The sequence below is a fragment of the Streptomyces sp. MspMP-M5 genome, from assembly GCF_000373585.1.
In the GTDB taxonomy this organism is placed as follows: Bacteria; Actinomycetota; Actinomycetes; order Streptomycetales; family Streptomycetaceae; genus Streptomyces.
This window is the reverse complement of record NZ_KB891885.1, coordinates 115,344-229,768: the sequence shown is the minus strand read 5'-3', so window position 1 is coordinate 229,768 and position 114,425 is coordinate 115,344. Positions and strand designations below refer to the sequence as shown.

Annotated in this window: 97 protein-coding genes, 1 tRNA gene and 1 pseudogene (2 of these 99 cut by a window edge); 53 read left to right on the top strand and 46 right to left on the bottom strand. The window is 72.9% G+C overall.

Going from position 1 to position 114,425, the window contains the following annotated elements; genetic code table 11:
• The 5 genes from B073_RS0114010 to B073_RS0113990 all read left to right on the top strand — a co-directional run.
• Positions 1-700, top strand: the 3' end of a protein-coding gene (locus B073_RS0114010; RefSeq protein ID WP_026247362.1) for a bifunctional ADP-dependent NAD(P)H-hydrate dehydratase/NAD(P)H-hydrate epimerase. 731 nt of this gene lie to the left of the window's left edge; the window shows 700 of its 1,431 coding nt (coding positions 732-1,431); its start codon lies off the left edge, out of view; its stop codon occupies positions 698-700.
• Between the two features lie 126 nt (positions 701-826).
• Positions 827-2,026: an alanine racemase gene (gene alr / locus B073_RS0114005; protein WP_018538727.1), complete on the top strand. Its 1,200-nt coding sequence runs from the start codon at positions 827-829 to the stop codon at positions 2,024-2,026.
• Positions 2,023-3,342: an alpha/beta fold hydrolase gene (locus B073_RS0114000; protein WP_018538726.1), complete on the top strand. Its 1,320-nt coding sequence runs from the start codon at positions 2,023-2,025 to the stop codon at positions 3,340-3,342. The genes alr and B073_RS0114000 overlap by 4 nt, the downstream gene beginning before the upstream one ends.
• 70 nt (positions 3,343-3,412) lie before the next feature.
• Entirely contained in the window at positions 3,413-3,949 is a 537-nt protein-coding gene (tsaE, locus tag B073_RS0113995; protein WP_018538725.1) for a tRNA (adenosine(37)-N6)-threonylcarbamoyltransferase complex ATPase subunit type 1 TsaE, read from the top strand.
• A gap of 188 nt (positions 3,950-4,137) precedes the next feature.
• Entirely contained in the window at positions 4,138-4,452 is a 315-nt protein-coding gene (locus B073_RS0113990; protein WP_018538724.1) for a hypothetical protein, read from the top strand.
• 35 nt (positions 4,453-4,487) lie between these two features.
• On the opposite strand, the gene B073_RS0113985 is transcribed toward B073_RS0113990, so the two are convergent.
• Positions 4,488-5,066 (bottom strand): hypothetical protein, encoded by a 579-nt coding sequence (locus tag B073_RS0113985; RefSeq protein ID WP_018538723.1) that lies wholly within the window; start codon positions 5,064-5,066, stop codon positions 4,488-4,490.
• 135 nt (positions 5,067-5,201) lie between these two features.
• Here B073_RS0113985 and tsaB point away from each other — a divergent pair, with 135 nt between their 5' ends.
• From tsaB to B073_RS0113965, 4 genes are all read left to right on the top strand, one after another.
• On the top strand, positions 5,202-5,861 hold the full coding sequence (gene tsaB / locus B073_RS0113980; protein ID WP_018538722.1) for a tRNA (adenosine(37)-N6)-threonylcarbamoyltransferase complex dimerization subunit type 1 TsaB: 660 nt from the start codon (positions 5,202-5,204) through the stop codon (positions 5,859-5,861).
• 47 nt (positions 5,862-5,908) lie between these two features.
• The gene (gene rimI / locus B073_RS0113975; RefSeq protein WP_086023791.1) at positions 5,909-6,382 is read left to right on the top strand and encodes a ribosomal protein S18-alanine N-acetyltransferase; all 474 of its coding nucleotides are present in this window, start codon (positions 5,909-5,911) and stop codon (positions 6,380-6,382) included.
• A 2-nt stretch (positions 6,383-6,384) separates the two neighbouring features.
• Positions 6,385-7,554, top strand: a complete 1,170-nt coding sequence (gene tsaD, locus B073_RS0113970; RefSeq protein ID WP_018538720.1) for a tRNA (adenosine(37)-N6)-threonylcarbamoyltransferase complex transferase subunit TsaD — start codon at positions 6,385-6,387, stop codon at positions 7,552-7,554.
• A 96-nt stretch (positions 7,555-7,650) separates the two neighbouring features.
• Positions 7,651-8,019: a hypothetical protein gene (locus tag B073_RS0113965; protein ID WP_018538719.1), complete on the top strand. Its 369-nt coding sequence runs from the start codon at positions 7,651-7,653 to the stop codon at positions 8,017-8,019.
• Positions 8,020-8,049: 30 nt separating this feature from the next.
• Here B073_RS0113965 and B073_RS0113960 read toward each other — a convergent pair whose 3' ends face one another.
• Together B073_RS0113960 and B073_RS0113955 are read right to left on the bottom strand one after the other, a co-directional pair.
• Positions 8,050-9,246, bottom strand: a complete 1,197-nt coding sequence (locus tag B073_RS0113960) for a class I SAM-dependent methyltransferase (RefSeq protein ID WP_018538718.1) — start codon at positions 9,244-9,246, stop codon at positions 8,050-8,052.
• 61 nt (positions 9,247-9,307) lie between these two features.
• Positions 9,308-10,741 carry an FtsW/RodA/SpoVE family cell cycle protein gene (locus tag B073_RS0113955; protein ID WP_037811696.1) on the bottom strand — a complete coding sequence of 478 codons (1,434 nt, stop codon included), beginning with the start codon at positions 10,739-10,741 and terminating at the stop codon, positions 9,308-9,310.
• A 467-nt stretch (positions 10,742-11,208) separates the two neighbouring features.
• Between B073_RS0113955 and groES the strand changes: the two genes are divergently transcribed.
• The gene (gene groES, locus B073_RS0113950; protein WP_018538716.1) at positions 11,209-11,517 is read left to right on the top strand and encodes a co-chaperone GroES; all 309 of its coding nucleotides are present in this window, start codon (positions 11,209-11,211) and stop codon (positions 11,515-11,517) included.
• Between the two features lie 135 nt (positions 11,518-11,652).
• A complete protein-coding gene (gene groL, locus B073_RS0113945) occupies positions 11,653-13,278 on the top strand; it encodes a chaperonin GroEL (protein ID WP_018538715.1) in 1,626 nt (541 codons plus the stop codon).
• A 375-nt stretch (positions 13,279-13,653) separates the two neighbouring features.
• Here groL and B073_RS0113940 read toward each other — a convergent pair whose 3' ends face one another.
• On the bottom strand, positions 13,654-14,640 hold the full coding sequence (locus B073_RS0113940; RefSeq protein WP_420706439.1) for a hydroxyacid dehydrogenase: 987 nt from the start codon (positions 14,638-14,640) through the stop codon (positions 13,654-13,656).
• Positions 14,641-15,169: 529 nt separating this feature from the next.
• On the opposite strand from B073_RS0113940, the gene B073_RS0113935 reads away from it, so the two are divergent.
• A complete protein-coding gene (locus B073_RS0113935) occupies positions 15,170-15,943 on the top strand; it encodes an SDR family NAD(P)-dependent oxidoreductase (protein WP_018538713.1) in 774 nt (257 codons plus the stop codon).
• A gap of 179 nt (positions 15,944-16,122) precedes the next feature.
• Here the strand turns inward: B073_RS0113935 and B073_RS0113930 are convergent, their stop codons facing one another.
• Positions 16,123-16,830 carry an MOSC domain-containing protein gene (locus B073_RS0113930; RefSeq protein ID WP_106731854.1) on the bottom strand — a complete coding sequence of 236 codons (708 nt, stop codon included), beginning with the start codon at positions 16,828-16,830 and terminating at the stop codon, positions 16,123-16,125.
• Between the two features lie 78 nt (positions 16,831-16,908).
• Here B073_RS0113930 and B073_RS0113925 point away from each other — a divergent pair, with 78 nt between their 5' ends.
• Complete coding sequence (locus B073_RS0113925; RefSeq protein WP_026247360.1) at positions 16,909-17,820, top strand: LysR family transcriptional regulator; 912 nt, start codon at positions 16,909-16,911, stop codon at positions 17,818-17,820.
• Between the two features lie 189 nt (positions 17,821-18,009).
• Here the strand turns inward: B073_RS0113925 and B073_RS0113920 are convergent, their stop codons facing one another.
• Positions 18,010-18,342, bottom strand: coding sequence for a WhiB family transcriptional regulator (locus B073_RS0113920; RefSeq protein ID WP_018538710.1), 333 nt, complete (start codon positions 18,340-18,342; stop codon positions 18,010-18,012).
• A 382-nt stretch (positions 18,343-18,724) separates the two neighbouring features.
• Between B073_RS0113920 and B073_RS0113915 the strand changes: the two genes are divergently transcribed.
• From B073_RS0113915 to B073_RS0113900, 4 genes are all read left to right on the top strand, one after another.
• The gene (locus B073_RS0113915) at positions 18,725-19,336 is read left to right on the top strand and encodes a response regulator transcription factor (RefSeq protein WP_003948568.1); all 612 of its coding nucleotides are present in this window, start codon (positions 18,725-18,727) and stop codon (positions 19,334-19,336) included.
• Positions 19,337-19,615: 279 nt separating this feature from the next.
• Positions 19,616-20,191 (top strand): sigma-70 family RNA polymerase sigma factor, encoded by a 576-nt coding sequence (locus tag B073_RS0113910; RefSeq protein WP_018538709.1) that lies wholly within the window; start codon positions 19,616-19,618, stop codon positions 20,189-20,191.
• A 192-nt stretch (positions 20,192-20,383) separates the two neighbouring features.
• The gene (gene guaB, locus B073_RS0113905; RefSeq protein WP_018538708.1) at positions 20,384-21,886 is read left to right on the top strand and encodes an IMP dehydrogenase; all 1,503 of its coding nucleotides are present in this window, start codon (positions 20,384-20,386) and stop codon (positions 21,884-21,886) included.
• A 99-nt stretch (positions 21,887-21,985) separates the two neighbouring features.
• On the top strand, positions 21,986-23,101 hold the full coding sequence (locus B073_RS0113900; RefSeq protein WP_018538707.1) for a GuaB3 family IMP dehydrogenase-related protein: 1,116 nt from the start codon (positions 21,986-21,988) through the stop codon (positions 23,099-23,101).
• 186 nt (positions 23,102-23,287) lie between these two features.
• On the opposite strand, the gene B073_RS0113895 is transcribed toward B073_RS0113900, so the two are convergent.
• The gene (locus B073_RS0113895; RefSeq protein WP_018538706.1) at positions 23,288-24,535 is read right to left on the bottom strand and encodes a nucleotide sugar dehydrogenase; all 1,248 of its coding nucleotides are present in this window, start codon (positions 24,533-24,535) and stop codon (positions 23,288-23,290) included.
• A gap of 248 nt (positions 24,536-24,783) precedes the next feature.
• Between B073_RS0113895 and B073_RS0113890 the strand changes: the two genes are divergently transcribed.
• Complete coding sequence (locus tag B073_RS0113890) at positions 24,784-26,493, top strand: glycerol-3-phosphate dehydrogenase/oxidase (protein WP_018538705.1); 1,710 nt, start codon at positions 24,784-24,786, stop codon at positions 26,491-26,493.
• Positions 26,494-26,520: 27 nt separating this feature from the next.
• Here B073_RS0113890 and B073_RS0113885 read toward each other — a convergent pair whose 3' ends face one another.
• A complete protein-coding gene (locus B073_RS0113885; protein WP_018538704.1) occupies positions 26,521-27,732 on the bottom strand; it encodes a serine hydrolase domain-containing protein in 1,212 nt (403 codons plus the stop codon).
• A gap of 188 nt (positions 27,733-27,920) precedes the next feature.
• Here B073_RS0113885 and B073_RS0113880 point away from each other — a divergent pair, with 188 nt between their 5' ends.
• Positions 27,921-30,029, top strand: a complete 2,109-nt coding sequence (locus B073_RS0113880) for a serine/threonine-protein kinase (RefSeq protein WP_018538703.1) — start codon at positions 27,921-27,923, stop codon at positions 30,027-30,029.
• A gap of 131 nt (positions 30,030-30,160) precedes the next feature.
• Positions 30,161-32,350: a protein kinase gene (locus B073_RS0113875; RefSeq protein ID WP_018538702.1), complete on the top strand. Its 2,190-nt coding sequence runs from the start codon at positions 30,161-30,163 to the stop codon at positions 32,348-32,350.
• Here the strand turns inward: B073_RS0113875 and B073_RS0113870 are convergent.
• On the bottom strand, positions 32,335-32,622 hold the full coding sequence (locus tag B073_RS0113870) for a DUF397 domain-containing protein (RefSeq protein ID WP_018538701.1): 288 nt from the start codon (positions 32,620-32,622) through the stop codon (positions 32,335-32,337). The two genes, B073_RS0113875 and B073_RS0113870, sit on opposite strands and share 16 nt — an antisense overlap.
• Complete coding sequence (locus tag B073_RS0113865) at positions 32,604-33,446, bottom strand: helix-turn-helix domain-containing protein (protein WP_018538700.1); 843 nt, start codon at positions 33,444-33,446, stop codon at positions 32,604-32,606. Before B073_RS0113865 ends, B073_RS0113870 begins: the two co-directional genes overlap by 19 nt.
• 181 nt (positions 33,447-33,627) lie before the next feature.
• Here B073_RS0113865 and B073_RS0113860 point away from each other — a divergent pair, with 181 nt between their 5' ends.
• The 3 genes from B073_RS0113860 to B073_RS0113850 all read left to right on the top strand — a co-directional run bounded on the left by B073_RS0113860 (position 33,628) and on the right by B073_RS0113850 (position 36,726).
• Positions 33,628-34,782, top strand: a complete 1,155-nt coding sequence (locus B073_RS0113860; RefSeq protein WP_018538699.1) for an acyl-CoA dehydrogenase — start codon at positions 33,628-33,630, stop codon at positions 34,780-34,782.
• An 8-nt stretch (positions 34,783-34,790) separates the two neighbouring features.
• Complete coding sequence (locus B073_RS0113855) at positions 34,791-35,750, top strand: acyl-CoA dehydrogenase family protein (protein WP_018538698.1); 960 nt, start codon at positions 34,791-34,793, stop codon at positions 35,748-35,750.
• Positions 35,751-36,231: 481 nt separating this feature from the next.
• The gene (locus tag B073_RS0113850; protein ID WP_037811631.1) at positions 36,232-36,726 is read left to right on the top strand and encodes an ATP-binding protein; all 495 of its coding nucleotides are present in this window, start codon (positions 36,232-36,234) and stop codon (positions 36,724-36,726) included.
• A 253-nt stretch (positions 36,727-36,979) separates the two neighbouring features.
• On the opposite strand, the gene B073_RS0113845 is transcribed toward B073_RS0113850, so the two are convergent.
• The gene (locus tag B073_RS0113845) at positions 36,980-37,906 is read right to left on the bottom strand and encodes a cyclase family protein (protein ID WP_018538696.1); all 927 of its coding nucleotides are present in this window, start codon (positions 37,904-37,906) and stop codon (positions 36,980-36,982) included.
• Positions 37,907-38,071: 165 nt separating this feature from the next.
• Between B073_RS0113845 and B073_RS0113840 the strand changes: the two genes are divergently transcribed.
• Both B073_RS0113840 and B073_RS0113835 read left to right on the top strand, forming a co-directional pair.
• Positions 38,072-39,037 carry an SDR family NAD(P)-dependent oxidoreductase gene (locus tag B073_RS0113840; RefSeq protein WP_018538695.1) on the top strand — a complete coding sequence of 322 codons (966 nt, stop codon included), beginning with the start codon at positions 38,072-38,074 and terminating at the stop codon, positions 39,035-39,037.
• A gap of 268 nt (positions 39,038-39,305) precedes the next feature.
• Entirely contained in the window at positions 39,306-40,379 is a 1,074-nt protein-coding gene (locus tag B073_RS0113835; RefSeq protein ID WP_018538694.1) for a Zn-dependent alcohol dehydrogenase, read from the top strand.
• A gap of 24 nt (positions 40,380-40,403) precedes the next feature.
• Here B073_RS0113835 and B073_RS0113830 read toward each other — a convergent pair whose 3' ends face one another.
• Complete coding sequence (locus B073_RS0113830) at positions 40,404-41,045, bottom strand: flavin reductase (protein ID WP_018538693.1); 642 nt, start codon at positions 41,043-41,045, stop codon at positions 40,404-40,406.
• Positions 41,046-41,233: 188 nt separating this feature from the next.
• Here B073_RS0113830 and B073_RS0113825 point away from each other — a divergent pair, with 188 nt between their 5' ends.
• Positions 41,234-41,908, top strand: coding sequence for an RNA polymerase sigma factor (locus B073_RS0113825; protein WP_078508020.1), 675 nt, complete (start codon positions 41,234-41,236; stop codon positions 41,906-41,908).
• Positions 41,905-42,540 carry a hypothetical protein gene (locus B073_RS0113820; RefSeq protein WP_018538691.1) on the top strand — a complete coding sequence of 212 codons (636 nt, stop codon included), beginning with the start codon at positions 41,905-41,907 and terminating at the stop codon, positions 42,538-42,540. Before B073_RS0113825 ends, B073_RS0113820 begins: the two co-directional genes overlap by 4 nt.
• A gap of 42 nt (positions 42,541-42,582) precedes the next feature.
• Here B073_RS0113820 and B073_RS0113815 read toward each other — a convergent pair whose 3' ends face one another.
• Together B073_RS0113815 and B073_RS0113810 are read right to left on the bottom strand one after the other, a co-directional pair.
• Entirely contained in the window at positions 42,583-43,458 is an 876-nt protein-coding gene (locus B073_RS0113815; protein ID WP_018538690.1) for an enoyl-CoA hydratase/isomerase family protein, read from the bottom strand.
• 163 nt (positions 43,459-43,621) lie between these two features.
• Complete coding sequence (locus B073_RS0113810; protein WP_018538689.1) at positions 43,622-45,904, bottom strand: acetate--CoA ligase family protein; 2,283 nt, start codon at positions 45,902-45,904, stop codon at positions 43,622-43,624.
• Positions 45,905-46,301: 397 nt separating this feature from the next.
• On the opposite strand from B073_RS0113810, the gene B073_RS0113805 reads away from it, so the two are divergent.
• Positions 46,302-46,751, top strand: coding sequence for an OB-fold domain-containing protein (locus B073_RS0113805; protein ID WP_018538688.1), 450 nt, complete (start codon positions 46,302-46,304; stop codon positions 46,749-46,751).
• Between the two features lie 93 nt (positions 46,752-46,844).
• Here the strand turns inward: B073_RS0113805 and B073_RS0113800 are convergent, their stop codons facing one another.
• Together B073_RS0113800 and B073_RS0113795 are read right to left on the bottom strand one after the other, a co-directional pair.
• A complete protein-coding gene (locus tag B073_RS0113800) occupies positions 46,845-47,639 on the bottom strand; it encodes a pyridoxine/pyridoxamine 5'-phosphate oxidase (RefSeq protein WP_018538687.1) in 795 nt (264 codons plus the stop codon).
• A gap of 129 nt (positions 47,640-47,768) precedes the next feature.
• Entirely contained in the window at positions 47,769-48,962 is a 1,194-nt protein-coding gene (locus tag B073_RS0113795; RefSeq protein WP_026247358.1) for a thiolase C-terminal domain-containing protein, read from the bottom strand.
• Between the two features lie 242 nt (positions 48,963-49,204).
• Here B073_RS0113795 and B073_RS0113790 point away from each other — a divergent pair, with 242 nt between their 5' ends.
• Entirely contained in the window at positions 49,205-50,539 is a 1,335-nt protein-coding gene (locus tag B073_RS0113790; protein WP_018538685.1) for an acyl-CoA dehydrogenase family protein, read from the top strand.
• The gene (locus tag B073_RS0113785) at positions 50,539-51,054 is read left to right on the top strand and encodes a nitroreductase family deazaflavin-dependent oxidoreductase (protein ID WP_018538684.1); all 516 of its coding nucleotides are present in this window, start codon (positions 50,539-50,541) and stop codon (positions 51,052-51,054) included. The genes B073_RS0113790 and B073_RS0113785 overlap by 1 nt, the downstream gene beginning before the upstream one ends.
• Positions 51,055-51,510: 456 nt before the next feature.
• Here the strand turns inward: B073_RS0113785 and B073_RS0113780 are convergent, their stop codons facing one another.
• Positions 51,511-52,158 carry a TetR family transcriptional regulator gene (locus B073_RS0113780; protein ID WP_026247357.1) on the bottom strand — a complete coding sequence of 216 codons (648 nt, stop codon included), beginning with the start codon at positions 52,156-52,158 and terminating at the stop codon, positions 51,511-51,513.
• Positions 52,159-52,969: 811 nt separating this feature from the next.
• On the opposite strand from B073_RS0113780, the gene B073_RS0113775 reads away from it, so the two are divergent.
• Positions 52,970-55,483: a PQQ-binding-like beta-propeller repeat protein gene (locus B073_RS0113775; RefSeq protein ID WP_018538682.1), complete on the top strand. Its 2,514-nt coding sequence runs from the start codon at positions 52,970-52,972 to the stop codon at positions 55,481-55,483.
• A gap of 51 nt (positions 55,484-55,534) precedes the next feature.
• Here B073_RS0113775 and B073_RS0113770 read toward each other — a convergent pair whose 3' ends face one another.
• Complete coding sequence (locus tag B073_RS0113770; protein ID WP_018538681.1) at positions 55,535-56,386, bottom strand: hypothetical protein; 852 nt, start codon at positions 56,384-56,386, stop codon at positions 55,535-55,537.
• A gap of 212 nt (positions 56,387-56,598) precedes the next feature.
• On the opposite strand from B073_RS0113770, the gene B073_RS0113765 reads away from it, so the two are divergent.
• Positions 56,599-57,183 carry a hypothetical protein gene (locus tag B073_RS0113765; RefSeq protein ID WP_018538680.1) on the top strand — a complete coding sequence of 195 codons (585 nt, stop codon included), beginning with the start codon at positions 56,599-56,601 and terminating at the stop codon, positions 57,181-57,183.
• Between the two features lie 46 nt (positions 57,184-57,229).
• Here B073_RS0113765 and B073_RS0113760 read toward each other — a convergent pair whose 3' ends face one another.
• The 3 genes from B073_RS0113760 to B073_RS0113750 all read right to left on the bottom strand — a co-directional run bounded on the left by B073_RS0113760 (position 57,230) and on the right by B073_RS0113750 (position 59,856).
• Positions 57,230-58,018, bottom strand: a complete 789-nt coding sequence (locus tag B073_RS0113760; RefSeq protein ID WP_018538679.1) for an enoyl-CoA hydratase/isomerase family protein — start codon at positions 58,016-58,018, stop codon at positions 57,230-57,232.
• Positions 58,015-58,497: a Zn-ribbon domain-containing OB-fold protein gene (locus B073_RS0113755; protein ID WP_051094010.1), complete on the bottom strand. Its 483-nt coding sequence runs from the start codon at positions 58,495-58,497 to the stop codon at positions 58,015-58,017. Before B073_RS0113755 ends, B073_RS0113760 begins: the two co-directional genes overlap by 4 nt.
• Before the next feature lie 207 nt (positions 58,498-58,704).
• On the bottom strand, positions 58,705-59,856 hold the full coding sequence (locus B073_RS0113750; protein WP_018538677.1) for a lipid-transfer protein: 1,152 nt from the start codon (positions 59,854-59,856) through the stop codon (positions 58,705-58,707).
• 111 nt (positions 59,857-59,967) lie between these two features.
• On the opposite strand from B073_RS0113750, the gene B073_RS0113745 reads away from it, so the two are divergent.
• Positions 59,968-61,605, top strand: coding sequence for a FadD3 family acyl-CoA ligase (locus B073_RS0113745; protein WP_018538676.1), 1,638 nt, complete (start codon positions 59,968-59,970; stop codon positions 61,603-61,605).
• Between the two features lie 105 nt (positions 61,606-61,710).
• On the opposite strand, the gene B073_RS0113740 is transcribed toward B073_RS0113745, so the two are convergent.
• The 5 genes from B073_RS0113740 to B073_RS0113720 all read right to left on the bottom strand — a co-directional run bounded on the left by B073_RS0113740 (position 61,711) and on the right by B073_RS0113720 (position 68,667).
• A complete protein-coding gene (locus tag B073_RS0113740) occupies positions 61,711-62,658 on the bottom strand; it encodes a TIGR03619 family F420-dependent LLM class oxidoreductase (protein ID WP_018538675.1) in 948 nt (315 codons plus the stop codon).
• A 219-nt stretch (positions 62,659-62,877) separates the two neighbouring features.
• Positions 62,878-64,548, bottom strand: a complete 1,671-nt coding sequence (locus tag B073_RS0113735; protein ID WP_018538674.1) for a class I adenylate-forming enzyme family protein — start codon at positions 64,546-64,548, stop codon at positions 62,878-62,880.
• A gap of 223 nt (positions 64,549-64,771) precedes the next feature.
• A complete protein-coding gene (locus B073_RS0113730) occupies positions 64,772-64,993 on the bottom strand; it encodes a hypothetical protein (protein ID WP_018538673.1) in 222 nt (73 codons plus the stop codon).
• Between the two features lie 300 nt (positions 64,994-65,293).
• Positions 65,294-65,509, bottom strand: coding sequence for a hypothetical protein (locus tag B073_RS0113725; protein ID WP_018538672.1), 216 nt, complete (start codon positions 65,507-65,509; stop codon positions 65,294-65,296).
• Positions 65,510-65,724: 215 nt separating this feature from the next.
• Complete coding sequence (locus B073_RS0113720; RefSeq protein WP_018538671.1) at positions 65,725-68,667, bottom strand: AfsR/SARP family transcriptional regulator; 2,943 nt, start codon at positions 68,665-68,667, stop codon at positions 65,725-65,727.
• Between the two features lie 565 nt (positions 68,668-69,232).
• Between B073_RS0113720 and B073_RS0113715 the strand changes: the two genes are divergently transcribed.
• The 6 genes from B073_RS0113715 to B073_RS0113690 all read left to right on the top strand — a co-directional run bounded on the left by B073_RS0113715 (position 69,233) and on the right by B073_RS0113690 (position 77,112).
• Entirely contained in the window at positions 69,233-70,609 is a 1,377-nt protein-coding gene (locus B073_RS0113715) for an amidohydrolase family protein (RefSeq protein ID WP_018538670.1), read from the top strand.
• Positions 70,610-70,625: 16 nt separating this feature from the next.
• Positions 70,626-71,576 carry a TIGR03619 family F420-dependent LLM class oxidoreductase gene (locus tag B073_RS0113710; protein ID WP_018538669.1) on the top strand — a complete coding sequence of 317 codons (951 nt, stop codon included), beginning with the start codon at positions 70,626-70,628 and terminating at the stop codon, positions 71,574-71,576.
• Positions 71,577-71,633: 57 nt separating this feature from the next.
• A complete protein-coding gene (locus B073_RS0113705) occupies positions 71,634-72,437 on the top strand; it encodes an SDR family NAD(P)-dependent oxidoreductase (RefSeq protein WP_018538668.1) in 804 nt (267 codons plus the stop codon).
• A gap of 152 nt (positions 72,438-72,589) precedes the next feature.
• Positions 72,590-73,732, top strand: a complete 1,143-nt coding sequence (locus B073_RS0113700) for an LLM class flavin-dependent oxidoreductase (protein WP_026247355.1) — start codon at positions 72,590-72,592, stop codon at positions 73,730-73,732.
• A 105-nt stretch (positions 73,733-73,837) separates the two neighbouring features.
• Positions 73,838-75,577: an N-acyl-D-amino-acid deacylase family protein gene (locus B073_RS0113695; RefSeq protein ID WP_018538666.1), complete on the top strand. Its 1,740-nt coding sequence runs from the start codon at positions 73,838-73,840 to the stop codon at positions 75,575-75,577.
• Positions 75,578-75,693: 116 nt separating this feature from the next.
• Positions 75,694-77,112, top strand: coding sequence for an aldehyde dehydrogenase family protein (locus B073_RS0113690; RefSeq protein ID WP_234025081.1), 1,419 nt, complete (start codon positions 75,694-75,696; stop codon positions 77,110-77,112).
• A 7-nt stretch (positions 77,113-77,119) separates the two neighbouring features.
• On the opposite strand, the gene B073_RS0113685 is transcribed toward B073_RS0113690, so the two are convergent.
• Entirely contained in the window at positions 77,120-77,371 is a 252-nt protein-coding gene (locus tag B073_RS0113685) for a hypothetical protein (RefSeq protein ID WP_018538664.1), read from the bottom strand.
• Between the two features lie 381 nt (positions 77,372-77,752).
• On the opposite strand from B073_RS0113685, the gene B073_RS0113680 reads away from it, so the two are divergent.
• Together B073_RS0113680 and cyaB are read left to right on the top strand one after the other, a co-directional pair.
• Positions 77,753-78,604 carry a helix-turn-helix domain-containing protein gene (locus B073_RS0113680; RefSeq protein ID WP_026247353.1) on the top strand — a complete coding sequence of 284 codons (852 nt, stop codon included), beginning with the start codon at positions 77,753-77,755 and terminating at the stop codon, positions 78,602-78,604.
• A gap of 15 nt (positions 78,605-78,619) precedes the next feature.
• Complete coding sequence (cyaB, locus tag B073_RS0113675) at positions 78,620-79,204, top strand: class IV adenylate cyclase (protein WP_018538662.1); 585 nt, start codon at positions 78,620-78,622, stop codon at positions 79,202-79,204.
• A 50-nt stretch (positions 79,205-79,254) separates the two neighbouring features.
• On the opposite strand, the gene B073_RS0113670 is transcribed toward cyaB, so the two are convergent.
• Positions 79,255-80,796 (bottom strand): CehA/McbA family metallohydrolase, encoded by a 1,542-nt coding sequence (locus B073_RS0113670; protein WP_026247352.1) that lies wholly within the window; start codon positions 80,794-80,796, stop codon positions 79,255-79,257.
• Between the two features lie 319 nt (positions 80,797-81,115).
• Here B073_RS0113670 and B073_RS0113665 point away from each other — a divergent pair, with 319 nt between their 5' ends.
• The 3 genes from B073_RS0113665 (at position 81,116) to B073_RS0113655 (ending at position 85,464) form a co-directional block, all read left to right on the top strand.
• The gene (locus B073_RS0113665) at positions 81,116-81,940 is read left to right on the top strand and encodes a TIGR03619 family F420-dependent LLM class oxidoreductase (protein WP_018538660.1); all 825 of its coding nucleotides are present in this window, start codon (positions 81,116-81,118) and stop codon (positions 81,938-81,940) included.
• Between the two features lie 345 nt (positions 81,941-82,285).
• Positions 82,286-82,687 (top strand): VOC family protein, encoded by a 402-nt coding sequence (locus tag B073_RS0113660; RefSeq protein WP_018538659.1) that lies wholly within the window; start codon positions 82,286-82,288, stop codon positions 82,685-82,687.
• Between the two features lie 113 nt (positions 82,688-82,800).
• Positions 82,801-85,464, top strand: a complete 2,664-nt coding sequence (locus B073_RS0113655; RefSeq protein ID WP_026247351.1) for a bifunctional FO biosynthesis protein CofGH — start codon at positions 82,801-82,803, stop codon at positions 85,462-85,464.
• Between the two features lie 94 nt (positions 85,465-85,558).
• Here B073_RS0113655 and B073_RS0113650 read toward each other — a convergent pair whose 3' ends face one another.
• Both B073_RS0113650 and B073_RS47810 read right to left on the bottom strand, forming a co-directional pair.
• Positions 85,559-85,813, bottom strand: coding sequence for a hypothetical protein (locus B073_RS0113650; protein WP_018538657.1), 255 nt, complete (start codon positions 85,811-85,813; stop codon positions 85,559-85,561).
• 32 nt (positions 85,814-85,845) lie between these two features.
• Positions 85,846-86,067, bottom strand: a pseudogene (locus B073_RS47810) (hypothetical protein); the annotation flags it as partial.
• A 224-nt stretch (positions 86,068-86,291) separates the two neighbouring features.
• Between B073_RS47810 and B073_RS0113645 the strand changes: the two are divergent.
• Positions 86,292-87,413, top strand: coding sequence for an ADP-ribosylglycohydrolase family protein (locus tag B073_RS0113645; RefSeq protein ID WP_018538656.1), 1,122 nt, complete (start codon positions 86,292-86,294; stop codon positions 87,411-87,413).
• A 632-nt stretch (positions 87,414-88,045) separates the two neighbouring features.
• Here the strand turns inward: B073_RS0113645 and B073_RS39970 are convergent.
• The 5 genes from B073_RS39970 to B073_RS0113620 all read right to left on the bottom strand — a co-directional run bounded on the left by B073_RS39970 (position 88,046) and on the right by B073_RS0113620 (position 92,688).
• On the bottom strand, positions 88,046-88,651 hold the full coding sequence (locus B073_RS39970; protein WP_051094001.1) for a DUF2690 domain-containing protein: 606 nt from the start codon (positions 88,649-88,651) through the stop codon (positions 88,046-88,048).
• A gap of 210 nt (positions 88,652-88,861) precedes the next feature.
• Positions 88,862-90,085: a PLP-dependent aminotransferase family protein gene (locus tag B073_RS0113635; protein WP_018538655.1), complete on the bottom strand. Its 1,224-nt coding sequence runs from the start codon at positions 90,083-90,085 to the stop codon at positions 88,862-88,864.
• 240 nt (positions 90,086-90,325) lie between these two features.
• Positions 90,326-90,535 carry a DUF397 domain-containing protein gene (locus B073_RS0113630; RefSeq protein WP_018538654.1) on the bottom strand — a complete coding sequence of 70 codons (210 nt, stop codon included), beginning with the start codon at positions 90,533-90,535 and terminating at the stop codon, positions 90,326-90,328.
• A gap of 220 nt (positions 90,536-90,755) precedes the next feature.
• Positions 90,756-91,622 carry a helix-turn-helix domain-containing protein gene (locus tag B073_RS0113625; RefSeq protein ID WP_026247350.1) on the bottom strand — a complete coding sequence of 289 codons (867 nt, stop codon included), beginning with the start codon at positions 91,620-91,622 and terminating at the stop codon, positions 90,756-90,758.
• A gap of 298 nt (positions 91,623-91,920) precedes the next feature.
• Positions 91,921-92,688 (bottom strand): GOLPH3/VPS74 family protein, encoded by a 768-nt coding sequence (locus tag B073_RS0113620; protein WP_026247349.1) that lies wholly within the window; start codon positions 92,686-92,688, stop codon positions 91,921-91,923.
• 266 nt (positions 92,689-92,954) lie between these two features.
• Here B073_RS0113620 and B073_RS0113615 point away from each other — a divergent pair, with 266 nt between their 5' ends.
• Together B073_RS0113615 and B073_RS0113610 are read left to right on the top strand one after the other, a co-directional pair.
• Positions 92,955-95,849 (top strand): D-alanyl-D-alanine carboxypeptidase, encoded by a 2,895-nt coding sequence (locus tag B073_RS0113615; RefSeq protein WP_018538651.1) that lies wholly within the window; start codon positions 92,955-92,957, stop codon positions 95,847-95,849.
• 382 nt (positions 95,850-96,231) lie between these two features.
• Positions 96,232-97,767 carry a glycosyltransferase family 39 protein gene (locus tag B073_RS0113610; protein ID WP_018538650.1) on the top strand — a complete coding sequence of 512 codons (1,536 nt, stop codon included), beginning with the start codon at positions 96,232-96,234 and terminating at the stop codon, positions 97,765-97,767.
• Between the two features lie 139 nt (positions 97,768-97,906).
• Here B073_RS0113610 and B073_RS0113605 read toward each other — a convergent pair whose 3' ends face one another.
• A complete protein-coding gene (locus B073_RS0113605; protein ID WP_018538649.1) occupies positions 97,907-98,707 on the bottom strand; it encodes an ArsR/SmtB family transcription factor in 801 nt (266 codons plus the stop codon).
• A 63-nt stretch (positions 98,708-98,770) separates the two neighbouring features.
• Between B073_RS0113605 and B073_RS39965 the strand changes: the two genes are divergently transcribed.
• The gene (locus tag B073_RS39965; RefSeq protein WP_018538648.1) at positions 98,771-99,748 is read left to right on the top strand and encodes an isocitrate lyase/PEP mutase family protein; all 978 of its coding nucleotides are present in this window, start codon (positions 98,771-98,773) and stop codon (positions 99,746-99,748) included.
• On the opposite strand, the gene B073_RS0113595 is transcribed toward B073_RS39965, so the two are convergent.
• Complete coding sequence (locus B073_RS0113595; RefSeq protein WP_018538647.1) at positions 99,749-100,033, bottom strand: hypothetical protein; 285 nt, start codon at positions 100,031-100,033, stop codon at positions 99,749-99,751.
• A gap of 526 nt (positions 100,034-100,559) precedes the next feature.
• On the opposite strand from B073_RS0113595, the gene B073_RS0113590 reads away from it, so the two are divergent.
• Positions 100,560-101,225 (top strand): hypothetical protein, encoded by a 666-nt coding sequence (locus B073_RS0113590; protein ID WP_037811626.1) that lies wholly within the window; start codon positions 100,560-100,562, stop codon positions 101,223-101,225.
• Positions 101,222-102,514, top strand: coding sequence for a sensor histidine kinase (locus B073_RS0113585; RefSeq protein WP_018538646.1), 1,293 nt, complete (start codon positions 101,222-101,224; stop codon positions 102,512-102,514). The genes B073_RS0113590 and B073_RS0113585 overlap by 4 nt, the downstream gene beginning before the upstream one ends.
• A gap of 183 nt (positions 102,515-102,697) precedes the next feature.
• Here the strand turns inward: B073_RS0113585 and recQ are convergent, their stop codons facing one another.
• The 6 genes from recQ to B073_RS47140 form a co-directional block, all read right to left on the bottom strand.
• Positions 102,698-104,779, bottom strand: a complete 2,082-nt coding sequence (gene recQ, locus B073_RS0113580) for a DNA helicase RecQ (protein WP_086023789.1) — start codon at positions 104,777-104,779, stop codon at positions 102,698-102,700.
• Positions 104,780-105,080: 301 nt separating this feature from the next.
• A complete protein-coding gene (locus B073_RS43940) occupies positions 105,081-106,754 on the bottom strand; it encodes a caspase, EACC1-associated type (protein ID WP_078508007.1) in 1,674 nt (557 codons plus the stop codon).
• Positions 106,751-107,119 (bottom strand): effector-associated constant component EACC1, encoded by a 369-nt coding sequence (locus tag B073_RS46355; protein WP_158690125.1) that lies wholly within the window; start codon positions 107,117-107,119, stop codon positions 106,751-106,753. Before B073_RS46355 ends, B073_RS43940 begins: the two co-directional genes overlap by 4 nt.
• A 265-nt stretch (positions 107,120-107,384) precedes the next feature.
• Positions 107,385-107,460 (bottom strand) — tRNA-Arg (locus B073_RS0113565).
• Positions 107,461-107,531: 71 nt separating this feature from the next.
• Complete coding sequence (locus tag B073_RS0113560; protein ID WP_018538642.1) at positions 107,532-107,822, bottom strand: hypothetical protein; 291 nt, start codon at positions 107,820-107,822, stop codon at positions 107,532-107,534.
• Positions 107,819-107,983 carry a hypothetical protein gene (locus tag B073_RS47140; protein WP_018538641.1) on the bottom strand — a complete coding sequence of 55 codons (165 nt, stop codon included), beginning with the start codon at positions 107,981-107,983 and terminating at the stop codon, positions 107,819-107,821. Before B073_RS47140 ends, B073_RS0113560 begins: the two co-directional genes overlap by 4 nt.
• A gap of 179 nt (positions 107,984-108,162) precedes the next feature.
• On the opposite strand from B073_RS47140, the gene B073_RS0113550 reads away from it, so the two are divergent.
• On the top strand, positions 108,163-108,804 hold the full coding sequence (locus B073_RS0113550) for a TetR family transcriptional regulator (RefSeq protein ID WP_026247346.1): 642 nt from the start codon (positions 108,163-108,165) through the stop codon (positions 108,802-108,804).
• On the opposite strand, the gene B073_RS39955 is transcribed toward B073_RS0113550, so the two are convergent.
• Positions 108,764-110,188, bottom strand: a complete 1,425-nt coding sequence (locus B073_RS39955) for a M6 family metalloprotease domain-containing protein (protein WP_018538639.1) — start codon at positions 110,186-110,188, stop codon at positions 108,764-108,766. The genes B073_RS0113550 and B073_RS39955 overlap by 41 nt on opposite strands.
• A gap of 407 nt (positions 110,189-110,595) precedes the next feature.
• Here B073_RS39955 and B073_RS0113540 point away from each other — a divergent pair, with 407 nt between their 5' ends.
• Together B073_RS0113540 and B073_RS0113535 are read left to right on the top strand one after the other, a co-directional pair.
• Positions 110,596-111,240: a TetR/AcrR family transcriptional regulator gene (locus B073_RS0113540; protein ID WP_018538638.1), complete on the top strand. Its 645-nt coding sequence runs from the start codon at positions 110,596-110,598 to the stop codon at positions 111,238-111,240.
• Between the two features lie 296 nt (positions 111,241-111,536).
• Complete coding sequence (locus B073_RS0113535) at positions 111,537-113,060, top strand: MFS transporter (protein WP_018538637.1); 1,524 nt, start codon at positions 111,537-111,539, stop codon at positions 113,058-113,060.
• Positions 113,061-113,262: 202 nt separating this feature from the next.
• Here the strand turns inward: B073_RS0113535 and B073_RS0113530 are convergent, their stop codons facing one another.
• Together B073_RS0113530 and B073_RS0113525 are read right to left on the bottom strand one after the other, a co-directional pair.
• Positions 113,263-113,763: a MarR family winged helix-turn-helix transcriptional regulator gene (locus B073_RS0113530; RefSeq protein ID WP_018538636.1), complete on the bottom strand. Its 501-nt coding sequence runs from the start codon at positions 113,761-113,763 to the stop codon at positions 113,263-113,265.
• 433 nt (positions 113,764-114,196) lie between these two features.
• Positions 114,197-114,425: the end of a questin oxidase family protein gene (locus tag B073_RS0113525; RefSeq protein ID WP_018538635.1), read on the bottom strand. The gene runs 827 nt beyond the window's last position; only the last 229 of its 1,056 coding nucleotides appear in the window; the start codon falls outside the window, past its right edge; the stop codon is at positions 114,197-114,199.

Below are 114,425 nucleotides of genomic sequence, written 5' to 3'. Positions count from 1 at the left end.
CTATCCGGGGGCGGCGGTGCTGGCGGTGGCCGGCGCGCTGCGCGGCGGCGCCGGGGCGGTGCGGTACGTGGGGCCGGCGGCCGACGCGGTGCTGGCGCGCTTCCCGGAGACGCTGGTGCACGCCGGGCCGCCGCGGAAGGCGGGCCGGGTCCAGGCGTGGGTCGTCGGGCCGGGCCTGGGCGACGAGTCGGCGGCGCTGGACGACGTACTGGCGGCGGACGTCCCGGTGTTGGTGGACGCCGACGGGCTGCGGTTCCTGACGCCCGAGGGGGTGCGGCGGCGGACCGCCGGGACCCTGCTGACGCCGCACGCCGGGGAGGCGGCGGCGCTGCTGGGGCGGGGCCGCGAGGAGGTCGAGGCGGCGCGGCTGGAGGCCGTGCGGGAGTTGGCGGGGCGGTTCGGGGCGACGGTGCTGCTGAAGGGCTCGACGACGCTGGTGGCCGATCCGGACGTCGCGGTTCCGGTGCGGGTCAATCCCACCGGCACGGGCTGGCTCGCCACCGCCGGCAGCGGCGATGTGCTCTCCGGCCTCGCCGGTTCGCTGCTCGCCGCGGGCCTCGCGCCGCGCGACGCGGGCTCGGTGGCCGCCTATCTGCACGGCCTCGCGGGCCGCCACGCGGCCGCTCCGCACGGCGAGCCGATCGCCGCCTCGGAGGTCGCCGGCGCACTGCGCGAGGCGTGGGCGAACGTGCTGGCGTAGGGCGTGTCCGAGGGCCGTCTGCAGGGGGCAGCACGGGCCGGCCGGCGCCGGCGGAATGCGAACCGCGCCGCCACCACAACGCGGGAAGGCGGCCGGCGGAGCGCCTCGCCTGCGACACTGAGGGGGATGAACGAGACAGCGAAGCGAGCCCGTGCCGCCATCGACCTCGCCGCCGTGCGGTCGAACGTCCGCGCACTGCGCAACCTCGCCCCCGGGGCGCAGCTGATGGTGGTCGTCAAGTCCGACGCCTACGGCCACGGCGCGATCCGCTGCGCCCGCGCCGCCCGGGAGGCCGGTGCGCCCTGGCTGGGCACGGCGCTCCCCGAGGAGGCGCTGGAGCTGCGCGCGGCCGGCGACACCGGCCGGCTGCTGTGCTGGCTGTGGACGCCCGGCGGCCCCTGGGCCCGGGCGATCGAGCAGGACGTCGACGTCTCGGTGAGCGGCATGTGGGCGCTGCGGGAGGTCGCGGACGCCGCGCGCGCCTGCGGCCGCGCCGCCCGCGTGCAGCTCAAGATCGACACCGGGCTGGGCCGCAACGGCTGCCAGCCCGCGGACTGGACGGAGCTGACCGCCGCCGCCCGCGCCGCCGAGGCCGAGGGCCTGCTCACGGTCACCGGCGTCTGGTCGCACTTCGCCTGCGCCGACGAGCCCGGGCACCCCTCGATCGCCGCCCAGCTGACGGAGTTCCGCCGGGCGCTGGCGGTCGCCGAGGCGGCCGGGCTGCGCCCCGAGGTGCGGCACATCGCCAACACCCCGGCGCTGCTCACCCTCCCCGAGGCCCACTTCGACCTCGTCCGCAGCGGGATCGGGGTCTACGGCGTCTCGCCCAGCCCCGAGGTCGGCACGCCGGCGGACTTCGGGCTGCGGCCGGTGATGACACTGGCGGCGTCCCTGGCGTCGGTCAAGCGGGCGCCGGGCGGGCACGGGGTCTCGTACGGGCACCACTACACGACACCGGGGGAGACGACGCTGGCGCTGGTCCCGCTGGGGTACGCCGACGGCATCCCGCGGCACGCCTCGGGCACCGGCCCGGTGCTGGTCGCGGGGAAGTGGCGGACGGTCGCCGGGCGGGTGGCAATGGACCAGTTCGTCGTCGATCTGGGCGGCGACCACGCCGAGGCCGGCGACGAGGCGGTGCTGTTCGGGCCCGGCGACCGCGGCGAGCCGAGCGCGGAGGACTGGGCGCGGGCGGCCGGCACGATCGGGTACGAGATCGTCACGCGGATCGGCAAGCGGGTGCCGCGCGTCTATGTGGACAGCGAGGTGCCCGCCCAGACCGGGGGCCGCAGAGAGGACGACACCGCGCGCACGGGGGGTGTGGCATGACCGACGGCACCGAGGCGGCGGCGCACGCCGTGGAGACGGCCGTGGAGACCGCCGCGGAGGCGGCCGGGAACTGGGCCCGGGCGGGCCGCCAGGCGGGCATCGCGGGCCTGGCGATCGGCGTGGTCGCGGCGGGTGCGGCGGCCGGGGTGGCCATAGAGCGGCTGACGGTCGGCCGGGGGATGCGCCGCCGGGCCCGGCTGGCGCTGGACGCGTCCGGCCCCTACGGCACCCTGCGCGGCACCCCCGGCGCGGCGATCGCCGAGGACGGCACCGAGCTGTACTACGAGGTCGACGAGGTGACGGACGGCCCGGCGCCCAAGGCCCCCAAGGGCGGCAGGACGGTCGTCAACGGCACGAAGGGCGGGCGGGCCGGCAAGCAGGCCCGGGCCGCCCAGGAGGCCCGGAGCGGGCTGCACAGGCGCCTCATGGCAGCCCTGGGGCGGCGCTCCCCGGCCCCCACGGTGGTCTTCAGCCACGGCTACTGCCTGAGCCAGGACTCCTGGCACTTCCAGCGCGCCGCACTCCGTGGCGCACTGCGCACCGTCCACTGGGACCAGCGCAGCCACGGCCGCTCGGGCCGCGGCCACGGCCAGATCGACGGCACCGAACCGGTCACCATCGACCTGCTGGGCCGGGACCTGAAGGCGGTGTTGGACGCCGCGGTGCCCGAGGGGCCGATCGTGCTGGTCGGGCACTCCATGGGCGGGATGACGGTGATGGCGCTGGCCGACCAGTTCCCCGAGTACGTCGCGGAGCGGGTGGTCGGCGTGGCGCTGATCGGGACGTCCGCGGGCCGGTTGAGCGAGGTCGGGTTCGGGCTGCCGTCGATGGGCTCCAAGGCGTTCCACTGGCTGGCGCCGGGGGTGCTCAAGGCGCTGGGCCGGCAGAGCGAGATCGTCGAGCGCGGGCGGCGGGCCACCGCCGATCTCTTCGCCGGGCTGATCAAGCGCTACTCCTTCGGCACCCAGGACGTGGACCCGGCGATCGCGCGGTTCGGGGAGCGGCTGATCGAGGCCACGCCGATCGACGTGGTCGCCGAGTTCTTCCCGGCGTTCGCGGTGCACGACAAGACCGAGGCGCTGGTGGCGTACGACGCGGTGCCCGCGCTGGTGCTCGCCGGCGAGAAGGACCTGATCACCCCGGCCGAGCACAGCCGCACCATCGCCGAGGTGCTGCCCGACGCGGAGCTGGTGTGCGTCCCGGAGGCCGGGCACCTGGTGATGCTGGAGCGGCCCGAGCTGGTCAACGACCACCTGGTGGCGCTGGTGGAGCGGGTGGGCGCGGCGGCCCGCCGGTCGCGCGGCGCGCGGGCCTGAGCCGGACCCGGGCGCCGCTCCCGGGCCCGGTACGGGACCGCGGGCCCGTCCGCGCCGTACCATTTGCGGCATGAGCACCACTGGCGCCACCGCCCGCGTAACCGTCAAGTCCCCCGACCAGATGCAGGAGTTGGGCCGCCGCCTGGCGCCGCTGCTGCGCCCCGGCGACCTGGTGCTGCTCACCGGCGAGCTGGGCGCGGGCAAGACGACGCTCACCCGCGGCCTGGGCGAGGCCCTGGGGGTGCGGGGCGCCGTGACCTCGCCGACCTTCGTGATCGCCCGGGTGCATCCGTCGCTCACCGGCGGCCCGGCGCTGGTGCACGTCGACGCCTACCGCCTCGGTGGCGGCCTGGACGAGATGGAGGACCTGGACCTCGACGTCTCGCTGCCGGAGTCGGTGGTGGTCGTCGAGTGGGGCGAGGGCAAGGTCGAGGAACTGGCGGAGGACCGGCTGCACGTCGTCATCGGGCGGGCGGTCGGAGCTGATGCACCCGGTGGGCTCGACGGGCACCCCGAGGAGGACGCCGACGACGTCCGCGAGGTGACGGTCACCGGGGTCGGTGCGCGCTGGGCGGATGCCGGCCTCGGGGAGCTGGAGATCTGCTGACGATCTGCGGACGAACGGGGCATAGGGGCCCTTGCCGGGCCATCCGCCGCGGTAGTTTCCGACAGGCCGTCGGCAAGATGTTGCATCCGGGGGCCCGGGCGTGGTCACATGGGTGCGAGAGCCCTGGTTAGGTGTGCCTAAGTAGAGCCTGACCTCAGTCGCTTGCCCCAGGAGCCCGGGAGGCGTCCATGTCCCCCCACCAGCCCTCACCCCCGCCCGCACGGCGCGCGGGCGGTCCCGTCGCGGCGGCCCGGCGCGCCGAGGACGCGCGCAAGACCCCGCCGACGATGAACGAACTGCTCGCGGCCGGCGCCGCGGCCAGCGCCGTCTCCACCCCGCCCGACACCGCGAAGGACTCCCGCGCGGAGAAACGGAACGGCGCGGTGGAGCCGAAGGACGAGAACGGCGAGAACGGCGCGGCGGAGAACCCCGGGGCGACCGAGGCACGCGGCGGCACCCGGCCCACGGGCCGGCCGTCCACTCCGGGACGCGACGCCGCGTAACCCACAGGGGCGAAGCGGCCGGGACGGCGATGGGCTCAGCGCACCACGACGACCTTCACCCCGCGCACCGCGAAGTCCCACAGTGCCGCGCCGTCCTCGCGCGACTCCCGGATGCCGCCGGTCTTCTTCGCGTGCGCACCGCCCGGCGTCGGCGTGGAGCCGTCGACCGCCGCGCTGAAACCGACGACCACGCCGTCGACGGCGGCGAACCGCACCACGTGCTCGACCGCCACCCCGTCCGAGCCGGTCACGCTCACCGACCGCGAGGTGACCGGGTACGTCCCCGGCAGCGGGCTCACCGCGCTCGGCGCCACCGCGAACGTCCGCTGCGCGGCGCCGTCCGCGCCGACCAGCCAGACCCGCTTGGCACCCAGCGCGTAGACCACGCGCTTGCCGGTGCCCGACTGCGCCGGGACCGGGGCCGGGGCCGGCGGCTTGTCCTGCTTGTCGTGCCCGCCGCCGGCGGCGGGCTGCTCGCCGGCCGACCGGGCGTCGCCCCGGACCGGGGTCAGCGGACCGGAGGCGGAGGCGGACGCCTGGAAGCCGAGCACGCCGATCGCGACCAGGGCGGCCGCGGTGAGACCGGTGACGATCGTGCTGCTCTTAGCGGGCACCGCGGTGCCACCTTTCGGTACGCCCCCGCCCGCGGGCGGGGAGGCTGGCTGTGCTGGACGGGGCCGACCAGGCCGGCCGGGGACCGACGGTAGCACCGCGACGGGCACCGCCGGCCGCGCCGTAGTCTTTAAGGCGTGCTGCTGCTAGCTCTTGACACCGCCACCCCCGCCGTCACCGTCGCGCTCCACGACGGCACCCGCACCCTCGCCGCCGCCGGGGAGGTGGACGCGCGCCGGCACGGCGAACTCCTGCTGCCCGCCGTCGACCGGGTACTGGCCGAGGCCGGGCACAAGCTCGCCGAGGTCACCGACATCGTCGTCGGCGTGGGCCCCGGCCCGTACACCGGGCTGCGGGTGGGGCTGGTGACGGCCACCACCTTCGGGGCGGCGCTGGACGTGCCCGTCCACGGCCTGTGCTCGCTCGACGGCATCGCCTACGCCTCCGGGCTCACCGCCCCCTTCGTCGTGGCCACCGACGCCCGCCGCAAGGAGGTCTACTGGGCCCGCTACGGCGACGCGCGGACCCGGCTCACCGACCCGGCCGTGGACCGCCCCGCCGACCTCGCCGACGACGTCGCCGGGGTCCCCGCCGTGGGCGCCGGCGCGCTGCTCTACGACACCGTCTTCACCGGCGTCCTCCGGGACGGCCCCGCGCACCAGTCGGCCGCCGCGCTGGCCGGCCTGGCCGCCGCGAAGCTGGCCGCCGGCGAGGAGCTCCTGCCGCCGCGGCCGCTGTACCTGCGCCGTCCCGACGCCCAGGTGCCGGCCAACTACAAGGTGGTCACGCCGAAGTGAGCGGGCCCGACGCGACCGGCCCGTCCCCGCACGCCGAACTGCGGGAGATGCGCTGGTGGGACGTGGAGCCGGTGCTGGCGCTGGAGCGCGCCCTCTTCCCCGAGGACGCCTGGTCGCCGGGGATGTTCTGGTCCGAACTCGCCCACGCCCGCGGCCCGTTGGCCAACCGGCGCTACCTCGTGGCCGAGGCCGAGGCCCAGATCGTCGGCTACGGCGGGCTGGCCGCGATCGACGGCACCGGCGACATCCAGACCATCGCCACCGCCCGCGACCAGTGGGGCACCGGCCTCGGCGGCCGGCTGCTGACCGCGCTGCTCGCCGCCGCCACCGACTTCGAATGCCACGAGGTGCTGCTGGAGGTGCGCGTCGACAACGCCCGCGCCCAGCGCCTCTACGAGCGCTTCGGCTTCGAGCCGATCGGCTTCCGCCGCGGCTACTACCAGCCCGGCAACGTCGACGCGCTGGTCATGCGCCGCCCCTCCCAGACCTCCTCCGAAGCACCCTCCGTACAAGGAACGTGAACATGGCTGACTCCCGCGGCGGACCGCTCGTCCTCGGCATCGAGACCTCCTGCGACGAGACCGGTGTCGGCATCGTGCGCGGCCACACCCTCCTCGCCGACGCGGTCGCCTCCAGCGTCGACGAGCACGCCCGCTTCGGCGGGGTGGTGCCCGAGGTGGCCTCCCGCGCCCACCTGGAGGCGATGGTCCCCACCATCCAGCGCGCCCTGAAGGACGCCGGGGTCGCCGCCTCCGACCTCGACGGCATCGCGGTCACCGCCGGCCCCGGCCTGGCCGGCGCCCTGCTCGTGGGCGTCTCGGCCGCCAAGGCGTACGCCTACGCCCTCGGCAAGCCGCTCTACGGCGTCAACCACCTCGCCTCGCACATCTGCGTCGACCAGCTGGAGCACGGCCCGCTGCCGGAGCCGACGATGGCCCTGCTGGTCAGCGGCGGACACTCCTCGCTGCTGCTGGCCCCCGACATCACCTCCGACGTCCGGCCGCTGGGCGCCACCATCGACGACGCGGCCGGCGAGGCGTTCGACAAGGTGGCGCGGGTGCTCGACCTCGGCTTCCCCGGCGGCCCCGTCATCGACCGGATGGCCCGCGACGGCGACCCCGAGGCGATCCGCTTCCCGCGCGGCCTGACCGGCCCCCGCGACGCCGCCTACGACTTCTCCTTCTCCGGCCTGAAGACCGCCGTGGCCCGCTGGATCGAGGCCCGGCGGGCGGCCGGCGAGGACATCCCCGTCGCGGACGTCTCGGCGTCCTTCCAGGAGGCGGTCGTCGACGTCCTGACCCGCAAGGCCGTCCGGGCCTGCAAGGACAACGGCGTGGACCACCTGATGATCGGCGGCGGGGTGGCGGCCAACTCCCGGCTGCGGGCGATGGCCGAGCGCCGCTGCGCGGACGCCGGCATCCGGCTGCGGGTACCGCGCCCCAAGCTGTGCACCGACAACGGCGCGATGGTCGCGGCCCTCGGCGCCGAGATGGTGGCCCGCAACCGCCCGGCGTCCGCCTGGGACCTCTCCGCCGACTCCTCGCTGCCGGTCACCGAGACCCACGTCCCCGACCCGGACGCGCACCCCCACGGGCCCGGCGACGGCCATGACCACGGCCACGGTCACAGCCACGGACCCGCGCACGACCACGACCACTTCCACGAGCTGAGCAAGGACAACCTCTACTCGTAGGGGGCTCGGAGGAATCCCCGCGCGACGCCTTATCCTGAGGGCCGGGGCGCGGGGAGCCGCCCCGTTCGCAGACCGGGGACGACGGGGGACGGCGCGGTGCACTGGTGGTATCTCTACTTTCTGGCCGGGCCGGCCCTCTACGCCGGCTCCCGGGCGCGCCGCGTGGTCCGCACGGCGCTGAAGACCCGGCACCAGCGCAAACTGGCCCTCATCGAGGCGCGCCGTGAGGAGCGCCTGGCCCTGGAGACCGCCGACCGGCCGCCCGCCCCGGTGTGCGGCTGCGAGCACCACCTCGCCAAGCACGACAAGCAGGGCAGGTGCCACGAGGAGGTGCGGACCGCCGTCGCCTGGGACGCCGACGACCGCCCCGTCCGGTACGAGGCCCGGCAGTGCGCCTGCCAGCAGTACGTGGGCCCGCAGCCGCTCTCCCAGGTCTACGCCGACGAGCTGACCGACCTGGCCTGAGTGCCCTGACCGACCCCGCCCGAGCGGCCGTCAGGCGCGCTCCCCGGCGGGATGCCCCAGCAGCATCGTGGGCGCCCCCGCGACCCGGGTGAGGAAGACCGTGCAGGAGCGCGGCCCGGCGAGCCGGAGCTTCTTCCGCAGCTCCTCCGGCTCCACCGCTGACCCGCGCTTCTTGATCACCGCGACGCCCACCGCGCGCTCCCGCAGCAGCGCCCGCAGCTTCTTGACGTTGAACGGCAGCACGTCGGTGACCGCGTAGGCAGTGGCATACGGCGTCGGCACCAGCCGGTCCGCCGTCACATAGGCGATCGTCGGGTCGATCAGCCGCCCGCCGACCCGCTCCGCGACATCGGCGACCAGATGGGCGCGGATCACCGCACCGTCGGGCTCGTAGAGCCAGTCGCCCACGGGGCCCGGCTCGGGATCGGGGAGACCGGCGCCCACCAGGGAGTCGCCGGCCGGCAGCAGGGTGGCCCGGCGGGCGCCGCCCCGGCCCGTACCGAACCACAGGACGGCCTCCTTCACGTCCCCCGCATCGGAGATCCACTCCGCCTCGGCGTCCTCGGGCAGCGCCTCGTGCGGCACCCCCGGCGCGATCTTCAACGCCGCGTACGGCGCCGAACGCGCCGCCCCGACCGCCCAGGACAGCGGCGGCGCATACGCCTCCGGATCGAACACGCGGCCACCGCGGACCCCCTTGCGCCGCGCCGGGTCCACGAACACCGCGTCGTAGCCGGCGGTGTCGACCTCCGTGACGTCCGTGCAGCGCACCTCGATCAGGTCCGCCAGACCCAGCGCCCCGGCGTTCGCCCGGGCCGCCGCGCAGGCCAGCGGATCGCGGTCCACGGCCAGCACCCGGATCCCGGCCCGGGCCAGCGCCAGCGCGTCGCCCCCGATCCCGCAGCACAGGTCGGCCAGGGACCGCACGCCGAGCGCGGCGAGCCGGGCGGCGCGATGGGCGGCGACCGTGGCACGGGTGGACTGCTCGACGCCGTTGGGGGTGAAGTACATCCGCGCGGCGTCCGCGCCGAACTTCGCGGCCGCCCGCTGCCGCAGCCGCGCCTGCCCGAGCGCCGCGGAGACCAGCGGCGCGGGATGGTCGCGGCGCAGCCGGGTGGCGGCCGCCAGCTCGTCCGCCGGATCGTGGTCCCGCAGGACGGCCAGCAGTTCCTGCCCCTCGGGGGCGAGCAGCGCGGAGAAGGTGTCGAGGTCGGTCACCCGCACCATTGTGGGCCAGTGGCCGGACCGGTCCGCGGACTGGCCCGCAGGCCGGTCGCGGCGGCCGCGGTCAGGCCCCGGACGCCGGCCCGGCGACCCGCGGCACCCGCTGCGTCGCGTCCGCGTCCGGCCGCGGCGCCGCCGGCCGGACCGGCTCCCGCCGCTGCTGGGCGCTGTCGCTGATCCGCAGCAGCACCGCCACCATCACCCAGTTCGCGACCAGTGACGAACCGCCCTTGGCGAGGAACGGCAGCGCCTTGCCGGTCAGCGGGATCAGGCCGGTGACGCCACCGGTGACGACGAAGACCTGGAGCAGCAGCGCCCCGGCGAGCCCGACCGCCAGCAGCTTGCCGAACGGGTCGCGGGCGGTCAGCCCCACCCGCAGCCCGCGCTGGGCCAGCAGCGCGTAGAGCACCAGGACGGCCATCACCCCGGCCAGGCCCAGCTCCTCGCCGACGGTGGTGAGGATGAAGTCGCTGTTCCCGGCGAAGCCGATCAGCTCGGGGTGGCCCTGGCCGAGCCCGGAGCCGCCTATCCCGCCGCTGCCGAAACTGAACAGCGCCTGGGCCGCCTGGTCGGAGATCAGGCCCGGCGGCCGCTGGTTCGCCGGCAGGAAGATGTCCATCGGGTGCAGCCAGGCCATCACCCGGCCCTTGACGTGCGGTTCGATGGAGCCGACGACGCCGGCGCCGACCACCGCCATGGCCAGACCGCAGACCACCCAGCTGGTCCGCTCGGTCGCCATGTAGAGCATGATCACGAAGACGCCGAAGAAGATCAGCGAGGTGCCCAGGTCACGTTCGAAGACCAGCACCAGCAGGCTGATCACCCAGATCGTGAAGATCGGCCCGAGCTGCCGGCCCGGCGGCAGCTGCATGCCCATCACCCGGCGCCCGGTCAGCGCCAGCGCGTCGCGGTTGACGGTCAGATAGCCCGCGAAGAACACCACGATCATGATCTTCACGAACTCGCCGGGCTGCAGCGACAGCGGCCCGAGCAGGATCCAGCGCTTGGCGCCGAACTGGTCCGCGCCGAAGAACGCCGGCGCCATCAGCAGCACCAGCGCGACCGCCATCGTCAGATAGATGTAGCGCTGCAGCAGCCGGTGGTTGCGCAGCACCATCAGGATCACGATGCAGACCGCGACCCCGATGACCGTCCACACCAGCTGCCCGGTCGCCGCCTGGGCGATTTTCAGCCGGGGCTTCGCCGCGTAGGTGATGTCCAGCCGGTGCAGCAGCACCAGCCCGATCCCGGTCAGCAGCGTCGCCAGCGGCAGGATCAGCGGATCGGCGCGCGGCGCGAACCGCCGGACGACCAGGTGCGGCACCAGCGCGATGAAGAAGACGCTCAGCGCGAAGCCGGCCAGCCCGCCCGGGAGCCGCCCGTTCATCGACAGCTCGGTGTAGGCGTAGCCGAAGACGGTGATCAGCACGACGAAGCCGAGCAGCAGTGCCTCGGTGCGCCGGCGGTTCGGGGCATGGGCCAGCGCGGTGAACGTCATGGTGCGTTCGGCGTCGCTCTCCGGTCCCCCGGAATCCAGGGGAGCGCTGGTCAGTCCACGCACGGTTCCTCCGCCATCGATGGGTCAGGGCCGCGGGGCGGCCGGGTCGTGGCCCGGTGGTCGGCGGTCCCTGGGACTAGACGGGGGCGGCCGCGGGCACGGTTGCCGCCAGGGCGGGAGGTGTGTCGGAATCCACGCCCGGCCACCGGCAGCAGACACGGTACGCGCCTCCGGCCCGCCGGGGCCCGCCACCGGACTCCCGCCCGCCCTCCGGGGGCGCCCCGAGCGACAGGCCCTAGCACTCCGCTTGACCGAGTGCTAACCGCGTCATAGTCTCAGCGTTGGCACTCTCCGTTGGGGAGTGCCAACACAGCGACGGGCAGGTCCGGCACCCGCGACGACGGATCCACCTGGTCGCCACCTCAGACAGTTAACCCCGTGAGATCTCCGAAGGGGGAGGTCGGATCGTGACGACCGCCAGCTCCAAGGTTGCCATCAAGCCGCTCGAGGACCGCATCGTGGTCCAGCCGCTCGACGCCGAGCAGACCACGGCCTCGGGCCTGGTCATTCCGGACACCGCGAAGGAGAAGCCCCAGGAGGGCGTCGTCCTGGCGATCGGTCCGGGTCGCTTCGAGGACGGCAAGCGCGTCGAACTCGACGTCCAGGTCGGCGACGTCGTGCTCTACAGCAAGTACGGCGGCACCGAGGTGAAGTACAGCGGCGAGGAGTACCTCGTCCTCTCGGCTCGCGACGTGCTCGCGATCGTCGAGAAGTAAGTCACCCGGATTTGCCCTGATCTGCGCCCCTGGTTCCCGCGTTCTCACCGACCCGGGGCAGGGGCGCAGTTCGTTTGAGCGAAAGCGGTCACGGCGGCGAGGCCGACGATCGCAACGAGAGGACTTGAAGCACCCATGGCGAAGATCCTGAAGTTCGACGAGGACGCCCGTCGCGCCCTTGAGCGCGGCGTCAACAAGCTGGCCGACACCGTCAAGGTCACCATCGGCCCCAAGGGCCGCAACGTCGTCATCGACAAGAAGTTCGGCGCCCCGACCATCACCAACGACGGTGTCACCATCGCCCGCGAGGTCGAGGTCGAGGACCCGTACGAGAACCTCGGCGCCCAGCTCGTCAAGGAGGTGGCCACCAAGACCAACGACATCGCGGGTGACGGCACCACCACCGCCACCGTGCTGGCCCAGGCACTGGTCCGCGAGGGGCTGCGCAACGTCGCCGCGGGTGCTTCCCCGGCCGCCCTGAAGAAGGGCATCGACGCCGCCGTCAAGGCCGTCTCCGACGACCTGCTGGCGACCGCCCGCCCGATCGACGACAAGGCCGACATCGCCGCCGTCGCCGCGCTGTCCGCCCAGGACCCGCAGGTCGGCGAGCTGATCGCCGAGGCGATGGACAAGGTCGGCAAGGACGGTGTGATCACCGTCGAGGAGTCCAACACCTTCGGCCTGGAGCTGGACTTCACCGAGGGCATGGCCTTCGACAAGGGCTACCTCTCGCCCTACATGGTCACCGACCAGGAGCGCATGGAGGCCGTCCTCGACGACCCCTACATCCTGATCCACCAGGGCAAGATCTCCTCCATCCAGGACCTCCTGCCGCTGCTCGAGAAGATCATCCAGGCGAACGCCTCCAAGCCGCTGCTGATCATCGCCGAGGACGTCGAGGGCGAGGCCCTGTCGACCCTCGTCGTCAACAAGATCCGCGGCACCTTCAACGCGGTGGCCGTCAAGGCCCCCGGCTTCGGCGACCGCCGCAAGGCGATGCTCGGCGACATGGCCACTCTCACCGGCGCCACCGTGGTGGCCGAGGAGGTCGGCCTCAAGCTCGACCAGGTCGGCCTCGAGGTGCTCGGCACCGCCCGCCGGGTGACCGTCACCAAGGACGACACCACCCTCGTCGACGGTGGCGGCAACTCCGAGGACGTCGCCGGCCGCGTCGCCCAGATCAAGTCCGAGATCGAGACCACCGACTCCGACTGGGACCGCGAGAAGCTCCAGGAGCGCCTGGCCAAGCTCGCCGGCGGCGTCTGCGTGATCCGCGTCGGCGCGGCCACCGAGGTCGAGCTCAAGGAGAAGAAGCACCGCCTGGAGGACGCCATCTCCGCGACCCGCGCCGCGGTCGAGGAGGGCATCGTCTCCGGTGGTGGCTCCGCCCTCGTCCACGCCGTCAAGGTCCTGGACGGCAACCTCGGCAAGGACGGCGACGAGGCCACCGGTGTCGCCGTGGTCCGCCGCGCCGCCGTCGAGCCGCTGCGCTGGATCGCGGAGAACGCCGGCCTGGAGGGCTACGTGATCACCGCCAAGGTGGCCGAGCTCGACAAGGGCAACGGCTTCAACGCCGCCACCGGCGAGTACGGCGACCTGGTCAAGGCCGGCGTCATCGACCCGGTCAAGGTCACCCGCTCCGCCCTGGAGAACGCCGCCTCCATCGCCTCCCTCCTGCTCACGACCGAGACACTGGTCGTCGAGAAGAAGGAAGAGGAGGAGCCCGCCGCGGCCGGCCACGGTCACGGCCACGCGCACTGACCCGCGCTTTCCCGCCGGCCGCCCCCGCGCCGGCACCCGACGAGGCCCGGCCCGCTCCCCGAGCGGACCGGGCCTCGCCCGTTTCTGCTGCCCGGCCCGTTCCCGATGCCCTGCCCCCCCCGGACCGTTCCCGGACCGTTCCCGGACCGTTCCCGGACCGTTCCCGGACCGTTCCTGAGGTCCTGCCCCCCGGGACCGTTCCTGAGGTCCTGTCCGCTCACCTCTCCCGACGTCCTGTCTGTGCCGGGCCTGACGTCCCGTCCGCTACTGACGTCCCGTCCGCTTCTGACCTCCCGTCCGCTTCTGACGTCCCATCCGCTTCTGGCGTCCCGTCCGCTACTGACGTCCCATCCGCTTCTGACGTCTCCCGTCAGGTCAGGCGGAGTGCCCCAGCCCCTCCCATCGCACCGGATCTGCGAACGGCAGCCCCTGTGCGTACCGCTCCAGCTCGTCGAGCGCATGGTCGGCCATCCGGTGCAGCTCGGTCCCCAGCGACCCGGCGACATGCGGGGTGAGCAGCACGTTCGGCAGCTCGTACAGCGGGGAGTCCGCGGCCGGGAGCGCGGGCTCGGTGACGTCGAGCACCGCGGAGAGCCGCCCGCTGCGCAACTCGGCGACCAGCGCCGCCTCGTCCACCAGCGAACCGCGGGAGGTGTTGACCAGCGTCGCTCCGTCCGGCATCAGCGCCAGCTCGCGCCCGCCGATCAGATGCCGGGTGGCCGGCACCTCCGGCGCGTGCACGCTGACGACGTCGCTCCCCGCACACAGCTCCGTCAGCGGAACCCGCTCCACGCCCAGCCGCCCCGCGTCCTCCTCGTCCACGTACGGGTCGTACAGCAGCACCCGCAGCGCGAATGGGCGCAGCAGTTCGACGACCCGCCGGCCGATCCGGGACGCGCCGACGATCCCGACGGTCCGGCCGTGGTTGCCGGCGCCGTCCAGCTCGCGCAGCCAGTCGTGCGGCGCGCGCAGGGTGCGGTAGCGGTGGGCGGCGTGCAGTACGCGCTTGTTGGCGAAGAGGATCGCGGCCAGTGTGTACTCCGCGACCGGCAGCGCGTTGGCCCCCGCGGCCGAGCTGACCGCGATGCCCCGCGCCCAGCAGGCGTCGGTGACATGGTGTTTGACGGACCCGGCCGCGTGCACGACGGCCCGCAGCCGCGGCGCCGCGGCCAGCACCTCTGCCGTCAGTACCGGCGCGCCCCAGCAGGTGAACAACACCTCCGCCTCGGCGAGCGCGGCGGCCACGCCGGGCCCCGGCGCGTCCCATCGGTGCGCGACGACCCGCGGGTCCGTCCGGGCCAGCCTCTCCAGCCGGTCGCGCTGCGGCTGCCCGAGCAACCGCTCGGCCATCCCCGGCGCCATGGCCAGGAGCACAGATGGGCGCGACGGGCACGACGGACGCGACTGCACTGGTCGGTGCATCTCTTGCCCCCTCCTCCGACCCCCGCTTCCCCTTCCCCTTCCCGTTCCCCGTCCCGTGCTTCCCGCATGCTTCCTGGCGGCTGCATGCTTTTCCCGCCGCCCGTCCGCATGCTTCCTGGCGCCTGAAGGCACTTCCGCCGCCCGTCCGCATGCTTCCCGGCGGACGTGTGCTCGCTCGTGTGCCCGCTGCCTGTGTGCTTGCTCGCGCGTGTGCTTGCTCGCTCGTGTGCTTGCTGCCTGCTGCCGGTGGGCCGCCGCCTCCTTCTTGTTTCGGCAACGAATTACGGTGCGTGAGGAGTTCCCTACTCCGTTACTGATTGTAGTCGAGTGAGTGCGGGCGAGTGGGAGGGTGGGCGGTGCTGTGGACGGTCGGGCGGGACCGGCGGAGAGGGCCGCCAGGGTGGGTGGAAGGGACAACGCACCGCCACCACAACGCGGCAAGTCCCAGGCCCCCCGCTACGGTTCCGGTATGACGACTGCACTGATCACAGGAGCGACCGCCGGCATCGGCGCCGCGTTCGCCCGCCGGCTCGCGGGCAACGGCCACAGCGTGGTGCTGGTCGCCCGCGACGAGAAGCGTCTCCGGGCGCAGGCCACCGAACTGCACGACCGTCACGGGATCGAGGCGGAGGTGCTGAGCGCCGACCTGGCGACCGACGAGGGGATCGCCGCCGTCGAGGCGCGCCTTACGGATGCCAAGCGCCCGGTGGACCTGCTGGTCAACAACGCCGGCTTCGGCAACAAGGGCGAGTTCCTCGACGTCCCGATGGCCGACGAACTGGCGATGCTCAAGGTGCACTGCGAGGCGGTGCTGCGGCTGACCACGGCCGGGGTGCGCGGGATGCGCGAGCGCCGGCGCGGCGCGGTGGTCAACGTGGCGTCGGTCGCGGCATTCGTCCCGCGCGGCACCTACGGCGCGAGCAAGGCGTGGGTCGTGCAGTTCACCCAGGGCGCCGCCCGCGACCTGGCCGGCAGCGGGGTGCGGCTGATGGCGCTGTGCCCCGGCTTCGTACGGACCGAGTTCCACCAGCGGGCCGGGATGGGCACCGACAACATCCCGGGCTGGATGTGGCTGGACGCGGACAATCTTGTGGACGCCGCCATGAAGGACCTGGCCCGCGGCAAGTCCCTGTCCATTCCGGACCCGCGCTACAAGGCCCTGATGGGCGCCGTGAAGCTGGCGCCGCGCGGGCTGCTCGGCGGCCTCACCTCGCGTACGGGCCGGAAGTACGGCCCCAGGTAGCGACCGCCGCTGCCAACCGTCGCCGACCGCCCCAACTCCGGCCAGTTGCGGCGAATTGCGGACGACTGCGGTCAACTGCGGCTCGGGGGCGGCGAGTTCGGGACGGAGTCCGGCGCCTCCCGCTGTTCCCTCTACCCGCGCCGTTCCCTCTACCCCCGCCGCCCCTCTGGCCCGCCCCGTCAGCCCGCCGCCCGCTCCGCGTACTCTGCCCGCTCCGCGTACACCGCCCGCCCCATGTACTTCGTCGCCGTTGCCCGGGCCTCCTGGGGCAGGGCCTCGCCCGCGTCCAGTAGGCGCGGCAGTAGTTCGCGGCGGGTGGTCAGGGCGCGGAACATCAGGCCGATGGTGACGTCGTGGCCGGGGCGGTGTTCGACGCGTACGGTGTCACCGGCCCGGATCTCGCCGGCCTCCAGTACGCGCAGATACGCGCCGGGCACCGCCGCCTCGGTGAACCGCTTGATCCAGCCGCGCTCGTCCAGCCAGCCCTGGAACGTCCGGCAGGGGATCCGCGGCGAGGTGACCTCCAGTAGCACCTCCGGGCCGACCCGCCAGCGTTCGCCGACCCGGGCGCCGGTGACGTCCAGGCCGGCGGTGGTGAGGTTCTCGCCGAAGACGCCGTTGGTCAGTTCGCGGTCCAGCTCCCGCTGCCAGTCGTCGAGGTCCTCGCGCGCGTAGGCGTAGACGGCCTGGTCGTCGCCGCCGTGGTGGCGCAGGTCGACCACCGTGTCGCCCGCGAGGCCGCTGCCGGCGGTGCCCTTGGGGCCGGGGGCGGCCACCGCGACGGGACCGTCCACGGGCCGCTTGTCGATGCCCGTCCCGCGCTCGGCGGAGGTGTGGGCGGAGGGGGTGGCCCGCCCGATGTTCACGGTCAGCAGCGTCGCATCCATGAGCGCACGGTAGGACATAGATCAAAAGTAGTCGCGCTATTTTTTACGATCTATCCAAGTATCGCTTATGCTCAAGGGGTGATCGAAGCCCGTCATCTCCGCGTGCTGCGCGCCGTCGCCCGGACCGGTTCCTTCTCCGCCGCGGCGCGGGAGCTGGGCTGCACCCAGCCCGCGGTCAGCCAGCAGATGAAGGCCCTGGAGCAGTCCGCCGGCACCCCGCTGCTGGTGCGCGCCGGCCGCGAGATGCGGCTGACGCAGGCCGGCGAGGCACTGGTCCGGCACGCGGCCGGCATCCTGGCCGGGCTCACCGCCGCCGAGGACGAGGTCGCGGCCATCGCGGGGCTGCGGGCGGGGCGGGTGCGGCTGGTGTCGTTCCCGTCGGGCAGCTCGACGCTGGTGCCGACGGCGCTGGCCAGGATGCGGGCCGCGCACCCCGGCGTCCGGGTGTCGCTGGACGAGGCCGAGCCGCCGCGCTCGATCGACCTGCTGCGCAACGGCGAGTGCGAGATCGCGCTGGCCTTCCGTTATCCGGAGGTGCGCGGCGCGGACCCGTCGGCCGGGGCGGAGTGGGAGGACCTGGTGGTCCGGCCGGTGCTGGCGGACCGGCTGGTCGGCCTGGTGCCGGAGGGGCACCGGCTGGCGCGGGCCGGCACCGCGTGCTTCGCGGACCTGGCCGACGAGCCGTGGATCGCGGGCTGCCCGCGGTGCCGCACCCATCTCGTCGAGGTCTGTGAACGCGCCGGTTTCACCCCGCGGATCGACTTCGCGACCGACGACTATCCGGCGGTGATCGGCCTGGTCGGCGCGGGCCTGGGGGTCGCCGCGCTGCCCCAGCTGACCCTGGAGTCGGTACGGCCCAAGGGTGCGGCGACGGTGCGGATGGAGCCCGCCGTGCACCGTGAGATCGTCGCGCTCACCCTGCCGGATCTGGCGCATGTGCCGGCGGTCGGCGCGATGCTCGACCAACTCGCGGGCGCCGCGGGACGCTGACCGCCGCCGGTCCCGGAGGGGCGGGGGACGCGGCGGAGTACGCGGGGACGCGGCGCCGGGCGGGGCCGCGGGCGGTGCGGATCTTGAGCAGTGCGGATCTTGAGGGGCGGATGCCTGCGCGCACGTTTGCCGCCGCGCCGGCCCACTAGCTGCAGGAACGTTTCTGCGAACGATGATCGGGGCTGTCGGTCAGGCGCCCGGCATGGTCGCGTGCCCGGGCAGGGAACTCGCCGGGACCATCCGGTGGCGGGCCCGTCCCATGAGTTCCTCGCGCTCGTCCTCGGTGAGGCCGCCCCATACGCCGTAGGGCTCGCGGACGGCCAGCGCGTGCGCCGCGCACTGGGCCCGCACCGGGCAGCGCATGCAGACCTCCTTCGCCGATGCCTCCCGCGCGCTGCGGGCCGCCCCTCGCTCGCCCTCGGGGTGGAAGAAGAGCGAGCTGTCCACGCCGCGGCAGGCGGCGAGCAACTGCCAGTCCCAGAGGTCTGCGTTCGGGCCCGGGAGGCGGGAGAAATCTGCCATTGCTTGTCCCCTCGGAAGCGATGCGTTTCGGGCTCGGTCTTCACGACGTTACATCTACTGTCTAAGTAGATGTAAATATGACTCATTGCGAATCTAGCCGCAGTCAACGCGAAAATGGAAGAAACAGAGCCAAATAGGGCATAGGGTGCACGCGCGGATGCCGGCTGCTCAGCGAGACGTTTGCGTATCCGGCTCCTCACGGAGCGTGCTGAACTCGGTCGCGGAAGCCGTAACTCTTTCGAGTGACCGTCGTTGAGTGTGCGGAGGCGGTTGGCAGAGGTAGCCCTCGGGCAGGTGTCCGAGGAGTTCGTCGATCGCCCAGGTGACGATACGTACCAGCCTGGAGGCTCAAGGTGACGCGCATCAGCTGCGGAGGGCGGTCATGACTTCCGTCCTCGTCTGCGACGACTCCCCGCTTGCCCGAGAGGCGCTCCGACGGGCGGTAGCAACCGTGCCCGGCGTCGAGCGCGTGACCACCGCGGCCAATGGCGAGGAGGTCCTCCGCCGCTGGGGGGCCGATCGCTCGGACCTGATTCTGATGGACGTGCGGATGCCCGGCCTCGGCGGTGTCGAGACCGTGCGCCGATTGCTGTCCGCCGACCCCGGTGCCCGGATCATCATGCTGACGGTGGCCGAGGATCTGGACGGGGTGGCGCTCGCGGTCGCCGCCGGCGCCCGCGGCTATCTGCACAAGGACGCCTCGCGTGCCGAGCTGCGCGCGACGGTGACCCAGGCCCTGGCCGACCCGACGTGGCGGCTCGCCCCGCGCCGGCTGCGGTCCGCCGAGATGGGTGCCGCGCCGACCCTCACCGCCCGGGAGATCCAGGTGCTGGAGGGCATGAGCCACGGCCGGTCGAACGCGGAGATCGGACGTGAGCTGTTCCTCTCCGAGGACACGGTCAAGACGCACGCGCGACGGCTGTTCAAGAAACTCGGCGCCTCCGACCGGGCGCACGCGGTGGCGCTCGGCTTCCGCTGGGGTCTGGTCCGCTGAACCGTTGTGACGTGCGGCGATGCGGGGGAGTGAAGATCCCCGCCCGCCCTGTGGCGGGCGGGGCGGCATGAGGCCCCGCACGCCGCCCGGTGCCACGGCGACCCGATTCGCCGCGCGGTGCCGCATGCTTGAGGCATGGAGTTCCTCGGGGACGGGTCGGTCGGGCACGAGGGGAGGGCGCAGGAGATGACAGCCGGCGCACCTGCCGCGCACAACGCTTCAGCGCACAAGCGTGGACCTGATGCCGCGGATCGTTCGGCGTCAAGGCACCATGGACCGATGCGCGATGACGGGAAGCAGGAGATCGGCGCTCTCGTCGCACGTGCCGTCGAGGGCGACCGGCAGGCCACTCACGACCTGCTGGCGCACGTCCACCCCCTGGCCCTGCGCTACTGCCGTACCCGGCTCTCCCGGTTGCCCGGCGATGCCCGGCACTTCGTCGAGGACCTCGCGCAGGAGGTCTGTGTGGCGGTGCTGTGTGCGCTGCCCCGTTACCGCGACACCGGGAAGCCCTTCGAGGCGTTCGTCTTCGCCATCGCCGGTCACAAGGTCGCCGATCTCCAGCGGGCCGCGATGCGGCATCCGGGCAGCACGGCCGTGCCGTCGGACGAGATGCCCGAGCAGCCGGACGACTCGCTGGGGCCCGAGGAGCGGGCGCTGCTGAGCAGCGATGCCGAATGGGCCAAGAAGCTGCTGGCCAATCTGCCGGAGAACCAGCGGGAGCTGGTCCTGCTGCGGGTGGCGGTCGGGCTGACGGCCGAGGAGACCGGGCAGATGCTGGGGATGTCGCCCGGTGCGGTGCGGGTCGCCCAGCACCGGGCCCTGAGCAGGCTGCGGGCGCTCGCCGAGCAGTAGTCCGTGGAGCGGCGCGGTGTTCCGGTGTGCCGTCGGTGTCGCCGTCCCAGCCGTCCCGTAGGCCGGTCCGCGGCGGGAAGTCGCCGTAGGAACGTACGAGTGATGAGCCCCTCATGGCTCGTGGGTTGGGACACTCTACGAGGCCGTTAGCATGGGAGTCCGCGCTGAGGCAAGAGCATTGGGGAAGGTGTCATGAGTGACAACGTCGAGGGTATGCCCGCCAAATTCGCCATGCTCGGGCTGACATACGACGATGTGCTGCTGCTGCCCGGCGCGTCCGAGGTGCTGCCCAACGCCGTGAACACCGCGTCCCGCGTCTCGCGGAACGTCCGGGTGAACATCCCGCTGCTCTCGGCCGCCATGGACAAGGTCACCGAGGCGCGGATGGCGATCGCCATGGCGCGTCAGGGCGGCGCGGGCGTGCTGCACCGCAATCTGTCGATCGAGGACCAGGCCAACCAGGTCGACCTGGTCAAGCGCTCCGAGTCCGGGATGGTCACCGACCCGATCACGGTCCGGCCGGACGCGCCGCTGACCGAGGCGGACGCGCTGTGCGCGAAGTTCCGGATCAGCGGGGTGCCGGTCACCGACGGCGCGGGCAAGCTGCTGGGCATCGTGACCAACCGCGACATGGCCTTCGAGATGGACCGCAGCCGCCAGGTGCGCGAGGTCATGACGCCGATGCCGCTGGTCACCGGCAAGGTCGGCATCTCCGGCGAGGACGCCATCGAGCTGCTGCGCCGGCACAAGATCGAGAAGCTGCCGCTGGTCGACGACGCGGGTGTGCTCAAGGGCCTGATCACCGTCAAGGACTTCGTCAAGGCGGAGAAGTACCCGAACGCCGCGAAGGACGCCGAGGGCCGGCTGATCGTCGGCGCCGCGGTGGGTGTCGGCGACGCTGCGTACGACCGGGCGCAGGCGCTGGTCGAGGCGGGCGCGGACTTCCTGGTCATCGACAGTGCGCACGGCCACAGCCGCGGCATCCTCGACATGATCGCCAAGGTCAAGTCCAACATCAACGTCGATGTCGTGGGTGGCAACGTCGCCACCCGTGACGGTGCCCAGGCGCTGATCGACGCCGGTGTGGACGGTGTGAAGGTCGGCGTGGGTCCCGGTTCGATCTGCACCACGCGGGTGGTCGCCGGTATCGGCGTCCCGCAGGTCACCGCGATCTACGAGGCCGCGCAGGCGTGCCACGCGGCGGACGTGCCGCTGATCGGCGACGGCGGTCTGCAGTACTCCGGCGACATCGCCAAGGCGATCGCGGCCGGTGCGGACACCGTGATGCTGGGCTCGCTGCTGGCCGGCTGCGAGGAGTCGCCGGGCGAGATGGTCTTCGTCAACGGCAAGCAGTTCAAGTCGTACCGCGGCATGGGTTCGCTGGGTGCGATGCAGTCGCGCGGCCAGGCCCGGTCGTTCTCGAAGGACCGCTACTTCCAGGACAACGTCCTGTCCGAGGACAAGCTGGTGCCGGAGGGCATCGAGGGCCAGGTGCCCTACCGCGGCCCGCTGGCGTCGGTCGCGCACCAGCTCGTCGGTGGTCTGCGCGCCTCCATGGGCTACGTCGGCTCCGCCGACATCCCCGAGCTCAAGGAGAAGGGCCGGTTCGTGCGGATCACCGCGGCGGGCCTGAAGGAGAGCCACCCGCACGACGTCCAGATGGTGACCGAGGCGCCGAACTACGCGCGGAGCTGACGGCCTCCCCGAGGTCTGCTTCGCCGAGTGGCGGCCGGATGCGCCCCCAGTCTTCCCCGTCGGGGATACTGGGGGCGTATCCGTAGGAAGGCAGAACCAGTGACTGAGATCGAGATCGGGCGCGGCAAGCGCGGCCGCCGGGCATACGCGTTCGACGACATCGCCGTGGTACCCAGTCGGCGCACTCGCGACCCGAAGGAGGTCTCGATCGCCTGGCAGATCGACGCCTACCGCTTCGAGCTGCCGTTCCTGGCGGCCCCGATGGACTCGGTGGTCTCGCCGCAGACCGCGATCCGCATCGGTGAGCTGGGCGGCCTCGGGGTGCTGAACCTCGAAGGGCTGTGGACCCGCTACGAGGACCCGGAGCCGCTGCTGGCGGAGATCGCGGAGCTGGACGGTGCCGCCGCCACCAAGCGTCTCCAGGAGATCTACGCCGCGCCGATCAAGGAGGAGCTGATCGGGCAGCGGATCAAGGAGGTGCGGGATGCCGGTGTGGTCACCGCCGCCGCGCTCTCCCCGCAGCGCACCGCGCAGTTCTCCAAGGCGGTCGTGGACGCCGGTGTGGACATCTTCGTGATCCGCGGGACGACGGTGTCGGCGGAGCACGTCTCGTCCGCCGCCGAGCCGCTGAACCTCAAGCAGTTCATCTACGAGCTGGACGTGCCGGTGATCGTCGGCGGCTGTGCCACGTACACCGCGGCGCTGCACCTGATGCGGACGGGCGCGGCGGGTGTGCTCGTCGGGTTCGGTGGCGGTGCCGCGCACACGACGCGGAACGTCCTGGGCATCCAGGTGCCGATGGCGACCGCGGTGGCCGATGTGGCCGCCGCCCGCCGGGACTACATGGACGAGTCCGGCGGCCGGTATGTGCACGTCATCGCGGACGGCGGGGTCGGGTACTCCGGCGATCTGCCGAAGGCGATCGCCTGCGGGGCGGACGCGGTGATGATGGGCTCGCCGCTGGCGCGGGCGACGGACGCGCCGGGCCGCGGCCACCACTGGGGCATGGAGGCGGTCCACGAGGACGTGCCGCGCGGCAAGCGGGTGGACCTCGGGGCGGTCGGCACGACGGAGGAGATCCTGTGCGGTCCGTCGACGACGCCGGACGGGACGATGAACTTCTTCGGGGCGCTGCGGAGGGCGATGGCCACGACGGGGTACTCCGAGTTGAAGGAGTTCCAGCGGGTTGAGGTGACGGTCGCTCCGCGGCGGTGACGCTGCGCTTTGCCTGAGCCCCACGTTGTCGGCTTTCCCGCCGTGCGGGTTGCTCTTTCCGCCTTCGGCGGGTGGGGTGTTGGGGCGGGGCCCCGCTGCCTGGTGGGTGCCGGGTTCGGGGCCTCCGGGGTGGGGGAGCAGGGCAGAGCCCGGTTGCGCTGTGTGCGCGGCCGGGCTTTGGTGTTTTTACAGGCGGTGGGCGGCGCCGGTCGGCGTCGCGCCGCGGGTGTCGAGGAGGAGTTGGGCTTTTACGGCCAGGCCCTGGAGGTCGTAGGTGCGGTGGGGTTGGAGGAGGACGGTCAGGTCGGCGGTGGCGGCGGCCTCGTAGAGGGAGTCGGCGCGGGGGACGGGGCGGCCGTGGATCTCCCAGTGGGGGACGTAGGGGTCGTGGTAGGTGAGGTGGGCGCCCAGGTCGCTGAGGCGGGCGGCGACTTCGGCGGCGGGGGTGCCGGCGAGGTCGGCGAGGTCGGGTTTGTAGGTGATGCCGAGGAGCAGGATGCGGGCGCCGCGGGCGGATTTGCCGTGTTCGTTGAGCAGGGTGGTGCAGCGCTGGATGACGTAGGTCGGCATCCGGCCGTTGATCTCCTGGGCGAGTTCCACCAGGCGGAGCGGGGCGCCGGGTGAACTGCCCTGCGGGGTGCGGTGGTTGGGGTCGATGGGGGCGGCGTGGCCGCCGACGCCGGGGCCGGGGCGGAAGGACTGGAAGCCGAACGGTTTGGTCTCGGCGCAGCGGATGACGTCCCACAGGTCGACGCCGATCTCGTGGCAGTAGACGGCCATCTCGTTCATCAGGGCGATGTTGATGTGCCGGTAGTTGGTTTCCAGGAGGTTGGCGGTCTCGGCCTCGCGGGGGCCGCGGGCGCGGACGACCTTGTCGGTGAGCCGGCTGTAGAAGGCGGCGGCGGCCTCGGTGCAGGCGGGGGTGAGGCCGCCGATGACCTTGGGGGTGTTGCGGTAGCGGTGGGTGCGGTTGCCGGGGTCGTGGCGGGTGGGGGAGCAGGCGAGGTGGAAGTCGCGGCCGGCGGTGAGTCCGGAGCCGGTTTCGAGGAGGGGGCGGAGGAACTTCTCGGTGGTGCCCGGGTAGCCGGCCGATTCGAGGATGACGGTGGTGTGCGGGCGCAGGCGGGCGGCGAGGGTGCGGGCGGCCTCGGCGAGGGCGGACAGGTCCAGGGTGCGGTCGGCGCCGAGCGGGGTGGGGCTGCACAGGACGGCCGTACGGACCCGGCCCAGGTCGGCGGGGTCGGCGGTGGTGCGGAAGCCGGCGGCGAGCAGCCGGCGGACCTCGGTGGCGGACAGCGGGCCGCCGCTGCCGGGGAGCGCGGCCACCTGGGGATCGGGGTCGTAGCCGAGGGTGGTGAGGCCGGCGGCGGTGGCGGCCTGGGCGAGGGGGAGACCCAGGTGACCGAGTCCGATGACGGCGAGATCTGCGGACATGCTGCGGCCGTCCTTCCCGAGCGAGTGTGTGGGCCCTGCGCGTGTCCTCGTGGCGGCCGGGCGCCGTGCGGGGGAGCCGACCACCGAAAGGGCTTAAATAGACTAAGCGGATATTTGACCCAGAATGGGTATTGGTGGATCGAGGTGGCCGGGTGTTGCCGCCGCGGGCGGACGGTGGTTGCCGGCCGCGGCCGCGGACAGAATCGACGGACGGGGGGTCCGGTTCCGAATCACAGCGGGAGGCAGTGGTGAAGACAGCGACACTCGGACCGGCGCAGCGCGCCAAGGCGCTCACCCAGATGGCGGAGCGGGAACTGGACGTGCTGGTGGTCGGCGGCGGCGTGGTCGGTGCCGGTACGGCGCTGGACGCCGCGACCCGCGGGCTGGACACCGGGCTGGTGGAGGCCCGTGACTGGGCGTCGGGCACGTCCAGCCGGTCGAGCAAGCTCATCCACGGCGGACTGCGGTATCTGGAGATGCTGGACTTCGCGCTGGTGCGGGAGGCGTTGAAGGAGCGCGGGCTGCTGCTCCAGCGGCTGGCGCCCCATCTGGTCAAGCCGGTGCCGTTCCTCTATCCGTTGCAGCACAAGGGCTGGGAGCGCTGGTACGCGGGCTCCGGTGTGGCGCTCTACGACGGGATGTCGGTCTCCTCGGGGCACGGCCGGGGGCTGCCCGTCCACCGGCACCTCTCGCACCGGCGGGCGCTGCGGGTGGCGCCCTGTCTGCGGAAGGACGCGCTGGTCGGCGCGTTGCAGTACTACGACGCGCAGATGGACGACGCGCGGTACGTCATGACCCTGGTGCGCACCGCCGCCGCGTACGGCGCGCAGGTCGCCAACCGGGCGCGGGTGGTGGGTTTCCTGCGCGAGGGCGAGCGGGTGGTCGGCGCGCGGGTGCAGGACGTCGAGGGCGGCGTGGAGCACGAGATCCGGGCCCGGCAGATCGTCAACGCGACGGGGGTGTGGACGGACGACACCCAGGCGCTGATCGGGGAGCGCGGCCAGTTCCACGTCCGGGCGTCGAAGGGGATTCACCTGGTCGTCCCCAAGGACCGAATTCATTCGACGACCGGGCTGATCCTGCGGACCGAGAAGAGCGTGCTGTTCGTCATCCCGTGGGGGCGGCACTGGATCATCGGGACGACGGATACGGACTGGGATCTGGACAAGGCGCATCCGGCGGCCTCCAGTGCCGATATCGACTATCTGCTGGAGCATGTGAATTCCGTCCTTGCCACGCCGCTCACCAGGGACGACGTGGAGGGTGTCTATGCCGGGCTGCGGCCGCTGCTGGCCGGGGAGTCGGACGCCACCAGCAAGCTGTCGCGGGAGCACACGGTGGCCCACCCGGTGCCGGGGCTGGTGGTCGTCGCGGGCGGCAAGTACACGACGTACCGGGTGATGGCCAAGGACGCGGTGGACGAGGCGGTGCACGCGCTGGACGCCCGGGTCGCCGAGTGCGTCACCGAGGACGTGCCGCTGGCGGGCGCCGAGGGCTACCGGGCGCTGTGGAACGCGCGGGCCCGGATCGCAGCCCGGACCGGGCTGCACGTGGCCCGGACGGAGCATCTGCTGAACCGTTACGGCGCGTTGACCGAGGAGCTGCTGGAACTGGTGGTGGCCGACCCCTCGCTGGGCCGGCCGCTCGCCGCCGCCGACGACTACCTGCGCGCCGAGATCGTCTACGCCTGTACGCACGAGGGCGCCCGGCACCTCGACGACGTGCTGACCCGGCGCACCCGGATCTCCATCGAGACCTTCGACCGCGGCACCCGCAGCGCCCGGGAGGCGGCCGAGCTGATGGCGCCGGCGCTGGGCTGGGACAGTGCGCAGATCGAGAAGGAGATCGCGCACTACGAGAAGCGGGTGGAGGCCGAGCGCGAGTCGCAGCGCCAGCCGGACGACCTGACGGCGGACGCGGCCCGGCTGGGCGCGCCGGACATCGTGCCGCTGACGTAGCGGCAGCTGCCCCCGCGTCCGCCCGCGTCAGGCGCGCCGGTTGCGGTGGGGTGGGCAGAACTCGGCGGCCAGGACGGCGGTGCCGCCGGTCCGGCCGGCCGGGGCGTCGGTGTTGACCCGGAAGCTGACCAGGTGCCGGCCGTCGGCGGTGCCGGCGGTCTGCGCGTACGAGCCGTTGATGTCGCCGTTGTGGCCCCAGACCGTCACGCCGCAGGGCAGCCGGGTGGCGTAGAGGCCCAGGCCGTAGGCGCCGTGGGTGGCCTGTTCGCCGCGCAGTTCGGCCATCTGGCGGGGCGCCAGGAGCCGGCCGCCGAGCAGCGCGGCGAAGAACCGGTTGAGGTCGCCGAGGGTGGTGATCATCTCGCCGGCGGCGCCGGCCCGGCTGGGGTCGAGGGTGGTGCTGTCCACCTCGCGGCCGTCGATCCGGGAGTAGCCGCGGCCGTGCGGCGCGGGCAGCGCCGGGCTGTCGCCGGGGAACGAGGTGCCGCGCAGGTCGAACGGGGCCAGGATGCGGCGGCGCAGCTCGTCGGCGTACGGGTGCCCGGTGACGCCCTGGATGACCAGGCCGAGCACCAGGTAGTTGGTGTTGGAGTAGGAGTAGCGGGCGCCGGGGGCGGCGGTCGGCGGGTGGCCGAGCGCGATCCGCAGCAGTTCGGCCGGGGTGTGGTGGTCGTAGCGGTGGGCCGGGAAGCCCCTGCCGTAGAGCTGTTCGGCGAGGCGGGGGTCGTCGGTGTAGTTGAACAGGCCGCTCGTGTGGTCGAGCAGTTGGCGGACCGTCACCCGGTGCAGGTCGCTCGCGCCGTGCGCGCCGGTGAGCGGCACTCCGGGCGGGAGGTGGCCGGCGGCGCGGTCGTCGAGCGAGAGCCGGCCCTCGCCGACGAGTTGCAGCACGACCGTGGCGACGAGGGTCTTGGTGAGGCTGCCCGCCCGGAAGTGGTCCAGGGGGCCGATCTTCCGGCCGCTGCGCAGATCGGCGACGCCGGCCGCGGCGAACCGCGAGGAGGCCGGCCGGCCGTAGCGGGTGACGAGCGAGGCCGCGCCGGGCGCGCCGTCGGCCACCAGGCGGTGCAGCGCGGCCGTCTCGGCGGTCCGGGGCCGGGCGGGCGCCGCCGGCGCGACGGAGGCGGGCGGGGTGCTCGTACACGCCGTCAGGGACAGGGCGGCCAGCACGGCCGGGAGCAGGCGGACGGTCGGGCGCGGTCGGCGCGGTGCGACCGGGCGGGGTGGGCGCAGCGGCAAAAAGAACTCCCGTCGTCGGGGACATCATGACGGGTGCGCGGCACCCTCCGGCACCCACCCGGCCTTCCGCACGGCCGTGGATGAGGGAGAATGAAGGCCCTGCCAGGGTGGGTTGTCCGAGTTGGGTCAGTTTGGCGGTCGATGGAGCATCGGGACTGCCAACTCGGCTGGAATGCAGAGGGGATTCCGTGGGCGACGAGGTCGAGATGGACGGCAAGGAGGGCAGGCTGCTCGCCGGCCGGTACCGGCTCGCCGGTGTTCTCGGCCGGGGCGGGATGGGCACCGTCTGGCGGGCCGACGACGAGGTCCTGGGCCGCACGGTCGCGGTCAAGGAACTCCGCTTCCCCGGCGGCATCGAGGAGGACGAGAAGCGGCGTCTGATCACCCGCACCCTGCGCGAGGCCAAGGCGATCGCCCGGATCCGCAGCAACGGCGCGGTGACGGTCTACGACGTGGTCGACGAGGACGACCGGCCGTGGATCGTGATGGAGCTGGTGGAGGGCCGCTCGCTGGCCGAGGTCATCCGTGACGACGGCCCGCTCACCCCGCGCCGCGCCGCCGAGGTCGGCCTCGCGGTCCTCGACGTCCTGCGCGCCGCCCACGGCCAGGGCATCCTGCACCGCGACGTGAAGCCGTCCAACGTCCTGATCTCCGACGACGGCCGGGTCGTGCTCACCGACTTCGGCATCGCGCAGGTCGAGGGCGACCCGTCGGTGACGTCCACCGGCATGCTCGTCGGCGCGCCCTCGTACATCTCGCCGGAGCGGGCCCGCGGCCAGAAGCCGGGCCCGCCGGCCGACCTGTGGTCGCTCGGCGGCCTGCTGTACGCCTGCGTCGAGGGCGTCCCCCCGTACGACAAGGGCTCGGCGATCGCCACCCTCACCGCCGTGATGACCGAGCCGGTCGAGCCGCCCAAGAGCGCCGGGCCGCTGGAGGACGTCATCTACGGCTTGCTGGTGAAGGACCCGGCGGGCCGGCTGGACGAGGCCGGGGCACGGGCCCTGCTGCTGGCGGTCATCCACGCCCCGGAGACCGAGCCGGAGCCCCCGATGGACGCGACGCGGGCGATGACGCTGCCCACCGTGCCGGCAAAGCGGCCGGACCGGTCGGAGCGGCCGGAGCGGGCCGACGGCAAGTCCGGCAGGCCCGCCAAGTCCGCCAAGTCCACCGGTGTTGCTGCCGGGTCGCGGCTGCCGAAGAAGCCGAAGGCGAAGCCGGTGACCGGGGCGGCGGCGGCCGGTGGCGGCGCCGGGACGTCCCAGGGTGCGGTGAACACCGCGCGCACGGACGGCGGTTCGGGCCGTTCGGCGAAGCCGGCGCCGGCGCGGGAGTCCGGCAAGGACAGTGCGGTGACGCGGCCCGCCGAGGCCGGTGCCGACACCCCGGCCCGCGCCGGTTTCGACGCGGACGCCGCCAAGGAGCGGGTGCGCGCGGCCCTGACGTCCGTGCGGAACGCCGCCGCGGCGGTCCGGTCCGACCCCAGACCCGGTGACGGCGACGGCCGTCCCGCCCCGCCGCGCGCCTCGGTGACCGACGTCGTCCCGCGCCGGACGCTGATCATCGCGGCGGCCGTGGTGGTCGTCGTCCTCGGGACGCTGCTGGCGCTGGCGTTCAGCAGCGGCGACGGCGCCGACTCCGCGGCCAGCGGCGGCAAGAGCGCCAAGGGCACGGCCGCGAGCCGGGACGCGACGGAGGCGGCCGGCGCGAGCGGTTCCGCCGCCACGGACGGCGCGGGCACCCCGGGCGGCGGGAAGTCCGGCGGCGCCAAGGACGGCGGTACCGGCGGCAACGGCAAGGACGGCAATGGCGGCAACGGCGGGAAGAAGGACGGGGCGGCGATCCCGGACGGCTTCGCGCAGGTCACCAACGGCGCCTTCCACTTCACCATGGTGATGCCCAAGGGGTTCAAGCAGACCGATACGGCCGGCGAGAACTCCGGCGCCATATACAGCGCCTCCGGCGGCTTCCCGCGCATACAGGTCGACTACAACGACTCGCCCGGCAAGGACGCCGCGGCCGCCTGGCGCAGCCTGGAGCCCAGCGTGGCCGGCTCCAGCGACGCCTACCACCTCCTGGGCATCAAGGCCGTCGGCTGGCGCGGCTTCCCGACCGTCGCGGACTGGGCGTTCACCCGCCACCAGGGCGGCGAGGACGTACGGGTGCTCAACCGCGGCTTCCGGGCCGACGACCACCACGGCTACGCCATCATGATCACGTGCAAGGCGGACGCCTGGGACGACGACGCGTGCCGGCAGCTGCGGGACACCGCCTTCCGCACCTTCGCGATCAAGGACTGACCCGGCGGACGGACCCGGCGCGGGGCGCGGTCCGACGGGCTCAACTGTCGGTGCCGCCACGTATCGTGAGAAGTCCGGAGTCGTAAGCATCCGCCCCGGCGGACGCGGCGCCCGCTGAGGGGAGGCGCATCGTGGACGAGCACGCGAGGGGGGCGTCCCCGCGGCCGTTCGGGCCCGGGGGCGGAGTGCTCGCCGACCGCTACCGCCTGGCGGCGCGGCCGCCCGCCGGCCCCGGCCCGTTCACCGGCCTCCCGGCCTTCGACACCTACAGCGGGCAGGACGTGCTGATCCGTCAGGTGCCGCTGCCGGAGGTGGTGGAGGCCGAGGTGCTGGAGGCCGAGGCGTTGGCGCCGGACGGTCATCCGGCGGACGGGCGTGCGCAGGATGGTTTCGGCGGCGGCCCGGCGGTGGCCCACGGCCGGGGCGTCGACGGGCATGCCGAGCGCGCTCCCGCGGACCCGGTCGCCCGGCGCGCCGTCCAGGCCGCCACGGCCGCCGCCCAACTGCCCGATCACGCCCTGCTGGAGCAGGTCTTCGACGTCTTCGCGCAGGACGGCAGCCTGTGGATCGTCGGGGAGCTGCTGTCCGCCCGCCCGCTGGCCGAGCTGCTCACCGGACGGACGCTGAGCCCGCACCGCGCCGCGGAGATCGCCGCCGACCTGCTCACCGCCCTGCGCGCCCTGCACGCCCACGGCTGGCTGCACCGCAACATCACCGCCCGCACGGTCCTGGTCTGCGAGGACGGCCGGGCGGTCCTGACGGGCCTGGCGGCGGGCGCGGCGCAGGAGGCGCTGTGCGGGTACGACCCGATGCCGAGGGAGCCGGCCGCGGCGTCGGTGCCGGCGTCGGTGTCGCTGGCCAAGGGAGCGGCCGCAAGCGGCGGGGAGGCGGTGGCCACGGCGTCCGGCGCGGTGCTCACCGGGCTCGCCGCCGAACGGGCCCGGCAGGCGCGGCTGGAGCTCGTCGGCGCGGTCGCCGAGCGCTGGGCGCCGGAGCAGGCCGGGCCGGTGAACGGGAGCGACGAAGCCGTGGGATCGGCGGGCCCGGTGGGGCCGGTGGGGCCGGCTGCGGATCTGTGGGCGGTGGGCGTGCTGCTGTTCCGCGCGGTGCAGGGGTATCCCCCGTATCCCGAGGAGAGCGCCGCCGAGCTGGTGCGGCTGGTGCGGGCGCAGCGGCCCGCCGAGGCCGTGGACGCCGGGGTGCTGCGGCCGCTCGTCGCGGCACTGCTGTGCCAGGACCCGGCCGAGCGGCCGACGGCCGAGGAACTGCTCGGCCGGCTGCGGACGTTGGTGCGCACGGCGCCCGAGCCGGATCTGGGCCGCCGGATGGTGGCGCTGCCCGCGCCGGCGGGGCCCGCCGATCCGCGGCGGCTGCCGATCGTCCGGCGGCGGGGCGAGCTGGTGCGTCAGCGGCGGCCCAGGCGGGCCGGGGCGGGCTGGGCGGCTCCCGCGCGCCCGCCCCGCTCCGTCGAGCCGCCCGCCGCGTCCCGGCGGTCCAAGATGCCGCGCCCCGTGGGCCGTTCGCCGGGTGCGTTGGCGGAGCCGTCGAGCCATGAGCTGCTGGGCCAGGTCGGGGTCGGCCCGGTGCCGCAGCGGTCGCGGGCGGGGCGGGGCCCGCGCAGCCTGGGCCTGGTGCTGCTCACCGTCATCCTGCTGCTGATGGTCGCCGGGATCGCCTACGCCATGGTGTTCCTGCCGAAGTCCGGGCCGGGCGGCGCATCCGGCACGGACCGCCCCGGCACCGCGGCGCCCGGCGCCGGCCCGGCCCCCACGCCCGGCCACGTCGGCGACGGGAAGAGCAACGGCACGGGCGGGGACGCCGACCGCCCACCGGGCACCACCGCCCCGCAGACCACCGCCCCCGGGACCGCCGCCCCCGGCTACGCCCTGCGCACCGACCCCCTCGGTTTCCGGATCGCGGTGCACGACGGCTGGCAGCGCGCCGCCGGCAGCCCGCAGGGCGAGGCGCGCTACACCGGCGGCGGCTCCACCCTGCTGGTGGTGCCCGGCCGCGACACCACCGCGGCGTTCGGCACCGACCCGATGGCGTACCAGCAGGCCAGGGAGCCGGAGTTGGCGGCGTTCCGGGACGCGGGCTGGTCGTCGGCCTCCGGGCTGCGGCGGATCGACGTCGGCCCGACGGCGATGGCCGAGGGCGCCTTCGCCTGGACGGACGGCGCCGGCCACCGGCTCTACGCCCGCAACCTCGCGATGATCCAGAACGGCCGCTACCACCTCGTCCTGGTCATCGGCCCGGACACCGCCCGCACCGAGGTGGACGCCCTCTACGCCCAGGCAAGCAGCTCCTACCAGCCCGGCTGACCGCCCTTGACGGCGCCGACGAACGCCGCCCAGGCCGCCGCGTCGAAAACCAGCGCGGGGCCGTGGGGGTCCTTGCTGTCACGGACGGGGACGAGAGCGGGGATGTTGTCGGCGATCTCGACGCAGTCACCGCCATTCGTGTTGCTGTAGCTGGACTTACGCCAGGCGGCGGTGGCGAGGAGATCGTCGGAGACCTCGATGCACTCGCCGCCACTCGTGTTGCTGTAGCTGCTCTTGCGCCACGTCACGTTGGTCAGGTCGATGGCTCGCACGGCTCTTCCTCCAACATCCGGGTGATGAACTTCCGCGACTCAGGCGGGGACAGGGCCAGGTCGCGCATCGCATCGTATCGGCGCTGCAAATGCTCAACCCGGCAGTTTTCCTCGATCAGTTCACCGCGATCGTCGTTCTCGGTGTACGCCACCGTACGACCATCCAGCAGCCGCAGGAACATCATGGTGGTGCTCATCAGGCCATGAAGGCCGGCGCTGAACGGCAGAACGTGGAGGGTGATGTTCGGGCGCTCCGCCGCCTCCGCCAGGTACTCCAGCTGTTCTCGCCACTTCTCGGGAGCACGCAGCCGCGTGCGCAGCACCGCCTCGGAGAGGATGACGCGAAATGGCGGAGCGTCGTCCCCTTCCAGCAGCTTCTGCCGCCCGATGCGCGCCTCGACCTGCTGGTTCAGCTCTTCGCCCTTGAGGCCACCCGCCGCAAGTGCTTCGCGCGCGTACCCAGCCGTCTGGAGCAGGCCCGGCGGCGCACTCACCGCGTAGTGCCACAGGCTCATCGCCCCGGCCTCCAGCTCCATGTACCGCCGGTACTGCTCCAGGAACTGCGACGGATCGGCTACCGCCATCTCCCACATAGCCAGCAGCAACCCCGGCGTCCCGTAGTACGTGTCCAGCGCCTGTGCCACTTCCGGGCCGCCCAGCGTCTGGCCGTTCTCCATCTTGCCGAAGAGGGACGGGTCCCAGCCCACCGCCTTCGCGAGGTCCCGCAGGCTCACTCCCCGCGCCGTCCGCAGTAACCGGAGTTCCTCCGCGAACCGCTTGCGCGGCTCCTGGCTCCGTCCGGTGATCACCCTTCTCGGCGGCATGGCGTGCTCCGTTCCCTGCTGCGGGTTCGTTCCGGTGACTCCCGGTGCACGCACCGTAGTTCAGGGGCCGGGGCGAGGCCGGGGGAACGGACAAATCCCACCCGGTCGGGTTCGGGGGCTACCCCGTCACCGAAATCTGATGCACCATCAGAAACATTGAGCCTGGGAGGGGGCGACGGCGGTGGACCTCACCTGCACCGAAGAAGAGGAAGCCTTCCGGGACCGGCTGCGGGGCTGGCTCGCCGAGGTGCTGCCGAAGCTGCCGCCGAAGCCCGCCGCCACCGACTGGCCCGGCCGGCGGGCCTACGACGCGGCCTGGCAGCGGATGCTGTACGACGCCGGGTACGCGGGCCTGCACTGGCCGGTCGACGCCGGCGGCCGGGGTGCCACTCCCACCCAGCACCTGATCTTCCTGGAGGAGACCGAGAAGGCCGGCGCCCCGTACGTCGGCGCCAACTTCGTCGGGCTGCTGCACGCCGGCCCCACCGTCGCCGCCGAGGGCACGCCCGCGCAGCGCGCCCGCTGGCTGCCGCCGATCCTGCGCGGCGACGAGATCTGGTGCCAGGGCTTCAGCGAACCGGACGCCGGTTCCGACCTGGCCGCGCTGCGCACCCGGGCGGTCCGGGACGGCGACGACTACGTCGTGACCGGCAGCAAGATCTGGACGTCGCACGCCGAGGTCGCCGACTGGTGCGAACTGCTCGTCCGCACCGATCCCGAGGCGCCCCGGCACCGCGGCATCAGCTGGCTGGCGATGCCGATGGACGCGCCGGGGGTGACCGTGCGGCCGCTGCGGACGCTGGCCGGCTCCACGGAGTTCGCCGAGGTGTTCCTCGACGAGGTCCGGATACCGGTCGGCAACCGCGTCGGCGCCGAGCACGACGGCTGGCGGGTGACGATGGTGACGCTCTCCTTCGAGCGCGGCACCGCCTTCGTGGGCGAGGTGGTGGCCTGCCGCCGGGTGCTCGCGGAACTCGCCCGCACCGCCCGCGCCAACGGCCGCTGGGGCGACGCCGTGCTCCGCCGCCGCCTGGGCCGGCTGAACGCCGAGTTCGCCGCGCTGTGGCGGCTGACCCAGTGGAACGTCAGCGCGGCGCAGAGATCCGGCGGTGTGCCCGGTACCGGCGGTTCGGTCTTCAAGCTGCGCTACTCGCACGCCCGCCAGGAGCTCTACGACGCGGCGGCCGAGGTGCTCGGCGGGCAGGCGCTGGACGCCGCGCACCCCTGGGTCGCCGACCGGCTCTCCGCGCTCGCCTACACCATCGCCGCGGGCACCTCGCAGATCCAGCGGAACATCGTCGCCGAGCGCATCCTCGGCCTGCCGAAGGGGCGGTGAGCGGGCCGGTGGACTTCCAACTCACCGACGACCAGCGGGCGTTGCGGGACGGGACGCGGGAGCTGCTGGCGGGGCGCTTCGGCCGGGACCGGCTGCGGGCGGCGGTCGACGCCCCGGCGCCGGACCGCGGGCTGTGGCGGGAACTGGCCGACGCCGGGTTCTTCGCGCTGCGGCTCCCGGAGGCGGACGGCGGGGTCGGGCTGGGACTGCCGGAGGCGGTGCTGGTCTTCGAGGAGGCGGGCCGGGCGCTGCTGCCGGGGCCGCTGGTGGCCGGGCAGCTGCTGGCCGGGGCGGTGGACGGGGTGGCGACCGGCGAGCGGATCGTGGCCCTGTGTGACGGCGGGGCCGACTCGGTGCTGTGGGAACACCCGGACCACTGCGACGTGTTGATCCTCGTCGAGGGTGGTGCGCCGGAGCGTGCCGGCGCGGTGTACCGGAGCGCGCCCGCCGAGGTGGCCCGCGCGCCCTTCGCGTCCGTCGACCCGCTCACCCCGCTCGCCCGCGTGACCGGCCACCCGCGCACCACCCCGCTGCCCGGCCTGGACGCGTCCCGGCTGCGCCGCGAGGCGGCCCTGCTGACCGCCGCCGAGCAGCTGGGCAGCGCCGGCCGGACGGTCGAGACGGCGGTGGCGTACGCCCGGCAGCGCACCCAGTTCGGCGCGCCCATCGGCTCGTTCCAGGCGGTCAAGCACCTGTGTGCCGGGATGCTGGTGCGCGCCGAGCTGGCCCGCGCCGCGGTCTACGCGGCGGCGGTGACCGGGGACGCCCTCGACATCGCGGGCGCCAAGCTGCTGGCGGACGAGGCCGCGGTGGGCAATGCCCGGGACTGCCTCCAGGTGCACGGCGGGATGGGCTTCACCTGGGAGGCCGAGGTCCATCTGCACCTCAAACGGGCCTGGTTGCGGGCCGAGCGCTGGGGCGACGCTCGGGAGGCGGAGGAGCGCCTGGCGCGGGCGCTGGCGGGGTGAGGGCGTGCGCCGGCGTCCGCGGAGGTGTGCCGGGCGCAGGGGTCGCGCCGTCGATGTCAGACTTCGCCAACCGGTGTGCGAAATGTCGGATCCCTCACGCACAAGCGATCACGGAGGGTCGATATCGGGTTGTGTCCTAGGCGTGACTCGTCACAGGCGGGAGTCGGTGCCGTGCTCGGGTACGCTCCGTGGGGTGCGAGTGGTTCTGTGTCGCAAATGTCACGGTGCCGTCGGAAGGACGGCTCCGGGGCATCGGGTGCGCGCCGCTCGCCTCGGGCGAGGCCCCGACGACCCCCCATGTTCGACTCTCCGCGCTGTGCGTCGCACAGTATGCCGCACGCATACTCCCTTGCGCTGGAATATGCCCGAAGCGGTTGTTGCGGTGACTGAACGTCAACCATGCTGTGCTTCGCCGGAGTCACGCACCGTGACTCCGTGGAGGCGCGAGGCGATGTTTCCGCCGGTTCGGATGGTGTGAGCGGTGCAGGTGCTTCAAGTGCAGTTGGAAGTGCGGCCCGACCCCGCGGAAGTGGGGCGGGCGCGGCGGTGGGCCCGGTCGAGGCTCGCGGGGTCGGGAATAGGAGCGGACGAGCCGCTCGCCGAGACGCTGATCCTGCTGATCTCGGAGCTGGTCACCAACGCCGTGGTGCACACGGGCTCGGCGGCCCGGCTGCGGATGTGCTTCTCGGGCACGGGTGCCGTGGTGGGCACCGTGCGGGTCGAGGTGGTGGACGCCAGCGCCCGCCCGCCGCGCCAACGGCACGCGGACGGCGAGGACACCAACGGCCGTGGCCTGGAACTGGTGGACGGCCTCGCGGACCGCTGGGGCTGGCAGCGCGAGGGAGCCGGCAAGCGGATCTGGTGCGAAGTCGACCGCGGGCAGCCGCTGCTGATGGCGGCCGGTACGGACCTGGGGGCATATGACCCGGCTTGCGCCGTAAACGACCGTCACGACAAATCGGTCGTAAATCGCTGAATCGGTTCGCCTGACGCGGAATTAGTCCAGACCAGGTGTTGACGTGGCGTTCCCTGGTGATCACTCTTGGGGAAGCGATGCGCCGTGAGGGGACGGCAAGGGCGTGCAGGGCCGATGGCCCGCGGCCTTGGCGAGTGCGGATCGCGACCCGGAGCCAGGTGGCGGCCCACGATGCCGTGCTCGGGGCGCGCAGCGCGCGCCGCCGCCTGGCCGGTCCGGAGCCGGTCGCGCACCGCGGACGGTGCGCCCGGCCTCACAGCACGGCCACCGGCGCGACCGGACTGCCCGTGCCGCCGACGAACGGCTCGGCCACCGCGGACAGCAGGAAGGCGTAACGGCCCTCCTGCGCACAGGCCGTCGTCAGCTCCTCCAGGTTCCAGTTCTGGCCCTGGAGCATGCCCATCTCGACGAGGTGCAGGGCGTGCACCGGCATCCACAGGCCCTCGACCTCCGGCGGGAAGATCTCGAAGGTCAGGGTGTCGTTGGCGACCGCGGCGACCCCGCGGGCGTGGAACCACTCCGGGGTGCGCAGCGACAGCCCCGGCGACGGGTACGCGTACGCCTCCCGGTCGCCGGCCAGGTAGTGCCGCAGCTGGCCCGTCCGGACCAGGACCACGTCGCCGGAGCGGACCGCCGTCCCGGCCAACTCCTCGGCGGCGTCCAGGTCCTCCGGCGTGACCGCGTGCCCGCCCGGCAGCCGGTCGGTGCCGTGGGCCCGCGCCACGTCCAGCAGGACCCCGCGGGAGACGAGCGGGGTGGCCTTCTCGATGCCCAGGACGGTGGCGCCGCGGTGCGCGGTGACGGCGTCGGCGGGCCGGCCGTTGTAGAGCCGCCCCGAGTGCGAGACATGGGTCAGGCCGTCCCAGTGGGTGGCGGCCTGGAGGCCCATGGTGACGGTGTCGTCGGAGGTGGCGACGGTCCCCGGGCCGAAGAGTTCCTGGTTGACGGCGACCATGGTGTGCAGCGGGTTGACCCGCCCCGGTATCAGGCCGGTCTGCACGCCGTCCTGCCGCAGCGGCAGGGCGAGCGGGACGCGGCGGCCGCTGCGGACGGTCGCGGCGGCGGCGCGCACCACGTCCGGGGTGATCAGGTTCAGGGTGCCGATCTCGTCGTCCGGGCCCCAGCGGCCCCAGTTGTTCACGCGCCGGGCGATGTCGTGGAACTCCTGGGGGAGGGGCATGGGGTTGCTCCTGGGGCGAGGGCGGACGGGGTGGACGGGGCGGCCTGGCCGGTCCTGTCTTCCGGTGGGCCGGAGTTGGGCCGGGGTTGGTCCGGGGGCTTGTGCTCGTACCGCGTCTGCCCAAAAATCTAACGGGCCGTCAGAAACTGTGGGAAGGGGCGCGGCATGGGGAACTTCCTGTCCGGCAAGGTGGTCGCCGTCACGGGGGCCGGGCGCGGCATCGGGCGGGCCGTCGCCCTGGCCGCCGCGGCCGAGGGCGCCAAGGTGGTGGTCAACGACTACGGCGTCTCCATCGAGGGCGGCGAGCCCAGCAGCGAGGTGGCCGAGGCCGTGGTCAAGGAGATCGTGGCGGCGGGCGGCACCGCCACGGCCGTCGCCGACGACGTCTCCACGATGGCCGGCGGGCAGCGGATCGTGGACACCGCGCTCGCCGAGTACGGGCGGATCGACGGTGTGGTGTGCGTGGCCGGCATCCTGCGCGAGCGAATGCTCTTCAATATGTCCGAGGAGGAGTGGGACCCGGTCGTCGCCACCCACCTCAAGGGCACCTTCACGGTCTTCCGGGCCGCCGCGGCGGTGATGCGCAAGCAGAAGTCCGGCACCCTGATCGGCTTCACCAGCGGCAACCACCAGGGCAGCGTCGCCCAGGCCAACTACGCCTCGGCCAAGGGCGGGATCATCTCGCTGGTGCGCAGCGCGGCGCTGGGGCTGCACAAGTACGGGGTCACCGCCAATGCGGTGGCGCCGGTCGCCCGGACGCGGATGTCGGCCAATGTGCCGATGGAGCTGACGGAGATCGGCGAACCGGAGGACGTGGCGGCGCTCGTCGTCTACCTGCTCGGCGACGGCGCGCGGGCCGACGGGGTCACCGGCCAGGTGTACACCGTGGCGGGGCCGAAGATCGCGGTGTGGGCCCAGCCGAGGGAGCTGCGCTCCGTGCGGGCCGACGATTTTCCGTCGGAGCCCGACGGGGGGCGGCCGGGCCCTGACGGGGGGCGGTGGTGGACGCCGGAGCGGGTCGCCGAGGTGATCGCCGGGCCGGGCGGCATCGGCGTCGATCCCATGCCGATGCTGGCGCAGTTGGAGGAGATGGCGCGGGCGGCGGGGGCGGGGGAGCGGCCCAACGAGTAGCTGCGCTTGGCTTGCTTCCCACGTTGTCGGCTGTCCCGCCGTAGGGGTTCGCCTTTTTGCGCCTGGCGGCGCCGGTCCGCTGCGCGGGGCTGTGGGGTGCGGTGACGGGCCTCCGGGGCAGGGGGTGNCCGGACTGCTTCGCTTTACGTCCGGACACCCCCTGCCCCTCCGGCCCGTCCCCTCCCGTTGGGGGTGGGAAGGGGGTTGTCGTGGGTTGCGGTGGGTGGGCTGGAACGGGTGTCGTGTTGTCGTCCGGAGGGGAGCGGGGATGAAGGGTGTGGTGTTCGACGGGGAGCAGGTGCGCGTCGTGGACGATCTGGAGGTGCGGGACCCGGGGCCCGGTGAGGTGCTGGTGGGGATACGGGCGGCCGGGTTGTGCCACAGCGATCTGTCGGTGATCGACGGGACGATTCCGTTTCCGGTGCCGGTGGTGCTGGGGCACGAGGGTGCGGGGGTGGTCGAGGCCGTCGGGGCGGGCGTTGCCCATGTGGTGCCCGGGGATCATGTGGCGCTGTCGACGCTGGCGAACTGCGGGGCGTGCGCGGAGTGCGACCGGGGCCGGCCGACGATGTGCCGCAAGGCGATCGGGATGCCCGCGAAACCGTTCCGGCGGGGCGGCACCGAGCTGTTCAACTTCGCCTCGAACTCGGCGTTCGCGGAGCGTACGGTCGTCAAGGCGGTGCAGGCGGTGAAGATCCCGAAGGAGATCCCGCCGGCCTCGGCCGCGCTGATCGGGTGCGGGGTGCTGACCGGGGTGGGGGCGGTGCTGAACCGGGCGCGGGTGGACCGCGGGGACTCGGTGGTGGTGATCGGGGCCGGCGGGATCGGGCTCAATGTGCTCCAGGGCGCGCGGATCGCGGGCGCGTCGGTGATCGTGGCGGTGGACGCCAACCCCGCGAAGGAGGCGAAGGCGCGGCAGTTCGGGGCCACGCACTTCGTGGACGCGTCGGCGGTGCCGGACAGCGTCCGGGCGGTGAAGGAGATCCTGCCGACCGGGGCCGACCACACCTTCGAGTGCGTGGGCAGCACGCGGCTGATCCGGCAGGCGGTCGACCTGCTGGACCGGCACGGGCAGGCGGTGCTGCTGGGCGTCCCGCCGGCCACCGCCGAGGCGTCCTTCCTGGTCTCCGCCATGTATCTGGACAAGTCCATCCTCGGCTGCCGCTACGGCTCCGCCCGCCCCCAGCGGGACATCGCGCTCTACGCGCGGCTGTACCGCGAAGGGCGGCTGCTGCTGGACGAGTTGGTGACCAGGACGTATGAGGTGGACGACTTCGCCAAGGCCGCGGACGACACCCATGGCGGGCGGGTGGCACGGGCGGTGCTGGTCTTCGGGGGCTAGGGCGCTTCTGACGGATCTCCGCGCCTACGGGGCGAGGCGGCCGAACGTGCCCCGGTGGAAGAGGAGCGGGCCCTGTTGTGCGGCGGTCGGGTCGGTGCCCAGGGCCTCGACGCGGCCGACGACGATGAGGTGGTCGCCGCCGGTGTGGACGGCGTGGATCGTGCAGTCGATCCACGCGGGGACGTCCGCGAGGCGGGGGGAACCGGTGACCGGGGCCGGGGTGTGGTGGACGCCGGCGAACTTGTCGGCGCCGCTGACGGCGAACGCGCGGCAGAGGCCGCCCTGTTCGGCGCCGAGCACGTTGACGCAGAAGACGCCGGCCCGCGCCAGGCGCGGCCAGGTCGTCGAGGTGCGGCCCGCCATGAACGCCACCAGGGGCGGGTCCAGGGAGAGCGAGGCGAAGGACTGGCAGGCGAAACCGGCCGGGCCCGGCTCGCCGGGGGCCGTGATGATCGTGACGCCGCTCGCGAAGTGGCCCAGGACGGAGCGGAATTCGGCCGTGTCCAGGGGGGCGCGCTCGTCGTCGCGGACGGTGCGCAGCGAGGGGCGCGCGGCCGGGGTACGGGCGGGCGGGGGCGTCGGCGCCGCGGCGGTGGGGGCGCCGACGGAGCGGAGGTAGCGGATGGCCGTGGCCGCCATTCCGGCGTGTCCCATCATGCCGCCCATTGAAACTGATGGTCCGTCAGATAGGAAGGGGCGGGCGCCACTCACACGGGTGGTTCGGCGGCGAACCGCGGGCCGGATCATGATGGTTCGGGGGAGATTGGGGGACGCGTTCCTGATTGACCGCCGAGCGCTCGGGTACGTTCCGCCTCGGCCGCGCCGTAGCCAAGCACGGGGGAGTGTTCCGGTACATGGCCGATGCGACACCGCCGACCTCCCGGTCGGACGCACGTTCCCAGGGGGACCGTCCAGGTGGCCCCGTCAGTTCGTCCCCGCCGCGGTCGCCGACGGCCTCCGGGAGGCCGCCGGACTCCGGGGCCACCGCCGCGGCGGCGTTCGACGAGGTCTTCTGCGGGCTGCTGCCGCGGCTCTACCGCCGGGCCGTGATGCTGGCCGGCACCCGCCAGTCCGCGGAGGACGTGGTGCACGAGGCGTACCTCAAACTCGCCGCCCGTCCACAGCGTTTCCTCGCCCACCCGGAGCCGTACGCCTATGCCTTCACCGCCGTCCTCAGCGTCGCCCGGGACGCGTACCGCAAGGAGCGGCGGCAGGTGCTGGTCGAGGAGGTCGACGAGGTGGACGGGGCCGGCGTCGGGGCGGCGCCGGCCGCCGGCGGCGGGTTCGGCGAGTGGGACGGCGGGGTCGCGCGGCGGCACGCGGAGCTGGAGGCGGTGCGGCTGCTGGGGCGGCTCTCGCACCGGCAGGCGGGGATCGTCATCCTCGTCGACCTGGACGGCTACACGATCGATCAGGCCGCGAAGATCATGAAGGTGCACCGCGGCACCGCCGCCCGGCACCGGGCGCGGGCCCTGGACAGGCTGCGCGCGTACCTCGTTGAATCGGAGCACGGGCAGGCCGGGAGGTGAGCGGCACGGTGGGCGCGGGGCCACAAGGCGGCGCGGGTGGGCAGGACGAGGTCGAGGCACTGCTGCGGGCGAGACTTCGGGCGGCCGACGAGGCGATCGAGACGCCCGGCGGCCTGTGGGAGCGGATCAGGGAGCCCGCGGTGGACGGGCGGGCGGGGGGCCCCGCGCCCCGGGGCGGCGCCACCGTGGTCGGGCTGCCGCGGCGGCGCCCGTATGCCGTCGCGCTGGCGGTCGCGGCAGCCGTGGCGGCGGTGGTCCTGGGGGTGTGGTGGGCGCTGCTGCGGCCGGAGGCCGTGGACGTCAGACCGGCCGGGCCGCCGCCGAGTGTGCCGCTCACGGTCTACAACAGCGAGACGGCCTGCCGCGCCCCGCACACCCTGGAGTGCGCGCTGCGGCTGGCCAGGGACCCGCACCGGGCGTACGCGGCGCGCGGGAACACCGCGGGCCGGGTGTGGCACGGGGAGGTGGTGACGGCCCGGTGCGTGGTGACGGACGGGCAGTTGGTGCGGGACGAAGAGGGCGTCACCTCCACCCGGTGGTACCTGGTGCGCACCGGGCAGGGGGCGGAGGGATGGCTGCCCGGGGTGCGCACCCGTAATACCCGGGAGGTACCGGAGTGCCCTGGGGGGTGAGCGCCCTGGGGAGTGGGCGACCGGGGTGGGCGGGGCGCGGCTTCACTTCCCCTGGAACGTGGGGCGGCGGCGTTCGACGAAGGACGCGACGCCTTCCCGGGCGTCCGCCGTCGTCATGTTGATCTCCTGGGCGGTGGCCTCGGCCGCGAAGGCGGCGCCGCGGTCGGCGTCGAGGGAGGCGTTGACCAGCGCCTTGGTGAGGGCGAGCGCGCGGGTGGGGCCGGCGGCGAGGCGCTCGGCCCACTCCCGGGCGGTGCGTGCCAGCTCCCCGTCGGGCACGACCCGGTTGACCAGGCCCAGCCGGGCGGCGTCGGCGGCCGGTACGGCGTCGCCGAAGAACATCAGCTCCTTGGCGCGCTGCGGGCCGACGAGCCGCGGCAGCAGATAGGCGCCGCCGCCGTCCGGGACCAGACCGCGGCGCACGAACACCTCGATGAAGCGCGCCGATTCGGCGGCCAGCACCAGGTCGCAGGCGAACGCGAGATGCGCGCCGATCCCGGCGGCGGTGCCGTTGACGGCGGCGATCACCGGCTTCTCGCAGTCCAGTACGGCGGCGATGAACCGCTGGGCGCCGTTCCGGATCATCCGCGCGACGTCGCCCGCGACCCGGTCGCCGACGGCCGGCGCGCCGCGCAGGTCGGCGCCGGCACAGAAGCCCTTGCCGGTCCCGGTGAGCACCACGGCGCGCACGTCCGGGTCGGCGGAGGCGTCCGCGAGCAGGCCGATGAGGCGTTCGCGCATCTCCCGGGTGAGGGCGTTGAGGGCATCCGGGCGGTTGAGGGTGAGCTGGGCGACGCCGTTGTCAGTGGCGCGCAGTATCAATGAATCGAGGGGTTCGGCGAGTTCGGCCGGTCCGGTGGGTTCGGCGGAGTCGGCGGGTTCGGCAGCAGTGGGACGAGGGGAAGGTGCGGGCGTCATGGGGGAGTGGCTCCAGGGAAGTGGGCGGACGGGAGTACGGGCGCGGTGGGCAAGGGTGTGGCGGAGGGCTGGGTGGCGGCCGGCTCCGTGGCGGATGTCGGTGTGGTGGAAGGGGCGGGGCCCGCGAGGGCGGCCGGGCGGGGGGCCGCCGGCCGGCCGGTGGTCAGTGGCAGATCGCCAGGGCGTCCACGGCCACCGCGCCCTGACCGCGTTCCAGGACGACCAGCGGGTTGATGTCCAACTCCGCCAGTTCGCCGTCGAGTTCCATGGCCATCCGCTGCACCCGCAGCACGGTCTCGACCAGTGCGTCGGTGTCCGCGGGCGGCATACCGCGGACGCCCTCCAGGAGGGCGTGGCCGCGCAGGCGGCGGAGCATGGTGCGGGCGTGCTGCTCCCCGAAGGGCGGGACGCCCACCGCGATGTCCTGGAGGACCTCCACCAGCACCCCGCCGAGGCCGACGGAGACGGTCGGCCCGAAGAGCGGGTCGGGGGTGACGCCGACGACCATCTCGACGCCGCGTTCGATCATCTGGCAGACGAGTATGCCGTCCAGCGGCAGGTCCTCGTAGCGGGCGATCTCGGTCAGCTCGCGGTAGGTCTCGCGGACCTGGCTGGCCGAGGTCAACCCGACCTTGACGAGCCCGAGTTCGGACTTGTGGGCCAGCTCCGGTCCGGAGCCCTTCAGCACCACCGGATAGCCGACCAGGCTCGCCGCCCGGACGGCCGCCGCCGCGCTGGTCACCAGCTGTTCCCGCGGTACGCGGATGCCGTAGGCGCGCAGCAGCTGCTTCGCCGCGTGCTCGCTGAGCTGCCGGCCGGGACGCAGCAGGGCCTGGGCCTTGCGGGCGGAGGGGGAGGCCGCGCGGGGCGCGTCGTCGAAGGGGGAGCGGTAGTGCGCGGTGAAGCGGTGGTGGTCCAGATAGGCGCGGACGGCGGTGATGCAGTTGGCGAAGATGCGGAAGGTCGCCACCCGGGAGGAGCCGAGAAGGGTGCGGCGATAGGCGTCCTCGGTGCCGACCGGCGAGCCCCAGACGACGCACACCAGCTTGTCGGTCTGCTCCGCCGCGTCCACGAGGTCCTGTGCCAGCCTGTCGCTCATGGGCGGGAAGGGGCCGGTGATCGGGCAGATCAGGACGCCCACGGACGGGTCGGCGAGGAGCGCGTCGATGATCTTGCGGCCGCGCCAGTCGCCGACCGGGTGCCCGCCGTTGTCGATCGGGTTGGTGACGTTGAGGTAGCCCGGTATCCACTGGTGGAGTTCGGTCTGCTTGGCGTCGGACAGGGTGGGGAGGCTCAGGCCCGCCGCGGTCGCCAGGTCGGCGAAGTGCGCGCCGGTGCCGCCGGAGATCGAATAGACCGCTACGCCCTCGGCGGTGGGCTTCCTGGCGCGGGCCAGCAGCGCCGCGGTGTCCTGGAGCTCGTCCAGCCCATCCACCCGGATCACGCCGAACTGCCGCATCGCGGCGTCCACCACCTCGTCCGCGCCGGTGAGTTTGCCGGTGTGCGAGGCGGCGGTCCGGGCGCCGGTCTCGGTGCGGCCGACCTTGACGACGACCACCGGCACCTTGTTGCGGGCGGCGCGGTCGGCGGCCAGCAGGAAGCTGCGGCCGTCCTTGAGCCCTTCCACATACGCGGCGATCGCGCCGACCTCGGGACGGGAGGCGAAGTAGGAGAGGAAGTCGGCAGTCTCCAGGTCGGCCTCGTTGCCCGTCGGGGCCCAGTGCGAGAGGCGGACGCCCAGCTCCTGGAGGGCGAAGACCGGGCGGCCCTGGTGGCCCGACTGCGTGATCAGGGCGACGGCCGGGCCGTCGAGGTCGTCGCGGAACCTCTCGAAGGCGTTGAGGTTGGTGTTGGGGCCGAGCAGCCGCAGGCCCGAGCCGGCGACGGCCTCGGCCAGCCGGGCCTGGGCGGCCGCGCCGTCCTCGCCGGTCTCGGCGAAGCCGGAGGCGAAGGCGACCGCGAACTTCACCTTGGCCTCGGCCAGTTGCCCGATGACCGGCAGCGGGTCGCCGACCAGCAGTACCGCGAGGTCGACGGTCTCCGGCAGGTCGGCGACGCCGGCGTGGCAGCGCAGGCCGAAGACCTGCTCGCGCCCGGGGTTGACCGGGTGGAGCCGGGCGCCGACCCGTTCCGCCCAGGCGATCAGCTGCCGGGTGATGCCGGTGTTGGGGCGGCCCTCGCTGTCCGAGGCGCCGATCACGGCCACCGACTCGGGCCGGAAGAAGCGGTCCAGGTCCGGCACGGGTGCGTACAGCGGGCGGCCGCTGACGTCCCGGTCGGCGACGGCCCGGACGGCCGCGGAGCCGTCGCCGCCGGTAGCACCTGGGCCTTCGGACCCGCCGGCGTCGCTGATGCCGTGGACGGTGTGGGGTGGGTGCTCCCCGCAGGCCACGACGCGGGCCGGCCGGGAGTGCGTGGTGAGGGTGCCGTGAGTCGATCCAAGCATCGCAGACGCCCGCTCCTGTGTGACGGCTCTCGTGGACTGCGCGCCGTACCGCGCTCAGCCGTAGCTGACACTTAGTCAGATTACTGAACTGATGGCATGTCAGGAATGGGTGTGCGGGGAAAGGTTGGGTGGCGGGTGTTGGGGGGTGGTGCGGGACAGCGAGAGCGCTCCTGCAGGGGGTACTCCTCGGGCTGGCGCCCCTCGGAGGGTCGGGCTCCCTCTTGCGGCCGGGTGGGTGATGAGCTGAACTGACGTACCGTCAGGCCGAGATGGCGAGAGCGAGAGTGAGCGCAGGGCGGGTGGTTCGATGACGGCGCGGGAGGCGACGCACACCGGGGGTGCGGGGCGGACGCAGGACGCGGGTGGGACCAGGGGTGCGGGCGGGGCGGGGCGCGCGGTGGCGCGGTTCGATCTGCCGGAGGTGGACGCTTTCACCCGGCCCTACTGGGCGGCGGCGGCCGAGGGGCGGCTGCTGCTGCGCCGGTGCCGGGCCGGGGGGTGCGGGGCGGCGCACCACTACCCGCGCGAGTTCTGCCCGTACTGCTGGAGCGAGGACGTCGTCTGGGAGCCGGCCGGCGGCCGTGCCACCCTCTATACCTGGTCCGTGGTGCACCGTAACGACCTCCCGCCCTTCGGCGGCCGCGTCCCGTACGTGGCGGCCGTCGTCGAACTGGCCGAAGGGCCCCGGATGATGACCGAGGTGATCGACTGCGCAGAGCCGCACCTGCGGATCGGGATGCCGCTCATGGTCCACTTCCGCACCGAGCCGGCGGAGCCGGTCGAGGCGGCCGGTGGCGTTGCGGAGGCGGACGGCGGATACGCCGTACCGGTCTTCCGGCCGGCGTGAATCCCTTGTGTGCCGAAGGTCGGCGTGCCCCCCGTGTTTCGACGGTCGGCGTGAACCCGAACCCCTCGTGTGCCGACGGCCGGCCCGCTCACCTCACGGCCAGAGCAGCTCCCGCTCCCAACCATCCTCCGTGCGGCGGTAGTTGAGGCGTACGTGCTGGCGCCGATGCTGATCGCCCTGGAAGAACTCGACCTCGTCGGCGCGCAGTACGTACAGCGTCCAGCTCGGGACCGGCGCGTCCGGTTCGCGCCGAGCGCGCTCCCAGGCGGCGTCCGCGGTGCGGGCCAGCTCGGCGGCCGAGCCGAGTACCTCGCTCTGGTGGCCCACCAGGGCGGCGGCCAGCGCGCCCGTGGAGCGGCGGTGCAGATCGGCCACGCTCTCCTCGGGGCTCGCCGCGGCCACCGTGCCCCGCACCCGCACCTGACGGCCGACCGCCGCCCAGTAGAAGGCCAGTGCGGCCCGCGGACGGACGGCCAGCTCACGGCCCTTGCGGCTGCCGCGGTGGGTGCCGAAGTGCCAGCCGCGCTCGTCCGCGTCGTGCAGCATCACGATGCGCACGGACGGGTCGCCGGCCGCGTCCGCCGTGGCCAGCGACATGGTGTGCGGCTCGGGGACACCGGCCTCGGCGGCCTCCCGCAGCCACTGCCGGAACAGCGGCAACGGCTCGCCGGGCGCCCCCTCCGGGTCGAACGACGGCAGCTCCCCCTCCCAGACCCGCAGGCCGCGCAGCAGCGCACGGAAGGCGTCAGCGTCGCCGCCCGCGCCGGTGGCGGTGCCTGCACCTGCATCGGTGCCGATGCCGGCGCCGGTGCCGGTTTCCAGGGACGGCCCGGGGCCGGGCGTGGCCCCGTCGGCGCGGTGATCCGTGTGGTCCGTGTGATCGGGCATGTCGGGCAGCGTACGCGGGGCACCGGCCACACGCGCCGGAGGAGGCGGTGGACGCGTGCCGGGGGCGGCGGTCTCCGCAACGGCCGCCTCCACGGCGACCACTAGGGGCAGCGGATCGCCCCCGCCCCGTCAGCCCGTCCCCAGCACCACCGTCCCCGACGAGCAGAACCAGCCGCCGGTGCCGGACGCCACCGCGAGCCGCGGCAGGGCGCCGCCCTTCTTGTGGACCTGGCGGCCCGGGCCGGCTTCGCCGCGGAGCTGGCGGACCGCCTCGACCAGCAGGAACAGCCCCCGCATACCGGGATGGCAGGCGGCCAGTCCGCCGCCGTCGGTATTGACCGGCAGCGCGCCGTCCCGCAGCAGCCGCCCCTTCTCGACGAACGCGCCGCCCTCCCCTTTGGCGCAGAAGCCCAGGTCCTCCAACGTCACCAGGGTCATGTAGGTGAAGGCGTCGTAGATCTCGGCGAGGTCGATCTCGGCGGGGCGGACGCCGGCGCGTTCGAAGGCGAGCCGGCCGGAGACGGCGGCGGGGGAGACGGTGAAGTCGTCCCACTCCGCCATGGACGTGTGCGAGACGGCGGTGCCCGAACCGAGCACCCAGACCGGGCGTTTGGCCAGGTCGGGCACGTAGTCCTCGGCGACCAGCAGTACCGCGCAGCCGCCGTCGGAGCGGATGCAGCAGTGCAGCTTGGTGAACGGGTCGGCGATCATCGGGCCGGACAGCACCGCGTCCACGGTGATCGGTTCGCGGTACATGGCGTCGGGGTTGGCGGCCGCGTTGGCGCGTGCCTGGACGGCTATCTCGGCCAGCTGTTCCAGGGTCGTCCCGTACTGGTGCTGATGGCGGCGCGCGGCCATCGCGTATTTGGCGATCAGGGTGTGCCCGTAGGGGGCCTCGAACTGGAGCGGGCCCCGGGAGCCGAAGGAGAGGTTGGCGGTGCGGCGCCCGGCCTTGAGGTCGGCGCGCGCCGTGGAGCCGTAGACGAGGAGGACGGCGTTCGCGTGGCCGGCCGCGATCGCGTCGGCGGCGTGCGCGGCCATCACCTCCCAGGTGGCGCCGCCGACCGTGGTGGAGTCCACCCAGGTGGGGCGCAGCCCCAGGTATGCGGCGACTTCGACGGGGGCGAGGGTGCCGAGGCCGGCCGAGGCGAAGCCGTCGATCACCGACCGGTCGAGCCCGGAATCGGCGAGCGCCCGGCGGGCGGCCTGGGCGTGCAGGGTGTACGGGGTGGCCTCGTCCACCCGTCCGCAGTCGGAGAGCGCGACTCCGGCGACGGCGACCTTGCGCTTCCGGGAGGGGGTGGTGCCTGACGTCAGCGGCATGATCTGACGGTACATCAGATGTCTTGCCGTCGCCCCGGATCGACCCCGCTCTTTCCGGGCTGAGGGGTGCCGTCTCTCTAGGAAAGTGCCGGCCCTCTCCCTACTATGACGCCCCGTCAGATTCATATCCCTGCCCGTCCCGGTCCCTGTTGGGGCCGGAGCCCCGGTGGATCCGGACGCTGCCAGTTGTGGATCCCGGCCGAGTGGGCGGGGTTCGCCGCACGGCCGGGAGGAGCCCGCCGATGGATGCCGCGTTCACCGAGGAGCAGGACGAGATCCGCCGCACCCTGCGCGCACTACTGGGCAAGGGCTGTGGTTCGGAGGAGGTGAGGGCGGCGGCCCGGAACCCGTCGGGCCACGACCCGGAGCTGTGGCGGCGGCTCGCCCGGGAGGCCGGCCTGCCCGGTCTGACCCTGCCCACCGCGTACGGCGGCCGCGGCCGCGGGCCCACCGAACTTGCCCTGGCCTGCGAGGAGACCGGCCGCGCCGTCCTCCCCGCGCCGCTGATCGCCACCACCGTGCTGGCCGCCCCGCTGATCCTGGCGCTGGGCGGGGAGCGCCTGCGCGCCGAACTGCTGCCGGGACTTGCCACCGGGGAGCTGACTGCCACCCTCGCCGTACCGGGCGGGCAGCTGGCCACCGCGCTGGCGCTGACCGGGCCCAACGACGGCGACTGGGCCGGCGGCGGCCGGGCCGGGGGAATCCAGGCACGGGCCGTCGGCCAAGGCTGGCGGCTCTACGGGGAGGCGGGCCGCGTCCTGGACGGGCACACCGCGGACGTACTGGTCGTCGCGGCGCACACCGGCGGGTTCGCGCACAGCCGCACCCTGCTCTTCGCCGTACGGGCGAAGGGGGCGGACGGGACGGCGGCACCGGGGCTGCTGCGGACCCGGCAGGCGGCGCCGGACGGCGCCCGGCCACAGGCGCGCGTCGAACTCCGCGATGTGGCGGCCGAGTTGCTGGGAGAGGCCCCATCCGGGAACGGGGACGGGGACCGGAACGGGGACAGGGGCCGGAACGGAAACGGGGGTGGGAACGGGGACGGCGGCCGCGCGGCGGAGGCGGCGGCCGCGGCGCTGGCCGCCACCGGGGCGACGGCGGCCGCGTGCCTGGCGGCCGAGGCGGTCGGCGCGGCCGACGCGACGCTGTCCCGTACGGTCGACCGGGTCCGGGAGCGCAACCGGGGTGGGCGGCCGGACGGCGCCTTCCAGGCGGTGCAGCGCCGGCTGGTCGAGCTGTATGTGGCGGTGCAGGGGGCGCGCTCGGCGGCGTACCACGCGGCCTGGGCGGCGGGCGGCGGGCGTGCCGAACCCGGGCTGGGCGCGTTGGCGCTGGCGCAAGGGCTGGAGGCGCTGCGCGCGGTGGCCGCGGAGGCGGTGCGGTTGCCCGGCGGGGTCGGCTCCACCGGGGAGGACGCGGCGCACCTCTGCTTCCAGCGGGCGGCCGGTGACGAACTGCTGCTGGGGCCGGTGCACCGGCTGCGGGCCCGGGCGGCCGAGCAGGCGGGCCTGTTCGGTGCCGGCGAGAGCGCGGGCGCCGTTGCCGATCCGGCGGCGCGAGAGGCGGTCGGCGCCTGATGGACCGCCGTGCGCGGCTGGTGCAGAAGATCTCCGCGACCCGGGCGTTCGCGCGGATCGCACCGCACGTCATCCCGGCGCTGGACCGCGCCGTCCACCGGCTGTCCGGCGGAAAGACGCTGCTCAGTACGCGGATGCTGCCCTGCGTGGTGCTGACCGCGACCGGTGCCCGCAGCGGCCTGCCGCGGCGCACTCCACTGGCCTGTATGCCGCAGGACAACGGCGGCTGGCTACTGGTCGGCAGTAACTTCGGGCGCCCGGGGCATCCTGCCTGGACCGGAAATCTCCTGAAGAACCCGGAGGCGACGGTGAGTTGGCGGGGCCGGGACATCTTGGTGCGGGCCCGGCTGCTGACCGGGGAGGAGCGCGAACGGGCCTGGCGGGCGGCGCTTGCGTTCTGGCCGCCGTACGCGGCCTATCAGGCGCGGGTGGAACGGGAGATCCGGCTGTTCCGGCTGGAGCGGTTGGACCGGCTGGACGGCGTGGATGGGCCGGACCGCCTGGACCGCTGCTGAAAAGAGCACCGAACGGGCCCTGCTCACATGCCGAGTACCGAATACCGAAAGTCGAATGCCAGGTGTCGGGTAATGGGTACCGGGTATCGGGTACTGGATGTCGGGCCCCGGATGCCGGATGCGACGCGAACCGCCCCCGTACACGCAGCGGGTGCCGTACGGCCCTGGAGGGCGGTCGGCACCCGGCTGCGTGTGGTGTACAGCTATGGCAGGACGGTTACAGGACGGAGGTCGAACTGCCCCGGAAGCGACGGGACATCGGGGGAACTCCGGAGGCTCTGGAAGCTCCGGCTCCCCGGCGGCAGTGCGGCTGCCGAGGTGCGGCGTTGAGGTGCGGCGTTCCCGGCGCGGTGGCACCGGCGATACGGCCGTACGGCGAAGCGGCGTTCCCGGTGGTGCGGCGACCCGGCGCGGACTACTGGGGCCGGCGCTTCGGGAGGCCGGCTACCTGGCCGGCTACTTGGTCGGCTTCTTGCCGGTGATGCCGAAGTGGACCAGCAGCGCCAGATTGGGCTTGAGCTCGGCCTGCTTGACGCCCCAGCTCTGGAAGCCCTTCTGGTGGCCGGCGACCGCCGCCAGCATCGCGACGATGGAACCGGCCATGGCCGCCGCGCTGACGTCCTTGTCGACCTTGTTCTTGGCCTGGAGCTCCTGGATCGACTCCGTAAGGGAGTTGGTGACCGCGTTGAGGATCTTCATGCGGATCTTGTAGAACCGCTTGTCGCCCTCGGCGGCACCCAGGTCGACGACGCGCAGGATCGCATCGTGCTTGCGCCAGAAGGAGAGGAAGCCGTCGACCAGTTCTTCCGCGGCCTGCCAACCGGACTTGCCCACCCAGGAGCGTTCGGCGACCAGATTGGTCAGGCTCGCGCCCTCTTTCGCCATCTCTTCGGCGATTTCGAGGACCGCGCCTTCGACGTCGGGGAAGTACTGATAGAACGTCGCGGGTGAAGTGCCCGCTTTTCGGGCCACATCGATGACTTTGACGTCCCGGTAGGGGGACGAACTGAGCATTTCACTGAGGCAGTCGAGAAGCTTTTGCCGCGTCGCCTGTCCGCGGCGACCGGCAACTCTGCCGTCGACGGTTCGAACTTGTCCTGTCATGCCGTCAGCTTACCGAGGGGTGATCGGAGCGCGATTTGGCTGCCTGCAAATGGGGACCGGGGAGTTCGGGTCGTCGGGCGCCCGTTGCCGCCCTGGTTGCGGGCCCGCTCGCGGCCCGGGCCGGACGGCCGACCGTTGGTCCGATCCAGTGAATGCTGTTATCAACAGCCTGTGGACAACTTTGGTGGACAAGGGTCCGCTGCGGGACCGGCGGCTCCGGGCGGTGGCGGCGGCGGAATCCGTGCGCCACGCGCGGTGTCCTGACCTCGAAATCGCCCTGGGCGACGCAGAATTGATCCATTGACGCAGAGCGGCGGCGGGGGAGGGCATGCGTACGGGCACGGGCGGGGAACGCGGGCGGGGAAGTGGGCGAGTTTCGGCCACGGGGGCCGGCGGCAGATCCGGGCATCCATCGGGTGCCGACGGGCCGCCCGGGATCTCGTCACCGGCCCGTCCGTCCGGAATCCTTCCGTCCGGATGGGGCGAAGAGCGGCGGAAGTTCCGCGCACGGCACCTCCGGGCCGCCCGCAACCGGCCGGTAACCCCTCGGCAATCACCCGACCCCGGACGTATCGGCGCACGTCAGGGCGGGGTGGAATACGCCGGGTAATGGCCTTGTTGCGTATCGCAGGGGGTGAGTCGTGACACGGCCGACAGGCCCCGGGTTCGCAACCATCGGCCCGGCCAGGAAGAATCAGGGTGCGTACGGCCGTTTCGGCCAGGCGGTGAGACGCTGCGCGGGGCAGTGGCTCTCGGCGGCCCGTGGCTATGGAGAGTCTCGTTCTATGCCCCACGGGGAGGTGGCAGGCAAGTGGTGGAGCAGCTGACGCAGCACGATCCTCGGCGGATCGGCCCGTTCGAGGTGCTCGGCCGTCTCGGGGCCGGCGGCATGGGCCTGGTCTATCTGGCGCGGTCGGCATCCGGCCGGCGCGTGGCGATCAAGACGGTCCGGTCCGAACTCGCCGAGGACCAGCTGTTCCGGGTCCGGTTCACCCGCGAGGTAGAAGCGGCCCGCGCGGTCAGCGGCTTCTACACCGCGGCCGTGGTCGACGCCGACCCGCGGGCCGCGGTGCCCTGGCTGGCGACGGCGTACGTCCCCGCGCCCTCCCTGGAGGAGATAGTCAATGAGTGCGGGCCGCTGCCCGTCCAGGCGGTGCGCTGGCTGGCCGCCGGGATCGCGGAGGCGCTCCAGTCCATCCACGGCGCCGGGCTCGTCCACCGCGACCTGAAGCCGTCCAACGTCCTGGTGGTCGAGGACGGCCCCCGGGTGATCGACTTCGGCATCGCCTCCGGGGTGTCCAACACCCGGCTGACGATGACCAACGTCGCCGTCGGCACCCCCGCCTACATGTCACCGGAGCAGGCCCGCGACTCCCGCAGCGTCACCGGCGCCAGCGACGTCTTCTCGCTGGGCTCCACCCTGGTCTTCGCCGCCACCGGGCACGCCCCGTTCCACGGCGCCAACCCCGTCGAGACGGTCTTCATGCTGCTCCGGGAGGGGCCGGACCTCGCCGGGCTGCCGGCGGAGCTCCGGCCGCTGATGGAGTCCTGTATGCAGATGGAGGCAGCCCACCGGCCGTCCCCGGCCGACCTCCAGTCCCAGCTCGCGCCGCACCTGTTCAGCTCCGGCAGCGACGACAGCGGCACCGCGTCGGCCTGGCTGCCGCCCGGTGCCGTGGCGCTCATCGAGCGGCGGCGCGGCGGCGGCCGGGGCGCCGTCGCACCCGGCGCCGCGCGGTCCGCCGCCGCGCCCCGCGACACCGGCCGCCAGGAGCCGGTGGCCGCGCCGCCCATGCCGCAGGCACCGCCGCCGCCCGCCCAGCGGCCCGAGAGCGTCCGGCCGGCCGCCGACGGCTGGCCCGGCCGGATCGGCGCGGGACCCGGCGCGCACCGCGCCGCCGACCCCCGTGGCGCGCCCGCCCCGGTGGCCTCCGCCGCCCCGCCGTCCGCTCCGCCGGCCCCCGAGGGTGCCGGCGGTCCCGTGCGGCTGGGCGGTTCGCACGCCCCGATAGGGCCCGGGCCGCGCGCCGCCGACACCCCGCAGCAGCACGGCGCGGCCGCCCCCGCGACGAACTGGGTCCGCCCGCCGGCCGGCGCCCCCGTGGCCGGTGTGCCGCAGCAGGGCGGCGTCACGGGCGGCGGCCACGGCGAGGCCGCGCCGGCCACCCCGCCGGAGCCGCCGTCGGCCGATCCGGGCCGCTGGCGCCCGTGGCGCTTCCGGATGTCCAACGACGTCTGGGGCACCCCCGTGGTCGCCGACGAACTGCTCTACGTCACGTCGTTCGAGGTGCACGCCCTCGATGTGGCCAGCGGGCGGCGGAAGTTCAAGACCCGTGACGTCGCCTGGGCGATGGCGGTGGCCGAGGGCCGGATCCACGCCTCTGACGGCCCCACGCTCTACGCCCTGGACGCCGACGACGGCGGCGAGCGCTGGCGGCTGAACAGCGAGGGCTGGATCTACGCCCTCACCGCCGACCGCGGCACCGTCGTCACGGCCACCCGGGGCGGCGGCGTCCAGGCACGGGAGGCCGCCACCGGCGAGCTGCTGTGGGAGTTCACCGGCGCCCAGACCGACTTCGAGAACCCGGAGTCCGCGCCCGTGCAGCAGGACGGCACGGTCTACGTCTGGGCCGACGGCCGGCTCAAGGCACTGGAGGCGCGCACCGGCGCCGAGCGCTGGTCGTACCCGGTCGGCGACGCGGCGTCCTGCGGCGGCGTCCCGATGCGGCTGCTGCCCGCGCCGGACGGCGTGGTGTACGTCGTCGCCGGCGCCCGGGTGCTGGCGTTGGACGCCGCCCGCGGCGAGCTGCGCTGGCACTTCGAGGCGCCCGCGGTCTTCCTGAGCCCGCCCGCCTTCGCGCCCGGCCCCGCCGTCACCGGTGGCGGCCTCTACCTCGCCGACTATCTGGGCACGGTCTACGCCCTCGACGCGGCGGACGGCCGGGACCGCTGGCGGATCGCCACCGAGGCCCGCCAGTCCACCGAGCCGGTGCTGGTCGCACACGGTGCCGTCCACCTGGGCAGCGGCAAGGCGCTCTACACCCTCGACGCGGTGACGGGCACCCCGCGCTGGCGTTTCCAGGCGGGCGCCGAGGTCGTCGGCTCCCCGGTCGTCGCCGAGGGCCGGGTGCACTTCGGGTCGGCCGACCACTGCCTCTACACCCTCGACGCGATGGGCGGTCAGCTGCGCTGGAAGCTGGCCACCGGCGGGGAGATCACCGGCTCGCCGGTGGCGGTCGGCGGCGTGGTCTACGCCTGCAGCAAGGACCGCTGTGTGTACGCACTGGACGCCGCGAAGGGGACGGGGCTGGCACGGCGGCCGTAGGCAGCCAGGCAGCCAGGGAGCCCGGGCTGCCTGGCAGCGGGGCGGTGCGGCCTAGTGGCGGTCCGGCCCGGTGGGCCTGTGATCGTCCGGCGCTTCCGGTCCCTTCGGCCCACTCGGCCCACCCGGTCCGTCCGGCGCCTCCGGTTCGTCCGGCCAGTTGGGCCGGTCCGGGAGGGTCGGGTGGTCCGGTGCGGCGGCCGGGCGGTTGGGCAGGGTCGGCCGGTCGTCCTCTTCGTCGGCGGGCATCGTGTTGCGTTGCCGTAGTTCCCGGCCCCACTCCACGGGCGGCGTCGGCCGCTGGGACGGGGACGGGGGCGGGGGCGGTACGGGGTGACGCGATCGGGTCGGGTCCGGGGTGCCGGGCGCCGGGCCGTACGGCTCCGGGTGCCACTCGGCGGGCCGGTGGGCGGGGTCCCAGGAGGCGGGCGGCGGCTCGTAGCGCGCATACGCGTCCCCGTAGGCGTACTCGTCCTCGTACTCGTGCGCGGGGACCCGGCGGGTGCGCCCGCGCATGATGAGGGCGCCCAGGATCAGCAGTGCGCCGCCACCCAGGGCGTTGGCGACGCCGACGCCCAGTCCGTGTGCACCGGCGGTGAGTTCGCCTGAGCGCTGGAGCTGGCGGACCATCCACAGGATGGTGAAGCCCAGGACGACCAGCCCGGCGACGGTGACGAGCAGCCGGGAGCGCAGTGCCACCCCGGCCAGCGTCAGCAGTCCGGCGAAGGCCATCGGCAGCACCAGGGAGCCGAAGAGCGTGGCGCCGCTGTGGGTGAGGCCGTTGAAGAGGTCCTCGATCCGGACGTCGCTGCCGTGACGGCCGTCGTACCAGGGACGGAAGGGGCTCCAGACGGCGGCCGTCGCTCCGGCGAGGGCGATCAGGGAGCCGAGAACGTTGCGCACCACGGGCGTCGCCTCGCTTCGACTCGTCCTGCCCGCCTCGTGACCGACGCTACGCCTGCCCGTCTGCCCCCGCTAGACAGGCACGGCTGGATGTGGACCGACTCCGCCCAGGGGCCCGCACCGGCCCTCCCCGGGGCTTGCTAAGGTGCCGTGCACGCGTCAACCCACTGGGCGGGCGCGTCTTCGCACGCAGCAACGGGGGATGGTCGAAGAACATGGAGCAGCGCACGCGTACGCGCGGGGGGACGGCCGCCGCAGGCACCACGGGCCGCGTCCGGAAGGGACTCAGGGCGGGCGTCGCGGCGGGGCTGGCGGCGCTGACGATCGCCACGGCCGCCGGCTGCGCGTTCGGCCGGCCCAAGGTCGTCATGCCGAGCTGGGCGACGGCCTCGCCCTCGGCGTCCTCCAGCTACGACCCCGCCAACCCGACGCCGTCGTCGTCGTACACGCCCAGTTACGACACCTACTCGCCGTCGCCGACGCAGGAGACGTACGACCCGGACGGGCGGTCCGACGTCCACGGCAGCGGCTGCGACTTCTCCTCCTCGCTGCGCCAGTTCACCTACACCGTCTCCATCACCAACCCGTCCACGACCAGCACGTTCTCCTACGACATGCGGATCGACTGGATGAAGGACAGGCCCGCGGACGGCTCGTCCTACGGGGAGCACCAGCGCAGCGTCGTGGTGGCGCCCGGCGCGACCGAGACCTACACCGCCAAGTACACGCTGAACCAGTCCTCCTGGCAGGCGTTCTGGTACACCTGCCAGATCACGCGGGCGACCAAGTCCAAGATGTGAGCCGGGCGCGGTAGTTGGCGCCCCCGTTGGGCGGTGGTGTCCGGCGTCATCTGACGGGCGGTGGGGCGTCCCCGGTGTTCCGCGGGCGGGCGGCGAACAGGGCTGCCTGGCGGTCCGGGGGCAGGTTGCCGAGCGCGATCAGCTGCGGGGCGTGTGTCAGTGCCTGGGCGCGGGTGGCCTCCTGGGCGGCCCACAGTGCGCGGACGGTGCCCTGGACGGCGTCGGTGGGCTGGGCGGCCAGTACGGCGGCGCGGCGCAGTGCGGTCTCGGCCGCGGCGCCGGGCGGCGTCAGTTCGGAGACCAGGCCGATCTCGTGGGCGCGGCGGGCGCCGAGCCGCTCCGCGGTGCCCATCAGGGCGAGTCGGGCGATCTCGCCGTGGGGCATCCGCTGGGCCATGAGGATGGACTCGTAGGCGCTGACCATCCCGTAGGTGGTGTGCGGGTCGAAGAAGGTGGCGGTTTCGGCGGCGACGATGAACTCCGCCTCGCCGAGCAGGTAGAAGGCGCCGCCGCAGGCCATCCCCTCGACCGCGGCGAGGACCGGTTTCCACAGGTCGTTGCTCTTGGGGCCGATCCGCAGCAGCGGGTCGTCGAGGGAGAACGGGGAGGCCGGCTGGGGCACGTCGGCGGAGCGGTCCAGGCCGGTGCAGAAGGCGCGGCCGCCGGTGCCGGTGAGGACCGCCGCGCGCACCGTGTCGTCGTGGCGGAACTCCCGCCAGATGTCGGCGAGTTCGGCGGCGGTGGCCAGGTCGAGGGCGTTGTGGCGGGCGGGGCGGTCCAGGGTGACCAGGGCGACCCCGTCGTCGGTCTCGGTGCGGACCCCGGGGGACGTCACGGCCGCTCCAGGATCCAGCGGGGGACGGTCACTCCGCCGGGCAGGGTGTGGAAGACGGCCTTCACCGGGGCGCCGATGCGCAGTCGGGCCGGGTCGACGGAGTTCAGGGCGGCGTCCGCGGTGGCGACGAGGTTGCCCACCAGGCGGATCCGCGGGGCCTCGGCCAGCTCCACGATGATCGCGTTGTAGGGGGCCTGGGCGGCGTAGGCGGGCAGCAGCGGGGGGTGCGGCACGACGTAGGACCAGATCCGGCCGCGGCCGCTCATCCGCTGCCAGTGGGCGGTGAACGACTGGCAGTGCGGGCAGCAGGGGCGGGGCGGGAAGCGCGGCTCGTCGCAGTCGGTGCAGGTCTGCGCGCGGAGTTCGCCGCGGGCCGCGTACTCCCAGAACGGCGCCCCGTCGTCGTCGGGGACGGGAAGCAGCAGGTCGGCGGCGGGGTCGGGGGGATTGTCAGTGGCGGGTGGCAGGCTTGTGGTCATGAGATCACGGACGGTCACGGAATCGCGGGCGGTTACGGAATCACTGGCGGTGATGGAATCGCGGGCGACCGCGGGATCGGAGGCGGTCATGGCGTCGCGGGCGGATGCGGAGTCAGGGGTGGTTGCTGGGTCACGGGTGGTCGTGGATTCGGTCCCGGTGGTGGCGGTGGTGGTGCCGTGCGGGGGGCGGTCTGCGCGCATCGGTTCTCAACTCCTCAGCAGCAGCGCGGAGGTGGGCACTCCCTCGCCCGCGGTGACGAGGCAGGTGGTGGCGTCCGGGACCTGTGCGGTGCTGGTGCCGCGCAGCTGGCGGACGCCCTCGGTGAGGAGGTTGAAGCCGTGCACATACGCCTCGGAGAGGCCGCCGCCCGCGGTGTTGAGGGGGAGGCGGCCGCCGATCTCCAGGGCGCCGCCCTCGGTGAAGGCCGCGCCCTCGCCGCGTCCGCAGAAGCCGTAGCCCTCCAGGGAGAGGGGGATCAGGGGGGTGAACGCGTCATAGATCTGTGCCACGTCGACGTCCTGCGGGCCGAGGTCGGCGCCCTTCCAGAGATGCCGGGCGGCGGTCCAGGCCGGGCCGGTGAGCGGGTCGTCGTTCCAGTAGTTGACCATGCCGTGGTGCTGGGCGGGCAGGCCCTGGGCGGCGGCGTGGACATAGACGGGGCGCCGGCGGCAGTCGCGGGCGCGCTCGGCGGACACCACCACACAGGCCAGTGCGCCGTCCGTCTCCAGGCAGTTGTCGAAGAGGCAGAGCGGTTCGCTGATCCAGCGGGCGGTCATGTACATCTCGCGGGTCAGCGGGCGGTCGTACATCATCGCGGCCGGGTTCTGGTTGGCGCGGTTGCGGCAGGCGAGGGCGACGTTGAAGAAGTGGTCGCGGGTGGCGCCGTACTCGTGCATATAGCGCCGGGCCAGCATGCCGATCTCGTCGGCGGGGCGGAGCAGGCCGAAGGGCCGGGTCCACTGCCCCGGGGTCGGCAGCTGGGCACGGGTGTCGGTCCACGGCCGCGGTCCGGAGCCGCGCTTGCGGGAGCGCCAGGCGACGCCGACGCTCGCCTGTCCGGTGGCGACGGCCGCGGCCAGGTGCCCCACCGTCGCGCAGGAACCGCCGCCGCCGTAGCCGACCTTGGAGAAGTGCGTGACGTCGCCGGCGCCGATGGACTTGGCGATCTCGACCTCGTCGGTCTCCTCCATGGTGTAGGAGGCGAAGGCGTCCACCTCCGAGGGGGCGATCCCGGCGTCGTCCAGGGCGGCGACGATCGCCCGGCACGCCAAGGTCTTCTCGGATTCCGGAAGTCGTTTGGCAAAGGGTGTCTGTCCGATACCGACGATCGCCGTAGCGTCCTTGAGGGTCGCCCCCATCGCCACCTCCGTGGTCGGCCGTCACTGCTGACAGCGGAGGAGGCTACCGCTAATCTGACGACCAGTCAGCTAGTGCGGAGCGGGGTCTTTGCCGGGACCGGGAGGCATGCGATGGGCGAACGTCTCGATGCACGGGCCGACTTGGCCCACGGCTCCCTGGCCCACCTGGTGCGCGCGGCCGCCGCGCGGTACGGCCCCCGGGAGGCCGTCGTCGAGGGCCGCACCCGGGTGTCCTACGCCGAGCTGGGCGCGCGGGTGGAGCGGGCCGCCGCGGCGTGCGTCGCGGCCGGCGTCGCCGCCGGCGACCGGGCCGCGGTCTGGGCGCCCAACACCCTCGACTGGATCGTCTCCGCCCTCGGCGCGGTGACCGCCGGCGCGGTCCTCGTCCCGGTCAACACCCGCTTCAAGGGCGCCGAGGCGGCCGACGTCCTGCGCCGCACCCGCGCCAAGATCCTCTTCGTCACCGGCACCTTCCTCGGCACGTCCTACGTCGCCTCGCTGCGCCGCGCCGCCGAGCGGGGCGACGGCGGCGGCCGCGGCCCGCTGCCCGGACTCCCGCACCTGGAACGGGTCGTGGTGCTCTCCGACGACGCCCCCGCCGACTTCACCACCTGGCGCGACTTCCTCGCCGGCGGCGCCGCGGTGCCACCCACCGCCGTCCGCGCCCGCGCCGGCGCCCTCGGCCCCGACGACCCCTCCGACATCATCTTCACCTCCGGCACCACCGGCCACCCCAAGGGCGCCGTGCTCACCCACGGCCAGACCCTGCGCGCCTACGACGTCTGGAGCGAACTGGCCGGCCTCCAGGAGGGCGACCGCTACCTCATCGTCAACCCCTTCTTCCACACCTTCGGCTACAAGGCCGGCATCGTCGCCTGCCTGCTGCGCGGCGCCACGATGGTCCCGCAGCCGGTCTTCAACGTGGAGACCGCGCTCGCCAACATCGCCGCCGAGGCGATCTCCGTCCTCCCCGGCCCGCCCACCCTCCACCAGCAGCTCCTCGACCACCCCGACCGCGGCCTGCACGACCTCTCGGCGCTCCGCCTGGTCGTCACCGGCGCCGCCGTCGTCCCGCTCGAACTGGTGGAACGGCTGCGCGGCGAGCTGAAGGTGGCCACCGTCCTGACCGCCTACGGCCTGTCGGAGAGCACCGGCGTGGTCACCATGTGCCGCCGCGGCGATCCGCCCGAGGTGATCGCGTCGACCTCGGGCCGCGCCATACCGGACACCGAGATCCGGATCGTGGATGCCGCCGGACACTCGCAGCCGCCCGGCGAAGCAGGCGAGGTCCTGGTCCGCGGCTACCACGTCATGTCCGGCTACTTCGAGGACCCGGCCGCCACCGCCCGCGCGATCACCCCCGACGGCTGGCTGCGCACCGGCGACGTCGGCGTCCTCGACCCGGACGGCAACCTCCGTATCACCGACCGCATCAAGGACATGTTCATCGTCGGCGGCTTCAACGCCTATCCCGCCGAGATAGAGCAACTCCTCGTCCGCCACCCGGACATCGCCGAGGTCGCCGTCATCGGCATCCCCGACCGCCGCCTCGGCGAGGTCGGCAAGGCATACGCGGTCCGCCGCCCCGGCTCCCGGCTCACCGCCGACGACCTGATCGCCTGGTCCCGCCGCGAGATGGCGAACTACAAGGTGCCCAGGGAGGTGGAATTCCTCCCCGGCCTCCCGCGCAACGCCGGCGGGAAGGTGCTCAAGGGGCAGCTGAGGGGCGGGGGTCAGCGGACCCTGTAGACCCGTCGTCGAACTCCCGTCGCGGGGATGGCGGGCGGGAGTTCTGACCGGGGGAGGGGACGGCACACGGCCTAGCCGGGTTGCCCCGTGAGTTGTGGACACGGCCTACCTGCCTTGCCCCGTGAGGTCGGGGACCCGGCCGTCCGCCACCCCGGTCGCCTTCGCCAATGCCCGCATGCGGTCGGCGAAGCCGTCGTCCGCCGCCCCGAACCACACCCCGAGGTCCGCCGCGCCGGCCGCCTCCCAGGCCGCGACCTCGGCCGCCAGCTCCGCCGCCGTCCGGTCCGGTCCGTCCCAGCCGATCCGGGCCCCGGCCGCCACCCGGGTCCCGCGCTCGGCGGCCCGGCGGTGCAGCCGCGCCGCCCGCTCCGCGAACTCCCGCGGCGCGAGCCCCACGGCCTGCCAGTAGCCGCCGAACTCCGCCGCGCGCCGCAGCGCCGCGTCCGAGTTCCCGCCGATCAGGAACGGCACCGGTTCCTCGGGCCGCGGCTCGAACACCGCCCGCTCGTCGAACGCCAGATGCCCGTCGTCGTACGGCCCGCCCGCCCCCGTGTGCAGATGCCGCACCAGCCGCAGCGCACGGTCCGTCAGCGCGCCCCGGTCGCCGAAGCCGACCCCGGCCGCGTCGAACTCGTAGGGCTGCCAGCCCACGCCGACGCCCAGTACGAACCGGCCGCCGCTCAGCCGTGCCAGCGTCGCCGACTGCCGGGCGAGCAGCAGCGGTTCGCGCAGCGGGGCGACCAGCACCGACGTCCCCAGTACGGCCCGTTCGGTCACCGCGGCCAGGTACCCGAGCGCGGTCAGCGCCTCGTACACCCCGCCGTAACGTTCGGGCAGCCGCCCGTACGGGCCCGGCGGCAGCAGATGGTCCGGCAGCCAGACGCCCGCGTACCCCAGCTCCTCCGCCTCGCGCGCGAGCTCCGCGAGCGCGCCGGCGGCCATCGCCCCCGACTCGGACGGCAGCACGACGTGCAACCGCATCCGGCCCGTCCGCGGCCCGCCGGCAGGGGGGTGCACGGTGGGGTGCTGCTGTGTACTGAGGGCGTCGTTCATGGGGCGGCCTCCGCTTCCCGAAGCGTGTGACTCGGTCGGACGCCCGCCTTTCTACGGCCTGACATGGGTGTGAGGGTCAAGAGAGGGGAGGACGAGGCGAGGAAGAGGCGAGGACGAGGCGAGGCCCGCCCCGTTGCGCCCCCTCCGCTTCCCGTTACGCCCCCTCCGCTCATCACCGGCCCGCCGCCGTCCAGTTCGGGCGCCGGCCGGTGGAGGGACCTACCGCCCCCGCCCCCCGTACCGTTCCCGCAGCGCCGACTTCAGCACCTTGTTCAGTGGTCCGCCGCGCGGCAGTGCGTCGGTGATCTCCAGCTGTTCGGGCAGCTTCTGCGTCATCAGCCCGGCCGCCCGCAGATGCGCACCGAGCGCGGCCAGGGTCAGCGCCCCCGCCCCGTCCCCGGCGCTGCCCCCGTGCCCGTCTCCGTCCCGGGCGAGCGTGACCACCGCGCAGACCCGCTCCCCCCGCTCCCGGTCCGGCAGGCCGATCACCGCCGCCTCCGCCACCGCCGGGTGGGTGTGCACCAGATCCTCGACCTCCTGCGCGGAGATGTTCTCGCCCTTGCGGATGATGATGTCCTTCAGCCGCCCGGTGAGCACCAGGTGCCCGTCGGGGCGCAGTCGGCCCAGATCGCCGGTGCGGAAGAAGCCGTCCGCGGTGAACGCCTCCGCCGTCAGCGCGGGATCGGTGTACCGCCGGCAGACCATCGGCCCGGAGACCGTGACCTCCCCGGTCTCCCCGGTCGCGGCCTCGCTCCCGTCCGCCCGCACGATCCGCACCCGCGCGCCCGCCACCGGCCTGCCCACCGTGTGCGCCAGCTGCTCGTCGCTGTCGTACGGCGTCCCCATAGCGATCATCGGGCACTCGGTCATCCCGTATCCGTGCACGACCGCGCAGCCCAGTTCGCGCCCGGCCGCCCGGTACAGCTCGGGCGGCAACGGCGCGCCGCCGCCGGACAGCAACCGCAGCGAGGGGATCAGTCGGCCGGCGTCCGGCACGGCATCCGGCCCGGTGTCCGGCACGGCATCGGGCCCGGTGTCCGGTCCGGCGTCCCGCTCAGCGCCCGGCGCGGCCTGCCGACGGCGCCGCGACGCGTCATAGAACGCCTGGTAGAACGCGGTACTGCCGCCCGCCATGGTCACCCCGTACCGCCGGTAGACCTCGGCGGCCCGCTCCGCGTCGAACGTCTCCAGTACGACCGCCGGAAAGCCGCTGACCAGCATGGCGACGACGTAGTCCGGCCCGGCGATGTGCGCATAGGGGAACGCGATCGAGCCGATGTCGTCGGCCGACATCCCCAGCGCGGTGGCCAGCCCCACCCCGCCGGCGATGAGCGAGGCGTCGGTGTGCTCGACTCCCTTGGGCGCGCTGGTCGTTCCTGACGTGTAGTAGATCCAGCGCGTGCGGCCGTCCTCTTCTTGCGGGGGTTCCGGCAGCGTGCCCGGATTCCCCGAGGGCAGCCCGTCGGCCAGGGAGACCACCCGCACACCGTCGCGCCCCCGGGCCGCCCCGCGGACCAGCGCCGCGTAGTCGAACCCCCGCCACACCCCGGGTACGAGGACGAACTCCGCCGCCGACTCCTCCAGGACGAACCCGACCTCGCGGGCCCGGTGCAGAGGGATCACCGGGGTCTGCACGGCCCCGAGCCGCGCCAGCGCGAGCGACGCGACGATCGTCTCGACGCGCGTCGGCAACTGCCACATCACCCGCGTCCCGGCCCCGATCCCCAACTCCCGGAACCCGGCCGCCGCGCACAGCGCCGCGTCCCGCACCTCCCGGAAGCCGACGCTCGGCCCGCCGCCCCCGTCGAAGAACATCGGCGCACCCCCAGAGGCCCGCGCCCGGTACTCGACCAGCTCCCACAACGTCCGCACACGGTCGACTTCGAACACGGCGCGCCTCCAGGGGTGGATGGGCGGTGCAGGTCGGGACGGCGCGACTGTAGCAGCGGTGCTGACGGCGCGTCAGGGGATGGTTGCGGCGCCCACTTCGGCGACACCGCGACAAGTGTTTCGGAATGAAAACGTCCGACCCGCGAAAAGGCGGACGGGGCCGGGTCTTCCGCCCGGCCCCGTCCGCGACACCGTGAGTGGAGGGCTGTTCTCCGACTCCCGGTCAGGGCATGTGGTTGTCCATCGGCGAGAGCCCCGCATGGCCGCCCTTTGAGGCCACCGGCATGTGGTTGTCCAGCGGCGTCACGGGCGCATGGCTGTCCTGAGCCGTCACGGAATTCGGCGGGCTGGGTATGTGGTGGTCCGCCAGGGCGGGTGCCGCGGCGGCGCCGAGTGCGGCCATGGTGATGGCGGCGACGGCGAGGGACTTCCTCGTGCGGGTCATACCAACTCCTCAGAATTCGGGGGTCGTTGCTGTTCCCAGAAACAAACTAGCGCTAAGTGTGTGCAGATGTTCGACCCTTGTCGGGGAAAGCCACGAAAATCGCAGGTTTTGCTTACCGGGCAAAAGCGCCGCAGGGGCCGGTTTTCCCGTGGCTTCCCCTCCCAGCCACGGGAAAACGGCCCCTGCGATCCCCCGGATTCCCCCGAATTCCCCCGGATTTCCTTCGGGGGTCCCCCGGCCCCCGGTCGTGCTCCCCCGTGTCCCCCGTGTCCCCGTATTCCCCCGTGGGCTCTGTGGGTCTTACTTGGGCTCGCCGAGAGGCTGGTGGTTGTCCTCCGGCGTGACGACGTCGGGTGCGGCGATGGGCTGGTGGTTGTCCATCGGCTTGATGACGTCCCGCTTGCCGGGCTTCTTCACGCGTGGGGTGACGCCGGGCGCGATGATCGGCTGGTGGTTGTCCATCGGCAGGATGCCATCCCGCTCGGCGGTCGCCTGAGCCTGGTTGTCGGTGCTCATAGAGATCAACTCCTGAGTGGGCGCTTGATGCTTGGTCCAGCCCGGCCGGCGACTCCCCCGTTGGTCGCCGGACGGGCATGGCGGCCGCTCACAATAACCATGCGGCCTGGGCATCGAGCCGCTTGCCCCCCGAGGCGGCGGTTCGATGCTGTTAAGAGTGGCCCGGCGCGATGAACGATCGATAAACGTCGGCGCCGACAAGAAGCGGCGGCGGTTTACGCGACGGCGGCAGGAGGGGAGAGCAGTGCCTGCACCACGCTTCCTTCCGCGGAGCCCAGGCGCTCGAAGGTCGCCAGTGCCTCCTGCCAGCACACCCGCGCCCGGCCGGTGTGCCCGAGCGCGTGCAGGGCACGGCCCAGGGTGGTCAGCACGGTGGCCCGCCAGGAGTCGCCGCCGATGCCCCGCAACGCGGTCAGTGCCTGTTCGGCGCGGTTCGCCGCGTTGGCCGGGCGGCGGGCGGCGAGATCGACCTCGGCCAGCCGGAAGTTGGTCATCCCCTCCCAGAAGCGCTGCCGGCTGTCCTTGAAGATGGCCAGCGCGGCCGTCAGCTGCTCCGTCGCCTCGTCCAGCCGCATGGCCTCGGTATAGGCGAGGGCGAGGGCGTACATGCCGTTGGCGAGCCTGCGCTTGGCCCCCAACTCGCGGTAGATGGCGATGCCCTGTGCCGCCAGCTCGATGGCACTGTCCACCCGCCCGGTGGCCAGGTGAACGCGCGAGAGGTTGCACAGCGCGCTGGCCTCGGACTGCCGGTTGTCGTCGTCGTGGAAGGCGGCCAGGGCCTGCCGCAGATATCCCTCGGCGTCGCTGTGCCGCCCCTGGGAGTTGGCGATGATGCCCCGGTCGTTCGGCGCGTACGAGGACGAGAACGGGTCCTCCGTGGCGAGACCCAGCAGCATGGCGGACTTGGCGTTCTCGTCCGCCTCGTCCAACCGCCCGGTCAGGGTGCGGACGTAGGTGAGGGCCAGGTGGAGACGGGCCTCCGCGAGTTGGTCCCCGGTCTCCCGGGCGGCCTTCAGCAGGGAGATGCTGGTCTGCTCGAACTGCAGCGCTTCGGCGCCCGATTCGGCGAGGTCCTTGACCAGCAGCATCAGGTCGGTCGCGCGCCGCAGCGTGGTGGTGCCGCCCAACTGCCGCGCGCAGGCCAGCACGCAGCCCGCCTCGCTGAACAGCCACTCCAGGGCCGAGGCCCGGTTCTGGAACTCCAGGCCCGGGTGGCTGGTTTCGGCCAGGTGCGCGATCAGCCGGTCGCCGGGGCGCTCCAGCGCGTACACCCGCGATGCCGTCACCACGTAGAAGTCCAGCAACCGCGACAGCGCCGCGTCCCGTTCGGACGGGGGGTGTTCGTCGCGTTCGGCGCAGGCCCGGGCGTAGAGGCGGACGAGGTCGTGGTAGCGGTAGCGGCCCGGTGCGGCGGATTCCAGCAGGGAGGTGTCGACGAGGGTTTCGAGGAGTTCCTCGGTGCTCTCGGCGTCCAGGTCGAGCAGCGCCGCCGCGGCGGTCAGGGAGATGTCCGGGCCGTCGGCGAGGCCCAGGAGGCGGAAGGCGCGGGCCTGGGCGGGCTCCAACTGCTTGTAGCCCAGTTCGAAGGTGGCCTTCACGGCCAGGTCGCCGGCGCGGAGTTCGTCCAGCCGGCGGCGTTCGTCGGCGAGCTTGCTGGCCAGGGTCGAGACCGTCCAGGTGCGGCGGGCGGCCAGGCGGGAGGCGGCGATGCGGATGGCCAGCGGCAGGAAGCCGCAGGCGCCGACGACGGCCATGGCGGCCTGCCGCTCGGAGGTGACGCGCTCCTCGCCGACGATGCGGGTGAAGAGGGTCAGGGCCTCCTCGGGGCTCATCACGTCGAGGTCGACCAGGTGGGCGGAGGCGAGGTCGATCATCCGCGACCGGCTGGTGATCAGGGCCGCGCACCCCGCCGTACCGGGCAGGAGCGGGCGGACCTGGGCGGCGTCCCGGGCGTTGTCCAGCAGCGCCAGGACGCGCCGTCCGGCGAGCGCGGAGCGGTACAGCGCCGCACGCTCCTCCAGGCCGTCCGGAATGGCGGAGTCCGCCGTTCCCAGGGCGCGCAGGAACGCGCCGAGCACCGCCTCCGGCTCGGCCGGGTTGTGCCCCGCCCCCTGGAGGTCGACGTAGAGCTGCCCGTCCGGGAAGTGCTCCCGCGCGGTGTGCGCGACATGCACCGCCAGGGTCGTCTTCCCGACGCCGCCGATCCCGGCGACGGCCGAGACCGCCATCACGCTGCCATCGGCCGTCGCCAGCTGGTCGCTCAGCTCGTTGACGAACGCGGCCCGGCCCGTGAAGTCGGCGACGGTGGCGGGGAGTTGGCGCGGCCGGACGAACGTGGCCCCGGCGCCGTGCTGATCGTCGCCGACGGCCGGCGCGTCCAGTTCGGTGTCGGCCCGCAGGATCCGCTGCTGGAGTTCGGAGAGCGAGGCACAGGGGTCCACGCCCAGCTCGTCCGCGAGCAGGCGACGGGTGTCGGCGTACACCGCGAGCGCCTCGGCCTGGCGGCCGCTGCGGTACAGCGCCAGCATCAGCAGCTCCCGCAGCCGCTCGCGCAGCGGGTGCGCGGCGGTCAGTGCGGTCAGCTCGGAGACCGCCTCGGCGTGGCAGCCGGCCTCCAGGTCGAGTTCGAGACGGGTCTCGGTCAGGGACAGCCGCCGCTCCTGGAGGCGGGTCCGCTGGTTCTCGGCATACGGGCCGGGCAGCCCGGCGAGCGGCTCGCCGTCCCACAGGTCCAGTGCGGCGTCGAGGAGTTCGCGGGCCCGTCCGCGGTCGCCGGCGGCCTTGGCCTTCTCCGCGTCGGCGGCGAACTGCTCGGCGGTGTCGTGGTCGAGGTCCAGGGGCCGGCCGTCCACCGGCCGCAGCGCGTAGCCGCCGGACTCGCTGACCAGGGCCTCCGCGTCGGCGCCGAGCGCCTTGCGGATCCGGGAGGCGTAGGTCCGCAGGGCGGCCAGCGCGGCGTGCGGCGGTTCGTCGCCCCACAGGGCGTCGACGAGCTCGGGCGCGGTGGCGGTCCGGCCGCCGCGCAGCAGCAGCGCCGCGAGCAGGGCGCGCTGCTGCGGCGAACCCGCCGCCAGCGGTGTCTCGCCGCGCCAGGCCCGCACGGGACCGAGCACGGTGAAGCGGAGCCGCTCCCGCACCTGTCCCGGACCGTCGTCCATGGTGTCCCCCTGCCGTGTCCCGTCCGTTCGTGCTGTCATGAACGTCCAAAGCTTTGCGCCGAGCGCAACGGTCAGTCTGCCCTGTCGCGACCCTCTACGTCAGTAGGGGTCCGGAGCGTGCACAAAGCCTCCCCGTGCGGTCGGACGGGCAGGGCGCCGCGCCCCGCCGGGCCGTCGGAGGGGAACCCTCCGTTCCCGCCCCGATGCGCCGCCCGGACCGCCTGCCGGGGCGTTTTCCCAGCTGGGAGGGGGTGTGCGGCGCCGGACGCCCAGCTGCTCGCCCCTTACGGGCCGGCCCGTGCGCGGTGTCCCCGATGCGCCCGCCACGCATCCGTCGCCCCCCGCCCGGAGCCCCGGCCCCCGTTCCCGGCTGGCCGGTTTGTTACTGCCGGCAGACCGTTACCGGCCGCCCGGCCCGCCTGCGTACACGCCCCACGGGGGCTGTTCGGTTCTCCGGACGGCCCGGGCCGTGGGCCGCCCGCGGAGTCGCGCCTTCCCTCCTTCCCGCAAGCGCATCCCTCCCACGCTCCTGACGATCCGTCAGATCGGCGCTACCGTAGCGCCCATGGAGACCACGGAGCACGAGGAGCGCAAGAGGGCCGAGAAGTTCATGGAGTCCGAGAAGGCCGAGAAGGCCACGCGACCCAAGGGGGGCGAGGAGTCCACGGAGCCCGGGCAGCAGAACGATGCGGGGGATTCCGGGGCGTCGGAGAGCCCCTTCCCCCACATCATCTCGGTCGACGACCACACCGTGGAGCCCCCCGACGTCTGGCGGAACCGGCTCCCTTCGAAATACCGCGACACCGGCCCGCGCATCGTCCGCGCACCGATCAAGGACATGACCTTCGTCGGCGGCAAGTTCACCCCGACGATGGGCGCCCCGGGCGACGGCGGCCCGATAGCCGACTGGTGGGTCTACGAGGACCTGCGCCGCCCGCTGACCCGTCTTGACACCGCCGTCGGCTACCCCCGCGACGAGATCAGGCTGGAGGGCATCACCTACGAACAGATGCGCCCCGGCTCCTACAGCGTCCCCGAACGGCTGGCGGACATGGACGTCAACCACGTCCAGTCCGCCCTCTGCTTCCCCACCTTCCCCCGCTTCTGCGGCCAGACCTTCACCGAGGCCAAGGACCACGAGCTGGGGCTGCTGGGCGTGCGCGCGTACAACGACTGGATGGTGGAGGAGTGGTGCGGCCCGCAGGCCGGCGGACGGCTCATCCCGCTGACGATCGTCCCCCTCTGGGACGCGGAGCTCGCCGCCGAAGAGGTGCGCCGCAACGCCGCCCGCGGCGTCCGAGCCGTCTGCTTCAGCGAGATCCCGCCGCACCTGGGGCTGCCCAGCATCCACACCGACTACTGGGACCCCTTCCTGCGCGCCTGCGACGAGACCGGGACGGTCGTCGCCATGCACATCGGCTCGTCCTCGAAGATGCCGTCCACGTCGGCCGACGCCCCGCCCGCCGTCGGTTCCACGATCACCTTCGCCAACTGCTGCTTCTCGATGACCGACTGGCTGATGAGCGGCACGTTCGACCGCTTCCCGCGGCTGCGGATCATGTACGCCGAGGGCCAGATCGGGTGGATCCCCTACATCCTGGAGCGCGCCGACATCGTCTGGGAGGAGAACCGCGCCTGGGGCGGCGTCGCCGACAAGGTCCTCCGCCCGCCCTCCGAACTCTTCGCCGAGCACGTCTACGGCTGCTTCTTCGACGACGCCTTCGGCCTGCGGAACCTCGACGCGATCGGCGTCGGCAACGTCCTCTACGAGACCGACTACCCCCACTCGGACTCCACCTGGCCCAAGTCCCGCCAGATCGCCGAATCCCAGATGTCGCACCTCGACGACGCCACCGTGCAACGCCTCGTCCGCGGCAACGCCATCGAACTCCTGGGGCTGACCCCGGAGGGTCTCTGGGGGCCGGCGGCGGCAGGCAGCTGAGCGCGGGGGTGTAGGCATGGTGCAGGTTCTGGGGCAGGGGCGGCTGGTGTATGGGATGCAGCTGCCGGTGCAGGCGCAGAGCAGGGTTTTCGCGGAGGGATGGGAGGCGGGGGGCGGGCCGGAGGATCTGGTGGCGGTGGCGCGGGCGGCGGACCGGGCCGGGTTCGCGTACGTGGCGTGCTGTGAGCATGTGGCGATCCCGCGGCGGCTGGCCGAGGCGATGGGGACGGTCTGGTACGACCCGGTGGCCACGCTGTCCTATCTCGCGGCCGTCACGGAGCGGGTGCGGCTGCTGAGCCACGTGGCGGTGGTGGGGCTGCGGCATCCGCTGATCAGCGCCAAGCAGTACGCGACGGTGGACCGGCTGTCCGGCGGGCGGTTGATCCTCGGGGTCGGCGCCGGGCACGTACGCGAGGAGTTCGAGGCGCTCGGGGTGGACTTCGCGCGGCGGGGGGCGGTGCTGGACGAGGCGATCGACGCGTTGAAGGCGGCGTTGGGGGAGGAGGGGTTCCCCGAGTTCAAGGGGGAGCGGTTCGCGTTCGGCGGGCTGGGGCAGGGCCCGCGGCCGGTGCAGGCGCCGCGGCCTCCGGTGTGGGTGGGGGGCTCGTCCCCGGCGGCGGTGCGGCGGGCGGCGGTGCGCGGGGACGGCTGGCTGCCGCAGGGGGACCGGAGGGAGGAACTGCCGGGGCAGATCGGGCGGTTGCGGCGGATGCGCGAGGAGGCCGGGATCGCCGAGCCGATCGAGATCGGGGCGATCGCCGAGCCGGTGTACGTGGGCGAGCCCGGCTGGGACGTCGGGCGGCGGACGCTCGTCGGGGCGCCGGAACGGATCGCCGCCTCGCTGCGGGAGTACGGGGCGATGGGGGTGCGGCAGATCCAGGTGCGGTTCCGCAGCCGCGACCGGTCGGAGCTGGTCGAGCAGATGGCGGCCTTCGGGGCGGAGGTCGGTCCGTTGCTGAACGACTGAGCCCGTCCCTTGTAGTGGGGAGGGCGGGGCCTGTGTGGACACCACGGGAGGGCAGGTATGGGCAAGCTCGACGGCAGGGTCATCGTGATCACCGGGGCGGCACGGGGGCAGGGGGAGCAGGAGGCGCGACTGTTCGTGGCGGAGGGGGCGCGGGTGGTGCTCGGGGATGTGCTGGAGGAGCAGGGGACGGCGCTGGCGGCCGAGTTGGGGGCGGAGCGGGCCCGGTTCGTGCGGCTGGACGTGGCGGTGGAGGGGGACTGGGCGGCGCTCGTCGGCGCTGCCGAGGAGGCGTTCGGGAAGATCGACGGGCTGGTGAACAACGCGGGGATACTGCGGTTCAACGCGCTGGTGGACACCCCGCTGGAGGAGTTCCGGCGGGTGCTCGACGTCAACCAGACCGGGTGCTTCCTGGGGATCCGGACGGTGGCGCCCCGGATCGCGGCGGCCGGCGGCGGGACGATCGTCAACACCGCCTCGTACGCGGGCCTGACCGGCATGGCGTTCGTCGGGGCGTACGCCGCCACCAAGCACGCGGTGGTGGGGCTGACCCGGGTCGCCGCGCTGGAGCTGGCCGGCCAGGGGATACGGGTCAACGCGGTGTGCCCGGGGGCGGTCGACACGCCGATGACGAATCCGGCGGTGCTGGATCCGTCGGCGGGCCCGGTGGACCCGGCGGGTCAGGCGGAGTCCGTGCGGGCGGTGGACGAGCTGTACCGGAAGCTGGTGCCGCTCGGGCGGATCGGGCGGCCGGAGGAGGTGGCCCGGCTGGCGCTGTTCCTGTCGGGGGAGGACTCGTCGTACATCACGGGGCAGCCGTTCGTGATCGACGGGGGGTGGCTGGCGGGGGTGAGTCCGTTCTGACGGTCTGCCGCCCGGCGCCCAGATCTGATGGTGCGTCAGCTTTCCCTGCTGCGGGTATTGACGTGCCCCGGCGCCGCTGGAACAGTCGTGGCATCCGATCTGACGGTACGTCAGAAAGAGCCGCGGCAGCGGAAGAGGGACGGTGAACCCCCTTGGAATTCGGGCTCTTTGTGCAGGGCTATGTGCCCGCCGCGCGAGCGCAGGCCGACCCGGAGGCCGAGCACCACGCGCTGATGGAGGAGACCGAGTACGTCATCCAGGCGGACAGGTCGGGCTTCAAGTACGCCTGGGCCTCCGAGCACCACTTCCTGGAGGAGTACTCCCACCTCTCCGCCAACGACGTCTACCTCGGCTACCTCGCCCACGCGACCGAGCGGATCCACCTCGGCTCGGGGATCTTCAACCCGCTCGCCCCGGTCAACCACCCGGTGAAGGTCGCCGAGAAGGTCGCCATGCTCGACCACCTCTCCGCCGGGCGGTTCGAGTTCGGCTCCGGCCGGGGCGCTGGCAGCCACGAGATCCTGGGGTTCCTGCCGGGCATCACCGACATGAACCACACCAAGGAGATCTGGGAAGAGACCATCGCGGAGTTCCCCAAGATGTGGCTCCAGGACGAGTACCAGGGCTTCCGCGGCAAGCACTGGCAGCTGCCGCCGCGCAAGGTCCTGCCCAAGCCGTACGGGGCCTCGCACCCGGCGATGTGGTACGCGGCCGGGTCGCCGTCCTCGTACGCGATGGCCGGGAAGAAGGGGCTGGGCGTGCTCGGCTTCAGCGTGCAGAAGGTCGCCGACATGGAGTGGGTCGTCGACTCGTACAAGAACGCGGTCAAGGACGCCGAACCGGTCGGGGACTTCGTCAACGACAACGTGATGGTGACGTCCACCGCCATCTGCGCGGAGACGCACGAGGAGGCCGTGCGGATCGCCGTCGGCGGCGGGCTCAACTACCTGCAGTCGCTGCTCTTCCGCTACCACGACACCTTCCCCCGCCCGGACGGCGTCCCGGAGTGGCCCGCACTGCTCCCCGACTACACCGAGGAGCTCGTCGAGGTGCTGATCGACGAGGAGTTGATGATCTGCGGCGACCCCGACGAGGTGCTGCGGCAGTGCAAGCGCTGGGAGCAGGCCGGCGCCGACCAGCTCTCCTTCGGGCTGCCGATCGGGGTGTCCTACGAGGACACCATGAACACCATCCGGCTGATCGGCGAGCACGTCATCCCGAAGATCGACACCGATCCGGTGCACCGGACGACCCGCTTCCGGCGGGCGGCGGGCGCGGCGGGGGCGGCCGGCTGACCGCGGCCGGAGCCTGCTTCGCACCCGTCCCGCCCGCGCCCCGCGTACCAGGTCCGGGTACCGGGCCCGGGTACCCGCCCCCGTACCCGAGAAAGGACGCCCCCCATGCTCGACCACCTCATCCAGGCCGCGACCGTCGTGGACGGCACGGGCGCGCCCGCCTTCGCGGCCGACGTCGGCATCCGGGACGGGCGGATCGCGGTGATCGCCGAACCCGGCACCGTCGCCGAGGCGGCCCGGTCGCGCGAGGACGCGCACGGCCTGGTCCTCGCCCCCGGGTTCATCGACCCGCACACCCACTACGACGCCCAGCTGTTCTGGGACCCGTACGCCACCCCGTCCCTCAACCACGGCGTGACCACCGTCGCCGGCGGCAACTGCGGCTTCACCCTCGCCCCGCTCCACCCCGACCGGCCCGAGGACGCCGACTACACCCGGCGGATGATGAGCCGGGTCGAGGGGATGTCGCTGGTCGCCCTGGAGCAGGGCGCGCCCTGGAACTGGCACGGCTTCGGGGACTACCTGGACGCGCTGGAGGGGCGGATCGCGGTCAACGCCGGCTTCATGGTGGGGCACTGCGCGCTGCGGCGGCACGTGATGGGACCGGACGCGGTCGGCGGGCAGCCCACGGCCGCCCAACTCGACGCCATGCTGCGGCTCTTCCACGACGCGATGGACGCCGGGGCGTGGGGGCTGTCCACCACCCAGTCGTCCAGCCACTCCGACGGCGACGGCCGGCCGGTCGCCTCCCGGCACGCCCGCCCCGAGGAACTGCTCGCGCTCTCCCGCGCGGTCGCCGAGCACGAGGGCACCCAGATCGAGGCGATCGTCGCCGGCTGCCTGGACCGCTTCACCGACGACGAGATCGACCTGCTGGTGGAGATGTCGGCGGCGGCCGGCCGCCCGCTCAACTGGAACGTGCTGACCATCGACTCCGCGGTCCCCGAACGCGTCCCCCGGCAACTCCTCGCCAGTGAACGCGCCCGCCGGGCCGGCGGCCGCATCGTCGCGCTGACCATGCCGATCCTCACCCCGATGAACATGTCCCTGGGCACCTTCTGCGCCCTCAACCTCATCCCCGGCTGGGGCGACGTCCTCGGCCTCCCGGTGCCCGAGCGGATCGCCCGGCTGCGCGACCCGGACGTCCGGGCCGCGCTGCTGCGCCACGCGCACGGCGAGGAGGCCGGGGTCTTCCGCCGGCTGACCGACTTCGCCCGGTACGTCATCGGGGACACCTACGCGGCGGCCAACGAGGGACTGACCGGCCGCGTGGTGCGCGACATCGCCGCCGAACGCGGACAGGACCCCTTCCACTGCCTGACCGAGATCTGCGCCGCCGACGAACTGCGCACCGTGCTCTGGCCGATGCCCACCGACAACGACCCCGCCAGCTGGGCCCTGCGGCAGCAGACCTGGCAGCACGAGGACGTCCTGCTCGGCGGCTCCGACGCCGGGGCGCACCTGGACCGGATGTGCGGTGCCCCGTACACCACCCGCTTCCTCGGGGACTGCCTGCGCGGCCGGCGGCTGGTCGGGCTGGAAGCGGCGGTGCGGATGCTGACCGACGACCCGGCGCGCCTCTTCGGCCTGCGCGAACGCGGCCGGATCGCCGAGGGCCACCACGCCGACCTGGTGCTCTTCGACCCGGAGCGGATCGACGCGGGCGCCGCGACCCTGGTGCACGACCTGCCCGGGGACAGCCCACGGCTGGACTCCCGCCCGATCGGCGTGGTCAGCGTACGCGTCAACGGGGTGGAGACGATCCGCGAGGACGAGGTGACCGGCGCGGTGCCCGGGACGGTACTGCGGTCCGGGCGGGACACGAGGACGGTGAGCACCAGGTGAGCACCGGAGGCCAGGGACACCAGGGAGGCCACAGAGGCCACGGGGGCCGTAACGGCCGCGGGCGCGGGCGCGCGGCCGGGGCGGCGGGTTCGCGGCTGTTCATCGGCGGCGAGTGGGTGGCGCCCGAGGGCGGGCACTACGACGTGATCGACCCGGCGACCGAGGAGGCCGTCGGGCCCGCACCGGAGGCGAGCCCGGCGCAGGTGGCCGCGGCCGTGGACGCCGCCCGGGACGCCTTCGACGGCTGGTCGCGGACCGCGGCCGAGGAGCGCGCCGCCGTGCTGGACCGGGCGGCCCGGGTGATCCGCCGGGAGGCCGCCGGTTACGCGGAGCTGGCGCAGGCGGAGAGCGGGGCGACGACCGGGACGGCGCGCGCCCTCCAGGTCGGGGTGGCCGCGGCCCGCTTCGCGCGGTACGCCCGCGGCGCCCTGGAACCGGTCGAGACCGCGGTGCCGCCGCAGGTCAACGCGGCCGGACCGAGGGGCGGCGGGGGCGTCTTCGGAGCGGTCGCGGTCCGCCGCCCGGTCGGCGTCGTCACCTGCATCACCTCGTACAACAACCCGTGGGCCAACCCGGCGGGAAAGGTCGCGCCGGCGCTGGCGATGGGCAACACGGTGGTGGTCAAGCCGGCGCCGCAGGACCCGCTGTCGGTGTACCGGATGGCCGAGGCGCTGGCGGAGGCCGGGGCCCCGCCGGGGGTGGTCAACGTCGTCAGCGGGACGCGGCCGGAGGTCGGCGAGGCGGCGGTGGCGGCCGACGGCGTGGACATGGTCAGTTTCACCGGCTCCACCGCGGTCGGGCAGCGGATCGCCCAGGAGTGCGGCCGCGGAATGAAGCGGCAGCTGATGGAGCTGGGCGGCAAGGGCGCGGCGCTGGTCTTCGACGACGCCGACCTGGCGTCCGCGGTGTCCGGGATCGGCACCACCTTCTCCTTCTACAGCGGCCAGATCTGCACCGCACCGACCCGGGTACTGGCCCAACGCGGGATCTACCGGCGGCTGGTGGCCGGTCTGGCGCGGTATGCGGAGGGGCTGACCCTCGGCGACCCGCGGCATCCGGCCACGGTCGTCGGCCCGGTGATCTCCGCCGCCCACCGGGACCGCGTCGAGGGGTACATCGCGCTGGCCGTGAAGGAGGGCGCCCGCCTGGTCACCGGCGGCGCGCGGCCGGAGCGGGCGCGCGGCTTCTACGTCGCGCCGACGCTCTTCGCGGACTGCACCGGCGCCATGCGGGCGGTCCGCGAGGAGATCTTCGGGCCGGTGGTGACGGTGCTGCCCTTCGACGACGAGGAGGAGGGCATCGCGCTGGCCAACGACAGCGACTACGGGCTGCTGGACTACGTCTGGTCCGGCGACGTGGCCCGGGCCTTCCGGGTCGCGGGGCGGCTGCGGGCCGGCGGGGTCGGCGTCAACACGGTCGGGCGGAACATGGAGGCGCCGTTCGGCGGCTTCAAACGCAGCGGCGTCGGCCGCGACGTCGGCTCGTACGCGCTGCACGCCTACAGCGAACTGCAGTCGATCGTCTGGCCGGGGTGAGGGGCGGCTACGTCGCGGGTGCACCCTCCGCATGGTCGGGTCCGTCGTTGCTCGCCGCCTCCACGGCGTCGATGCATGCAGCCAGACCGCACAGCACCTCCGCCAACTCCTCTTCCGGCAGCCCGTCCAGCCATGCCGAACGGGCCTTGAGGGCCGCCCGCACGAGGTCGAGTTGCCGGTACAGCTCCCTGTACCTGACGTGGCGGTTCCACAGTTCCTCGGCCCATGAGCGCGATCGCGACCAGGCACCCGCGCTCATGGGTGCACCGCCTTCGCGTGGGGGTGGCGACGGATCTCGACGTTGCAGTCGGTCACCATCGACCTGTTCCCGACGGCGTGCGCCCTCGCGCGCTGCCCGGCCAGGGCGGCGCACACGTCGCACCCGGCAACGGGCTCGGGCTCTGGTGCGGGAACCGGGTCCTTCACGGGAACCGGGTCCTTCAAGTGAACGGTGCGGCACCTGCGGGGCATCGTCAACCTCCCGGGGGTGGTGGCCCGGTGCTCGGGCCGTCGCCACGCTTGTGGGGTCTGTCCTGCTCGTCTGGCCAGGATTCAGCGCAGGACGGCATGAGCCCCATATCCCGGCGGTAATCTCACCGTGGGATGACTCCTCATCCTGTTGTGACACCGGGAGAGGGACATGCCTGCGGCACTCGTACCCATCGAACTGCCCGAGTGGGCCTGGCAACGACCCGAAGTCCGCGAAGCCTTACGCAAACGCGAGATGGGGGCGGTGTTCCGCCGCGTCCAGCAGTACGGCGGGGTCAGTCAGACCAGGATCGCTACGGCCGTGGCCATGACACAGGCACGGGTGAACGAGGTCATCAACGGACGGCGAGAGATCACGCGCCTCGACGTTTTCGAGCGCATCGCGGACGGGCTGAACATGCCCGACGGCGCCAGGCACTTGCTCGGCCTTGCGGCGGCGCGTGACGCGGCCAGTGGCGGCCGCGCGTTCGACTTGGCTGCATTCCCGGAAGTCGTCCGGGTGTACGCCACCCAAGCCTCCGCATCCGAAGACATCAAACAACTTGCCATGTCCGCCCGCAGGTTGGACATTCTCGCCGTGCGCGGACTTGGCCTTGTCGGGCTGAATGATTCTCTGCTTCGCTCTTCTCTCGCTCGGCCAGAAGGGCAGCAGGCGCCGCAGGTTCGGGTATTGCTGCTTGATCCTGAATCGCCCGCCCTTGCCGTGCGCGCGGCAGAGATCGGGGAATCTGCTGAATCGCTTGCTGGGGGCGTCAAACTCGCCGAGGCCCGATTGCGCGAGCTGTCGAGTGTCTGCGACCTCCGGGTCTACCGGTACAGAATGCAGCCAACGTGGCGTGTCATCAGGTTGGACGGCACTATGTTTGTTTCAGCCTTCGATGCCGGCTGGGAAGGGCATGAATCGGCGATCTACAAGGTCATGGAGGCGCCGCAGGGCCCGCTGTATCGAGGCTTTCGGAGGATGTTCGAGGCCATGGTCGAAACAGGAATCCGTACCATCTGAGCGGAGGGTCGTGCATTGATTGAGGCGGAACTGAAAGCGCGTGTGCGCAACCCTGTTTACGTCTTGGATCGGCTTGATCAAAAGGCCGAAGGGCGGACCGAAATCTATCAAGACACCTACTATGACGAACCGTCGGGAAGCCTCGATGCGCAGGACCAAGAGTTGAGGCTCCGCACGGTCCGCGGGGCGGACTCGACGCGATCCTTTCTTACCTACAAGGATGCTCGAATCGATTCGGAGTCCGGCTCGAAGCCGGAGCACGAAACGCGCGTGGACAACCCGGAAGCCGTGCATGCCATGCTGCGGGGACTCGGGTACATTCCGGCAATCGCATTCCAGAAACGATGCCGCAACTACGAATTCAGTTCTCGTGGCCGCAGTTTGCTCGCCACGCTGGTCCAAGTTCCGGAAATCGAAGGAACTTTCCTGGAAGTCGAAACCATGGTTCCGGGAGAGCCCGAACTCCCGGCGGCCCTTCACGACGTACGGTCCGTCATGAGTGAACTCGGCATCCGTGGGGACGACTTCACGACAGAGATGTACACAGATGCCGTAGCGGCTCGCCGCGCCGTCGATGGGGGAGCAACCCCGCCCGCATGAGTCGTCCCGCAGCACTCCGGCCCACGGCCCCTGTTGTCCTCACCAGCCCGTCAACTCACGCCTAGAAAAATCGGGTTGGTCATCGCCGCCATCGGGCCCGGGAGGTCCGTCGACGTCGACGGGTGGCGGACCTCGGCGCGTATGTAGGCGGCGTTGGCAGGGGTGGTTCGCCAGGTGACCGTGTCTGTACCCGACGGCGGGAGTGGTGCGGTGTGGCGGCGGCCCTGGTCGGTGACGAAGGAGACCGTGCAGCCGGGCACGCCGGAGACTGTCAGCCGGGCGGTGACCGCGGCCGCGTCCGGCACCGCCAGGCGTTCGCCGATCCCGGCGTGTTCGCCGCGCTCGCCGGTGACGGTGAACGCGAGGTCCACGCGGGCGGATTCGGCGATCCAGACGCGGCCCGTCCGGATGCCCTCCTGGATCGCGCGGCGCGAGAGGTCGTCGGCGAGGACGACGGTCTGTGGCAGGCCGATCACGTCCGGATCGCGGTGGGCGTCGCTGTGCCCGACGGCCGGCAGCCAGCCCGATTCGCCGCCGCGCCGGGCGTGGGCGACCAGGGTGTTGTCCCACTCGGCGAGGGTGGCCTCGTCGTCGGGGCCGTACGGGCCGTTCCACACCTCGACGGCGTCCGCGTCGTTCAGGCCGAACTTCCAGTTGCAGCCCACGCAGGTGGCGTGCGGGTGCGCCGGGATGACCAGGCCGCCGGCCCGCCGGATGGCCCGGGCGTAGCGGCCGAAGGCGTTGTCCCGCGCGCGGTAGCGCCAGTCGATGAAGACCTCGGGGTCGGTGCCCATCGCCACCACATGGCCGTTGCGGGTGGTGACCTCCTCACCGGTGAGGATCAGCAGGTCGTCACCCCACAGCCCTTCCCAGGCGCGGTGTGCGGCGGTGGTGTTGTGCTCGGTGGTGGTGATGAAGTCCAGCCCGGCGGCCCGGGCCAGCGCCGCGATCTGGGCCGGCGTCCGCTTGCCGTCCGAATAGACGGAGTGCAGATGGTTGTCCCCGCGGTACCAGGCGCGGCCGCGGCCTCGGGCCCGCTCCGGAGGGTGGACGGGCTTCGGGGTCGTCCCCCGGGGGCCGTGCCGCACGGTGACCGTGACCTCGTAGTCCAGGCCCTGCGGGGCGACGGTGTACGGGGCGAGGGCGATGTGCCAGGTGCCGGCGTTGATCGGGCCGGGGAGATAGCCGGGCGTGGCGTCGTCGGCACGCAGGAAGAACTCCGTTCTCGCCCCGCCCGACCAGCCGCGGAAACCGGCGCCGCCCAGTGCCGTGCCGCGCTCGTCGAAGATGCCGATGTCGCAGGCGTTCCCCGCGGTGCCGTCGGGCACGGGCGGCTTGTCGTAGCGGTACGCGACCGCGAGCTCCCGTACGCCGTGCGGGACGTCCACCGGCAGATAGACGAAGTCCGGCGCGCCGACGGGCAGATGACCGGTGACCGTGCGGCTCTGCTCGGGCGGTCTGCCCCCGGCCGCCGGCCCGTCCTCGGCCTGCCCGGCGGCCGGCGCCGCCGCGGCGAAGCTCACCCGCCCGAGCGTCAGCGCCCCCGCCGCGCCGGCCGCCGCGGACAGCTTCAGCACCTCACGTCGTTCCATCTCCGCCCCCTCGACTCGTTCGGTCCCATCTCGTTCCCGTGTCGTTCCCGTGTCGTCCGTTTCCGTCTCGTCCGTTCCCGTTGTGCCGAGGCCCGTCCGCCACGGCACGTCGTGCGCGCCCGCGGCGGCCGTCGACCCGCGTGTCGCCCGCCGCGTCGTCGCGCGGTGTGAAAACTGTTCTACGCCCGTGTGACACGCGGAAAAAGCCCTGTGGATAACTCGCGGACGGTGCGGCAACATGCGGTCACTCCACCCGGAGCATGCGGTCACTCCACCCAGCCTGACCACCCACCCACGCCCGACGCGGAGGTAGCCCAGCATGCGGATCGCGACCACGATCTTCCTGACCGACGAGACGATCCGGCCGGTCCGGCTCGCCCACGAGCTGGAACAGCGCGGCTTCGACGGCCTGTATCTGCCCGAGCACACCCACATCCCCGCCTCCCGGGAAACCCCCGCCCCGATGGGCGAACCGCTGCCCCGCGAATACGGCCGCACCCTCGACCCGTTCATCGCGCTCGGCCAGGCCGCCGCGGTCACCGAACGGCTCCGCCTGGGCACCGGCATCACCCTCGTCGCCCAGCACGACCCGATCGACCTCGCCAAGCAGATCGCGACCCTGGACCACCTCTCCGGCGGCCGCTTCACCCTCGGCGTCGGCTACGGCTGGAACGTCGAGGAGGCCGCCGACCACGGTGTGTCATGGGCGACCCGCCGGGCACTGGTCCGCGACCGGCTGGCACTGATGCGCGCCCTGTGGGCCGACGAACCCACCGCCTACGAGGGCCCGTTCGGCTCCGTCCGTGCCTCCCACGCCCACCCCAAACCGGTCGGCGGCGCACCGCGCGTCCTCCTGGGCGGTGCGGCCCGCCCCCGGCTCCTGGCGGAGATCGCGGCCACCGCGGACGGCTGGCTGCCCATCGGTGGCGGCGGCCTGTCGGAGACCCTCCCGGCCCTGCGGCGCGCCTGGGCCGACGCCGGCCGCACGGGCGAGCCGGCGGTGGTGCCGTACGCGGTCCGCCCGACGCCCGGCAAGCTGTCCCACTACCGGGACCTGGGCCTGCGGGAAGTGGTCCTCCAGCTACCGCCGGCCGGCGAGGCGGAGATCCTGCGGACGCTGGACGACTACGCGCAGTATCTGTGAGCGAAAGCGCTCATCCGTGAGCGGAGCGCTCGCCCGCGGCGCCGGTCAGTGACGGCGCCGGTCAGTGACAGCGCCGATCAGTGACGGTGCCGGTCAGCGACGGTGCGTAAGCCCTGCATCGGCTCTGCCCAGTCCGACGTCTGGCGCGCCCTAGGACCACCGGTGTACGGCCGCACCGCACGGGGCCGGTACCACAGACCGATCCGCCCGGACGGCCCCCGGCGTAGCGTCGAAGGTGAAGGCGCAACAAAGCGCACGAAGGCACAACAACGCACGCCACAACCAACGCGCCAACGGACGGCACAAAGCCACAACAGGGAGCCGACCGGACACCAAGGAGAAGCCATGCCCCTCCTCGACCACACCATCGTGCACAGCAAGGACCGTTTCGCCTCGGCCCGTTTCCTCGCCGAGCTGCTGGACGCACCGGAACCCAAGGCGTACGGCCCGTTCGCCGCGGTCAAGATGGACAACGGGGTGACCCTCGACTACGCGGAGCACGTCGCCGGCGGCAGGGAGTTCGTCGCCACGCACTACGCGTTCCTGGTGACGGAGGAGGAGTTCGACGGAATCCTGGCCCGCATCAAGAAGCGCGAGCTGCCCTACTGGGCCGACCCGATGCACAGCAAGCCGCAGGAGATCAACCACCACGACGGCGGGCGGGGCCTCTACGTCAACGACCCCGACGGCCACAACATGGAGTTCCTGACCCGGACGTACTCCGAGGAACTGCTGAACTCGATGTGACAGCAGGGGTGAACGCCCTGGCGGAGACCACCTCCGTTTGACGTGATCAGTGGCACAGCGATCGCTCGCCTTCCGGCGGCGGAGATGTCGGTGGTCGCTCGTATGCTCGGGGCATGACTTCGCACGCGCAGGGATCCGACCAGGGGTCGCACCGGGGATCTGACCAGGCATCGGGCCGGCCCGGCCAGGGCGGGGCGGCCCCGCGGCCGACGGCCAACGCCATGCGCCGGGCGCTCAAGCGAGCCCGGGACGGCGTGGCGCTGGACGTCACCGAGGCCGCGGTGCTCCTCCAGGCGCGCGGCGAGGATCTGGAGGCGCTGTGTGCCTCGGCGGCCCGGGTGCGCGACGCGGGCCTGGAGGCCGCCGGCCGCCCCGGTGTCATCACGTACTCCAAGAGCGTCTTCATCCCCCTGACGCGCCTGTGCCGCGACAAGTGCCACTACTGCACCTTCGCCACCGTCCCCGGCAAGCTCCGCCGGGCCGGGCACGGGATGTTCATGTCGCCGGACGAGGTACTGGCGATCGCCCGCCGCGGCGCCGAACTCGGCTGCAAGGAAGCCCTGATCACCCTCGGGGACAAGCCGGAGGAGCGTTGGCCCGAGGCGCGCGAGTGGCTGGAGGCCGAGGGGTACGACGACACCATCGCCTACGTCCGCGCCATCGCCATCCGCATCCTGGAGGAGACCGGGCTGCTGCCCCACCTCAATCCGGGCGTGATGTCCTGGACGGACTTCCAGCGGCTCAAGCCCGTCGCCCCGTCGATGGGCATGATGCTGGAGACCACCGCCGAGCGCCTGTGGAGCGAGCCCGGCGGCCCGCACTACGGCTCGCCGGACAAGGAACCCGCCGTGCGGCTGCGCGTCCTGGAGGACGCCGGGCGCAGCTCCGTCCCGTTCACCAGCGGCCTGCTGATCGGCATCGGGGAGACGTACGAGGAGCGCGCCGAGTCGCTGTTCGCGCTGCGCCGGATCTCCCGCGCTTACCACGGCGTCCAGGAACTGATCATGCAGAACTTCCGCGCCAAGCCGGACACGGCGATGCGCGGTATGCCCGACGCCGAGCTGGACGAGCTGGTCGCCACGGTGGCCGTCGCCCGGCACATCATGGGCCCGTCCGGCTGCCTCCAGGCGCCGCCCAATCTGGTGGACGAGGAGTACGGCCGGCTGATCCGGGCCGGCATCGACGACTGGGGCGGTGTCTCCCCGCTCACCCCGGACCACGTCAACCCCGAGCGCCCCTGGCCGCAGATCGAGGCACTCGCCGAGAAGTCCGCCGCCGAGGGCTTCCGGCTGCGCGAACGCCTCGCGGTCTACCCGGAGTTCGTCCAGCGCGGCGAGCCCTGGCTGGACCCGCGGCTGCTGCCGCACGTCACCGCCCTCGCCGACCCGGAGACGGGCCTGGCCCGGGAGGACGCCGTGGTGACGGGGCGCCCCTGGCAGGAGCCCGACGAGGGGTTCGTCGCCTCCGGCCGCACCGATCTGCACCGCACCATCGACACCGAGGGCCGCACGGCCGACCGCCGGGACGACTTCGACGAGGTCTACGGCGACTGGGCGGCGCTGCGCGAGGCCGCCGCCCCCGGCATGGTGCCCTCCCGTCTGGACGGCGACGTCCGGCAGGCCCTCTCGCAGGCCGCCGACGACCCGACCCGGCTCACCGACGCCGAGGCGCTCGCCCTGCTGCACGCCGACGGCCCGGCGCTGGACGCGCTCTGCCGGATCGCCGACGACCTGCGCCGCGCCACGGTCGGCGACGACGTCACGTACATCGTCACCAGGAACATCAACTTCACCAACGTCTGCTACACCGGCTGCCGTTTCTGCGCCTTCGCCCAGCGCCGCACCGACGCCGACGCCTTCACCCTCTCCCTCTCCCAGGTCGCCGACCGCGCCCAGCAGGCGTGGGACGTGGGCGCGGTGGAGGTCTGCATGCAGGGCGGCATCCACCCCGACCTGCCGGGCACGGCGTACTTCGACATCGCCCGCGCCGTGAAGGAGCGCGTCCCCGGCATGCACGTGCACGCCTTCTCCCCGATGGAGGTGGTCAACGGGGCGACCCGCACCGGCATGTCCATCCGGGAGTGGCTGACGGAGGCCAAGGCCGCGGGCCTGGACAGCATCCCCGGCACCGCCGCGGAGATCCTCGACGACGAGGTCCGCTGGGTCCTCACCAAGGGCAAACTCCCCACCGCCACCTGGGTCGAGGTCATCAAGACCGCCCACGAACTGGGCATCCGCTCCTCGTCGACGATGATGTACGGCCATGTGGACCAGCCCCGCCACTGGCTCGGCCACCTCCGGCTGCTGGCCGAGATCCAGCAAGCTGCCTTGTCCAAAGGCGTCGGCGGATTCACCGAGTTCGTCACACTGCCCTTCATCCACACCAACGCCCCCGTCTATCTGGCCGGTATCGCCCGCCCCGGCCCCACCACCCGCGACAACCGCGCGGTGACGGCGATGGCCCGTCTCCTGCTCCACCCGCACCTCACCAACATCCAGACCAGCTGGGTGAAGCTCGGCACGGAGGGCGCCGCGGAGATGCTGCGCTCCGGTGCCAACGACCTCGGCGGCACCCTGATGGAGGAGACCATCTCCCGTATGGCGGGGTCGAGTTACGGCTCCTACCGCTCCATCCGGGATCTGGTCGCCATCGCCGAGCTCGCCGGCCGTCCGGCCCGCCCCCGGACGACGACCTATGCCGACGTCCCCGCCGAGCGCCAGGCCGCCGCGCTGGCGTCCGACGGTCATCTGCCGGAGCTGCTGCCGGTCGTGGAGTAGCGGTCCGCGGTCGTCGTGGCCTAGACGAGTGAGTCCGCGGTCCGATGCCGGCCCGGCGGGCGGGCGTCCGCCCCTGCCCGCCGGGCCCGGTGTCTCACTCCCCGCTGTGCTCCGCCTCGTGCTGGAGGATGCACTGCTGCCACTGCGACAGGGCCTCCTCGCGGTCGCCGCCGGCGTCCTGGGCGGCGACGATCAGCGCATCCGCGGCCATGGCGGCCAGCCGTACCGCGACATGGCACACATCGCGCTGGGGGAGCGGCCGGAGGAGTTCCACCGCGCCGTCGCTGTCGCCGGACAGTGCCGAGGCGACGACGGCCATCGTCGTGCGATCCCACTCGTACTCGGACATGGGGAGAGCATGCCCAGCGGGCGGGGCCCCCATCATCGAACGCCTGCCCGGATAGGGAACGCGCCAGTTGGCCGCCGCCCGGGGCCGGACGGGTCTCGCCCCAGCCGCCGGACGGGCTCCGCGGCCAGACAGGCTGCGATGTCCTCGACGGCCTGTCGGAAGGAGCCCACGTAGTTGCGGCGGGTGACATAGCCGAGATGGGGGAGGGCGAGGGTGTTCGGGAGGGTGCGCAGGGCGGCGTCCGCAGCGTCCGGACGTCCACGGCGCCGGCCGGCGGCGACCGGTCGGCCATGGACAGGGCCACGCCCTGGTGGTCGTCGAGCACGGCACAGCGCGAGGCCGCCCCATCCGCCACATCACGATGCGAACCTGAAACAAACCCGACCGAGTTCCGATCATTCCCGGTCGATACAGTGCTGAGCCAGGGGCGAACCGCAAGGCCCCGAACTGTCGAGGCCGAGCGGAGCGAGGTGTGGGCATGGGCACAGCGGCGGGCGGCACCGCCATCTGGGGCCGCGCCGAACAGCAGGACTTCCGCAGCCGGGTGCGCGGCTGCCTGCTGGGCGGCGCCATCGGGGACGCGCTCGGCGCGGCCGTCGAGTTCGACTCCCTGGACGCGATCCGCGAGGCACACGGCCAGGAAGGCGTGACCGGCATGGTGCCCGCCTTCGGGCGCCGCGGCGCGGTCACCGACGACACCCAGATGACCCTCTTCACCGTGGACGGCCTGATCCGCGCCCAGGTCCGCCGCGACACCGGCGCCTGGCACCCGCCCACCGACGTCCACCGCGCCTACCTCCGCTGGGCCGCCACCCAGCGCGACTGGGGCCCCGACGAGCGCAAAGAGGACGACGGCTGGCTCGCCCGCGAGGAGTGGCTCTACGCCCGCCGCGCCCCCGGCCGGGCCTGCCTGAGCGGCCTCGGCGACGAGACGATGGGCACCCTCGACCAGCCGAAGAACCCGGACTCCAAGGGCTGCGGCGCGGTGATGCGCTCCGCGCCGTTCGGTCTGCTCGTCGGCTGGGAGCCGCAACTGGTCTTCCAACTCGCCGTCGAATGCGCGGCGCAGACCCACGGCCACCCCACCGGCTACCTCGCGGCCGGCGCGTTCGCCGTGATCAGCCACTCCCTGGCGCGCGGCGAGGACCTCGACGGCGCCGTCCAGAAGGCCCTGGCCCACCTCGCCACCCGCACCGGCCACGAGGAGACCACCGACGCCCTCAAGCGCGCACTGGGCGCCGTACGGCAGGGGATGCCGACGGCCGCCCGGGTCGAGTCACTGGGCGAGGGCTGGACGGCCGAGGAGGCGCTGTCCATCGGCGTGTACTGCGCACTGGTCGCCGAGGACGTCCGGCACGGCCTGCTGCTCGCCGTCAACCACGGCGGCGACAGCGACTCCACCGGCTCCATCTGCGGCAACCTCCTGGGCGCCCTGCACGGTGAGACCGCGCTGCCCCCGGACTGGCTGGTCGAACTGGAGGGTCGCCCGACGATCCTCCAACTCGCCGACGATTTCGCCATGGAGATGACGCAGGGTCCTGCCCTCCATGGACCCGCGGGCTCTGCGGCGGGGTGGCTGGCGCGCTACCCACGCGTCTGAGAGGGCCTCCCACGTAGTCGGCTCTCCCGCCGTAGGGGTTCGCCTTGCTTGCGCCCGACGGCGCTTGTCTTTTGCGCCTGCGGCGGGCGTTGTCCGCTGCGCGGGGCTGTCGGGTGCGGTGACGGGCCTGCGGGGGTGGTGTGCCGGACTGCTTCGCTTTACGTCCGGCACACCACCCCCTCCGGCCCGCCCCCTCCCGTTGGGGGTCATGAAGACGGTGGGTGGGGGTTGACCTCGGTGGTCCCCTGCCGGTCGTCTACCAAGGGGATCCACCTGTCAGTAGGGGCCGCCCCTCAGTCCGGAGCCCGCAGGGACCCACCGGGACGTGCGCCCCAACTGGCTTGGAATCCACCCTCCAACGGGAGGGGACGGGTCGGAGGGGCAGGGGGTGTGTCCGGACGTAAAGCGAAGCAGTCCGGACACACCCCCTGCCCCGGAGGCCCGGCACCGCGGCCGAACAGCCCCGCGCAGCGGAATCGCACCGCGGCTGAACAGCCCCGCGCAGCGGAATCGCACCGCGGCCGAAAGCCCCGCGCAGCGGATCGGCCCGCCGCCACGCGACACGGCGCCGCACCCGGCAACGTGGGAAGCCAGCCAAGCGCAGCGGCACCGCGCCGCCAAGGGCAAAAAACTCACTGCCAAGGCGACCCCTCCGTCGCCTCGAAGCAATACTTCACCCACGACCGGGCCCGCTCAGGACTGGTCGTCGGCACCGCACAGAACCGGACCCGGAACGTGTCGCCCACCGTCACCATCGGCGTGAAGACGTCATGGTTCGCGCTGATGAGGGCGCTGCGGGACGGGCCGCCCGGCACGCTCACCGTGACCGAGTCGCCGACCGCGCCGGCCGTGATCCGCCCCCACACCGCACCGCAGCGCCTGCTGTACCGCAGGTGGAGGCGGACCGGGTTGCCCTCCGTCGGCTCGAAGGTCGCCGCCTCCACCCCGCACCCGGTGGTCTGCGGGTTCTTGCCGTCGCACCCGGCTCCGGGGCAGGAGGGCGGCGGGTCCTCGTAGAGCTTGGGGAGCTGGTCGGCGGCGAACGTGGCGAGCGCGCCGACGACGGACGTCACCACGCCCACCACCAGGGCGTGCCGGGCGTGTGCGCGCAGCCAGCGCCCGGCGCCGCGGAGCCGCCGGCCGGCGCCGCGCAGCCGGGCCCGCAGGCGCCGGGGGAGAGAAGGGGACGGGGGAATCGGGGGATCCGCGGGATCCCGCACATCGGGGCCACTGGTCATCCGGCCTCCTGAAGAGGGCCCTGGTCCATCTGCCCTCGGGGCGGACCACCGCGGGCGCCAGCCGTCGCGCCCGGGGGCGGCTCCCTCGGGTCATATGCCGTGGACCCTTCAGTGTCCGGCAGGACCGGGCCCGCGGGAAGCGGATTTTCCGCCGCCGACGGGCCCGTGGAAACCGCCGCGGGAGCCGCCGGGCAGAAGCGCCCTGGGCGCCTACGCCGCCCGGCGGGCCGCCGCCAGCCCCGTGCGCAGCCGTCGCAGCCCCTCGCCGATCTCCGCCGGCCCATGGGTCACGAACGACAGCCGGACCGCCGCCGGGTCCGGCTCCCCGGCGAAGAACGGAGCCCCCGGGACGTACGCCACGTCGTGCCGCACCACCTCCGGCAGCAGCGCGGTCGCGTCGTACCCGGCCGGCAGCGTCGCCCACACGAACATCCCGCCCGCCGGGCGGTTCCACCGCGAGCCCTCGGGGAGCGCCGCGGGCAGCCCGGCCAACAGGGCGTCCCGCCGCTCCCGGTAGGCGTCCCGGACCCGTGCCAGATGCGCGTCCAGGTCGGATGCCGCCAAGTACCGCGCCGCGGCGGCCTGGTCGACGGTCGAGGTGTGCAGATCGGCGGCCTGCTTGGCGATGACGCAGGCCCGCCGCAGCCCGGCCGGCGCCCGCAGTGTGCCCAGCCGCAGCCCCGGCGCCATCACCTTGGAGAACGATCCGAGCAGCACCGTGCGGTCCTCGGCGCCGGGGAAGGACGCGACCCAGCGCTGCGGCTCGCCCTCGAAGCGCAGCTCGCCGTACGGGTCGTCCTCGGCGATCCACAGCCCGCGCCGCGCGGCGACCTCGGCGACCGCGGCCCGCCGCTCGGCGTTCAGCGTGCGCCCGGTGGGGTTCTGGAACGTCGGTATGACATAGAGGAGTTTGGGGTTCTCACGGGCCGCGATCTCGTCCAGCGCCGCCGGGTCCAGCCCCTCGTCGTCGGTCGGCACCGCCACCACCCGCGCGCCCGCGAGGGTGAAGATCTGCAGCGCCGCCAGATAGCAGGGGTCCTCCACCAGCACCACGTCGCCCGGCTCCAGCAGGGCCGTGGCCAGCAGCGTCAGCCCCTGCTGGGAACCGGTGGTGACCAGCAGGTCGTCGGCGTCGGTGGGCAGCCCGCGCGCCGTGGTGCGCGCCGCGACGGCCGCCCGCAGCGCCGGATCGCCCTCGCTGGTCGAGTACTGCAGGACCCGCCGCGGCGCCTGCGCCAGCACCTCCCGGAACGCCGCGGATATCCCCTCGGCGTCGAAGAGTTCGGGCGCCGGCAGCCCGCCGGCGAACGAGATCACCTCGGGCCGGGCGGTCAGCGCCAGGATGTCGCGTACGGGCGAGCTGCCGGTCCGGGCCGCCCGCGCGGCGAGCGCGGGCACCGGGGCGGAGGCAAGGGGCGGGGCCGGATTCGGCATGGCAGCTCCAGTCGCTCGTGACGGCGTTAACCACCGTTAGCTGTAGACGGCAGGAAGCTTAGACACTTTCCGGCCACCCGGGCAGAGCTGCCCGCATGCTGAACCCTCGCCGGGCCCCCCGCCGCATCGCGCCGAGCGGACGCGGACATGGCCGAGCCCCCTCGGCCGGGACGGCGATCCAGTCGAGAGGGCTCGTTTCCGCGTGGGTGTCACACAGACCGTGGTCGGTGACGACGCGGTTCAGGACAGGTCGAACGCGCCGGTGGCGACGTCCGAAACGAAGCTGTTCCAGGAGGCGTTGTCGAAGGTGAGGCGCACACCGTCGGGGACCTTGGAGTCACGCACCGCGATGGCCGCAGTGGACGGCGTGGCGATCTCCACACAGGCGCCGTTGCCGCCGGAGTACGAGGACTTGGTCCAGGAGAACGCGGAATTGGGCTGAACGGCCATGTTCACTCCATCTTACTCTGAGTTACCGCGGATTCGGTGAGAACGACGCTACGCGCCAACATCACCGGCCGCAGAGGGCCGTTCACCCGTCCGAATGGCGTATTCCGTGATCCCTTTTCAGGCCAGCTGGCTCAGGTGTACCGTGCGGCCCCGTTGATCGGAATTCAACATTCCGCACTCCTGGGGCCGCCGCTCCCGCCTCATCGACCTCAATGCGACCTCAACTCGTCGCATCCGCATGTCGCTTGGCGGCCTCCGCGATGAACTCGCGGCTCGCGTCCGCGCTCAGCGCCTGCGCCCGCAGATGCTCGTACATGATGGTGTATTTGTGCACATCGTTGGTCTTCTCCAGATAGAGGTCGCTGGTGACACCCTCGATGTAGACCACGCTGGAATCCGCGGCGTCGTCGAATTCCAGGATCGAGAACGTCCCCGACATCCCGGCGTGCGCACCGGCGCCATAGGGCAGCACCTGCACCGTCACATGCGGCAGCTTGCTCACCTCGACGAGGTGCTCCAGCTGCTCGCGCATGATCAGGTGGCTGCCGACCACCCGCCGCAGGGCGCTCTCGTCCAGTACGACCCACAGCCGCAGCGGCCGCTCGGTGTCCCGCACCCGCTCCTGGCGCCGCATGCGCACCTGGATGCGTTTCTCCAGATCTTCCGGAGCCAGCTCCGGGACCGTGCCGGGAATGACCGCCTCGGCGTAGCCGGGCGTCTGCAGCAGACCGGGCACCAGCAGGGACTCGTACGTCCGCAGCGACGCCGCCTCGGTCTCCAGACCGATGTAGACGCTGTACGGAATGTCGCCGAAGGCGTGCCACCAGCCTTGCTGGCGCGAATCCTTGGCCATCTGCATCAGCGAATCCACTATCCGCCGGTCCTCGACCTCGTAGACCCCGCACAGGTCGCGGACGTCGCGCTGGCTGATGCTGCGGCGGCCGTTCTCCAGTCGGCTGATCTTCGACTGGGAGACCAGCAGCCGCTCGGCCACCTGCTCCGCCGTCAGGCCCTTGTCCTCCCGGAGCCTGCGCAGCTCCTGGCCCAATCGGCGTCGCCTGACGGTCGGGTTGACGTTGGACGCCACGGTACGTGCACCTCCGGCTCCGTACTGCTTCATTTCCTGTTGAGCAGACTGCCACTTCCCGTGGACGGCGCGCAGTCAAATGAACACAGTAGGCGAGCGCACATGTGCACGGGGTGGCAGACCGGGCCGTCGTCCGAACGGCCCGGCCCGCCACCCCGTGCTTCTCACTGCGGCTCCCGAACGGGTCCGGGAAGGGGTGCTGCGGTGGCGCTGACGGGCGCGCCCGGGTGTGCGGGCGCGGCCCTGGTGGTGCGGTGGTGCGCGGTGGTGCCCGGCGTGTCCCGCGGCGCCGGCGGCCTCAGCGGGCGCCGACCCGCGCCATGCTGCCGTGTCCGTGTCGCCGTGACTGGCCGGGCACGCCGGCCGCGTCGGACGTCGAACGGCCCGCCGTCTTCCGGGGCGCCGGGCCGCCGCCCGGTGCCGAGTTCCGGCGCGGCTGCGCGGCGACGCCGTTCTGCACGTCCATGACCGCGTGGGCGACCAGCCCGCCCATCGGGTCGTGCCGGATCAGATCCCTCAGACGGGAGCGCGATGACCGCCCCTCGTTCCCTGGGTAGAGGTGCTTGCCGAGACCGACCGCGTGGGCCAGCGCGGCGAGCGCCGCGGTCCGCGGGTCCGGTGGGACGCCGGTGCGGATCGCGTTGTCGAGCCGGGCCCTGATCTCCCGGCTGATGGCCGTCTCCGTCGCCTGGTAGCGCGTCGTCGGCAGCACCCCGCACATCTGGCCCGCCACGGCATGCACCATGCCGCACCGTTCGAGATGGGTGAGGTACGTCTGGCGCAGCCCCAGCCGGGGCCCGCCGATCCAGTGGACCGCGCGCACCGGACTGCCGCGACGGCGCAGCAGTTCGAGCGCGGAGTCCAGAGTCGGATCTCCTGTCGGCCGTGCCATCACCACGGCGATACGATCCCCATCTGGGGCTATCCGTCCTGCCAGGGCCAGCTCCACTAGCTGGGCCCCGGCCAGGCCGAGGTCGAGCGACTGCGGCTGTGCTGTGGTGCCCGTGGCCGGGTCCAAAGCCAGCAGCAGAAGCTCCTCCGGAATTGTTCTGCGGCTCCTGCCCATCCAAGCCTCCCCGCGTGGATGAATGACAGGGTGACCCCTCTCACATTCATCTGTCGAGGGTGCGTGGGGGGTTCGATAGGGAACCGGTAGGTATGTCGTTCTCGTCTAGCAGGTCGGCGACACCTTCCGAGGGGCGCGGCCGATACCGGTTCGCGTGGCGGTGCGAGGCGGCAGCTCGGACACAGGAGACTTGGGAACACTGGTTCCGTTCGGTTCGGTACCAGTGTCACCAGGCAGGGCAGTGCGACGTAGTGAAGGAGACATCGGTGGCGGGCGAGTCCCCCGACAAGTCGGACAAGAAGTCGGGCAAGGAGCAGTCGTCGGGGGAGACGGCGCGCACCGAACGGGACCCGCGGCTGGCGGTCCTCCGCGAGGAGCGGGGAGAACGGGACGGCGCGGGGGAGACCGGGAAGGCCGGGGAGAACGGCGGCGGCAAGGGCGCCGAGGAGGAGACCGAGGGCGGGACTGGCGACGGTTCTGCGAAGGGCTCTGAGGGCGGGGCCGAGGTGGCGGCTGCGGGGGGCTCCTCGAAGGGTGCCGGGAAGGGCGCCGCGAAGGATTCCGCCGGGGATGCCGCGGAATCCGGCAAGGGTGCCGCGGATTCCGGCGAGGGCTCCGCGAAGGGCGGTTCGGAGGCTGAGACCGAGGCCGGTGCCGAGGCTGAGGCTGGGGCCGCGGAGAAGGTTGTGAAGGCGTCTGACGGGGCTCAGGAGGCTGCCAAGGATGGCGCCGAGGCCCAGGCGGAAGCCAAGGGTGGTGCGGGCCGTTCTCGGGGCGACGCGCCTGCGGATGCGAAGGGCGAGCCGGCGAAGGGTGAGGCCGCGGAGAGCGCCAAGCCTGCGGGGGGCGCCAAGCCCGCCGGGAAGGCCGAGTCTGCCGGGGAGCCTGCTGAGGCCAAGGCCGTCGACCAGGCGACCGCCGTCTTCAAGATGGTCGAGCCGAAGAAGGCTGATCCCGAGTCGAAGATGCCCAGTGAGCCGAAGAAGGCCGGTGAGCCGAAGAAAGCCGACGCGGAGCAGGACAAGGGCGGGAGTGCCGAGGAGGCGCCTGCCGATGATGCGACGCGGGTGTTTGCTGTAGCGAAGGCAGGGAAGTCGGGGGCGTCCGGGAAGGGCGCCGCTGAGGGTCCCGTCGACCAGCCGACCGCGGTCTTCAAGCTCGGCAAGGACGCCGAAGCCAAGGGCGCCGAAGCCAAGGGCGCTGGGACGAAGGACGCCGACGCGAAGGACTCCGACGCGAAGGACTCCGACGGTAAGGCCGGCAAGAGCGACAAGGCCGGTAAGGGCGACAAGGCCGGTAAGGGCGCCAAGGCCGAGGGGGGCGACGCCGAGGAGAAGGGCGCTGTCGCCGAGGCCGATGAGCGGGATGCCGAGCGGACCAGCCAGTTCGTGGCGCTGAAGTCGTCGGACGACGGCTCGGCGGAGCGGTCGATCGGCAAGACCGCGCCCCGGACCCCGCTCCGTAAGCCCGGCAGCACCGACGAGGCGGAGAAGGACCGGGAGAAGGGCCAGGCGAAGGACGGCGAGTCCGCAGCCGGTGCCGCCAAGGGCGCGGCGTCGGCCGGTGCCGCGGCGAAGGCGTCGGAGCAGGCGTCCGACAAGGCACCCGAGAAGGCCGCCGCTGACAAGGCTCCGGCAAAGGCGGGCGAGAAGGCACCCGAGAAGGCGGCCGACAAGGCTGTCGGCAAGGCGCCCGGTGCGATGCCGCCCGCCGCGCCGCCGAAGCCGGACCGCAAGCCCGACGCCGGTGCCGCCCCGGCCTCCGCCACGGGTGCCTCCGCCACGGGTGCCCCCGCCGAGGCCGGCGCGTCCGCGGCCGAGGCCGAGTCCGAGCGGACCCGTCAGGAGCCGCTGCCGCCGCTCGACCTGCTGGCGAAACTCACCAACACCCCGCCGCCGCCCGAGACCAAGCTGCGCTCCGTCGTCCGGCGGTTCAAGATCTGGACCCCGCTGGCGGTGCTGCTGGTGATCATCTTCGCGGTCGTCCAGGCGGTGCGGCCGTTGCCCGACCCGACGCTCGTCCTCGGCGACGCCAAGACCTCGTTCACCTTCGCGGGCGACAAGCTCTCCATCCCGTGGCCCGCGCAGGGGCAGGCGGCGGTCAAGGTCGTGGGCTCCGGCGAGGTGGGGACGTTCGGTGACCAGAAGCCGGTGCCGACCGCCAGTGTCGCCAAGATCATGACGGCCTACGTCATCCTCAAGGGCCACCCGCTCAAGAAGGACGAGAAGGGTCCGCAGATCGACGTCGACGCCAAGGCGGTGGCCGAGGGCAACTCCGAGAGCGAGTCGCGGATCGCGGGGCTCAAGGCGGGGCAGAAGTTCAGCGAGCAGGACATGCTCAAGATGCTGATGATCCCGTCCGGCAACAACATCGCCCGGCTGCTGGCCCGTTGGGACACCCAGTCCGACAACGAGGCGGCGTTCGTCAAGAAGATGAACGCGGCCGCCAAGGACCTGGGGATGACCAACACGACCTACACGGACCCCAGTGGCCTGGACGCCAAGACGGTCAGCACCGCCGTCGACCAGATCAAGCTGGCCGAGGCCGTCATGAAGTTCGACGCCTTCCGGCCGATCGTGGCCATGCCCAACGCCGCCATCCCGGGTCTGCCGGAGCGGATCAACAACAACAACGACAACCTGCTGCTGGCCGGGCTGAGCATCAAGGGCATCAAGACCGGTTCCAGCACGGCGGCCGGTGGCACGCTGTCCTGGGCGGCCTACAAGACCGTGGACGGCAAGGACAGGCTGATACTGGGCACGATGATGGACCAGCACTTCAAGGGGCTGGACCCGAACGCCTCCAACAGCCTCACCATGGTCAAGGACAACAGCAAGAAGGTCATCGAGGCGGTGCGCACCGCGCTGACCTCGGCCACGGCGGTGAAGAAAGGGCAGGTCGTCGGCTATGTCGACGACGGCCTGGACGGGCTGACGCCGGTCGTCGCCACCAAGGACCTGAGCGCGGTCGGAGTCCCGGGCCAGAAGCTGGAGTTGAGCATCGGCAGTGACGGCAAGGCCGTTCCGCACGAGGCGAAGGCCGGGACCGTCGTCGGCGAGCTGGCCGTCGGCAACGGCGCGAGCCAGCAGAGGGTGCCGGTGGCGCTCCAGTCGGACCTGGCCAAGCCCTCCTTCGGCGCCAAGCTGACGCGACTGGGCTGAGATGACGGCCGGACGGCCGGGCGGATGGCCAGCATCCCCCGGCGGTCCGGCCGTTTTCCTTTGGCCGTTCGCCCTCCGGTTCCCTTTTGTCCTTCGCCCTTCGCCCTTCGTCCGCTAGCCGCTTTCTGCCTGGCCTTCCCGGCCTTCCCTCGTCCGCCCGGTGGTCGTTCGTCGGCCGCCCCTGATGTGACCGGAGCCCGCCATCGACGCGTCACAAGCGCCGCAGCAGCAACCGCAGCAACAGCCGCCGCAGTCGCAGCAGTCGGCGCGGTCGACGCAGCAGCAGTCGTCGCGGTCGCGTCCGGCGGCGCGTGGGTTCTCGTCGTCGGCCGGGGCCAGTGCCGGGGCTGCAGCAGGGACGGGGAGCAGCGGTGCCGGGGCGGTGGCCGGTTCCCCGTTCTCCTTCGCCGGGGTCCGGCCCGCGTGGGCCGTGCGGAGTGCGGTGGTGCTGGTGCCCGCGGGGCTGATGCTGTTCCTGGGTGCGTGGGGAATCCGCCGCCAGGACGCCGTCTGGCGGGACGAGGCGGTCACCTACGACATGGCGCACCGCAGCCTCCCCGACCTGTGGGCGACGCTGCTGCACGTCGACGTCGTGCACGGCCTGTACTACGCGCTGATGCACTGCTGGTTCGCCGTCTACGACGCCACCCTCGGCGCCACCCTCGGCGAGGTGATCGGCCTGCGGCTGCCGTCCGTCGTGGCCATGACGGCCGCCGCGGCCGGGGTGGCCCTGCTCGGGCGGCGCCTGGTCGGCCGGCGGGCCGGGCTGTGCGCGGGGCTGACCTTCGCGCTGATCCCGGTCGTCCAGCAGTACGCGCAGGAGGGCCGTTCCTATGCGATGGTCTGCGCCCTGGTCGTCTGGGCCTCGTACCTGCTGGTGCTCGCCTGCGCCCAGGCGCCGCCGCGCGCCGGCACCTCCGGTTCGCGCCGCGCGCTCTGGCTCGGCTACACCGCGCTGATGCTGCCGGCCTGTCTGCTGCACGAGTTCGCGTCGCTGGCGCTGCCCGCGCACGGCGCCGCCGTCGCCCTGGGCCGGCTGCCCCGCCGCGTCCGGCGGTCGTGGATGTACGCCGCCGGCACCGTCGTCGCCCTGCTCGCCCCGGTCGCCGTCTTCAGTACCAGCCAGGCGGCCCAGATCAGCTGGCTGCTGTGGCCGGACCCGCTGCAGCTCCTCACCTTCGCCGTGCTCGCGGTGCTCGGCGGCCTCTGCGCCCGCGTCCCGGTGCGCTCCCGCGGCCCGATCGGCCTGCGCGCCCTCGGTGTCCCGCTGCTCCTCCTGCCCACCGTCCTGCTGCTGCTCCTGTCGAACGTCGAACCCGCCTACGTGGACCGTTACGTCCTCTACTACGTCGCCGGTTTCGCGCTGGTCGCGGGCGCCGCGCTGGCCCGGCTGCTGCGCCCGGCCGGCGAGGCGGGGCAGACCCGCGGCCGGCGGCTGGGGCGGCTGGCCGCGGTGGCGCTGGTGCCGGCCGCCCTGCTGCCCGTGGACGTCCATCTGCGCAGTCCGGACAGCCGGGTCGACGACGTCACCGCGGTCGCCCAGGCCGTCCGGCAGATGTCCGAACCGGGCGACGGGCTGCTGTTCACGCCGTCCCGCCGCCGGATCTGGAGCGCGACCCGGCCGCACGACTTCCGCGGACTGCGCGATCTGGCCCTGGACCGCAGCCCGGTGGCGTCGCACAGCCTCTACGGGACGGAGGTGTCCGGCGCCGAGATCCGCGACCGGATGCTGGCCAGCCGCCGCATCGTGGTCGCCGGCGACCCGGCCGGGCAGCCGCTCGACGCCAACGACCAGGAGCTGGCCAAACGGGCCACGCTGCGTTCGGCGTTCGTGGTGTGCCGCAGCACGGAGGTGCGCGGGGCGCAGATCACGCTCTACGCGCGGGTGGGCGGGCCCGGGGGGAGCGGGTACTGCTGAGCGCGCCGCGGTGCGGGGGTCGCGCCGCTGCGTGTGGTGGTGCGGAGTGTCGCGTCGCTGAGCGTTGTGGTGCCGAGTGCCGTGCTGCTGATCTCGTGGTGCTGAGCCGTTGTCCGTCGGGTGCCTGCCCCCGCGTCCGTCACGCCGGGCCCAGCGCCTCCTCGTCGATCCCCAGCAGGTCCCGTAGCGCCGTCGTGCCCTGCGGGGTGAGGCGGACCGCGCGGCCGGTGCCGATCCGGCGGATCCAGTGCCGCTCCAGCAGCCGTTCGCAGAGCCGCGCGCCGGCCGTACCGGCGAGGTGCTGGCGGCGTTCGGTCCAGTCCAGGCAGCCGCGGGCCTGTGGGCGGCGGCCGGCGCGGAGCGCTTCGGGCGGGATGCCCAGGGCCTCCTCGAACCACGTCCGGCCGCTGTCGGTGAGCGCGAACCCGCCGTCCTGGTCCAGCAGTCCGCGCCGGGTCATCGCGTCGGTGACGGCGACTCCGAGGCGCCCGGCCAGGTGGTCGTAGCAGGTCCGGCCGCGGGCCAGCGCCGCCGACGCGGTGGCCGCCCGCAGCCCGCGCGGCGCCGCGGCCGGCGGATCGAGGTGCGCGGTCACCGATTCCAGCAGCTCGGCCACGCGCGGCCCGGCGAGCTGGGCGTAACGGTGCCGGCCCTGCCGCCGTTCGACCAGCAGCCCGCCGTCGATCAGCCGGGACACGTGCTCGCTCGCGGTCGAGGGCGCCACCCGCGCGTACGCGGCGAGTTCGCCGACCGTCCAGGCCCGCCCGTCCAGCAGCGCCAGGCAGAACGCGGCCCGGGTGCGGTCCGCCAGCAGCGCGGCCAGCCGGGCCAGCTCATGGCTGTGGTCGGGCACCGCCGCGGCGCCGGGGCGGCGGCCCGGCCGGTCTCCCAGCCGTTCCGCCGGTGTGCCTGGTGTCCGTTTCCGCTTCGACGACGTCATGGGTCCATTGTCCGCCGCGACACTTCGGCGAGTGCCGATACGTCATCGTCCTACGGTGCCCGCATGACCAGCGATACGCGTACGGAAGCCGTACGGCGGCCCGCCCCGCACCGCGCCGACGCCTTTCACGCCCTTCACCACACCCCCGGCCGCCCGCTGCTGCTTCCCAACGCCTGGGACAGCGCCTCGGCCGCCGCGCTCGCCGCCGCCGGCCACGCCGCGATCGGCACGACCAGCCTGGGCATCGCGGCCGCCCTCGGCCACCCGGACGGTGAGGGCCTCCCCGCCGTCCGGGACGCCACGCTCGCCCTGGCCCGCCGGCTCGCGGGCCGGCTGCCCTGCCCGTACACCGTCGACATCGAGGGCGGATTCGGCGGCGGACCCGGCCAGGTCGCCGAGCTGGCGGCCGAGTTGGCGGACTGCGGCGCGTCCGGGATCAATCTGGAGGACGGGCTGCCCGGCGGCGGAGGGCTGCAAGTGCCCGCCCGGCAGGCCGAGTTGATCGCCGCAGTGAAGGAACGCGTCCCCGACCTCTTCCTCAACGCCCGGATCGACACCCACTGGCGGGTGGACACCCCGCCGCCCCTGTCGCAGACGCTCGCCCGGGCGGAGACCTACCTGGCCGCCGGCGCGGACGGCATCTTCGTACCGGGCGTCACCGCCGACGCCGACATCACGGTGCTCGCCCGCGAGATCGCCGCTCCCCTGAACATCCTCTTCACCCCCGGCCGGCACACCGTCCGTCGCCTGGCCGACCTCGGTGTGCGCCGCATCAGCACCGGCTCGCTGCTCTTCCGTACGGCCCTGGGAGCGGCCTGCGCGGCGGCGGACGCGCTCCGCGCCGGGGAGACGGGGGAGGGGCAGGGACAGGGGCAGGGGCAGGGGCGGAGTCGCGGCTCCGGGCTCGTCCCGTCGTACGGCATCGAAGATGCCCCGGCCTACGGGGAGGTGCAGCACCTGGCCGGAGAAGTCGCGACCGGCAGTCGGGGCACTACGGGCAAGGCCCGGCAGCGGAGAAGCCCCGCCGCCCGGCCTCGGTGATCAGCGGTTCCGGTCCGTCGACGCGTGCCGGCGGCGCTGCGCCGCGACGCCCACGCCCACCGCGCCCAGCGCCGCGGCGCCGCCGATGACGCCCGCCTTCGGTAGGTGCCCGGCCTTCTCGGCGAGGCCGGCCAGTCCCTCGTCGGGGAGGATGATCGACGTCCGGCTCTCGGTCGGGGCGCTGGAGTCGGCGGCGAACGCGGCGCCCGTGGGGAGCAGTAGGACGGCCAGCGCACCTGCGGCGACGGTGGCGGTGCGGATCACGGAGCGGCGCTGCGCACGCATGGGTACTCCTCGACGGGGGCGGCCGGCGGCTGCCCTGGGGTGCGTTACGTGAGAGCACGCTACGGAGCGTCCATAACGGCATCCCGTACGTTGTGTAACAGCCGGCCCTTCCTCTTGCGGTCATTCCTGTGACGAAGCGAGTGAGGGGGCTAGGGGGCGTGCGGTCGGTTGTTCTCCGGGTTCTGCTCCCTCGCCTGTGCCTGTGCCTGTGCCTGTGCCTGTGCCTGTGCCTGTGCCTGTCCCTGTCCCTGTCCCCGTGCCCGCCAGCCCGCTCGCCGGCCTTCGTCGCCCCGGCCCCCGTCGTCCCGGCCGGTCCCGTCGCCCCGGCCGCCGCCGGAACGGCCGTCCCGAAGATTCCCGAGCCCTTCACCTTGGGTAGCTTGGTCGGGCTATGTCCGCATTTCGCCGCGTATGGAGCGCGCCGACCGGCCGCCCCCGCCGCCCCTGCACCCGGGCGGCGATTCCCCGTGCCCTCGCCAGGTTCGTGCCGCGACGCCCTGCCGGGGCCGTGCCCGGTGCCCTCGCCATGCCCGCCGCTCTGGCCCTCGCCGTCGCACCCCTCGTCCTCCTCGCCGGATGCGCCAGCCCCGAGGGCCTCCAGGACGAGGGCCCGGCGCGCCGGGTGAACGCCCCGCTGGCCCTCTGGCCGACGTATTCGCCCGCCCCGCTGCGGGAGAACGAGAACCCGGCCGCCCTCAAGCCGCTCCCCGCCCTGCCCCGCGTCCCCAGCGGCAGCATGGCCGCCGCCGACCCGCTCGCCGTCCTCGACGCGGACTTCGCCTCCTCCGGCGGCACCCCGCCCAGGCCGAGCTCGGTACGCAGCCCGGAACTGCGCGACCTCACCGACGACGGCAAGCCCGACCTGATCGCCGTCGTCGACCTCGACCGCCGCACCAGCGAGCTGCGCGTGTACACCGTCCGAAAAGGGGTGGTCACCAGAATCCTCGCGCTGCGCGCCGTACTGGCCGGCGTCGAGGTCGCCGCCGGCCACCTCGCGGTCCGCGAACCCACCAAGGACCCGCGCTATGTCAGCGTCACCGACTACGTCTGGGACGGCCGCACCATGGGCCTGTGGGACCTCACCCTCGACGTGGCCCGCAAGGCGCAGCGCTCCACACCGGCCGCCACCCCCGGCCCCGCGCCCGCCCTCACCCGCGTCCTCGCCCTCGCCCTCGCCGGGAACCCGCCGTGAGGCGCCCCCGCCCCGCCGTCTCGCTCCGCTGGAAGATCTCGCTGACCGTGACGGCGGTGTGCTGCGCGGTCGCCGCCGTCCTCGGCGTACTCGTGCACAACGCGGTGGCCCGCCAGACCGTCGGCCAGGTCCGCAAGGAGACCCGCGCCGACCTCGACACCGCACTGGACCTCTTCGAGTACGGCACCTCGCGCGAAGGCATCAACTCCGTCCTCGATCCACCCGAACTCCCCGACGAACTACGCCGGTTGGTGCACCGGGGGCGGCGCGGCAGCATGGTCGGCAGCTACCGTGGACGGCCCGTCATGTGGGCGGCGGCGCCCGCCGACAACCAGATCATGGCCGTCTGGTCGCCCTACGCGAACACCCGGGGGACGCTGGAGAAGTTCGACACCGCGATCCTCGGTTCGGCCGTGCTGGCGGCCGCGGCCGTCGCCGCCGCCGGGCTCTTCCTGGCCCGGCGCATCAGCCGCCGGCTGACCAGCACGGCGGCCGTCGCCCGCCGGATCAGCGGCGGCGACCTGGACGCCAGGGTCGGCGAAACGGCAGGTCAGCCGCGACGCGGTGGGCGGGCGGCACAGGACGAGGTGGCCGCCGTCGCGGCCGCCCTGGACTCCATGGCCGCCACCCTCCAGAGCCGCCTCCAGGCCGAACAGCGGTTCACCGCCGATGTCGCCCACGAGCTGCGCACCCCGCTCACCGGCATCCTCGCCTCCGCCGCGCTCCTCCCGGAGGGCCGCCCCAAGGAGATGATCAACGACCGGTTGCACGCCCTGCACCGCCTCACCGAGGACCTGCTGGAGATCTCCCGGCTGGACTCCGGCACCGAGCACGCCGACCTCGCCGCCTACGAACTCGGCGCGCTGGTACTGCGGTCCGTGCGCGCCACCGGCCTCGACGCCGAGGTGCGCATCCGCACCGACACGGTCGTCGAAACGGACCGGCGCCGCCTGGACCGGATCCTCGCCAACCTCGTCCTCAACACCCATCGGCACGGTCGGCCCCCGGTCACCGTCACCGTCGACGCCCCGCCCGGCGGCACCCCCGCCATCGAGGTCCGCGACCACGGCCCCGGCTATCCCGACGAGCTGCTCCGCCACGGCCCGCAGCGCTTCCGCACCGACGCCCCCGGCCGGGGCCGCGGACACGGCCTCGGCCTGACCATCGCCGTCGGCCAGGCCGCCGTCCTCGGCATCGACCTCCGCTTCGACAACCCACCCGACGGCGGCGCCCGCGCCACCCTCACCTTCCCGCCTCAACCGCCGACGGACACGCCACTCACCCCGTGACGGCCCGCCCTACGGCCACCGGCCCGCGCCCGACGGGCACCGTCCGCCGTCCACAGCCGCCATCCTCCGGTGGCCGTTCGCCGTCCGTTGGCTGCCTCCCCTGGCCGTGATCCGCCCCCGATCAGCCACGCCCGGTCGCAAACCCCTCATAGACCCCTCATAGGCCCCTCATAGAACCCGACCTCACCAGTCGATGTCGTCCGGCGGCTCCGGCAGCACCTCCTCCTCCGGTGCCGGCTCCGCCACCGCCTCCCCGACGGCCGCGGCTGACGCCTTCCCGGCACCGGCACCGGCCCCAGCCACCGAAGCCCGAGACCCACCCGGCGCCGGCGCTCCTGCCCCACCCGGAGCGGCCTCCTGACCCGCGATGCCCGCGCCCACGGCGCCCTCACCCACGCTGCCCCCGCCGGCCAACACCTCCAGGATCTGCTCGCCGTACTTGGCGAGCTTGTTCTCGCCGACGCCGTTGATCGTGCCCAGCTGGGCGATGTCGGCCGGCCGCGCCACCGCGATCTCCCGCAGTGTCGCGTCGTGGAAGATCACATACGCGGGGACGCCCTGCTCCTTGGCCGTCCGGCCCCGCCAGCCGCGCAGCGCCTCGAAGAGCGGCAGCGCCTCCTCCGGCAGGTCCACCGGCGCCCGCTTGCCGCCCTTGGTCTTCGCCTTGGCCGCGCGCGCCGGCTTCTCCGGCTCCCGCCGCATCGGCACCTCGCGCTGCCCGCGCAGCACCTCACCGCTCGCCTCGGTGAGCACCAGCGTGCCGTAGTCCCCCTCCACGGCCAGCAGCCCCTGGGCGAGCAACTGCCGTACGACGCCCCGCCATTCGGCCTCGCGCAGGTCCTCCCCGATCCCGAAGACGCTCAGCGCGTCATGGTCGAACTGGATGACCTTGGCGGTCTTCCGACCCAGCAGAATGTCGATGATCTGCCCCGCGCCGAACTTCTGCCCCCGCTCGCGCTTCAGCCGTACGACCGTCGACAGCAGCTTCTGCGCCGGCACCGTCCCGTCCCAGGTCTGCGGCGGGGTGAGGCAGGTGTCGCAGTTGCCGCACGGGCCGCTTTCCTGGTCGAAGTACGCCAGCAGCCGCACCCGCCGGCACTCCACGGTCTCGCACAGCGCCAGCATCGCGTCCAGATGGGTGGCCAGCCGGCGCCGGTGCGCGTCGTCCCCCTCCGAGCCGTCGATCATCTTCCGCTGCTGGACCACGTCCTGCAGCCCGTAGGCCAGCCAGGCGGTGGACGGCTGGCCGTCCCGCCCCGCGCGCCCGGTCTCCTGGTAGTACCCCTCCACCGACTTCGGCAGATCAAGATGGGCCACGAACCGCACATCGGGCTTGTCGATGCCCATCCCGAACGCGATGGTGGCGACGACGACCAGCCCGTCCTCCCGCAGGAACCGCGCCTGGTTCGACGCGCGGACCCGGGCGTCCAGCCCGGCGTGGTACGGCACCGCGTCGATCCCGTTGTCCACCAGGAACTGTGCGGTCTTCTCCACCGAGGCCCGGGACAGGCAGTACACGATGCCCGCGTCCCCCGCGTGCTCTCCGCGGAGCAGTTCCAGCAGCTGCCGCTTGGGCTCGCTCTTCGCCGCGATCCGGTACTGGATGTTGGGCCGGTCGAAGCTCGCCACGAAATGACGGGCGCCGTCCATCCGCAGCCGGGAGGTGATCTCGGTGTGCGTCGCCTTCGTCGCCGTCGCGGTCAGCGCGATCCGCGGCACGTCCGGCCAGCGGTCGTGCAGCATCGACAGCGCCAGATAGTCCGGCCGGAAGTCGTGGCCCCACTGCGCCACGCAGTGCGCCTCGTCGATGGCGAAGAGCGAGATCTTTCCCCGGTCCAGCAGCTGCACCGTCTGCTCGACCCGCAGCCGCTCCGGCGCCAGATACAGCAGATCCAGCTCGCCGGCCAGGAACTCGGCCTCGACCAGCCGCCGCTCCTCCAGATCCTGCGTCGAATTGAGGAACCCGGCCCGCACCCCCAGTGCCCGCAGCGCGTCGACCTGGTCCTGCATCAACGCGATCAGCGGCGAGATCACCACCCCGACGCCCGGCCGCACCAGCGACGGGATCTGGTAGCACAGCGACTTGCCGCCGCCCGTGGGCATCAGGACGACCGCGTCCCCGCCCCCGATGACATGCTCGATGATCTCCTGCTGCTCACCGCGGAACGCGTCGTACCCGAAGACCCGGCGCAGCACCTGCACCGCCTCGCCGCCCCCCGACACGCCCTCCGCGCCTCCCGCCACATCCACGTCCACGTCCACCACGCTCACTCCCACGTCCGCCAAGCCACCCCGAAAGCCTACGAGCTCCACCCCCCTCCCCGCCGACCCTGTGGATAACTCCCCAAACCAAACGGCCCGGACCATGATCGGCGCGGGCCGTTTCGTCCAGTCTCCTGGCAGGATGCGAAAAAACCTGCGACACCCGCTTTAAGGAGTGCGCGCCAGTGCCCGCTGTCAGACAGCGCGGAGCCGTCTCTATGGCGTCGGCCGTGTGCCGTACCCCGTCGAGATGTGCTGACGCCCCGCCCTGTTGACGTCGAGAGTGGGCATCCGTCTCACTGCATTACTCCACGTCACTCCACCGTTTGCGATGCTGCTTCACGCACTCCAGGTCGATGGTGTGCTGAGGATGCGTATTCAGGGTGCCCACCTCCTCGCCGGCCCGGATGACGCTGAGATCGTCGTTAAGGACGATGGCACCGGCATCCAACATCACATGACAGTTTGGGCAGAGGCAGAGCACATTGCCAGCTGTGTCCGGACCGTTGTGCGGACTTTCCAAAGCCTGAATGTGCGCGCCTTCGCTATAGCTCCCGCCGGGCACCTCGATACGCACACTGCAGATCTGGCATTGATTATCGTGCCATTCCTTGACCTGGCGATGTGTGGAATTGCTATGAACGATTCGCTGAACAGTAGCGGCGACTCGTTCGGGCTGACCGATACCTTCCAATTTTTTCCGCGCGGTTACGCGTTTAGTCTTGGGCTCGACCAAATCGTCAAGGTCGCCCTGTTGTTGCATCTTCGGTAGCGGAGTGCCCTCGCATGCTTCTAGCCGAAACTGCCAAATCAAGAATCCATCGAGGCTGGTCTTGCTGCCGTAGCTGGTCACACGGTAGAGGCCGTCGTACCGGTAGCCCTTACTGGGTGCATAGGGCGACGTGCTCTGCCAGCCGCGGATAACCCGGACCGGCAGCCCTTCGAGGTAACTGGTCACCAGGGCTGCGTTGCCGGAGTCATCCAGGGATTGATCTCTGATCTGGTTTCCAGCCTGGTCCTGTCCGCCGTGACCGGTGTAGATGATGACATCACCGTGGTCCTCGTCGTCTTTGTAGCCGCCGGAGAGAACGATGGACTCTGCGCCGGTCTTTCTGGTTCCACAGATTCCGGCTTGTAGCGGGCGATGCACCCCCGCATCGTGTGCCTGACGACGCGTGCTGAATTGGTGCCCGGGCTGAATATTCGCCAGCGGCGCGTCGACTTGGCGGCTCTTGGTCAGCATCAAGCTTCCCGCGGCATTAATCGCGCGTCGCTGAGGGCGAGGAAGCCCACGCTTAAGGAGGCGAAAATCCACCTCACGGAAAATCTCATCCAGCGTGAGTGATTGTTTGTATTCTTCATCCTCGAATGGCTCTATGCATTCTTCGCTACGCAACGCCCTTAGCAGGGCATCGGTGAAGGCTGTATATTTCGCGCCCGCCGGTGCGTAGGAGGTGGCATTCGCCGTCGTCGAGGTCATCGTGTAGGTGCCAGCGATGTCGATCTGCCCGGTTATCGTTCCGTTGGGATCCGACATTGCCTCGACCGCGCGACCTGAGAAACAGCAGTCCAAAATGAGTACCCGAATTGCTGCCGGGCTGGCTGCCAGCTCCTCCCGGAGAAAGTCGAAAGGGAGTGCTGTCCAGCGCAATTGATCGGGCTTCGTGGAGGACAGGGAGAGGTACAATCTGCCGCGCACATCGACCAGCCCATGCCCGCTGTAGTACACAAAGAGCACGTCCGTGGCTTCCGAGCTTTGCGCGAGGGCTTGGCCGATCTCTGAGGTCGCTGCGGGATCTCTGAGAAGTGTGCAGTGCTCGGCACTGAGGGATCCGGTGGTTGAGCTGGTGAGCACCGAACGAAGGCCCTCTAGGTTGTCTGAAACGGCCGGTATGGACGGCAACCCACCCGCCTCCGAGAACGTGCTGGCGCCGATCAGCACGGCTCGCGAACGGGCCGGATCGGGGAAACGGGTCACGACCCTTCCTCCGCACGCAATATTCGCTCTATGTCTCTCGCTAGTGCTTGGGCGTCGACCCGTTTGGCGTCAACTTCAACACTCCGCCCATCGCGTGCAGTTACTGTCAACTTGACATCCGAACGACGCTGCGAGATCCATGCGGTCAATGAGCGCGTCAACGCCACTCCGATCCCGCCGGAGCCAAGAAATACGGTAAGTGCATCGACTAGCCCGCCCATCTCGCCGGAGCCAACCGGCGCGTGTTCCAGCCGGACCCGCCCGCGCAAGGCATCGTCCCACTGCAACCAAGCCAGCAGGGAGCGCAGTTCGTCAGCTCCGTTGTCAGTACGGATCCACAGCAGTTGAGAGTCTGGATTCACCACAGACGTATCTTGCCGGGTATGAATTGAATGCGCATCAGCTTGCAGGTAGACCGCCCGAAATGCGCGGCGTTAGTGACTCTAAGTCGTTACGTGTATGCGATCTGTATTTCCAGGCGTAGAGGTTAGGTAGGTCTAGGGGGCTTCGACGCCCCCCGGCTAGCCGGCTTGGCGTCGACGGGTGACCCCGGCGGTCAGTGACTGCCCGCACCGCCGCCAACCCTGAACCCAAAGGCCACCTAGCGACATCGCTAGGTGGCCTCTTTGCTGGTGCCCCCGGCAGGATTCGAACCTGCGACACCCGCTTTAGGAGAGCGGTGCTCTATCCCCTGAGCTACGGAGGCGGGGATCGGGGTGAGCCGATCCGGCGATAAGCGTAGCGGATGGTGGGTGGCGGGTGGGGGTGTTGGGGTGGTCAGCCGATGTGCCAGCTGAGGGTGCCGTCGGCGGTGGTGAGGGCGGCGAGGAGGAGCAGGTCGGCGGCGCCGAGGGTGAGGCCCAGGAGGGCGCGGCCGCGGCGGGTGGTGCCGCGGGTGAGGGCGAGGGTGCCGAGGACCAGTGCGCAGGGGCCCAGGACGATGTTGAGGACCAGAGTGCCGAGCAGGCCCAGGACGAAGGAGGCGATGGCCATGCCGTCGGCCTGGGGGCGGGGGGCGGGCTTCGCTGTGCGCGCCGTGGTTGCCGGGCTGGTGGTGAGCGTGGTCATCGGGCGGTCTCCTCGGTGCGGTGGCGGCGTTCGCGGAGGTAGAAGACGAGCAGCCAGGCGGCGATGACCGCGGCCGCGACGAGGGTGACCGGGACGGGGAGGTGCGCCGCGGTGCCCAGCGCGATCCCCATCAGGAGGAGGGCTGCGACGAGGAAGAGCATGGTCTGCCTTTCCGGCTTTCCGGGGCCGGTTCCGGTGCGGGGCCCGGTGAGGGTCCGTTGGCGGAGTGCGGCCGGAAGAAGTGTGAGAGAAGTTTGAGAGGACAGTTGTTCACTGACTTCTTCAGTGTACGACCGTGGGTGGATGGATTGGTTCGGAGAACGGTTGTTTACTGGATGACATGAGTCACAGTGTGGGCGGAGTCCGTCAGGCGCAGAAGCAGAAAACCCGTCAGGCGCTGCTGGACGCGGCGCTCGGGCTGCTGGAGGAGCAGAGTCTGAGCAGCCTGGGGCTGCGTGAGGTGACCCGGGTGGTGGGCATCGCGCCGACCGCGTTCTACCGGCACTTCCGGGATCTGGGGGAGCTGGGCGTCGCGCTCGTCGAGGAGGCGCTGGGCAGCTTGCACGCGATGGTGCGCGCGATCCTGGCCGAACAGGACGCGGCGGAGGAGCGGATAGACCGGACGGTCGCGGTCGTCGAGCGGCATGTGCGGGAGCACCCCGCGCATGTGCGGTTCGTGGCGCGGGAGCGGCGCGGCGGGGTGCGGGCGGTGCGGCACGCCATCGCCGGGGAGCTGGACCGGTTCGTCGCGGAGGTCGCCGCGGCGCTCAAGTCCCAGCCGCTGTCGGACGGTTGGCGGGACGAGGACGTGCGGATGCTGGCCGAGCTGTACGTCGACCGGCTGGTGACCACCGCCGGGGAGCTGCTCGACGCCCGGGAGGACGGGGACGAGGAGGCGGCCGAGCGGGTGGTGTGGCGCGCCCGGCGGCAGCTGCGGCTGATCAGTATCGGCCGCCGGCACTGGGGAGAAGAGGGAAGCTGATGGGCAGTGGGGTGCGGGCCGGGGTGGTGCGGACACGGTAGGTGCCGTCGGCGTTCTCGGTGAGGACGGTGACGCTGACGCCGCTGATGCGGTCGGTGAAGGTCTCGCCGGGCCGGAAGGTGGCGTCGGTCAGGTCCGGGTCGACGTAGCGGTCGTCGGTGTAGCAGCCGTCGCTGTGCGGGGTGCCGTCGATGACGCGGATCGGGGCGCGTCCCGAGGGGACGTTGGTGGCCACGCGGTAGACGAGGACGCCGGGGCGGCAGACGATCGGGTCCAGCAGGCCGCTGGCCCGGGCCTCGACGACGAACGCGCTGTGCGGCCCGGTCGGGATCACCACGATCTTGGTGCCGCCGGGGGTGGAGATCGGTGTGAGGACGTGCTCGGAGGGCGCTCCGCCGGCCGGTGCGCAGTGCACCTGGCCGGGGGTCAGCCAGCCCATCTTCCACTTGTGCCAGCCCATGAAGTCGTTGGTCGGCCCCCAGTCCTCGTCCATCGGGTCCCAGTGGCCCACCGGGGTGGAGCCGCTCCGCTCGTCCGTGTAGTAGAGGTCGGGCAGGCCGAAGGAGTGCGCGTTCTCGTGGTTGAGGACCCGGAAGGCGCTCAGGCCCGTCTGCCGGCTCCAGATGAACGAGACGTTCCGGAACGGCGCCCCGCGGGCGGTCTTCAGCCCCAGGTCGGAGCCGCTGAAGGTGACCGACAGGACCGAGTCGGTGGCGGCCGGCCCCGCGTTGGGGGCCGCGATGACGTTGACGACGTCGTAGTCCCGGAAGTCCACGAACGGTTCCACGGCGTGCACCAGCTCCTGGGAGAGCGCGTGGTAGCCGCGGCCCGAGGACGGATCGAAGCTGGCGTCGCGGGTGATGCCGTACGCCGCCAGCGGGTGCGCCATGCGGATCCAGCGGAAGAGGGGCTTGGGGACGTACGTCAGCCTGCCGTACGAGCTGGTGCGGAAGTAGTCCGTCACGGCCGGGAAGAACTCGGCGAAACGGGCCATGGGGGAGAGGCCGGCGGGGGCGTCCGGGAAGTCCACGAAGAGGGTGAGGGCCCGCACGGTGCCGGAGCCGTGCGCGAAGCCGGCGGGGGTCGGGGCGGCTTCGGAGACGTCGTCGGTGATGCCGTGGAGCGCGCAGGGACCGTTGGGGGACGTCTCGGTGGGTGTACGGGGGGCGCCGGGGCGGACCACGGTGGGCTTCGCGGCACCGGCGGCCCCGATGGGGGGCGGCAGAGGCTTGACGCTGGGAGCCGGCGGTACGGGGGCGAAGGGTGCCGGGGGCGGGGGCGGTGCGGCCGAGGCGTCGGGGGGTGCCGCCAGGGTGGTGGCGGCGGCCGCGCAGGCGGCGGTCGCGGCCAGGGCGGCGCAGATCTTGTGCGTCAGGGTGCGCATGGCTCTGCCTTGAGCGTGCGGGCCCCGGCGGTTCGGGCGGGTGCCTTCTGCCTCATGGTGTTCAGCCTGCGGCGGGGGATGGTCGCCCGCGCGTGGGGGTGCGTCAAATGGAGGGGTGATGTGGTGCGGAGGGATGGCCGCGCCGCGTCGTGCCGTGCCCGCGTCGCCCGCGTGTCACACCTCACATCCCGGCCGGGAAATATCCGGGGAGCGGATCCCCGTTTAGCTCGGTGTCGGGGGAAGCGGGGAGTCGTTCCCCGGTTCCCCGGTTCCGAGGATGTGGTCGGTGCCGGTGCCGCTGTCGGTGCGGATGCCGGTGTCGGCGTCGGCGTCGGCGTCGATGCAGTGAGTGACGTGATGAGCGGCGTGATGAGTGGCGTGACGAGTGACGAAGGGAGTGGGCCGACGTGACCGGAGTGGCGCGGGTGAAGAGTGAGCAGCCGCGGCTGCGGGCCGACGCGGTGCGCAACCGGGAGCGCATCATCGCTGCCGCGCGGGAGACGATGGTCGAGTTCGGCGCCGAGGTGTCGTTCGATGAAATCGCTCGACGCGCGGGCGTCGGTAATGCGACGCTTTATCGTCACTTCACGGATCGCCACGAGTTGATCCACCACGTCACGCTCTCTGTCATGTCCCGTATAGCGGACCGTGCGGAGCGCGCCCTCGCCGAGGAGCCGGATGCCTTCACTGCGCTGCGGCGCTTCGTCCACGACGCGGTGGAGGAGCGGATCGGCGCACTGTGCCCGCTGCTCTCCGACGGCATCGACCCGGCCCACCCCGATCTGCTCGCAGCGCGCGAGCGCCTGGACGCGGCCGTGCTGGCCGTCATGGGCGCCGCGCGCGACAGCGGCCGGCTGCGCACCGACATCGCCGTCGGTGACCTGATGGTCGCGCTCACCCAGCTCACCCGCCCGCTGCCGGGCAGCGGCTGTCTCGACTTCGACAAGTTCGTGCACCGGCATCTGCAGCTGTTCCTGGACGGCCTGCAGGCCCCTGCCCGGTCCGAACTTCCCGGCTCCGCCGTCACGTTGGAGGACCTGAGGCGCCGCTGATCACGGGCCGCGGCGGTCGGTGAGGGGGCGGGGCCACTGCGGGGCGCTCACGGCGTCTGCGGTGTCTACGTCGCTCCGCGTCGGCCGTGTCGTCCGCGTCCGCCGTAGCTTCCGGGCCGGCCATGGCTTCCGCGCTGTCCCGTGCCGTCCCGCGTCGCCCCAGATCGCTTCAGATCGCTCCAGAACCTTCCAGCCCCCCAACCCTGCCAGCCCCCAGCCCCGCCAGACCTTCCAGATATTTCCCGTTTCCAGAACCTCTGCCACGTTCCGTTACGCACCACTAGGTGGACCTCGTCATGTCTGAAACCGCCCCGTCCGTCGATCCGCGGCGCTGGAAAGCGCTGATATTCATCGCCCTCGCGCAGCTGATGGTCGTCCTCGACTCGACGATCGTGAACATCGCGCTGCCCTCCGCCCAGAAGGCCCTGGACATCAGCGACGCCAACCGCCAGTGGGTCATCACGGCCTATGCGCTGGCCTTCGGCGGACTGCTGCTGTTCGGCGGCCGGCTCGCCGACCTCTGGGGCCGGCGCCGGACCTTCCTCATCGGCCTGGTCGGCTTCGCGCTGGCCTCCGCGCTCGGCGGTGCAGCGGCCGACGAAGCGATGCTGCTGGGCGCGCGGGCGCTGCAGGGCGTCTTCGGCGCGCTGCTGGCGCCGTCCGCGCTGTCGCTGCTGGCGGTGACGTTCACGGAGGCCCGGGAGCGGGCCAAGGCGTTCGGCATCTTCGGCGCGATCGCCGGTGGCGGTGCCGCCCTCGGGCTGCTCCTCGGCGGTGTGCTGACCGAGTACCTGGATTGGCGCTGGACGTTCTTCGTCAACATCCCGATCGCCGTGATCGCCGCGGCCGGTGCCGTACTGGTCGTCCGCGAGCCCGCCGAGGGCCGCAACCGTTCCCGGCTGGACGTCCCCGGCGTCGTCCTGGCGTCGCTCGGCCTGGTCTCGCTGGTCTACGCCTTCACCCGAGCCGAGTCGGACGGCTGGCTGGCCGGGGTGACGCTGGGGCTGTTCGCCGCGGCCGCCGTGCTGCTGCTGGCGTTCGTCCTGGTCGAGTCCAAGGTGGCGTCGCCGCTGCTGCCGCTGCGGGTGGTCGCCGAGCGGAATCGCGCCGGTGTCTACGCCTCCCTCGGCCTGGCCGTGATCGGCATGTTCGGCCTCTTCCTGTTCCTGACCTACTACCTCCAGATCGTGAAGGGCTACACGCCGGTGGCGACCGGCCTGGCCTTCCTGCCGATGGTCGCGGGCATGATCACCGGTTCGACGCAGATCGGCGCCCGGCTGATGACCCGGGTCCGGCCGCGGCTGCTGATGGCGCCCGGCTTCGCGCTCGCCGCGCTCGGCATGGTGGTGCTGTCCCAGATCGACCTGGACACCTCCTACCCGGCGCTGATCCTGCCCGGCTTCGTCCTGATGGGCCTGGGAATGGGCACCGCGTTCATGCCGGCCATGTCGCTGGCCACGCACGGGGTCCAGCCGCGTGACGCGGGCGTCGCCTCCGCGATGGTCAACACCTCGCAGCAGGTCGGCGGCGCGATCGGCACCGCCCTGCTGAACACCATCGCGGCCAGCGCCACCACCGCCTACGCCACCGCGCACGCGGCCGGTGCGCGCTCGGCGGACCTGCTCAAGCTCCAGTCGATGGTGCACGGCTACGCCTCCGCCATCTGGTGGGCGGTGGGCATCCTGGCCCTGGCGGCGGTGATCGCCTTCACGCTCGTCAACACCGGGCGGCCGGACGCGGGTTCGCCGTCGGCCTCGTCGGACGGTGGCGCGAGCGCCGACGCCGAGGACGGCGCGCAGATTCCGGTGATGGTGCACTGAGGTCACTGAGGTCAGTGGGGTCAGTGGGGTCGGCGTCGGTGCACTGAGGCCGGAGCCGGAGCCGGAGCCGGAGCCGGAGCCGGGGGCGGTGTCGGTCTGGGCCGGTGGGAGTGTGCCGGTGGCCGGATGGGCGGACGGCCACCGGGGCGGCCGCGGTGCCCCGGTGCGTCGGCCTCCCTTCGCTCCGCTGAGCGTCAGCGCGTCAGCGGAGCCAGGGGAGGTCGGCGCCCTGCGGTTGGAGGCCGTCGGCGATCACACAGCAGATCTCGTCGAGTTGGCCGATCTGCTCGGGGGTGAGGCGGTCGAAGATCGCGGCCCGGACGGCGTTGACGTGTCCGGGCGCGGCCTTCTCCAGGACCCGCAGCCCCTCGTCCGTGAGGTAGGCATTCTGGCCCCGCTTGTCGGACGGGCAGTTCTCGCGCCGGACCCAGCCGTTCTTCTCCAGACGGGCGACGGCGTGCGAGAGGCGGGACCGGGTGATCTTGGCGTTCTGAGCCAGCTCGGTCATCCGCATCCGGCGCCGCGGTGCGCGGGAGAGCTGGACGAGCAGGCCGTAGTAGACGTGCGGCATCCCGGCGTCGCGCTGTAGCTGGCGGTCGAGGTGGTCCTCCAGGAGCGTGGTGGCGTGGAGGTACGCCTGCCAGGCGTGCTGCTCCTCGTCATCGAGCCAGCGCGGCTCGGTCGTCGCGGGTTCGTTGCTCATGCCATCCACTCTCTCACCGCCTCGAGAGTTATTGAACATTTAACAATGGGGGTCCGACGGGGAGCCGCCCTCCGGCCGGGGGTGGTCCCGCGGCCGGAGGGTCTTCGCTGTGCGGGGGTCCGGAGGTGGTGGCGGCCCCGGATCGGGCGCAGAAGGTGACGCCGCGCGGGGAGGCGGGCGCCGTCGCGGAAGAGCGGAGCAGTGGTGCGGAACGGTGGTGCGGAGCAGTGATGCGGAACGCTGGTGCGGAACAGTGGTAACGCCAGTGTGACGCCGCCAAGCCGTTATGTCGGTAATGTCGGCGCCATTTCTCGGTCAGATCGCTGTGCCCGGCTGCCGGCGTCCCGGGCCCCGGAGGCCCCCCGGTCGCCCCCGGGCCGACGCGCGGGCGACGCACCGGAGGACGCAGCGGCCCCCGCTCCCGATCGGCCGGTCAGTCCTCTCCCAGCGCGATCAGCTCCAGGGAGCGGAGCGCGGACCGCAGGGCGCGGTCGTCGTCGCCGTCGGTGGCCCAGGAAGCCACGTCGAGGGCGGTGTCGGTCAGCTTGATCACATGCGCGTCGCCGTGCGCGGCGGCCCGTTCGAAGACCTCCTCCGGCGTGAGCGGACCCGTGGTGAGCTCCGGCAGCGGTGTGTCGGGGCTGTAGACGGAGGCGAGGGCG

Coding starts and splice junctions, on each gene's coding strand:
- B073_RS0113645 (WP_018538656.1), top strand. CDS start 86,292: ATGGGCACAGCGGCGGGCGGCACCGCCATCTGGGGCCGCGCCGAACAG.
- B073_RS0113710 (WP_018538669.1), top strand. CDS start 70,626: ATGGTGCAGGTTCTGGGGCAGGGGCGGCTGGTGTATGGGATGCAGCTG.
- B073_RS0113865 (WP_018538700.1), bottom strand. CDS start 33,446: ATGCCGCCGAGAAGGGTGATCACCGGACGGAGCCAGGAGCCGCGCAAG.
- rimI (WP_086023791.1), top strand. CDS start 5,909: ATGCGCTGGTGGGACGTGGAGCCGGTGCTGGCGCTGGAGCGCGCCCTC.
- B073_RS0113765 (WP_018538680.1), top strand. CDS start 56,599: ATGGAGCAGCGCACGCGTACGCGCGGGGGGACGGCCGCCGCAGGCACC.
- B073_RS0113990 (WP_018538724.1), top strand. CDS start 4,138: ATGTCCCCCCACCAGCCCTCACCCCCGCCCGCACGGCGCGCGGGCGGT.
- B073_RS0113705 (WP_018538668.1), top strand. CDS start 71,634: ATGGGCAAGCTCGACGGCAGGGTCATCGTGATCACCGGGGCGGCACGG.
- B073_RS0113685 (WP_018538664.1), bottom strand. CDS start 77,371: ATGAGCGCGGGTGCCTGGTCGCGATCGCGCTCATGGGCCGAGGAACTG.
- B073_RS0113680 (WP_026247353.1), top strand. CDS start 77,753: ATGCCTGCGGCACTCGTACCCATCGAACTGCCCGAGTGGGCCTGGCAA.
- B073_RS0113550 (WP_026247346.1), top strand. CDS start 108,163: ATGAGTCACAGTGTGGGCGGAGTCCGTCAGGCGCAGAAGCAGAAAACC.
- B073_RS0113790 (WP_018538685.1), top strand. CDS start 49,205: ATGGATGCCGCGTTCACCGAGGAGCAGGACGAGATCCGCCGCACCCTG.
- B073_RS0113650 (WP_018538657.1), bottom strand. CDS start 85,813: ATGTCCGAGTACGAGTGGGATCGCACGACGATGGCCGTCGTCGCCTCG.
- B073_RS0113910 (WP_018538709.1), top strand. CDS start 19,616: ATGCGCGATGACGGGAAGCAGGAGATCGGCGCTCTCGTCGCACGTGCC.
- B073_RS0113825 (WP_078508020.1), top strand. CDS start 41,234: ATGGCCGATGCGACACCGCCGACCTCCCGGTCGGACGCACGTTCCCAG.
- B073_RS0113755 (WP_051094010.1), bottom strand. CDS start 58,497: ATGACCACAAGCCTGCCACCCGCCACTGACAATCCCCCCGACCCCGCC.
- B073_RS0113530 (WP_018538636.1), bottom strand. CDS start 113,763: ATGAGCAACGAACCCGCGACGACCGAGCCGCGCTGGCTCGATGACGAG.
- B073_RS0113595 (WP_018538647.1), bottom strand. CDS start 100,033: ATGCGTGCGCAGCGCCGCTCCGTGATCCGCACCGCCACCGTCGCCGCA.
- B073_RS0113800 (WP_018538687.1), bottom strand. CDS start 47,639: ATGCCCGATCACACGGACCACACGGATCACCGCGCCGACGGGGCCACG.
- B073_RS0113830 (WP_018538693.1), bottom strand. CDS start 41,045: ATGGGCGGCATGATGGGACACGCCGGAATGGCGGCCACGGCCATCCGC.
- B073_RS0113590 (WP_037811626.1), top strand. CDS start 100,560: ATGCCCGCCGCTCTGGCCCTCGCCGTCGCACCCCTCGTCCTCCTCGCC.
- B073_RS0113605 (WP_018538649.1), bottom strand. CDS start 98,707: ATGACGTCGTCGAAGCGGAAACGGACACCAGGCACACCGGCGGAACGG.
- guaB (WP_018538708.1), top strand. CDS start 20,384: ATGAGTGACAACGTCGAGGGTATGCCCGCCAAATTCGCCATGCTCGGG.
- B073_RS0113815 (WP_018538690.1), bottom strand. CDS start 43,458: ATGACGCCCGCACCTTCCCCTCGTCCCACTGCTGCCGAACCCGCCGAC.
- B073_RS39965 (WP_018538648.1), top strand. CDS start 98,771: ATGACCAGCGATACGCGTACGGAAGCCGTACGGCGGCCCGCCCCGCAC.
- B073_RS0113835 (WP_018538694.1), top strand. CDS start 39,306: ATGAAGGGTGTGGTGTTCGACGGGGAGCAGGTGCGCGTCGTGGACGAT.
- B073_RS0113895 (WP_018538706.1), bottom strand. CDS start 24,535: ATGTCCGCAGATCTCGCCGTCATCGGACTCGGTCACCTGGGTCTCCCC.
- B073_RS0113620 (WP_026247349.1), bottom strand. CDS start 92,688: ATGGGCAGGAGCCGCAGAACAATTCCGGAGGAGCTTCTGCTGCTGGCT.
- B073_RS0113955 (WP_037811696.1), bottom strand. CDS start 10,741: ATGACGTTCACCGCGCTGGCCCATGCCCCGAACCGCCGGCGCACCGAG.
- B073_RS0113845 (WP_018538696.1), bottom strand. CDS start 37,906: ATGCCCCTCCCCCAGGAGTTCCACGACATCGCCCGGCGCGTGAACAAC.
- B073_RS39970 (WP_051094001.1), bottom strand. CDS start 88,651: ATGACCAGTGGCCCCGATGTGCGGGATCCCGCGGATCCCCCGATTCCC.
- B073_RS0113560 (WP_018538642.1), bottom strand. CDS start 107,822: ATGACCACGCTCACCACCAGCCCGGCAACCACGGCGCGCACAGCGAAG.
- B073_RS0113840 (WP_018538695.1), top strand. CDS start 38,072: ATGGGGAACTTCCTGTCCGGCAAGGTGGTCGCCGTCACGGGGGCCGGG.
- B073_RS0113720 (WP_018538671.1), bottom strand. CDS start 68,667: ATGGACGACGGTCCGGGACAGGTGCGGGAGCGGCTCCGCTTCACCGTG.
- B073_RS0113795 (WP_026247358.1), bottom strand. CDS start 48,962: ATGCCGCTGACGTCAGGCACCACCCCCTCCCGGAAGCGCAAGGTCGCC.
- B073_RS0113660 (WP_018538659.1), top strand. CDS start 82,286: ATGCCCCTCCTCGACCACACCATCGTGCACAGCAAGGACCGTTTCGCC.
- B073_RS0113935 (WP_018538713.1), top strand. CDS start 15,170: ATGACGACTGCACTGATCACAGGAGCGACCGCCGGCATCGGCGCCGCG.
- B073_RS0113730 (WP_018538673.1), bottom strand. CDS start 64,993: ATGACCCGCACGAGGAAGTCCCTCGCCGTCGCCGCCATCACCATGGCC.
- B073_RS0113920 (WP_018538710.1), bottom strand. CDS start 18,342: ATGGCAGATTTCTCCCGCCTCCCGGGCCCGAACGCAGACCTCTGGGAC.
- B073_RS0113915 (WP_003948568.1), top strand. CDS start 18,725: ATGACTTCCGTCCTCGTCTGCGACGACTCCCCGCTTGCCCGAGAGGCG.
- B073_RS0113670 (WP_026247352.1), bottom strand. CDS start 80,796: ATGGAACGACGTGAGGTGCTGAAGCTGTCCGCGGCGGCCGGCGCGGCG.
- B073_RS0113960 (WP_018538718.1), bottom strand. CDS start 9,246: ATGGTGCGGGTGACCGACCTCGACACCTTCTCCGCGCTGCTCGCCCCC.
- tsaD (WP_018538720.1), top strand. CDS start 6,385: ATGGCTGACTCCCGCGGCGGACCGCTCGTCCTCGGCATCGAGACCTCC.
- tsaE (WP_018538725.1), top strand. CDS start 3,413: ATGAGCACCACTGGCGCCACCGCCCGCGTAACCGTCAAGTCCCCCGAC.
- B073_RS0113725 (WP_018538672.1), bottom strand. CDS start 65,509: ATGAGCACCGACAACCAGGCTCAGGCGACCGCCGAGCGGGATGGCATC.
- B073_RS0113655 (WP_026247351.1), top strand. CDS start 82,801: ATGACTTCGCACGCGCAGGGATCCGACCAGGGGTCGCACCGGGGATCT.
- B073_RS0113535 (WP_018538637.1), top strand. CDS start 111,537: ATGTCTGAAACCGCCCCGTCCGTCGATCCGCGGCGCTGGAAAGCGCTG.
- B073_RS0113810 (WP_018538689.1), bottom strand. CDS start 45,904: ATGCTTGGATCGACTCACGGCACCCTCACCACGCACTCCCGGCCGGCC.
- B073_RS0113785 (WP_018538684.1), top strand. CDS start 50,539: ATGGACCGCCGTGCGCGGCTGGTGCAGAAGATCTCCGCGACCCGGGCG.
- B073_RS0113715 (WP_018538670.1), top strand. CDS start 69,233: ATGGAGACCACGGAGCACGAGGAGCGCAAGAGGGCCGAGAAGTTCATG.
- B073_RS0113745 (WP_018538676.1), top strand. CDS start 59,968: ATGGGCGAACGTCTCGATGCACGGGCCGACTTGGCCCACGGCTCCCTG.
- B073_RS0114000 (WP_018538726.1), top strand. CDS start 2,023: ATGACCGACGGCACCGAGGCGGCGGCGCACGCCGTGGAGACGGCCGTG.
- B073_RS0113740 (WP_018538675.1), bottom strand. CDS start 62,658: ATGAACGACGCCCTCAGTACACAGCAGCACCCCACCGTGCACCCCCCT.
- groL (WP_018538715.1), top strand. CDS start 11,653: ATGGCGAAGATCCTGAAGTTCGACGAGGACGCCCGTCGCGCCCTTGAG.
- B073_RS47140 (WP_018538641.1), bottom strand. CDS start 107,983: ATGCTCTTCCTCGTCGCAGCCCTCCTCCTGATGGGGATCGCGCTGGGC.
- B073_RS0113695 (WP_018538666.1), top strand. CDS start 73,838: ATGCTCGACCACCTCATCCAGGCCGCGACCGTCGTGGACGGCACGGGC.
- B073_RS0113635 (WP_018538655.1), bottom strand. CDS start 90,085: ATGCCGAATCCGGCCCCGCCCCTTGCCTCCGCCCCGGTGCCCGCGCTC.
- B073_RS0113930 (WP_106731854.1), bottom strand. CDS start 16,830: ATGGATGCGACGCTGCTGACCGTGAACATCGGGCGGGCCACCCCCTCC.
- B073_RS0113940 (WP_420706439.1), bottom strand. CDS start 14,640: ATGGCGCCGGGGATGGCCGAGCGGTTGCTCGGGCAGCCGCAGCGCGAC.
- B073_RS0113665 (WP_018538660.1), top strand. CDS start 81,116: ATGCGGATCGCGACCACGATCTTCCTGACCGACGAGACGATCCGGCCG.
- B073_RS0113750 (WP_018538677.1), bottom strand. CDS start 59,856: ATGGGGGCGACCCTCAAGGACGCTACGGCGATCGTCGGTATCGGACAG.
- alr (WP_018538727.1), top strand. CDS start 827: ATGAACGAGACAGCGAAGCGAGCCCGTGCCGCCATCGACCTCGCCGCC.
- B073_RS0113780 (WP_026247357.1), bottom strand. CDS start 52,158: ATGACAGGACAAGTTCGAACCGTCGACGGCAGAGTTGCCGGTCGCCGC.
- B073_RS39955 (WP_018538639.1), bottom strand. CDS start 110,188: ATGCGCACCCTGACGCACAAGATCTGCGCCGCCCTGGCCGCGACCGCC.
- B073_RS0113630 (WP_018538654.1), bottom strand. CDS start 90,535: ATGGCCGTTCAGCCCAATTCCGCGTTCTCCTGGACCAAGTCCTCGTAC.